We start from the raw sequence: 98,810 nt of genomic DNA on the forward strand, positions 1-98,810 counted from the left end.
CTGGTCGCCTTCAACCGGGCCTTCGCGGCGGCCGGGCTGTCGTGGCCTCGGCTCTGCGGCGCGCTGGAGGAGCACGGCCTGCTCGGCATCGGCGGTGACGCCACCGGCGAGCTGTACGGGGCGATGGGTTACTTCGCGAGCCTGGTCACCGATGACAGCCTGAGCCTCGGCGAGCGCTACGCCCGCCGGTTCGGCTCGACCGCGCCGCTGCTCAACGGGCACGGGCAGGGGTGCTACGAGGCGGTGCTGATGCTCGCCGCGCTGGGCTCGCGCGCCGGGACGCTCGCCGTGCCCGAGGTGGACGCGATCGCCGACGGCACCTCCATCGTCACCGCGCGGGGACGGCTGACCCTGCGCGGGCACGGGGTGCGGCGCCAGGCGCACATCGGCCGGGCGGACGGGCTGGACTTCGACATCGTCCGCTAGGTGCGTGGCGAGTCAAAATCGGACAAAAACTTCCGACTGAAAACTTTTCCTTCGCAAAGAAAGGTTCTAGGGTACGGCTGCACCCACTTCAAGGAGCCGTACATGACAACCGACCCCTCACTGGAGCAATTCGGCTACCGCCAGGAACTCCGCAGGTCACTGAGCTTCACCGACCTGCTCGTCTACGGCCTGATCTTCATGGTCCCGATCGCGCCGTTCGGCATCTTCGGCGGCGTCTTCCAGGCCTCGGGGGGCATGGTCGCCCTCGCGTACGCCGTCGGCATGGTCGCGATGGCCTTCACCGCGCTCTCGTACGCGCAGATGGCCCGCGCGTTCCCGATGGCGGGGTCGGTCTACACCTACGCGGGCCGTGGCATCGCCGCGCCCGTCGGCTTCCTGGCCGGATGGGTGATCCTGCTCGACTACGTGCTGGTGCCCGCCCTGCTCTATCTCATCGCGAGCGCGGCGATGGCCTCGTTCGTGCCCGCGATCCCCGTCTGGGGCTGGCTGATCGTGTTCGTGGTGCTCAACACGGTCGTGAACTACACGGGCATCCAGATGACCGCCCGCATCACGAAGATCATGCTGATCGGCGAGCTCATCGTGCTGGCGATCTTCATGGTCATCGGCGTGGTCGCCCTGGCCCAGGGCAAGGCCCAGGCGGGCGCGCTCAGCCCGCTGTTCGACTCCTCGACCTTCTCCTGGTCGCTCGTCTTCGGCGCGGTCTCGATCGCGGTGCTGTCCTTCCTCGGCTTCGACGGCATCTCGATGATGGCCGAGGAGAGCCGCGAGGACTCGCGGCGGCTCGGCAAGTCCATGGTCGCGGCGCTGGGCCTGGCCGGGGTGCTGTTCATCGCGCAGACCTGGGTCGCCGCGCTGCTCACCCCCAACCGGGCCGACCTGCTGGCCAACGGCGACCCCGCGGGCACCGCCTTCTACGACATGGCCGAGTTCGCCGGGGGCCACTGGCTCAGCGTGCTGACCGCGGTCGCCACCGCCATCGCCTGGGGCTTCGCCAACTCCCTGGTCGCCCAGGCCGCCACCTCCCGCCTGCTGTTCGCGATGGCCCGCGACCGCCAGCTCCCCTCCTTCCTGGCCAAGATCCACCCCAGGCACAAGGTGCCCGTCAACGCCACCCTCGTCGTGGCCGCGATCTCCCTGGTCGTCGGGCTCTACCTGACCACCCGCGAGGACGGCATCACGCTGATCAGCGGGCTGGTCAACTTCGGCGCGATGACGGCCTTCCTCGCGCTGCACGTGTCGGTGGTCGTCCACTACGTCGTACGCCAGGGCAGCCGCGACCTGTGGCGGCACCTGATCGCCCCGGTGCTCGGCTTCGCGATCCTGCTCTACGTCGTGATCAACGCGAGCATCGCGGCCCAGACGCTCGGCGTCGTCTGGTTCGTCATCGGCCTGGTGGTGCTCGGCGTCTCCTACGCCACGGGCCGCCGTCCCACCCTGGCCGGGCTCGTCGACACCCCCGACACCGCCGCGCCCGGCACCGCCCGTAAGCCCTGAGGGCGCACGACCCCCGTCCCACCGACCCGACAGCATGCGAGGGCAGAACAGTGTTCGACATCTTCCTGGAGGTCGAGGAGGGGCTCAGCGCCCCCCGCGTCCCTTCCGCCCTCCCCTCGGAGGGCGCGCGATGAACGTCTTCTCCTACCGGCCCGCGCCCGAGGACCTCAGCTACACCTTCGGCGGGCGGCCCGCCGTGGCCAGGGTCGCCCCCGGCTCGATCGTCGAGACGTACACCGAGGACTGCTTCGGCGGCCGGGTGACCTCGGTCGACGACCTGCCCTCGCGCGTCTGCGAGTTCCCCTACCTCAACCCCGTCACCGGGCCCTTCCACGTCGAGGGGGCCGAGCCCGGCGACACGCTCGCGCTGCACTTCGTCTCCATCGAACCCGCCAGGGACTGGGCCGTGTCGGCCACGTTCCCGCACTTCGGCGCGTTGACCGGCACCCACACCACCGCCATGCTCACCCCTCCCCTGGAGGAGCTGGTGTGGCGCTACGACATCGACACGGCGGCGGGCGTGGTCCGCTACCACGCCCGCAGGAGCGACTTCACGGTCGAGTTGCCGCTCGACCCGATGCACGGCACGGTCGGCGTCGCGCCCGCCGCGTCCGAGGCCCGTATGACGATCACCCCGGACGCCCACGGCGGCAACATGGACACCCCCGAGCTGCGCGCCGGGGTGACCGTCTACCTCGGCGTCAACGTCGAGGGCGGGCTCTTCGCGATCGGCGACGGGCACGCCAGGCAGGGGCACGGCGAGGTGTGCGGCACCGCCGTCGAGGCGGCGATGAACACCGTCGTCGCCGTGGAGCTGATCAAGGGGGTGAGCACCCCGTGGCCCCGCCTGGAGGACGACGGCCACCTGATGTCCACCGGCTCGGCCCGCCCGCTGGAGGACGCGTACCGGATCAGCCAGCACGACCTGGTCACCTGGACCTCCGAGCTCACCGGCCTGGACCCCCTGGACGCCTACCAGCTGGTCAGCCAGATCGGCGAGGCACCGGTGGGCAACGTCTGCGACAGCAACTACACGATGGTCGCCAAGCTCCCCAAGTCCACCCTCGGCCATCCGGACGTCTACGAGTCGGCCCACGACCGCCTGCGCGCCCTCGGCCGACGCTACCTGGCCGAACGCTGACCGAAACCCGGTGAACCGGCCGTCCACGTCACGCCATCGGGGGCGCGTGACGCGGACGGCCGGCTCATGGCACGGACGGCTCACGGCACAAACGGCTCATGGCACGGCCGGCTCATGGCACGGAGGGTCGGCTCGCGGTGCGGACGATCAACGCGCGGCGGTGACGATGTCCTCGCAGATCGCGTGCGTAGCCAGGGCGTCGTCGGCGCCGAGTACGGTGCCGGAGCGGACCGCGTCGAGAAACTCCAGGCAGACCTGTTCGATGCCCCGCTGCCGGGAGACCGGGGTCCAGTCGCCGCGCCTGGTGAGGGTCTCGGTGTCGGCGTAGTCGATCACGTCGGCCATGTTGACCACGCGGCGCTTGACGTTGCCCCCCGTGACCTCCACGGTCTCCTCGGCCGAGCCGCTCATCCTGTTCATGATCCCGAAGGCGGTGAAGCCGTCCCCGGACAGCTCCAGCGTCACGTGCTCCAGCAGCCCGTCCCTGATCCGGGTGCGGATGCCGGTGTGCTCGACCTCGCCCGGCACCAGGAACCTGAGGGTGTCCACCACGTGGATGAAGTCGTCGTAGACGACGGCCCGGGGGTCGGCGGGATGGCGCGTCCGGTGCTTCTGCATCACCACCAGGTCGCGGGGAAGATCGCGCAGGGCCGCGTAGGACGGCGCCCTGCGGCGGTTGAACCCGACGAGCAGCGACCGCTCGCTCTCGCGTGCCAGCCGTACCAGGCGCTCGGACTCGGCGAGGGTGTGGGCGATCGGCTTGTCCAGGTAGACGTGGACGCCCGCTCGCAGCAGCGGTTCGACGACCTCCGCGTGCGCGCCCGTCGCGACGTGCACGAAGGCCGCCTCGATCCCCGCTCCGAGCACCTCGTCCACCGAGGAGAAACGGCGCGCGACCCGGTAGGCGTCGCCGAGGCGGTCGAGCGTGGCGCGGTCGCGGGTGCACAGGTGGAGGTCGAGGCCGGGGGTCACGCCGAGGACCGGCAGGTACGCCTTCTCCGCGATGTCCCCGAGGCCGATGAGAGCGATCTTCATGTTCCGAGCGTACGGCGTGCCCCCCGAGCCCACCCCGGCGCGTACGGCGTGCCCGGCCGTACGGTCCCGGTCCCGCCTCGGCGCGTACGGTCCCCGGTCCCGCCTCAGTGCCGTACGACGCACCCCGCCGCATACGACGCAGCCCGTCGCGGCGGCGGCCCCGGCGGCTTCCCCCGCGCCTACGCCGCCACGGCCAGGCGGTCGCGCCACCACGCGAGCGTCGCGGCCAGCGCCTCGTCCATCGGGGTCGGCGCGACACCGAGGGCGGCCTGGGAGGCACCGGAGTCGAGGACGAAGGGCCGGACGAACTGGTAGCGCAGCTCCTCCAGTTCCCTGAGCATCGGCGAGAAGACCCCGGCCGCGCGCAGCAGCAGGTGGGGCACGGCCTTCACCCCCGGGTCGGGGACCCCGGCGAGCGCGCACAGCCGCTCGGCGACCTCGCGTACCGCCATCGGCTCGTTCGTCGGGACGTGCCACGCGCGGCCCCAGGCGCGGTCGCCCTCCCCGGCCGCGATCAGGGTACGCGCGACGTCGGGCACGTAGGTCCAGCTGTGCGGCTGGGCGGGGTCACCGGCGAAGCGGACGGTCTTGCCGGCCAGGAGCGTGGGGACGAACCTCTCCCCGAGGTGTGACTGGTCGAGGCAGCCGGGGCCGAAGTAGTCGGATCCGCGCACCTCGGTCGCCCTGACCCGGCCCGCCTCGTGCGCGGCCAGGGCCTCCCGCCACACCTTGGCCCGGATCGCGCCCTTGACGCTGGGCGGGTTCAGCGGGTCGTCCTCCCTCATCGGCCGGTCGGGCGCCGCGTAGACGTAGAGGTTGCCAAGGATGACGTACCCCGCGCCGGTGGTCTCGGCGGCTCCCAGCATCGAGGCGGCGAGCGGCGGCCAGTCGCGCGCCCACTCGTGGTAGCGCGGGTTGACGCAGTTGTAGAGGACGGCGGCCCCCTCGGTCAGGGCGGTGAGCTTCTCACGGTCGCTCACGTCGGCGGCGACCCTGCGGACGCCCTGCTGGTCGGGGCCCGAGCCCGAGCGGCTGAGGAGGACGACCTCGTGCCCCTGCCCGGCCAGCAGCCGGGCGACCTCGGAGCCGACCTGACCGGCTCCCGCGATGACGTGCTTGGCCATGGTTCCTCTTTCCCTGCGGTGGTTTGCCCGTTCCGTTCTGAGAGCAATGCTCTCGCTAGAGAGCACCGATCGTCAAGAGCAGTGCTCTCGTTTTTTGTCAGTGCTCTGATATGGTCACGGCATGAGTTCGAGCCTCACCGCACGCGAGAGGGTCAGAGCCGAGCTGACCCGCGAGATCACCGACGTCGCCCGGCGGCAGCTGGCCGTCGACGGCGCGAGCGGCCTGTCCCTGCGCGCGGTCGCCCGCGAGATGGGCATGGCCTCCTCGGCGATCTACCGCTACTTCCCGTCCAGGGACGACCTGCTCACGGCCCTGATCATCGACGGCTACAACGCCATCGGCGAGGTCGTGGAGAACGCCGACGCGACCGCCCCGCCCGAGGACCACGGGGGCAGGTGGATGGCGGTCTGCCACGCCGTACGGGACTGGGCGCTGGCCCATCCGCACGAGTACGCCCTGCTGTACGGCTCGCCCGTCCCCGGCTACCGGGCACCGCAGGACACCGTTCCCGCCGCGGTCCGCGACACCGTCGTCTACGGCCGGATCATCTCCGACGCGCAGCGCGCCGGGGCGCTGAACCCGCCCGGCACCCACCCGCCTGTCCCGCCGTCCTTCCACGAGGACGCCGCGCGCGTGCGCGAGCTGATGCCCGACGTCCCCGACGCCATGATCGTCCGCGGCCTGATCGCCTGGACCGGCCTGTTCGGCTGGATCAGCTTCGAGCTGTTCGGCCAGTTCAACACCGCGATCCTCGACCGCGCGTCGGCCTTCGACCACGCCATGCGCTGCCATGTGGGCACCCTCGGACTGTCTGCCTGATACGTCACGACTTGGCCGCGATGAGTAACGTCTGGGTGCCTGACGTGATAAACGAGATAAACGGCCCGCGAATGGGCCGTCTCTCCGACGGGCGAAAGGCACCCCCGACTTCATGGTGGAAAGTCCTATTCACGGCGAAGGCGTGACGGTCCGTGTCCTCTTCGAACGGAATTCCTTCGCGCTGGACTACTACCAGCGGGAATACACCTGGACCCGTCACGAGGTCGGCACCCTGATCGACGATCTCAGCCAGCGCTTCCTCAGCCAGTGGAAACCCCTGCACGACCGCGAGGAGGTCGGCCGCTACGCCCCGTACTTCCTGGGGCCCTACGTCTACCACGAGAGCAGAGGCCGCACCTTCCTCGTCGACGGCCAGCAGCGCGTCACCACGCTCCACCTTGTGCTGATCTACCTCCGGCAGCTGCTCATCGACCAGGAGCGATGGATCGACGCCGACGAGCTGGAGCGGCTCACCTACACGGCGCGGCACGGCAAGCGGAGCTTCAAGGTCGGCAGCTCCGAGGAGCTGTCCCGCGCGCAGCTGCTCAACTCCCTGGTCACCGACTGGAACGGTCTCAAGGGGTTCACGCTGCCCGACAACGCCCACGTCTCGGTGCGCAACCTGCACGACCGGAGCAGGGAGATCGACGGGGAGTTCCCCGAGGTGCTGCGCGGCGAGGCCCTGGTGCCCTTCGTCCACTGGCTGCTCGACCGCGTCTGCCTGGTCGGCATCCGGGCCCTCGACCAGGAGAACGGCCGCGAGATCTTCGTGTCGATGAACGACCGGGGGCTCCGGCTGAGCCACGTGGACCTGCTGAAGGGCCACCTCTTCCGGCGGGTCGACGTGAAGGCGCGTGAGGACCTCGGCACGGCGTGGGCCGACATGCTGGCCCGCCTCACCACCGCGGAGACCGACTCCCCCGAGGCCAACACCCCCAGCGCGTACGTCCGCTCCTTCCTGCTCGCGCAGTACGCGCACTTCGACGAGGGGTCCACGGACGCCGCGGAGATCGGGCGGGCCGTCCACGAGTGGATCCTGCGCAACGACGTCCAGCTCGGTCTCGGCCGCCCGGCCGAGGCGCGGGAGTTCGTGCAGAAGCTGACGAACGCGTCGAAACGCTACTGCGAGCTGCTCCGCGCCTGCCGGGAGTTCACCCCCGCCCTGGCCGGTGTCTACTTCAACGGCCACAACGGCATCGACAACCAGTTCACGCTGCTGCTCTCCGTCGTCTCGCCCGAGGACTCCGACGAGGTGTTCACCCGCAAGTGCGCGATGGTCGCGTCGTTCCTCGACCTCGTCTACGTGCGCAGGTCCGTCAACAACCTGCCCGTGCAGCGCCGCGACCTCGACGAGGTCGTCCACCGGCTGATCCCCGTCCTGCGGATGTGCCGGACCACCGACGACGTCGCCACGGTCCTCGGCCGGGAGACCTCCCTCATCGAACACGACTTCCGCGAGCTGGCCTCCTTCGGGCTCCGGGCCAACAACCGCCGCCTGGTCCGCTACCTGCTCTCCCGGATGACCGCCCACGTCCAGCGCGAGTGCGAGGGGGGCGACCACGAGTACCGGTTCCTGCGGGGGACGCGCGATTACGAGATCGAGCACATCTGGGCCAACCGCTTCGAGCGGCACCAGGCCGAGGTCAAGACCACCGCGGAGTTCTACATCCGGCGCAACCGCCTCGGGGCCCTGCTGCTCCTGCCCAAGTCCGTCAACGCGAGCTTCCGCGACGACCCTTACGACCGGAAGATCGAGCACTACTACGCGGAGAACCGGCTCGCGGCCTCCCTGCACCCCAAGAGCCGCCTGCGCAACACCCCGTTCACCCACTACCTCAGGGACTCGGGCCTGGACAGGGCGTTCCAGCCCTGCCCGGTGTTCGGCGTACGGGAGATCGAGCGGCGGCAGAACCTCTACCGGCTCCTGTGCGAGGAGATCTGGAACCCGGCCAGGCTCGGCTTCCGCCTGCCGACGATCGTCCTCCCGTCCCGCGAGCCCGAGCAGTCCGGATCCCGCCGCCACTACGGGATCGAGGTCGTCGACCTGATCACGCACGGCCTGATGGCGCCGAACACCAAGATCTTCCGTACGGTCAAGGGCGAGATCCACTTCGCCACGGTCGAGGAGGACGGGACGATCAGGGTGGAGGCGACGGGCCGCCCCTACCACTCCCTGTCGGCCGCCGGGGCCGCGGTCGCCGGGACCAGGGCGTGCGCGGGGTGGGACGTCTGGCGCATCGAACGCGACGGCGCCGTGCTACCCCTGAAACGCCTCCGCGAAGAGGCCATCAACCGCGGCCTGACGTCCAGGGTCTGACATGGTGCGGCTCCTCCACGCGGGGAGGAGCCGCACCACGGGTCTTCGCCCGGCCGGGAACCCCCTACCGGGAGAACTTCTTGCGTACGGCTCCCCGGATGATCTCGCGTGGTCGTTGCTGCTCCCCGTGCAGGGAGGTGAGAACGACCAGCATCCCGGTGACGGCCGGGACGACCCACTGCATGAGGCGCAGTTGCTGCTGCGTCCTGGCGACGTCGTCCGGGGTCTCCTTGTCGGGCTTCACCGCGCCCTCCACGGACACGTCGCCCGCGTCCGCGAGCCTGGCGCCGAGCATGCCGGTGTAGGCGGTCGCGGCCACCGCCGCGGCGGTCAGCGCGGCCTTGGCCGCGGTGCTCGCCCCCACCCCCCGCTGGTGCGCCACCCGCCGCCTGTTGGCCGCCAGCAGACCGGCCGAGCCGATGAGAAAGGCGCCGACGCTCGTGGCGCTGACCGGCGCCCACCGGCCCCATCCCGCGTTCGCCACCCGCAGGCGCTCGCTCCTGTCGCTGACCACGGCGGTGGCGCCGTTGAGGCCGATCGCGCCCATCAACGAGCCCCCGAACCAGGCGGCCAGCCCGACATCGTGCATCGCGCGCACGACCGTATTGCGTTCCATGCTCTCCCCCTCATCACCAGCCTCTTACGGTGGATATCGCACCGTTACCACTGTGATGGGAGTTGACTACCCTGATCCGATCGTACGATCCGCTGGTGGGCTGATGTCCGGATCAAGGTTGGGGCTGGGAACGGTCAGGAAGCGGAGTCGCCGGGGAAGACGCGGGCGTCGAGGAACGGGTTGCGGAACTTTCCCTCGGGGTCGAGCTCGGCGGCCAGGCGCCGGAAGTCCGGAAGCCGGTCGTACAGGGAGCTCAGGCGCTCGGGTCCCATCAGGAAGAGCTTGCCCCAGTGGGGGCGGGCCTCGAAGGGCTCCAGCGACTCCTCGACCACGGCGAGCACCCGGCTCACCGCGGGCCAGTCCTTCTTCCAGGTGAAGTGGACGGCGACGACGTCCTCACCGTAGGAGGAGCTCAGCCACAGGTCGTCCGCCGCGACGGTACGGATCTCCGAGATCTGCAGGACGGGCGCGATGACGTCCCTGACCGCGTCCAGCGCGCGGAGCGCGGCGAGGGCGTGGCGGCGCGGGAACAGGTACTCCGACTGGAGCTCCTCCCCGCTGCTCGGGGTGAAGTCCAGGCGGAAGTGCGGCAGCCGGTCGTACCAGGGGCCGGGCACGCCCATCTGCGCGGTGCAGTTGACGGCGGACATCCCGGGCAGCGGGTGCCGGTCGGCCGTGGCCGCCGTGGCGTCCAGCCAGCGCGGCTCCGGTTCCCACGGGCCGGACTCGTCGGCGCGGCGCTTCACCCACACCTGGTCGATCCCGGGGCCGCTCCAGCCGGTGAACATGCTCACGCTGTACGCGGCCGAGAGGATCTCCTCGAAGTGCTCCTCCATGCGCGCCCACGGCAGGTTCTCGTAGACGTACTGCCGCACCTCGAAGGCCGGGACGACGTCCAGGACGACCTTGGAGACGACGCCCAGCGCGCCGAGGCCGACGACCGCCCCGGCGAAGCGGTCGCCGTCCTTCTCGCGGCCGAGGACGGTGATCTCGCCGTCCGCGGTGACCAGTTCGAGGCCGGAGACCGCGGTGGCCAGGTTGCCGTTGGCGACGCCGGAGCCGTGCGTGGCCGTGGCGCAGGCACCGGCGACCGAGATGTGCGGCAGGGAGCCGAGGTTGGGCAGCGCGTAGCCCTCGCCGTACAGCCATCGGCTCAGCTCGCCGTAGCGCACCCCGCCACCGACCGTGACCGTGCCCCGCGCCGGGTCGAGCTCGAAGCCCGCGGGCAGGCCCTCCAGCGAGACGAGGTCGCCGCCGGGACGGTCGGCGATCTCGTTGAAGGAGTGGCGGGTGCCGAGCGCCCGGATGGCGCCGCTGCGGGCGACCAGCTCCTGGAGCTCCCCGACGTCGCCGGGGCGGTGGATCCGCGCGGCGCCGTAGGTGATGTTGCCCGCCCAGTTCAGCAGCCCTCTGGTCACGATGTGCCCTTTCTACGCCTCAGGTCAGGCCGTACGCGGGTGATCGTGCGGGGACACGGGCTCACTCCGGTGACCGTACGGAGTACGGGTCTCGGCCGGGCGGTCGTGGTCGTGCGGGGCACGGCTCATGGCCGATGATCAGGCGAGACGCGACGGCGGCATTGCCGCACCAAGGGTAGTTCAGGCATCTCAGGACATGACCGGCGGGTCGTCACCGCCCCCGTTCGGCGCACTCGATGCAGGTTCTGGCGATCGGGCGTGCCTTCAGGCGCTCCAGGGCGATGGGGCGCCCGCAGTCGTCGCACACGCCGTAGGTGCCCTGGTGGAGTCGCTCGACCATCTCGTCGAGATCGTTGAGGTGGGCTCGCGTCCTGTCGAGCAGGGCCTGGAGGTGGGACCGTTCGAAGGCGATCGTCGCCCCCTCCGGGTCGTGCTCGTCGTCGTTGGCCACCATCGCCGACGAGTCGACGAGGTCGTCCCAGTCACGCGTCAGCGCCGTGATCTGGGTCACCGTCCTCTCGCGGTCCTCGGTCAGAAGATCCCGCATGGCCGCCCGCTGAGAAGAAGACAGCACGGTTCCCGAAGGCTGCTTGCCCATCACCGAATCACCCCGTCCTACCGCGGATCCGCTCCTGGCCGCGGGCATCGCCGTTTTGTGGCGCGAGGCCGCCGACCTGGGACTTCCTCCCAGTTTACGGCTCTCGGGGGTGAACGGCCCCCGCCCGGGGCCCGGAACGGCCCGTACGGCGGCGAGGACGTCCTCACCGCCGTACGGGCCTTCTCCACGCGGCCGTCCCGGTCGATCATCTTCGCCGCAGGTCAGCGGGTCCCGGGACGGGGTCTAGAAGTAGAAGATCACCCCGGTCGCGGCGCGCAGCTCGCACTGGTTGCTGAAGGTCCGCTGGTAGCGGATGTAGCGGCCGTCCCAGATGCCGGTCGCGGACACGCTGACGGGGTCGTACCGCTGCAGGCAGCTCGTCCACGGCAGCGGCCCGAGACGGCCGGGATCACCCTGCGCCCGGCTCAGCAGCGCGCACGCCTCCGCCCCCCGGGGGTGCGTGCCGTACGTCGGCGCGCATCCGAGCCGGACGGTCCGCGCCCTGCTCTGCTGCGTGACGGACAGCGTGAGGAGCCTGCCGTCCGGACCGCCAGGCGGCCCCCACGGCGGGGTCACGACGGGCGTCACGATGGGCGGGCGGGGCGGCCACGGGCGCGGACGGGGTGGCGGGGGGATCGGGATCGGCCGGGGCGGGATCGGCTCCCCCCACGGCGGACGCGGCGGGATCGGCCGGGGTGGAATCTGAATGGGCCGGGGCGGGACCGGCTCCCCCCACGGCGGCCGGGTCGGGCTCGGCCTCGGCGGCCATGGGTCGGGGTCGGGCGGGACCGGCCGGGGTGGCCACGGGCCGGGGTCGGGTGGGGTCGGCTCGATCCACGACGGAGGGGGGATCTCCGGGCGGGGCGGGACCGGCCGGGGTGGCCACGGGGGTGGATCGACGACCTGCTGGGCCACGGACGAGCCGGGCGTGTGGCGCGGTGGCTGCGCGTCCGCGGTGGCGGTGCCGCTGAGAATGACGAGCCCGGCGGCGGCCAGGCCGAAAATGCGTCGCATGAATTCCCCCGATGAATACGAATTTCACACATGGCCAAAAAGGCGCTTTCGGCTGATTCGGGGGAAGCGAGTTATGCCCTGAGCTGCAAAGAGGCTATGTCGGTGACGTTGTGATGTCTCGCAGCGACTCGCCACGGAATGCCATGAATTCGCCAGTCGGGAAACCCGCCGGACGGCCCGTTCGGAAAAGGGTCCCACGGGCATGTCCGTGGTGTTGATCCATCGAGGAAAAACTGGTTTCACGACAACCGTCACGGCGGAAGCCGCGCCACGACCTCCGAGGTCACGCGCGTCCCCCGTGCCGGAAGACGGGCGGAGACGACTCGACCGCGCCCGGACGGATTTCGCGGTGGGCGCGGTCGGGTGAGCGACGTCGACGCCTCGTGGGCGGCCGTCGGACCCCGTACGGCAGATCGTGCCGTACGGGACGGGGGCTACGCGGGACGGTGGTACGGGTGCGGCGAGACCGTACGCGCGGCCGGTGCCGGACGAAGGGCGCGGGCGGCGCGGAGCGCGGGGGCCTAGCGGCCGGCGCGGTTGACCGCGGAGATGACGGCCTTGAGCGACGCGGTGGTGGTGTTGGAGTCGATGCCGACCCCCCACAGGGTCTGACCGGCGATCTCGCACTCGATGTAGGAGGCGGCCTTGGCGTCGGTCCCGGCGCTCATGGCGTGCTCGGCGTAGTCGAGAACGCGCACCTGGACGCCGACCCCGGCCAGGGCGTCGCAGAAGGCGGAGATGGGGCCGTTGCCGACCCCCTCGACCTCGCGGATCTCACCGTCGAGGCGCAGGTCGGCGCTGATGGCGTCCTTGCCGTCACCCCTGGAGGTGGTGCGGTGGGCCATCAGGCCCAGGCGGCCCCACGGGCTCGCCGGGTTGGGGAGGTACTCGTCGGTGAAGACCTCCCACATCCGCGCGGCGTTCACCTCGCCGCCGGTGGTGTCGGTGTGGGTCTGGACGGCGCGGGAGAACTCGATCTGCAGGCGGCGCGGCAGGTCCAGGTGATGGTCGGCCTTCATGATGTAGGCGACGCCGCCCTTGCCCGACTGGCTGTTGACCCGGATGACCGCCTCGTACGTACGGCCGATGTCCTTGGGGTCGATCGGGAGGTACGGGACCGCCCAGGTGAACTCCTCGACCGGGACGCCCGCGGCGGCCGCGTCGCGCTCCAGGTGCTCGAAGCCCTTCTTGATGGCGTCCTGGTGGGAACCGGAGAAGGCGGTGTAGACGAGCTCGCCGCCCCACGGGTGGCGCGGGTGGACGGGCAGCTGGGTGCAGTACTCGGTGACCCGGCGGATCTCATCGATGTCGGAGATGTCGACCTCCGGGTCGACGCCCTGCGAGAACAGGTTCATGCCCAGCGTGACCAGGCAGACGTTGCCGGTGCGCTCGCCGTTGCCGAACAGGCAGCCCTCGATCCGGTCGGCCCCGGCCATGTAGCCCAGCTCGGCGGCGGCGACTGCGGTGCCCCGGTCGTTGTGGGGGTGCAGGGACAGCACGATCGAGTCGCGGTAGGCCAGGTTGCGGTGCATCCACTCGATCTGGTCGGCGTAGACGTTGGGCGTGGCCATCTCGACGGTGGCGGGCAGGTTGACGACGACCTTGCGGTCGGGGGTGGGCTGCCAGACGTCGTTGACGGCGTCGCAGACCTCCACCGCGTACTCCAGCTCGGTGCCGGTGAAGGACTCCGGGGAGTACTGGAAGTAGATCTCGGTGCCGTCCATCTGGGCGGCCAGCTTCTTGCAGAGCTTGGCGCCCTCGACCGCGATCGCGGTGATGCCCTCGCGGTCCTGGCCGAAGACGACCCGGCGCTGGAGGGTGGAGGTGGAGTTGTACAGGTGGATGATCGCCTGCTTGGCCCCGCGCACCGACTCGAAGGTCCGCTCGATCAGCTCGGCCCTGGCCTGGGTCAGGACCTGGATCACCACGTCGTCGGGTATCAGGTCCTCTTCGATGATCTGCCGTACGAAGTCGAAGTCGGTCTGGGAGGCGGCGGGAAAGCCCACCTCGATCTCCTTGTAGCCCATCTTCACCAGCAGCTCGAACATCTTGAGCTTGCGGTGGGAGTCCATGGGGTCGATCAGCGCCTGGTTGCCGTCACGCAGGTCGACGGCGCACCACCGGGGAGCCCGGTCGATGACCTTGCCGGGCCAGGTGCGGTCGGTCAGCTTGATCGGCGCGAAGGACTCGTAGCGCGTGAACGGCATGGGGCTGGGCTGCTGCTGCGGATACATGCAAGGCTCCTCGACTGGGAAAACAATCGTGGCCGACGCGCATGGCTCGCTCCGCGACGAGGGAGCCGGCCTCTACAGGCCCTCGTCGCGGCAGCTAAGAAGCAGGCAGCGCAGCATGCCTAGCACGTTAGCAGACGTCTCAGGATGCCCTTGCCTCGGTCTCACATGGCGGGACTCGAAGCCGCCACGCGCCCACGGTGCGGTGACCCGCTGATCGGATAAAGTCCAGAAGAACTCTGACAGGGGGAACGACCATGAGGGACGGCGACATCCTCGCCCACATCAACGAGCTGATCGCCGAGGAGCGGGAGCTCCGGGCGAGGCTGGGCTCGCACTCGATCTCCTCGCACGAGGAGAACAACCGGATCAAGCAGCTGGAGGAGGCCCTCGACCAGGCGTGGGACCTGCTCAGGCAGCGCCGGGCGCGCCGCGAGTTCGGTGAGGACCCCGACTCGGCGGCCCCCCGCCCGATCGACGAGGTCGAAGACTACCGCCAGTGACCGCCCGCCCCGGACGCCCTCACCGCCCCGGACACGCCCGCCGTCCCGGCCACCCCCGCCGGGAGATCATCGGCCGCCCCGCGAGCTGACCGCGACACTCCCTCCCGCCCCGGCCTTCCCGCGACACCCACCCGCCGCCCGGCGGACCGGCGCCTCAAAGAGCGGGCTGGCGGGTCGCGGGCGAACGTGCTCATCCTTGGGGATGAGTGATCCTTTGTATGAGCGTGACCAGACCGTGGCCGCACTGGAAGAGGTGACCCGGGCCGCCGGTCCCTATCTCGACTCGCTCGGCGACCGTCCCGTTCACGACCACGGGTCCGACGGGCTCATCGACCTTCTCGACCATCCGCTCCCCGAGCGGGGCGAGGGCACCCTCGACACCGTACGGCGGCTGCTGCGCGCCGGAACCGGCGCGGCGACGCACTCCTCGGGACCGCGTTTCTTCCACTTCGTCGTCGGCGGCTCGACCCCGGCGGCCCAGGCAGGCGACTGGGTGACCTCGCTGCTCGACCAGGCGGGCGGCCTCTGGCTGACCTCGCCGTTCGCCACCCGGGCGGAGACCGTCGCGCTGCGCTGGCTGAAGGAGCTGTTCGGGCTGCCGGAGTCCTACGGCGGGGTGCTGACCCCGAGCGCCACGTTCGCCAACCTCACCGGCCTGGCGTGCGCCCGGCAGTGGTGGGGCGAGCGGCACGGGGCCGACGTGGGCGCGGACGGGCTCGCGGGGCTGCCCCGGATGCCCGTGCTGGCCGGGGGCTACCTCCACCCGAGCAGCCGCAAGGCGCTGCAGATCCTCGGCTGCGGCCGCGACGGCGCGCGGATCCTCGCCGCGGACGACACCGGGCGGGTCGACCTGGCGGCCATGGACCGGGCGCTCGGCGAGATCGACGGCCCCGCGGTAATCATCGGGAACGCGGGAGAGGTGAACACCGGCGACTTCGACCCCATCGGCGAGCTGGCCGACCTCGCCGGGCGGCACGGGGCCTGGCTGCACGTGGACGGGGCCTTCGGGCTGTTCGCGGCGGCCTCTCCGCGGCTGTCGCACCTGGTCGAGGGGGTGGAGCGGGCGCACTCGGTGGCCTCCGACGGGCACAAGTGGCTGAACGTGCCCTACGAGAGCGGGTTCGCGTTCGTCCGCGAGCCGGAGCTCATGGCCAGGTCGTTCGGCGCGTGGGGTGCCGCGTACCTGCCGCCCGGCGACGACCCGCACGTCAACTACAACGTCCTGGGCCCCGAGTCCTCCCGGCGGGCGCGGGCGCTGCCCGTCTGGGCGACCCTGCGGGCGTACGGCAGACAGGGGTACCGGGAGATGGTCGAGCGTCACCACGACCTGGCCCTGCGGCTCGGCGCGATCGTCGAGGAGGCCCCCGACCTGGAGCTCCTGGCTCCGGTACGGCTGTGCGTGGTCTGCTTCCGCTACCGCCCGCCCGGCGTCCCCCCGGAGGAACTGGACGCGCTGAACGCGTGGCTCGGCGCGGAACTGCTCGCCGACGGCCGTGTCTACGCCGGGACCACGACCTACCGGGGAATGACCGCGCTGCGACCGGCGATCGTGAACTGGCGTACCACCGAGGCCGACATCGACCTGCTGGCCTCGGTCGTCCGGGAGATCATCGGCCGCCGCACGCCCTGACCGGTTCACCGGTCCCTTCTCGCGGGAGGGGCCGGTGTCAGCCCGCGCCCGGAGACCCCGAAGGGCTCGGTGCCCCTGAAGGGCTCGGTGCCTCTGAAGGGCTCGGTGCCTCTGAAGGGCTCGGGGACGGCTCGGAGGACGGCTCGGTCTCCCTGATCGGGCGGCCCTCGCAGCGCGAGTCGGCCGGAGCCCGCTGCGAGGCCGGGGCGAGCCAGGAGATCACGCTGTGCTCGACGTACCAGCCGTGCAGGTTCACCCACGTCCTGGGCACCTCGCCGGGGTCGGGGCAGAGCACCTTCGACTGCAACCGGCCGTTCTGGATGAACTCCACGGCGCCGTCGCGCTTGAGGACGGTGGTCATCTGGTCGTCGCTGGCGACCATGTAGCCCACGACCACCTCCGCGGGCCTTTTCACGGTCGGCTTCTCCACGCTGATCTGCATGGCGACCAGCGGCAGGATCGGCGCCCTCATCACGACCACCCCGACCAGGAACGGCGTGAACACCGCCATCCCGATCGCGATGCCGTGGGTCAGCACCCTGGCCGGTGCCTCGGGCACCGGACCGGTCAGCAGCGCCGCGAACACCGGGGGAAGCGTCAGGAGCATCGCGGTCGCCACGTCCCGCGCGGTGAACGCGGAGACGATGGCCGGCCACAGCACGACGTACGACAGCACGGCGGCGATCACCGGCAGCGCGTAGCAGAACGTGGTCCGCAGCTCCTCGTGGGCCGGGAACCGCTCGCGCACGGTCAGCCCCAGCAGGGCCAGCGACAGCATCGCCAGCGTGGGCAGGAAGCGCAGCTGCCAGGTGCACACGCCCATCGCGACGGCCAGGACCACGACCCAGCCGGGCAGCCGCTGGGCGCTGTGCACCAGCCACGAGGAGCGGCCCGTGCTGATCCAGCAGAGAGTGCCGAGAAGCCTGCCGCCGACCACGACGACGGGCAGCACCCACACCGTGGTCAGCAGGACCGCGCTCAGCAGGCCCAGCGGGCTGATGGTCTGCACGAGCAGGAGCAGCGTCTGGGTGTCCTGCTTGCTGGCGTACCACAGCCGCATCACCAGCAGGACGATCGGGAACACCGGCAGCAGCGTGAGGAACCACTCCTGGTTCCTCGGCGCGTCCCTCACCCGCGCGCCCGGCTTCAGGGGATTGGGCTTCAAGGGGCGGAGGGGCAATCCCGTACGGGGAGGGTCCGCTCCCACGGCCAGCGGCGCACGTCCGGGGGAAGCGCGCACGGCTGCCGCGCCTGGGCCACGTCCACCCCCGGGTTGGCCGCCAGCAACGGCTTGATGTGCTTCTCGTACGCCTCCTCCCACCTCTTGTTGTCCGGATCGGCGTAGGAGCGGTAGAGCGCGAGATCGACCAGGGTGCGCAGCGCGCCGTTGGAACCCGCGTTGACCGCCCACATCTCCGTCTTCTCCAGCGCGATGTCGTGGTGGCGCAGCTTCCTCTCCGGCTCCGCGACGAACCCGGCCAGCAGGGCCGCGTCGGTGGTCACCGCGTCGGCCGCCCGGCCGGCCGGCACGCCGTCCGCGAGGCGGTTCACGCACTTGCTGATCAGGAGCTCGGCGATGGGGTCGGTTTTGATCGCCTTCCTCAGCTCGGCCAGGGAGGTCGAGGTGCCGAGCGAGCAGACCTTCTTGCCCTCGAGCTGCCCCAGGGAGGCGACGCCGTCGTCGGGGTAGTCGGACCTGGTCACCACCGACTGCTCGGTGTAGAGGTAGGGCGTGGAGAAGCCGACGGAGGGGTCGGCCCTGCGTTCGGGGGTCACGCTGAAGGTCGCCACCACGAGGTCGACCTTGACGAACGCGCCCTCCGGGTCGCGGGCCTGCATGCGCGCCCTGTCCTCGGTCTCGATGGACAGGAAGTCGACCTGGTCGGGCCGGAAGCCCAGGTCCGCCGCGATCATGTAGGCGATGTCGATGTCGAAGCCCGTGTAACCGGTCTCGCCCGGCTTCCGCAGAGCGATGCCCGGGGTGTCCTCCTTCACGCCGATCAGGAGCCTGTCCTTGTTGAGGAGCCCCGCCTTCTCCCGCAGCTCGGCCTCGGTGGGGGGCCCGCCCACCCACGCGATGGACACGCCGACCACGACCGCGGCGAGGACCAGCGCGATCCAGGCGGCCAGCCGGAAGCGGCGGAACCGGCGCCTGCGGGGCGGTCCCGACGGTCCGGGCGGGCCCGTCTGCCCGGCGTGAACGTCCTCGACGTCCGTACCTTCGGGCCGAGGATCGCCGTCGTAGCGGTCGTCGTCGTCCCTCTCCCAGGCGCGGTCACGGTCGTACGCTCCCCGGGACCGCCGGTCGCGGTCGTAGCGGTCGTCGTCCCCCTTACGGGCGCGGTCACGGTCGTACGATCCGGGGGACCGCCGGTCGTACCCGCGGCGGTCGTCGTCCCGCCGGTCGCGGTCGCCGCCGTTCCGCCGGTCGGGAGCGTCACCGGCCGGTTCGCCGGTCGTCCGGCCGGGCCTGGCCGCGCGCCCGTCACCGGCCGGGCCGCCGGAACGATCAGGACGACGGGAGGGGCCGGGAGGGGACGGCACCCCCTCCGGCCGCTTTTCCCCGTCCGCAGGTTCCTGCGTCATGACACCCCCGGACTCCGCTATTTCTGGGCAGGCTATGTCGTTATCACCCACCGTGGGAGTCCCTTCATCAAGAAGTGATCAAATAAAAGCTCCTCGATATGGGAAGTCTGGTTTGGACGCTTTGCGAATTAGACAGCGAGAAGGCGGTGAATTCCCTCCCCGCGCAGTTCCTCGGCCGCCCCCGAGTGGACGACGTGCCCGGCGTCGAGAATGAGGAAGCGGTCGGCGAGGCGGAGCGCCAGATCCAGATACTGCTCGACCAGCAGGAGCGACAGGCCGGTGGCGTGCAGCCGCTCGATCGCCTCCTCGATCTCGATGATGATCGACGGCTGGATGCCCTCGGTGGGCTCGTCGAGGATGAGCAGCTTGGGACGGGTGACGAGGGCGCGGGCGATGGCGAGCTGCTGTTGCTGGCCGCCGGACAGGAACCCGGCACGCCGCTTGAGCAGCGGCTTCAGGCGCGGGAAGGTCTCCAGGGCCTCCTCCAGCGCCTCCTGCGGCCCCTTGGACGCCTCCAGCGTGACCTGGAGGTTGCCGAGCACGCTGAGCTGCGGGAAGGTCTCGTGCCCCTGGGGGACGTACGCCATGCCGAGCCGGACGCGTTCGTGGGGCGGCAGGCGCGTCACGTCGCGCCCCTCGAAGGTGACCGACCCCGCGGTGGCGGGCAGCACGCCCATCACCGTGTTGAGCAGGGTGGTCTTGCCGACCCCGTTGCGGCCCATCACGCACATCAGCTGCCCGGGCTCCACCTCCAGCGAGACCCCGAACAGCACCCGGGCCCTGCCGTACCCGGCGTCAAGTTCCTGTACCGACAGCATCGCTGCGCTTCCTTCCGAGATAGACCTCCTGCACGCGTGGGTCGTCGCGGACCTGGTCGACCGATCCCTCGATCAGCACCTTGCCCTCGTGCAGGACGGTGACCTGCGAGGCGTACCTGCGCAGGAACTCCATGTCATGTTCGATCACGATCACCGTGTGGTCGTTCGCCACGGAGGTCAGGAGTTCGCCGGTGCGTTCGCGCTCGTCCTTGGACATTCCGGCCACCGGCTCGTCCAGCAGGAGCAGCTTGGGGCTCTGGGTGAGCAGCATGCCGATCTCCAGCCACTGCCGCTGCCCGTGGGAGAGGACTCCCGCGGGCCGGTCGGCCAGTTCCTTCAGGCCGGTGGTCTCCAGTGCCCCGGCGACGGCGTCGGAGACGCCGCGCCTGCGCCGGGCCAGCGACCAGAGCGGGCGGCGGAAGGACGCCGCCAGGTCGAGGTTCTCCAGGACGCTGAGCTCCTCGAAGACCACCGAGGTCTGGAAGGTCCGCCCGACGCCGAGCCGTACGATCTTGTGCTCGCGCAGGCCGACCAGGCTGTGCCCGTCGAAGACGACCTCGCCGGTGGTCGGCCGGGTGAGGCCGGTGATGACGTCGACGAGCGTGGTCTTCCCCGCCCCGTTGGGGCCGATCAGGAAGCGCAGCTCCCCCTTCTCGACCGTCAGGTCGATGCCGTCGATGGCGCGGAAGCCGTCGAAGACCACCGACAGCCCGCGTACCTCGATCATCGGGCTCATCCGACCTCCTCCATCACTCTCGTGCCGGGGGCGTCCGCGGGTGGCGGTTCGGGGTCCGTACGGCGCCTCGACCTGCGCGCCCAGGCGTCGCGCGCCGACGCCGCCACGCCGAGGATCCCCTTGGGGGCCAGGGTCATGACGAGGATGAACAGCGCGCCCTGCAGGTAGAGCCAGCCGTCGGCGAACTGCTCGCTGAAGGACGTCTTGGCGTACCCCATGACGACCGCGCCGAGGATCGCCCCGGCCAGCGCGAACCTGCCGCCCACCGCGACCGCGACGACGAGTTCGAGGGAGGGGACCACGCCCAGCAGCGCGGGCGAGATGATGCCGACCACGGGCACGAACAGGGCCCCCGCGAGCCCGGCCATGCCCGCGGAGAGCGCGAAGGTGACGGTCTTCACCCTGGCCGGGTCGTAGCCGAGGAACCTGACGCGGTCCTCGCCGTCCCTGATGGCGACGAGCAGCCGCCCGAAGCGGCTGCCGACCAGCTGGCGGGCGCCGAGATAGAGCAGCCCGGTGACGGTCGCGACCGCGAAGTACAGCCCGCGCTGGGTGGAGTCGGCCGCCAGGTCCTGGCCGAACAGGTCGTAGAAGTTGGTCAGGCCGTTGGTGCCGCCGGTCAGGCCCTGCTGGCCGACGAGCAGGATGACGAACGCGGCGGCGAGCGCCTGGGTGAGGATCGCGAAGTAGGCGCCGCGCACCCGCTGCCTGAACACCAGCAGGCCCAGCACCGTGGCGATCAGCATCGGCCCGGCGACGACCATGACGAGCGCGAACACCGGGTTGGCGAACGGTTTCCACAGGGCGGGCAGCTGCTCGACCCCGCTCCACACCATGAAGTCGGGCAGGTCGCCCTGGGCGTCCACCAGTTTCAGGTGCATGGCCATGGCGTAGCCGCCGAGCCCGAAGAACACGCCCTGGCCGAGGACGAGCATGCCGCCCTGCCCCCAGGCCAGGCCGATGCCCAGGGCGATGATCGCGAAGCAGAGGTACTTGGCCAGCAGGCCGAGGCGGAAGGGCTCCAGCAGGAGCGGTGCGACCACCAGGGCCAGCACGGCCACCACCGCGAAGACCCCGGGCCCCCTGAGGCGTGCGAGATTCATGTCAAAGCCCTCGATCGGAGTACGAACAGGCCCTGCGGCCGGAACTGGAGGAAGGCGATGATCGCGGCGAACACGATGACCTTCGCCAGGCTGGCGTCGCTCCAGAACTCGGCGTACGAGTTGAGCAGGCCGAGTCCCGCGGCGGCGATGACGGCGCCGCGCAGCTGGCCGAGCCCTCCGGCGACGACCACGAGGAAGGCGTCGACGATGTAGTAGGTGCCGAGGGCGGGTCCGACGGGGCCGATGAGGGTGAGGGCCACCCCGGCGACCCCGGCCAGGCCCGAGCCGATGAAGAAGGTGCGCTGGTCCACGTGGGCGGTGTTGATGCCGCTCACCGCGGCCAGCTGCCGGTTCTGCATCACCGCCTGCATCCTCCGGCCCTGGCCGGTGCGGTTCATGTAGGCCCAGATGCCGACGACGGTGAGGACGGCGAGGGCGAAGATGAACAGCCGGTTGTAGGGCAGGGACGCGATGCCGCCCTGCAGCCAGGTGGGCGCCTGGACCTGCACGTTGGGCGCCCCGAACAGGTCGCGGGCGAGCTGCTGCAGCACGAGGCTGACGCCCCAGGTGAGCAGCAGGGTGTCGAGCGGGCGGCCGTAGAAGTGCCGGATCGCGGTCCGTTCCAGGATGAGTCCCATCAGCCCGGCGACCAGGAAGGCGACGGGCAGGGCGACGATCACGGCCATCCGGCCGGTGAGGTCCTGGAGCAGGTAGGCGGTGTACGCGCCCGCCATGATGAACTCGCCGTGGGCCATGTTGATCACGCCCATCTGGCCGAACGTGAACGTCAGGCCGAGGGCGATGAGGAGCAGCACGGCGCCGATGGACAGGCCGATCGGGAGCTGGTTGAGAAACGCCTCCACCGAAGGTCCCCTTCCTACGAGTGTTTGGCTCCGGAGCCGGGCCGTGCCGCATTGTGGGTGCGTCACGGCGCCGCCCGTGATCTGTCACGGCCCGGTCCGGAGCCGGTCTGAGAGGGGATCAGCCGTTGGCCAGGCCGCTCGCCCAGGGGTAGCCCTTGAGGTAGGGGTCGGGCTTGATCGGCTTGCCGGAGTTCCAGACCTCCTTGATGAGGCCGTCGGGCTGGATCACGCCGATCCTGGCCGTCTTGTACATGTGCTGGTTCTCGCCGTCGATGGTGACCAGGCCCTCGGGACGCTCCAGGGCGATGCCCCCGGCGGCCTTCCTGACCGCCTCGACCTCGACGGATCCGGCCTTCTTGGCGGCCTCGGCCCAGAGGTAGACGGCGTTGTACCCGGCCTCCATCGGGTCGGAGGTCACCTTGTCGGCGCCGTACTTGGCCTTGAACGCGGCGACGAACTTCTCGTTGGCCGGGTTCTCGGTGGTCTGGTAGTAGTTCCAGGCGACGGGGTGCCCGGCGATGTTGTCGACGCCGATGCCCTTGACCTCCTCCTCGGCGACGCTCACCGACAGGACGGGCATCTGCTCGGCGGTGACCCCGGCGCTGTTGAGCTGCTTGAAGAAGGCGACGTTGCTGTCGCCGTTGAGGGTGTTGAAGACGGCGTCCGGCTTGGCCTGGACGACCTTGTTGGTCAGCGTGCTGTACTCGGTGTGGCCGAGCGGGGTGTACTCCTCGCCGAGGATCTCCATCCCGTTCGCCGCCGCGTACGCCTTGATGATCTTGTTGGCGGTGCGCGGGAAGACGTAGTCGCTGCCGACCAGGAAGATCTTCTTCTTGCCCTGTTCCTTGAGGTAGTCGAGGCCGGGGATGATCTGCTGGTTGGTGGTCGCACCGGTGTAGAAGATGTACGGCGAGCTCTCCAGGCCCTCGTACTGGACCGGGTACCACAGCAGGGCCTTGCTCCGCTCGAACACCGGCAGCATCGCCTTGCGGCTGGCGGAGGTCCATCCGCCGAAGGTGGTGGCGACCTTGTCCTGGCGGATGAGCTTGGTGGCCTTCTCCGCGAAGGTGGGCCAGTCGGACGCGCCGTCCTCGACCACGGGGATCAGCTTCTTGCCGAGCACGCCGCCCGCGGCGTTGATCTCCTCGATGGCCAGTAGCTCGGAGTCCCTGACGGTCACCTCGCTGATGGCCATGGTGCCGCTGAGCGAGTGCAGGATGCCGACCTTGATGCCGTCCTCACCGCCACCGGCGGAGGCCGCGTTCGTGCCCGCAGGGGCTTCGCTTCCACAGGCGGCCAGCGCCGCGGCCAGCGCCACGACGGTGACACCGGAGCGCCATGCTGTGTTCCTCAATGACTTTCCTCCTTGCCGGTACGGCCCCCGCACCGATCTATCTGCCGTCAAGGTGACTGAGTGAGGTTTCCCGGCCAGTTCGCCATTGTTAATTGCGGTTTACCGGGAGCTAACCGTCGTGACAGGACGTGGCGACGCGGACACCGTGCCAGTTTTTATCCAGACAAATAAGCAAATTTCGTGATACCTACTTCGGGACGCGTCGGCATACCCGCAGGAAGGGAGCCGCCGATGGACGCTTTTCCCCCGTTCGCACGGTCCGCGCCACCTGGAAACCAGCTCGACATCGACGTGCAACATCATGGAAACCGCCGGTTCCTATGGTCCGGGAATGCGGCTCACACCACACGAGCAGGAACGCCTGCTCATCCACGTCGCCGCCGGTGTCGCCCGCGATCGCAGGTCACGGGGCCTCCGGCTCAACCACCCCGAGGCCACCGCGATCATCGCGTCCTTCCTCATGGAGGGCGCCAGGGACGGGCGCACCGTCGCCGAGCTGATGGACGCGGGCCGCAAGGTGCTGTCCCGCGACGACGTCATGGACGGGGTGCCCGAGATGTTGTCGTCGGTCCAGATCGAGGCCACCTTCCCCGACGGCACCAAGCTCGTCACCGTCCACCAGCCCATCCCGTGAGCCCGGCCGATCCCGTGCGGAACCCGCGACTCCCGGCCGATCCCGTGCACCCCAGGAACGGTGAGCGCCGATGACACCCGGTGAGATCCAGTACGGCGACGCGCCCATCCCGCTCAACCCGGGCCGCGAGCGCGTCACCGTCCGCGTCGTCAACACCGCCGACCGGCCGATCCAGGTCGGCTCGCACTACCACTTCGCCGCGTGCAACCCCGGCCTGGAGTTCGACCGCCAGGCGGCCTGGGGCACCCGGCTCGACGTCCCGGCCGGAACGGCGGTGCGCTTCGAGCCCGGCGTGGAGCGCGACGTGACCCTCGTGCCGATCGGCGGGCTGCGGATCGTCCCCGGTCTCCGCCCCGAGTGGGCCGGACCTCTCGACGGGAGCCCCCGTGTTCATTGAACGATCCCGCTACGCCGCGCTCTACGGTCCCACCACCGGCGACCGGATCAGGCTGGCCGACACCGACCTGCTCGTCGAGGTCACCGAGGACCTGTCGATGGGCCCGTCGGGGGCGGGCGACGAGGCCGTCTTCGGCGGCGGCAAGGTCATCAGGGAGTCGATGGGCCAGGCCAGGACCACCAGGGCCGAGGGCTCGCCCGACCTGGTGATCACCGGCGCGGTGATCCTCGACCACTGGGGCGTGGTGAAGGCCGACATCGGGGTCAGGGACGGCCGCATCGTCGCGATCGGCAAGGCCGGTAACCCCGACACCATGGACGGCGTCCACCCCGACCTGGTCATCGGCCCCTCGACCGAGATCCTCGCGGGCAACGGGAAGATCCTGACCGCCGGGGCGATCGACTCCCACGTCCACCTGATCTGCCCGCAGATCCTCGACGAGGCCCTCGCCGCGGGGGTGACCACCATCGTGGGCGGCGGCACCGGGCCCGCCGAGGGCACCAAGGCCACCACCGTCACCGGCACCTGGTATCTCGCCCGGATGCTGGAGTCGCTCGACTCCTACCCGATCAACGTCGCGCTGCTCGGCAAGGGCAACACGGTCAGCCGCGACGGCCTGCTCGAACAGCTCCGCGCCGGGGCCTCGGGGTTCAAGCTGCACGAGGACTGGGGCACCACCCCCGCCGCCATCGACGCCTGCCTGTCGGTCGCCGACGCCACCGGCACCCAGGTCACGATCCACACCGACACCCTCAACGAGGCCGGGTTCGTGGAGTCGACGCTGGCGGCGATCGGCGACCGGATGATCCACGCGTACCACACCGAGGGGGCGGGCGGCGGGCACGCGCCGGACATCATCAAGGTCGCCTCCTACGGCAACATCCTGCCGTCGTCGACCAACCCGACCCGCCCGCACACCGTCAACACGCTCGACGAGCACCTCGACATGCTGATGGTCTGCCACCACCTCAACCCGTCCATCCCCGAGGACCTGGCGTTCGCCGAGTCCCGGATCCGGCCGTCCACGATGGCGGCCGAGGACATCCTGCACGACATGGGCGCGATCTCGATGATCGGCTCCGACTCCCAGGCGATGGGCCGGGTGGGCGAGACGATCATCCGTACCTGGCAGACCGCGCACGTGATGAAGCGCCGCCGGGGCGCGCTTCCCGGCGACGGTCCCGCCGACAACCTCCGTGCCCGGCGCTACGTCGCCAAGTACACGATCTGCCCGGCCGTCGCCCACGGCCTGGACGGCGAGGTCGGCTCGGTGGAGACCGGCAAGCTGGCCGACCTGGTCCTGTGGGACCCGGCCTTCTTCGGCGTCAAACCGGACCTGGTGGTCAAGGGTGGTGTCATCGCGTACGCCCAGATGGGCGACGCCAACGCCTCCATCCCGACCCCGCAGCCGGTCATGCCGCGCCCGATGTTCGGCGCCGCCCCGGTCACCGCCGCCGCCACGTCGGTCCACTTCGTCGCCCCCCTCGCGATCGAGGACGGTCTCGCCGACCGCCTGGCCGTACGCAGGCGCCTGCTGCCGGTGGCCGACGTACGCCGCAGGGGCAAGGAGAGCATGCCGCTCAACGACGCCATGCCCAGGATCGACATCCATCCCGACACCTTCGCCGTCAGCGTCGACGGCGAGGTCATCGAACCCGCCCCCGCCGAGACCCTGCCCATGACCCAGCGCTACTTCCTGTTCTGAGTGTTCTGAGTGTTCTGACCGGCTCGACGTCCCGTCCCGTACGGCCGAAAGGAGGTCCGTGGCGCATGAACGCCGCGTTGCTGCTCCTGGCCGACTCCCGCCTGCCCGCCGGGGGCCACGGCCACTCCGGGGGCGCCGAGGAGGCGGTCAGGATCGGTGCGATCCACGACCTTCCCAGCCTCGCCGCCTTCCTGCGGGGCCGCCTGGCCACCGCGGGCCTGGTGACGGCCGCCCTCGCCGCCTCGGCCTGCGAACTCGGCGCGGCACACCTCTCCGCGAGCCTCCCGCCCCCGGCGAGCGGCCCACCGGCGGAGGCTCCCGCGCGGGCGAACGGCGCCGTCCTCCTCCCCGGCCACGGTCCCGCGCACACTCCTGCTCCCGCTCCCGGGAACGGCTCGTCTCCGGATCCGGAGGCGAGCCGTTCCCGGTGGGTACGGCTGGACGCGGAGGCCGACGCCAGGATCTCCTCGCCCGCCCAGCGGGAGGCGAGCCGCACGCAGGGCAGGCTGCTGCTGCGGACCTCGCGGAGGATCTGGCCCTCCCCGGTGCTCGACACGCTGGCCGGGGCCGTCTCCCAGGGAGTCCACCACCCCCTCGCGCTCGGCGCGGTGGCGGCCGTGGCGGGGTGCTCCCCCGCCGAGGCCGCCCTCGCGGCGGCCTACACCTCCGTCACCGCACCCGCCACGGCGGCGGTGCGGCTGCTGGGCCTGGACCCGGTCGCCGTCCACCGCCTGCTCGCCGACCTCGCCCCGGCCCTGGAGAGGGTCGCGACCACCGTCCCCACCGGGGAGACCCCGCGGTCGCGGGAGTCACAGGCGTCCTGGGAGTCCGGGAAGCCCCGGGAGCCCTGGGAGCCCTGGGAGCCCTGGGAGTCACTGCCCGCGCACGCCGCCCCCGCGCTCGACCTGCTCGCCGAACAGCACATCCGCGCAGATCTGAGGCTCTTCGTCTCCTGACGACCATCTGGAAGGACGGTGACCCCCATGGGCGCCAACCACGACGACCACCACCACGCCGCCGACCCTCACGGACGAGCACTGCGTCTGGGCATCGGAGGCCCCGTCGGCAGCGGCAAGACCGCACTGACCGCGGCCCTGTGCCGGACGCTCGGTCCCTCGATGCGCCTGGGCGTGGTGACCAACGACATCTACACCACCGAGGACGCCGACTTCCTGCGCAGGGCGGGCGTGCTCAACCCGGAACGGATCGTCGCCGTCCAGACCGGGTGCTGCCCGCACACCGCCATCCGCGACGACATCGCGGCCAACCTCGACGCGGTGGAGAGCCTGGAGGAGCGGTTCGGCCCGCTCGACCTGGTGATCGTGGAGAGCGGCGGGGACAACCTCACCGCCACCTTCAGCAGGGGCCTGGCCGACCGGCAGATCTTCGTACTGGACGTGTCGGGCGGCGACAAGGTCCCGCGCAAGGGCGGTCCCGGGGTGACGACGGCCGACCTGCTCGTGGTCAACAAGACCGACCTGGCCCCGATGGTCGGCGCGGACCTCACGGTCATGTCACGCGACGCGGCGGCCGTACGGGAGGGCAGGCCCGTGCTGTTCACCTCGATCAGGGAGGATCCGAGCGCGCACGCGGTCTCCGAATGGGTCACCGGACTGGTCGAGTCCTGGGCTCACGAGCACTCCAACGCCTGATCATGTCCGTCACCGACTCCGCCCCCGCTCCCGGCCGCGTACCCGTGCATGACGCCCCCACGCCCGCGCGGCCCGTACGGCCGGAGCCGGGGCGGGCCGGGCGGCGGTCGATGAGGGCGCGGGCGGAGATCGCCACCCGGCGCGACTCCGGCGGCCGGACCGTCCTGGCCACGATGCGTTCGGGGCCGCCGATCACGGTACGGGCGACCGCGCCTGGCCAGGTGCATCTGGTGTCCACCGCCGCGGGTCCGCTGGGCGGCGACGACCTGGCCCTCGACATCGAGGTGGCGCCGGGCACCGCGCTGGAGGTGCGGTCGGTCGCGAGCACGCTGGTGCTGCCCGGCTTCACGGGGGCCGAGTCGCTGATGACGATCACGGCCAGGGTCGGCGCGGGCGCCTCGCTGCGGTTCGCGCCGGAGCCTACGGTGCTCGCGGCGGGCTGCCTGCACCGCATGGTCGTCCGGCTGGACCTGGCCGAGGACGCGCGGGTGTTCTGGCGTGAGGAGATCGTCTTCGGCCGGCACGGCGAGCGGCCGGGACGTTGCCACTCGCGCTTCGACGCCGTCCTCGGCGGGCTGCCGCTGCTCCGCCAGGAGTTCGTGGTGGGCGACCCGGAGATCGACGGCAGCTCCGCCGTCTACGGTGACGCCCGCTGCGTGGGCAGCACCCTGATCACCGGACGGGCGCCGGAGACGGTGGTCGGGGACGGCTGGGCCGTCCTTCCGCTGGCCGGCCCCGGCACCCTGGTCTCCGCCCTCGGCCGGGACGCCGTCGAGCTACGGCGGCGGCTCCGGACCGGCGAGGAGGCGGCCACCCCCGAGGAGGCGGGGCCTCCTCGGTCGTAGCGCCGCCCTTTCGTGGCACCGCCTCCGAGAAAAGCGGCCGGGCGTCCGTCGTGACCCCCTCTCCGAGGGGGCGTCCGGGCCGCCAGCCGTAGCACCGCCTCTGAAGGGGGCGGGGGCCGTCCGTCATGGCACCCCTCCGGGAAAGGGTGGCCGGGCCGTCAGTCGTAGAAGCCCAGGCGGCGGAGCTGCTTGGGGTCGCGCTGCCAGTCCTTGGCGACGCTGATGCGCAGGTCGAGGTAGACGCGGGTGCCGAGGAGGGCCTCGATCTGCTGGCGGGCGCGGCTGCCGACGTCCTTGAGCCGGGACCCCTTGTGCCCGATCACGATGGCCTTCTGGGACGGGCGCTCGACGAACATGTGCGCGTAGATGTCGAGGAGGTCGTCGCGGCCCTCCCTGGGCATCATCTCGTCGACGACGACCGCGATCGAGTGCGGCAGCTCGTCGCGTACGCCCTCCAGGGCCGCCTCGCGGATCAGCTCGCCCACCAGCACCTGCTCGGGCTCGTCGGTGAGCTGGCCTCCCTCGTACAGCGGCGGGCTCTCCGGGAGGTGCTGGACCAGCACGTCGGCCAGCACGTCGAGTTGCTCGCCCGACTGCGCGGAGACCGGGACGATGTCGTCGAACTCGGCGAGCTGGGAGATCGCGAGCAGCTGCGCGGCGATCTGCTCGCGGGCCGCCAGGTCGCATTTGGTCACCACGGCGACCACCGGGGTCTTCTTGATGCCCGCGAGCTTCTCCGCGATGAACCGGTCGCCCTTGCCGATGGGCTCGTTGGCGGGCACGCAGAAGCCGATCACGTCGACCTCGGTGAGGGTGGAGAGCACCAGGCTGTCCAGCCGCTCGCCCAGGAGCGTGCGGGGCCGGTGCAGACCCGGAGTGTCGACGATGACGAGCTGGGAGTCGGGACGGTGCACGATGCCACGGATGGCCCGGCGGGTCGTCTGGGGCTTGGAGGAGGTGATCGCCACCTTCGTGCCGACCAACGCGTTCATCAGCGTGGACTTGCCGACGTTGGGCCGGCCGACGAAGCAGGCGAAACCGGCATGGAAATCAGCAGCTGAGGAACTCACGTCAACCATTGTCGCCGATGCCGGACTCAGCTCTGACGCGGCGTCCCGTCGGGACCGGCCACGAGCACGGTCTCGCCGCCCAGATCGCGGACCGCCCGCGTGTCGGCGTCGGAGGGACCGTCACCCGCGGTGACCAGCGCGGCGGCCTCCAGCGACTCCGCTCCGCTGGACACGGCCATCGCCACGGCGACCTGGAGCGCCGACAGGGTCAGCGACGGCAGCGCCACATTGGTCGCCGAGTAGGTCCGGCCGGTCTCGTCCCGTACGGCGGCCCCCTCGGCGGCGCCGTTGCGGGCACGGGCGGAACGGGCCAGCACGATGATCTTCTTGTCCTCGGGATCGAGGGTCGCGTCACTCACGGCACAAGGGTATTCAGCTCCCCGCCCTCACGGCGACCCGCTCTCACTGCGGCCCGGCCTCATCCGGTCGGCGCTCCCGCCCGGACAGTCCCCCTCAGACAGCGCCCTCTTGCACAGCGTCCTCCCGGGCGGTTCTCCGCTCACGCGCCGACCTCGTCGACCAGCAGGCGGGTGAGCTGCCCGGTGCGCGCGGGGTCGACCTCCCTGACCCCGGCGTGCACCAGCGAGATCAGGGTGTGCCCGCTGAGGGCGAACACCAGGTGGATCTCGTACGGGTATCCGTTCAGCCTGCCGTTCAGCCGCCTGGCCTGCACCCCGCCGTCGACCCCGCCCAGGTCCGCGTCCAGGTCCAGGTCGGAGACCCTGAAGGCGGTGCCGCGACCCGCGAGGGGGGCGCGCGCGACCGGGCAGCCGCCCAGCGCCTCGGCGAGCTCGCCGAAGTGGAGCGCGGCGTCGTCACCGGCGTAGGAGGCCAGCCCGAACCCGGCCAGCTCCCCGACCCCGTCCCCCTGGTAGGTCACGGCGGCCCGCGCCCCCAGCGCCCGCTTCGGCGGCCTGTTTCCGGCGGCGTCGAGGACGAGCCTGCAGTCCTCGTCGACGGGCTTGAAGGGCGCGCGCCAGCCGTCGCGCGGGCGGGCCGAGAACCCGTCCGGCAGGTCCCGCGCCCCGCTGAGCACCCCCCGCAGCCGGTTCAGCTCCGCGGCGCGGTCCGTGGCGCCGCCGGGCCCCTCGCCACACCCGGCCGAAACGCTCGATACGAATCCACACAACACCGCAAAAACCACAAAACTCATCGCCCGCCTCATGAACATTCCCCCGATGTCATGCGCGAGGCGTCCCGTCCCCGCCGACCCGCTTTCTTCCCCGTCACCAAAAGCGGCAATCATTCAATAAACGCCTAAGGGTGCCCTCAACCGCATTTCACGGTCGAGAACACCCTTGAGCGAGTGACGCAGGACAGCCTCGGAGCCCTGCGTGACTCTGTCTCCCCCTGGAGCCGATCCCCCGCACCGCGAACCCCTCCGGGCGCCGGGACCTTCCCCACCGGCTCCCGCGCGACCGGGTGCCGTGGAAGAAGCATCGCGCGACCCGCTTGCAGAAGGCTTGCGGACGGCTTGGGAACGGATGGCCCGCCCCGGATCCGGCTCGTCCTGCCCCCGGGCCGCCACGGCGGCCCGGGGCCCCTCACTGGTCGGCGGAGGCCGAGACGGAGTCGGGCTCGGCGGGGACGGCCCTGGTGACGAGGACCGTGCCGATCCGGTTGCGGCGCCCGGCGAGGCTCTCGGCCGTCAGGCTGAGCCCCTCCACCACCGCCTGGGAACCGGCGATCGGCACCCGCCCCAGCGCGTGCGCCAGCAGCCCCCCGACGGTCTCGACGTCGTCGACCTCAAGCTCGATGCCGAACAGGTCCTCCAGGTCGCCCACCGGGAGCCTGGCGGTCACCCGGACCGCGCCGTCCGCCAGCGGCTCCACCCTGGGCGCCTCCTGGTCGTACTCGTCGGCGATCTCACCGACGATCTCCTCCAGGATGTCCTCGATGGTGACCAGACCGGCCGTGCCGCCGTACTCGTCGATGACGATGGCCTGGTGGATCTGACGGGCCTGCATCTCGCGGAGAAGCTGGTCGATCGGCTTGCTCTCCGGCACGTAGGTGGCCGGGCGCATGAGGGACTCCACCGGCTCGGCGCGTCCCTCGTCACCGGTGTCCTGCACCCGGCGCGCGATGTCCTTGAGGTAGGCGATGCCGATGACGTCGTCCTCGTTCTCGCCGACCACGGGGATCCGCGAGAAACCGCTGCGCAGGGCGAGCGACAGGGCCTGGTTCAGCGTCTTGCCGCGCTCGATGAACACCATGTCGGTGCGCGGCACCATGACCTCGCGGGCCAGGGTGTCACCGAGCTCGAAGACCGAGTGGATCATCTCCCGCTCGTCGGGCTCGATCACCCTGCGCTCCTCGGCCAGGTCGACCAGGTCGCGCAGCTCGGCCTCCGAGGTGAAGGGTCCCTCGCGGAAGCCCTTGCCGGGCGTCACCGCGTTGCCGAGCAGGATGAGCAGCTTGGGCAGGGGGCCGAAGATCCGGGTCAGGCCGTAGACCAGGGGCGCGCTGGCGAGCGCGATCGGCTCCGCGTGCTGGCGGCCCAGCGTACGCGGGGAGACCCCGACGATCACGTAGCTGATGACGATCATGACGGCCGCCGCGGCGGCGTAGGCCCAGCCCTGGTCGCCGAGCCAGTCGATGAAGAGCAGCGTGGCGATCACCGTGGCGACCAGCTCGCAGCTCAGCCTGAGCAGGAGCAGGAGGTTCAGGTAGCGCGGCGGGTCGGCGACGATGGCCTGAAGGCGCCCCGCGCCCCGGCGCCCGTCGCGGCAGAACTCCTCCGCGCGAACCCTTGAGATGCGGGTCAGGGCCGTCTCCGCGCTGGCGATCAACCCGCCGACCACGACGAGGACGACGGCCGAGAACAACCACCCGTTGGCGAAGTTCACCGCTGGGGGCGCACCTCCCGCCACGACTCCAGAAGCTCGCCCTGAAGGCCGAACATCTCCTTGTGCTCCTCGGGCTCCGCGTGGTCGTAGCCGAGCAGGTGGAGGATGCCGTGCGTGCACAGCAGCTCCAGCTCGGCCTCGGTGCCGTGCCCGGCCTCGGCCCCCTGCTTGGCGGCCACCTGCGGGCAGAGCACCACGTCGCCGAGGAGCGCCGGGTCGGTGGGCGCGTCGCCCTCCTGCCTGGCTCCCGCGCCGGGCCCGGGGCGCAGCTCGTCCATCGGGAAGGCCAGCACGTCCGTGGGGCCCGGCTCGCCCATCCACTGCTCGTGCAGCACCGACATCGCCTCTTCGTCGACGACCAGGATCGACAGCTCGGCGAGCGGGTTGATGCCCATCCGCTCCAGCACGTGCCCCGACAGGGAGACGATGAGCCCCTCGTCGATCTCGACGCCGGACTCGTTGTTGACCTCGACGCTCATCGGCCCTTCACCGCTCCCCGCTCGCCGCGCGATCGGCGCGACAGGTGGGTGTCCCGCGACCCGATCCGCTTCCCGCGCCGGAGTCGCTCCGCGCTCATCGCTCGCCCACCGCTTCTCGACCGGCCGCCGGCCCGTCCGTTCTCATGATCTCCCCCGGGGGCGCTTGGCCACACCCTTGATCTGCTCCACGGCGCTGCTCTGGCGCTGCGTCTCGTCGTAGCGCCCGTACGCGTCCACGATGTCTCCCACCAGCTTATGCCGTACCACGTCGGCACTGGTCAGGCGGCTGAAGTGGATGTCGGAGATGCCGTCGAGGATGTCCTGGACGACCCGGAGGCCGCTCTGCGTGCCGTTCGGCAGGTCGACCTGGGTGACGTCACCGGTGACGACGATCTTCGAGTTGAAGCCCAGCCGCGTCAGGAACATCTTCATCTGCTCCGGCGAGGTGTTCTGCGCCTCGTCCAGGATGATGTAGGCGTCGTTGAGCGTACGGCCGCGCATGTAGGCCAGGGGGGCGACCTCGATCGTGCCCGCGGCCATCAGCCTGGGGATCGAGTCGGGGTCGAGCATGTCGTGCAGCGCGTCGTAGAGCGGGCGCAGGTAGGGGTCGATCTTCTCGTAGAGCGTGCCCGGCAGGAAGCCCAGCCTCTCGCCCGCCTCGACGGCGGGGCGGGTGAGGATGATCCGGTTGACCTTCTTCTCCTGGAGGGCCTTCACGGCCTTCGCCATGGCGAGGTAGGTCTTGCCCGTGCCGGCCGGGCCGATGCCGAAGACGATGGTGAACTTGTCGATCGCGTCGACGTAACGCTTCTGGTTCACGGTCTTCGGGCGGATGGTCCGGCCCCGCGAGGAGATGATGTCCAGGGAGAGAACCTCGGCGGGCCTGTCGGAGGTCATCCGCAGCATGGCGATGCTGCGCTCGACCGCGTCGGCCGTGAGCTGCGCGCCCCCGCGGACGAGCTCGGACATCTCCTCGAAGAGCCGCACCACGGTGCTGCTCTCCTCGGGGCTGCCGGTGACGGTGATCTCGTTGCCCCGGACGTGGATGTCGGCGCGGAAGGCGCCCTCGATGACGCGCAACAGCTCGTCGCGCGAGCCCAGCAGGCTGACCATCGACTGATCGTCCGGAATAACCACCTTCGCCTGGATCCGGCTGGCACCCCGGGACCTCGGCGTCGTTCTGCTGGAATCGTTTGTCTCGGACATGAGCGGGCCTTACGGCCTGTTCGCCTCCAGATATAGGCGTGGAACTTCAACGCCATGCTATCCGCGATCGCCGGGATCGCGCCTACCGGTTTTCAGCCGGGCGGCCACCGCAGGTCGCGCCCGCCGATCACGTGTCCGTGCACGTGGAAGACGGTCTGACCGGCGCCGGGCCCGGTGTTGAACACCAGCCGGTAGCCGGACTCGGCGACCCCCTCCAGCAGGGCGACCTCGTGCGCCGCCCTGATCACCTCGTCGGCCAGGCCGTGGTCGGCCGCGGCCAGGGCCGCCGCGTCCCTGTGGTGCTCCTTGGGGACCACCAGCACGTGGGTCGGCGCCTGGGGGTTGACATCGCGGAAGGCCAGCGCGCGATCGGTCTCGTAGACGATCTCCGCGGGAATCTCCTTGGCCACGATCCTGCAGAACAGGCAGTCGGCTTCGCTCACCATGACAGGCACCATACCGCCGAGGACGTTGCGAATCGGTGATGGTTCCCGTCCGCAAACAAAGATCCGCCCGGATATGGTGGGTGTGCAAAACTTCAACCACGACAGCCCTTTGCGCACAGCAATATATGGCCGCCTGGCGAGGACACGACTGGGTCATGCCCCCTAATGAACCGGAAGAGCGTAAACCCTCTGGGAAGGCCAAGCGTCCCACTGATGTGACCACCGAGACCCTCGTGGCCGACAGGTCGCTCGGGGCGGTGCCCGTCGGATGGGATGCCGACATGGCCGTTACCGCGCTCTACAGCGCGCACTATCGGTCTCTTGTGCGTCTCGCCGTCTTACTCGTCCGCGATATGGCAACCGCGGAGGAGGTCGTGCAGGACGCGTTCGTCGCCATCCATGGCGCCTGGCGCCGACTGCGCGACACCGACAAGGCACTGGCCTACCTGCGACAGTCGGTCGTCAACCGATCACGTTCGGTGCTTCGGCACCGGGCGGTCGTCGAGAAGTACGCGCCCAAGGGCATGCCCGACGCGCCGAGCGCCGAGAACGGCGCGATCGGCGAGTTCGAGCGGTCCGCCGTCATCGAAGCGCTCCGCGGGCTGCCCGCACGCCAACGGGAGGCCCTGGTCCTGCGTTACTACGGAGACCTGTCCGAGGCGCAGATCGCCCACGCGATGGGCATCAGCAAAGGCGCGGTCAAGAGCCACACGGCTCGCGGCATGGCCGCCCTACGAACCTCACTGGAGCAACTGTCATGACCGACTCCCCGGATGAGTACGGCGAGCTGCTTCGCCGCGCGCTCAGCGCGGAGGCGAACTCGGTCGTTCCCTCCCCGGACGGGCTGGAGATAATCCGGGGCCGCATCGAGCGGCGCGGGCTCCGCTGGCTGGTGTGGTGGCGCGCGGGGGCCTCCGTCGCCGGCGCGGTTCTCGTCGCGGCGACCGTCGTCATGGTGGTTCCCCAGTTCCGCGAGCAGGTGATCCCCCGGGTGAGCACCGAAGGGGTCAACTTCACCGAGGCGACCCCTCCCGTCGACGGGTCGGCCACCTCGCGTCCCCCGGCGCCCGACCCGCAGCCGCCGTCCAACCACGCCCCGCTCCCGGCCGTCAGCAGGTCGGGTCCCGGTGCCACGATGCTCCCTCCGACGCCCACCACGTCCAGGAGCGCGACCTCCAGCGCGCGGCCGACCTCCAGGACCAACCCGGCGACGACGGTTCCCAAGCCCGCGGCGACGCCGACGCCCACCTGCCCCACCTCCCTCGACAGCCCCGACGCCGAGCCCAGCGGGGTCCCCGCGAGGTGTGAGGAGGTCGAGGCGACACCGACGCCGACGAGGACGCGGACGAGGCCACCGGCTCCCTCGGAGAGCCCGTGCTCGCCCGACGAGTGCGCGCCCTCGGACGACGTGTCGCCCCCCGTGCCGACGGAGGCGAGCACCCTCGCCCCGACCCCCATCCAGAGCTAGCGCGGTGACCGGTCACGGCGAGCCCTGACCGGTCCTCCTCGAAGGGTCTTCGCGGCAGGTGTTACCAGCGGCCGGTGCGCGTCTGGAGCACCGCCGCCGCGACGACCCCGGCCGTCGAGGTGCGCAGCACCGTCGGCCCGAGCAGCGCCGGTACGGCCTTGGCCTCGCGGAACGCGGCGATCTCCTCCCCGGACACCCCGCCCTCGGGGCCGACCACCACGACGATGTCGCCGCCCGCGGGGAGAGGCAGCCCGGACAGCGGCGCGGCGGCCTCCTCGTGCAGCACGACCCCCAGCGCCGCCGCCGACAGCAGGCCCGTCACCTTCGCGGTGGAGGCGAGCTCCGTCACCTCGGGCAGGTGGAAGCGGCGCGACTGCTTGCCCGCCTCGCGGGCCGTGGAGCGCCAGCGGGCCAGCGCCCTGGCCGCCCGCTCGCCCTTCCACTGGGTGACGCACCTGGCCGCGGACCAGGGAACGATCACGTCGACCCCCGCCTCGGTCATCATCTCCACGGCCAGCTCGCCCCGGTCGCCCTTGGGCAGGCCCTGGACCACGACCAGGCGCGGTGACGGCGCGGGCACGTCGTGGCGGCGCAGCACCTCGACCCGGAGCGAGTCCTTGCCCGCCTCGATCACCACGCACTCGGCGACGGAGCCCGCCCCGTCGGTCAGGTCGAGCCGCTCGCCCGCCCGCAGCCGCCGTACGGCCGCCGCGTGGCGTCCCTCGGGACCGCCGAAGACGAACTCCGGCCTGGCCAGGTCGCCGGGCTCGGCCAGGAAGACCGGGACGGTCATGGGCCGTCGGGGCGGACCGCGCCGGGGTGCCGCGACCGGGAACGGGCCGGGACGACGCGCGAAGCCGAACGTCCCGGCCGGGAGCGGGCCGCGTCAGCGGCCATTGAAGGCGTCCCGCAGGCGGGAGAAGAAGCTCTGCTGCCCGGGGGCGAACTTGCCCGGCGGGCGCTCCTCGCCGCGGAGCCTGGCGAGCTCCTTCAGGAGGTCCTCCTGCTCGGTGTCGAGGCGGGAGGGGGTCTCCACGTTCACGTGGATGAGCAGGTCGCCCCGGCCCGTTTCGTTCAGCCGCTGCACGCCCCGCCCGTAGAGCGGGATCGTCTGCCCCGACTGCGTGCCGGGGCGGATGTCGAGCTCCTCGGCGCCGTCGAGCGTCTCCATGGTCAGGATGGTGCCGAGCGCGGCGGCGGTCATCGGGATCTGCACGGTGCAGTGCAGGTCGTCGCCGCGCCTCTCGAAGATCTCGTGGGGACGCTCGACGATCTCCAGGAACAGGTCTCCGGGCGGGCCTCCACCCGGGCCGATCTCCCCCTCGCCGGCGAGCTGGATGTGGGTGCCGTCCTCGACCCCGGCCGGGATGCGGACCTTGATGGTCCGCCGGGTGCGGACCCTGCCGTCGCCGGAGCACTCCTGGCAGGGGTTGCGGATGATCGATCCGAAGCCGCCGCACTGGGGGCAGGGCCGGGAGGTCATGACCTGGCCGAGGAAGGACCGGGTGACCTGGGACACCTCGCCACGGCCGTGACACATGTCACAGGTGTCGGGGTGGGTGCCCGCCGCGGCGCCGGAGCCCGTGCAGACCTCGCAGACCACGGCGGTGTCGACGACCAGCTCGCGGGTGGTGCCGAAGCCCGACTCGCGCAGGTCGAGCTCGACCCTGATGGTGGCGTTGCGCCCTCGGCGGGCCCGGGAGCGGGGACCTCGCCCGCCGCCGCCACCGGCCGCGCCGAAGAAGGCGTCCATGATGTCGCTGAACGGGAACCCGGCGCCGAAGCCCCCGGCCCCCGCGGCCCCGCCCGAGGCGAACGGGTCGGCGCCCATGTCGTACATCTGTCGCTTGCCGGAGTCGGACAGGACCTCGTAGGCCTGCGTGATCTCCTTGAAGCGCTCCTGGGTCTCGGGGTCGGGGTTGACGTCGGGATGCAGCTCGCGCGCCAGGCGGCGGTACGCCTTCTTGATCTCCTCCGCACTGGCGTCGCGGCGCACCCCGAGGGTGCCGTAGTAGTCGCTCTTAGCCACTTTTCGTTGACCTCTTATGATGCAGCCAGGATCTGGCTGACGTAGCGTGCCACCGCGCGCACCGCGCCCATCGTGACCGGGTAGTCCATTCGCGTCGGGCCCAGCACACCGAGCCGGGCCAGTTGCTTGTCCCCAGAACCGTATCCGGCGGCGACGATGGACGTGCCCTGGAGTCCGGTGTAGGGGTTCTCCGATCCGATCCGCACGGTCAGCGCGGAAAGGTCGGAGGTCTCACCGAGCAGTCGCATGAGCACGACCTGCTCTTCCAGGGCCTCCAGCACGTCGCGGAGCCCGACGGTGAAGTCGGCTCCCGCGAGGTTGGCGGCCCCGGCAAAAACGATCTTCTCATCATGCCTGTCCACCAGGGACTCAAGCAGTACGGACAGGATAGTGGCCGCGAGCGGCCGGTCCTCCGTGGGCAGCCGCTCCGGCAGGTCGGCGACCCTGTCGGGGACGCTGGTGAGCCCGCATCCGTCGAGGGAGGCGTTGAGCATCGCGCGCAGATGGGCCACGCGCTGCTCGTCGACGACGTTGGTCAGCTCGACCACGCGCTGCTCGACCCTGCCGGTGTTGGTGATCAGCACGAACATCAGCCGGCGCTCGCTCAGCGGCACCAGCTCGACGTGCCTGACCGTCGAGTGGGTCAGCGTCGGATACTGCACCACGGCGACCTGCCGGGTGAGCTGGGCCAGCAGCCGCACCGTCCGCATGACGACGTCGTCGATGTCCACCGCGCCCGCGAGAAAGCTCTCGATGGCCTTGCGTTCCGCGCTCGACAGGGGTTTCACCTGCGAGAGCCGGTCGACGAAGAGCCGGTAGCCCTTGTCGGTGGGCACCCGGCCGGCGCTGGTGTGGGGCTGGGCGATGTAGCCCTGCTCCTCCAGAACCGCCATGTCGTTGCGGATCGTCGCCGGGGACACCCCCAGGTTGTGCCGGTCCGCGAGAGCTTTCGAACCCACCGGCTCGTTGGTGGACACGTAGTCCTCGACGATGGCGCGGAGCACGGCGAGCTTGCGGTCGTCGACCAACGTGGTCACCTCCCTGCCTGCGTTCAGAGGGAAACACGAGGTTTGGCACTCTGTGTTCCCGAGTGCCAAGTGTACGGCCCCGTCGCGGAAGGCGCGATAAGCAAGAGCTGCGGATGATGACGGCAAGCCGTTGTCAAGTCAACTGCTATCGCGATCCAAGCGACACCCACCACAATTTGGTCATGTCCAACGATTTCGGTTCTTATCCGGGCGACGCCTCCCGCGGCCCCGGTCACGGCGGCCCCCAGCAGCCGCCGTATGGCCAACAGCAGTACGGCCAGCAGCAGTACGGCCAGCAGCCCCCCTCGTACGGTTACGCCCCTCCCGGCTACGGCGCCCCGCAGGGACCGCCGCCGCCCAGCGGGAAGATCAAGCCGAGCATCGGATGGATCGTCGGTGTCTGGCTGCTCGCCCTGGTCAGCATCATCATCGGCGTCGGCGGCTTCGCCGGCGGCCTCGTCGGCGCGGTCACCGACGCGGCCCCGACGAAGACGTTCGCCCCCGGCGAGGCCGCGACGGTCGCGATCGACCCGGCGGACAAGCCCGCGATCTACGTCGCCACCGGCGGGCCCACCCAGTTCGGGTGCACGCTGAAGGGCGGCACGGGCACGCCCCGCCTGCAGAAGCCCGACATCCAGCAGACCGTCGCGGGATCCGACGGCGTCACCTGGGAGATGGGCCTGCGGGTCGGCGTGGACCAGGCGGGCGACTACCAGGTCCAGTGCTCCGCCGACCCCGCGGAGGGCACGACCTTCGGCGTGGGCAAGGAACTGGCCGCCGACTCGCTGGTGGGCGGGGTGGCCGCCCTGTTCGTGATCCCCGGTATCGGGTTCCTGCTCGCCATCGTCGTGACGATCGTCGTGATGGTGAAGCGGAGCGGCGCCCGCAAGCGCCAGGCCGCCGCGGTGCCGGTGGGGCAGTGGGGACAGCCGGGACCCTACGGCAGGTGACGGTGGTGTTTGCTAGCGTCCCACCTGATCCCCGGCGAGAGAGGGTGGGCGGTCGGTGATGTACGAGCGTGACGTTCTGGCGGGAGACTGGCGGCGCCCCCGCAGGGGGACGATCCCCCAGGTTCCCGCGGAGCTCGACCTGGTCGTCGAGGACGCCGACGGCGGCTTCTGCGGCGCCGTGGTGGCCTGCGACAAGGAGGCCGTCACCCTGGAGGACCGCTTCGGGCGCCGGCGGGTGTTCCCGCTGGAGCCGGCCGCGTTCCTCCTGGAGGGCAAGGTGGTGACGCTCGTACGGCCCGCCGCCGCGCCGCGCGGCCCCCGGCGGAGCGCGTCGGGCTCCATCGCGGTGGAGGGCCTGCGGGCCCAGGTCGCCAAGGAGAGCCGGATCTACGTGGAGGGCGTGCACGACGCCGCGCTCGTGGAGAAGGTCTGGGGGCACGACCTGCGGGTCGAGGGCGTGGTCGTGGAGTACCTGGAGGGGGTCGACCACCTGCCCTCGATCGTCGAGGAGTTCGGCCCGGGGCCGGAGCGGCGGCTGGGCGTGCTCGTCGACCACCTGGTCCCCGGTTCCAAGGAGAGCCGGATCGCCGCGCAGATCTCCTCACCGCACGTGCTGATCGTCGGGCACCCGTTCGTGGACGTCTGGCAGGCGGTCAGGCCGCGCGTGCTCAAGATCCCTTCCTGGCCGTCGGTGCCACGCGGCGTGCCCTGGAAGGAGGGCGTCGTCGCCGCGCTGGGCTGGAATATGGAGCCCGCCGCCGCATGGCGCCGCATTCTCGGATCGGTCACGACATATGCCGATCTGGAACCCGAGCTCCTCGGCCCCGTCGAGGAATTAATCGACTTCGTGACGGTTCCCGGCGAGGATGGCTAGGCCGTCAACCCATCAGGAGGGGACATGAGCGAGAACCCCGAGGACCCACCGGGCGACGACCGGACACGGCGTATCGGTGACCCCCCTCCCGGCCATACCCGGCCGGGTCAGAGCCCCCCGCCCCCGCCCCCGGGGTACGGCCAGCCCGGCCCGCCCGGCCAGGGCTACGGCCACCCGGGACCGGGCTACGGGCCTCCCGGCCAGGGCTACGGGCAGCCGGGCCAGGGCTACGGGGGCTACCCGCCGCCCGCCTCCCCGTACGACGCGGGCGGCTACCAGAGCGGCCACCAGGGGGGTTACCAGCCCGGATACCCCGGCTACGACGCGTACGGCGCGCCGCAGGGGTACGGCTACCAGGTCCCGCCGGGGACGTACGGCCCGAGGCCGGGCAGCGACGACACCACCATGTCGATGCTCGCCCACCTGCTGGGCCTGCTGACCTCCTTCGTCGGGCCGCTGGTGCTCTATCTGGCGAAGAAGGACGAGTCGCCCTACGTGCGCGACCAGTCCGCCGAGGCGCTCAACTTCCAGCTCACGGTGCTGATCGTCTACGTCGTCTCCTGGGTCCTGGCGTTCGTGCTCATCGGTTTCGTGCTGATGTTCTTCCTCTGGATCGGATCGATCATCATGTCGATCGTCGCCGCGGTGGCGGCCAACCGGGGAGAGAGATACCGCTACCCGATGAACATCCGCTTCGTCAGCTGACCCGCCCGAGAGTCCCTCAGGTGAGGTCGCGGACCAGCGCGTCGGCCAGCAGGCGGCCGCGCAGGGTGAGCACCGCGCGGCCCGCCTTGAACGACTCCACCTCCAGCAGGCCGTCGGCCAGCGCGCGGGCGACCACCGGGGGGCGTTCCAGCTCCCCGAGCGGGAAGCCCCTGGCGAGCCGCAGCTCCAGCATCAGCCGCTCCACCGCCCTGTCCCGCGGGCCCAGCACCTCGCGCGCGTGCGCGGGCGAGGTGCCCGCGGCCAGGCGCTGGGCGTAGGCGGCGGGGTGCTTGACGTTCCACCAGCGGGTGCCGCCGACGTGGCTGTGCGCCCCGGGGCCGACGCCCCACCAGTCGCCGCCGGTCCAGTAGAGGAGGTTGTGGCGGCAGCGCCCGGCCTCCGAGGTCGCCCAGTTGGACACCTCGTACCACTCGAACCCCGCCTCGGCCAGCATGGCGTCGGCGATCAGGTAGCGGTCGGCCGCCACGTCGTCGTCGGGCATCGGCAGCTCGCCGCGCCTGATCCTGGCGGCCAGCCTCGTCCCGTCCTCGACGATCAGCGAGTACGCGGAGACGTGGTCGGGTCCCGCCTCGATCGCCGCGGCCAGTGACGCGCGCCAGTCGTCGTCGCTCTCCCCCGGCGTGCTGTAGATCAGGTCGAGGTTGACGTGGTCGAACCCCGCCTCCCGCGCCTCCCGTACGGCCCGCGCGGGCCGGCCGGGGGTGTGGCGGCGGTCCAGCACCTGGAGCACGTGCTCGCGTGCGCTCTGCATCCCGAAGCTCATCCGGTTGAACCCGCCCGCGCGCAGCTCCGCCAGGTAGGCGGGGTCCACCGACTCGGGGTTGGCCTCGGTGCTCACCTCCGCGCCGGGGGCGAGCCCGAACTCCTCCTCGATCGCCCCCAGGATCCGTACGAGGTCTCCGGCGGGAAGCAGGGTGGGGGTTCCCCCGCCGAAGAACACGGTCTCGACGGGGAGGCGCGCGGCGCCGAGGTTGGCCCGTGCCCGCCGCACCTCGTCGACGGCGGTGTCCGCGTAGTCCTTCTGCGACGCGCCGGGGCCGAGCTCGGACGCCGTGTAGGTGTTGAAGTCGCAGTAACCGCACCGGGTCACGCAGAAGGGGACGTGGACGTAGAAACCGAAGGGCCGCTCGCCGAGCCCGGCGAGCGCGCTCTCCGGGAGCTCGCCCGAGGCGGGCGCGGGATCCCCGTCGGGAAGTGTGGATGGCACGCCCCAAGTCTGCCGCTTCCTCCGCGATGCCCGGTACGCCGAGGATCAGGTACGCCGAGGATCAGGCGACCAGGGACGCCGACCGGCTGGAACGCCTGCTCGGGGACACCGACCGGCTCGAAGTGATGGAACCCCCGCCCGGGGGTCAGATCTCGTGCTCGTCCCGCACCGGCAGGTCGTACCGCCGGGCGAGGGGGTTCCACAGCCTCAGGAAGCCCTTCTTGGCCGTGGTCGCCTCGCCGGAGAAGGCGAGCCCCCGCCGGTAGTCGTCGTCGCCGCTCCAGGCGCGGTCGCACCCGGCCTCCTGGCGGGTCGCCCAGGCGAGGAACGCCTCGTCGGCGTCGAGCGAGGCGGTGAGGGCCCTGGTGAGGCGCTCCTTGACCGCGTCGCCGCCGTCGAGCGCACCGACCCCCAGCGCCCTGACCTGGACCACCTGCTCGCGGCGGGCGGCGGTGATCCGCTGGAGCGTGGCGAGCCCGGTGGCGGTGCCCTCGCAGGAACGCAGCTGGTCGAGGGCCGAGCCGAGGCCCGACCTGGAGCCGCCGCTGTCGGCGAGCAGGGCGTCGAGGACCCTGGCCTGGGTCTCGGCGTCCCCGGGCCCCTGTGGGACCCGCGCGACCCGCCCGGCAGGGGGCGTCCCGGTCTCGGCCTCCGCCCGGTCACCGCTCGCCGCCGTCCGGATGCCGCCCGCCACGGACGTGCCGCCGTCTCTCAGGGTGAGCCAGAAGGCCCCCGCGGCGACCGTCATCACCGCGAAGAGCGTGGCCAGCGCGACCGGCGGCCAGACCTTGCGGTCCTCGCGGGGCGGCCGGTCGCGGCCCCGCGACGGTGCCGGAGCCCAGCCTCCCGGCGTGGGCGGCCGGGGCCGCTCGTCCGGCGGGAGATGCTGCTGCCAGTCGGCGGGGTCCTGCCGCCACTCCCCGGGCGGGATCCGGCTCCCGCCCGGGGGAACGGGCTGGGCCGGTGGGGACTGGCTCACCGGGGGCTGCCCCCCCGTCGGCGCCCCACACCTGGGGCATCGCGGCAGCCCGCTCACAGGGGTGCCACACCGGTTGCAGAACGCCTGCTGCTCCATGCCTTACCAAGTTAGTCGAAGCATCCCGCCGCCCACCGGTCAAAACGCCGTTGGCCGTTGACGGCCAGATCACGCAGGTCTACGATCCGGGGAAACTTAAAGGAAAGTTTCCTATAAGTTACTATTCCAAGCAGTGGAGAAGCCCGTGCAGAGACTCCTCCGTAAAGTGATCGCGGCAGCCCTCGCCGCGGGTCTCGCGGCGGTGGCCGTTCCGGCCCCGGCCCAGGCCCAGACCCCCCAGGGACACGGTGACCGCTACAAGCGGGTCGCCTACTTCATCCAGTGGGGCGTCTACGGTCGCAACTACCACGTCAAGGACATGGAGACCAGCGGCGCCGCCGCCAAGCTGACTCACATCAACTACGCCTTCGGCTTCGTCAACGCCGAGGGCACCTGCTACTCCCCCGACCCGTGGGCCGACTGGCAGCGCCCGGTGCCCGCCGAGCAGAGCGTGGACGGCGTCGCCGACGAGGCGGGCCAGGCGCTGAACGGCAACCTGAACCAGCTGAAGAAGCTCAAGGCCAAGCACCCCGGCCTCAAGGCGCTGATCTCCCTCGGCGGCTGGACCGGCTCGAAGTACTTCTCCGACGCGGTGCTCACCCCCGAGAGCCGCGCCAAGCTGGCCGCCTCCTGCATCGACGTGTGGCTCAAGGGCAACCTGCCCGGCACCGCCCCCGGCACCGGCGCGGGCGTGTTCGACGGCATCGACCTCGACTGGGAGTGGCCCGGCTCCTCCGGCGAGGTCGGCAACGTCATCCGTCCCGAGGACAAGCGGAACTTCACCCTGTTCGTCACCGAGATCCGCCGCCAGATGAACGAGTTCGACCGGCGTACCGAGCTGACCGCCTTCCTGCCCGCCGCCGCCGCGAAGATCGACGCGGGCTTCGAGGTCCGCGACGTCTTCAAGCAGCTCACCTTCGCCACCGTCCAGGGCTACGACCTGCACGGCCCGTGGGAGACCGTCACCGGCCACAACGGGAACCTGTTCAACGACCGCCGCGACCCCAACCCGGTGAAGTACAGCGTGGACCAGACCGTCCGCGACTACATCACGCGCGGCGCCCCCGCCAAGAAGATCGTGGTGGGCGTGCCGTCGTACGGCCAGGGCTGGACCGGCGTCACCGGCGGGAAGAACGGCCTGTACGGGACCTCCACCGGCCCGGCTCCCGGCACCTTCGCCGCGGGGACCGAGGACTACAAGGTCCTCGTGAACAAGCCCGGCAAGCGCTACCGCGACCTGCTGACCGGGTCGGTGTGGCTCTACGACGGTAACGAGTTCTGGTCCTACGACGACCCGGCCTCGCTGCTCCAGAAGGCGGCCTACATCCGCCTGAAGGGCCTCGGCGGCTCGATGATGTGGTCCATCGACCAGGACGACAACAAGGCGTCGCTCACCTCGGCGCTCTACAGCGTCCTGCGCTGAGCGACCCCCTCATACCGGGCGAGGCCGCAGGATCTGGGTCACCAGCGGCCTCGCCCGCACGTTTTACAACCGCCCCCGGCGGCTACTTCTTGGGCTTGTCCGTGGAGGACTCGGTGGACAGCGCGGCGACGAACGCCTCCTGGGGCACCTCGACGCGGCCGACCATCTTCATCCGCTTCTTGCCCTCCTTCTGCTTCTCCAGCAGCTTGCGCTTGCGGGAGATGTCGCCGCCGTAGCACTTGGCGAGGACGTCCTTGCGGATGGCGCGGATGTTCTCACGGGCGATGACCCGGGCGCCGATCGCCGCCTGGATCGGCACCTCGAACTGCTGCCTGGGGATGAGCTCGCGCAGCTTCTTGGCCATCTCGACCCCGTAGGCGTACGACTTCTCCCGGTGGACGATCGCGCTGAAGGCGTCCACGGCCTCGCCCTGGAGCAGGATGTCGACCTTGACCAGGTCCGACTCCTGCTCGCCCGAGGGCTCGTAGTCCAGCGAGGCGTAGCCGCGCGTACGGGACTTGAGCTGGTCGAAGAAGTCGAAGATGATCTCGCCGAGCGGCATGGTGTAGCGGATCTCGACGCGGTCCTCGGACAGGTAGTCCATGCCCTGCAGGTTGCCCCGGCGGTTCTGGCACAGCTCCATGATGGCGCCGATGAACTCCGAGGGGACGAGCACGGTCGTCTTGACCATCGGCTCGTAGACCTTCTCCACCTTGCCGGTGGGGAACTCCGAGGGGTTGGTGACGACGACCTCCTTGCCGTCCTCCATGATCACCCGGTAGACCACGTTGGGCGCGGTCGAGATGAGCGAGAGGTTGAACTCGCGCTCCAGCCGCTCGCGGACGATCTCCATGTGGAGCAGGCCGAGGAAGCCGCAGCGGAATCCGAAGCCCAGGGCCGCGGAGGTCTCCGGCTCGTAGTCCAGGGCGGCGTCGTTGAGCTGGAGCTTGTCCAGCGCCTCGCGAAGGTCGGGGTAGTCGTCCCCGTCGATGGGATACAGGCCAGAGAAGACCATGGGCTTGGGGTGCTCGTACCCGCTGAGCGCCTTGGCGGCCGGACGCGTCACGGAGGTCACCGTGTCGCCGACCCGCGACTGGCGGACGTCCTTCACACCGGTGATCAGGTAGCCCACCTCGCCGACGCCGAGCCCCTGGTCGGCGATCTTCGGCTCGGGCGAGATGACGCCGATCTCCAGCGTCTCGTGGGCCGCGGTGGTGGACATCATCAGGATGCGCTCGCGCTTGCCCAGGTGGCCGTCCATGACCCGGACGTACGTGATCACGCCCCGGTAGGTGTCGTACACCGAGTCGAAGATCAGCGCGCGGGCGGGCGCGTCGGCGTCGCCGACCGGGGCGGGGATGTTCGCCACCACGTGGTCCAGCAGCTCGCGGACGCCCACGCCGGTCTTGCCGGAGACCCTCAGCACGTCCTCCGGCTCGCAGCCGATGAGGTGGGCGATCTCCGCGGCGTACTTCTCCGGCTGGGCGGCGGGCAGGTCGATCTTGTTGAGCACCGGGATGATCGTCATGTCGTTGTTCATGGCCAGGTAGAGGTTGGCCAGCGTCTGCGCCTCGATGCCCTGCGCGGCGTCGACCAGCAGGATCGCGCCCTCACACGCCTGGAGCGACCGGGAGACCTCGTAGGTGAAGTCGACGTGCCCGGGGGTGTCGATCATGTTGAGGACGTAGTCGGCGTCGCCGACCCGCCACGGGAGCCTGACCGCCTGCGACTTGATCGTGATGCCGCGCTCGCGCTCGATGTCCATCCGGTCGAGGTACTGAGCGCGCATGGAACGGTCGTCGACCACTCCGGTGATCTGCAGCATCCGGTCGGCGAGCGTCGACTTGCCATGGTCGATATGCGCGATGATGCAGAAGTTGCGGAGCACAGCGGGGTCGGTCTGGCCAGGCTGAATGCGCACCGGGGTCCGTTTCAACAGATTGATGACGATCACACGGCTGGCATGCCAGCCGTCTTCCATGGTGACATGTCCGGGTGATTGCCCGGACCAGAGCACGGCGCGGCCTGCGGTTCCTCGCTATGGTGGCGGCCCTGCTCCTCGCGCTTCCAGGGGTGGCCGTGGCCACCCTCACCCTGCAGTTTACCGGGACACCCGCCCCCTGGGCGAAGACGACCGGCCACGACGCCCTGTGGCTGGGCCACGCGTGGGTCGACGGCCGCAAGACGGCCGACGACGTGCGTACCCTCGCCACCCGGCTGAGGAAGACCGGGATCAAGGACGTGTACGTCCATTCCGGCCCGTTCGATCCGGACGGGACACTACCCGTCGGCAAATACCCGAAGGCGGCCGACTTCCTGAAGTGGTGGCGCGAGGAACTCCCCAAGGTCAGGGTGTCGGCCTGGCTCGGCCAGAAGGTCGACGGCGTCCTGGACCTCGACGACGCGGCCTCCAGGCAGCGCGTGCTGGACGGCGCCCGCGCGATCACGGCGCTCGGCTTCGACGGCGTCCACTACAACTTCGAGCCGATCGGCGACGGCGACACCGACTTCCTCGACCTGCTGACCCGGACCCGCGCGATCGTGGGCGACGGCCTGCTCTCCACCTCGACCCCGCAGATCGAGCCCTTCCCGCTCGTCCGCCCGGCCGCGCGCGCCGCCATCGGCCGCGACAAGTACTGGTCGCCCGACTACTTCGCCCAGGTGGCGAAGCTCACCGACCAGGTGGCGATCATGACCTACGACTCCTACCTCCCCTTCCCCTCCGTCTACGGCGGCTACGTCGTACGGCAGAGCTCGCTGGCGCTGGAGCTCGTCCCCGAGGAGAAGACGGTGCTGATCGGCGCCCCGGCCTATCACGACCACGACGTCCCCTGGGCCGACGAGGCCGAGAGCGTCGAGAACGCGGCCCGGGGCGCCCGGCTGGCGTTGACCTCGTACGGCAAACCGCGCGAGCGGTTCGGCCTCGCGCTCTACGTCGACTTCGCCGCCACCAAGGAGGACTGGGTGGAGTACGAGAAGTTCTGGTTCAAGCCGTAGGGATTCTGGTCTTCTGGTCCGAGCCACCGGGACCACACGCTAAACTGATCAGGCATCCCTCTGCCCGGCCTGTCGATTTGAGTGTCGACCACGGCAGTTGGTAGCCTAGTCAACTGCGTGTGGCGCGCCCTCTCTGCCCGCGCGCCCCATCCAACGACATTCACCGAGGCTTCTTCGTGGCGAACATCAAGTCCCAGATCAAGCGCAACCGGCAGAACGAGAAGGCCCGGCTGCGTAACAAGGCTGTCAAGTCTTCCCTGAAGACGGCCATCCGTAAGTTCCGCGAGGCCGCCGAGCAGGGCAACGTCGAAGAGGCCGCCGTGCTGCAGCGCGCCGCCTCCCGCCAGCTGGACAAGGCCGCCAGCAAGGGCGTGATCCACAAGAACCAGGCTGCCAACCGCAAGTCGGCGATCGCCCAGCGCGCCGCCGCCCTGTCGGCCGCCAAGTAGTCCCACGCATCGCCGAACGCCGCACCCCTCGCCGGGGATGCGGCGTTCTCGCGTTTCTTCTCTTCTCCCGGCCCCTCTTCTCCCAGCTCCGCCCGAGGAAGTTTCCTCTCCCTGCCCCGCCCAAGGAATCCGGATCGCCCGAGGAATCCGGGGCCCGGCCGACCCGGGCGGCTCCCCTAGCGCCCCGTGCGGCTGGCCACCACGGTCTGGACCATGTGCTCCAGCGCGTACGCGGGGTCGGCCCCGCCGCCCTTCACCTGCGCGTCGGCGGTGGCGGCGGCCTGGATCGCGCGGGCGAGACCCTCGGGTCCCCAGCCGTTCAGCTGCCGCTGGACCCGGTCGATCTTCCAGGGCGGCATGCCGAGATGGCTGGCGAGCTGACCGCCCCTGAGGTTACGGGGAGCGCCTCCCACCTTGGCCAGCGAGCGCAGGCCCCCGGCGAGCGCGCTCACCAGCAGAACCGGGGCCGTACCGGTCGAGAGCGCCCAGCGCAGCTGCTCCAGGGCGTCGCCCAGCCGCCCCTCGACGGCCGAGTCGGCCACGGTGAACCCGCTGACCTCGGCCCTGCCCCGGTGGTAGCGCGCGACGGCGGCCTCGTCGATCGTCTTGCCGGGGGTGTCGAAGGCGAGCTGGCTGCACGCGGCGGCCAGCTCGCGCAGGTCGTTGCCCACGGCGTCGAGGAGCGCGGAGGCGGCGTCGGCCCCGATGGTGCGTCCGGCCCGCTTCAGCTCCGCCTTGACGAACGCCAGACGCTCGGCCGGTTTGGTCACCTTGGTGACGGAGACCACCTGGGCCCCGGCCTTCTTGACCCCGTCGACCAGGGCCTTCCCCTTGACTCCTCCCGGGTGGACGAGGACGAGCACGGTCTCGTCCGCCGGGTGGGCCGCGTAGGAGACGATCTCGGCGATGACGTCCTTGCCGAGGTCCTGGGCCGAGCGGACGACCACCACGGACCTGTCGCCGAACAGCGAGGGCGACGTCATGCGGGTCAGCTCCCCGAGCTCCATCTTCGAGCCGGGGAGGTCGTGCACTTCGGCGGTCGGATCGGCCGCCCTGGCCGCCGAGGTCACCTCGCTCACCGCGCGGTCGGCCAGGAGTTCCTCGTCGCCGAGTATCAGGATCACGGGTGCCGGATCGGTTGCCGCCATGTCGAGCAGCATGCCATGTCCCGGTGACCGGATGGGTCGTCGGTAAGTCGTTCGCAATCGGAATGCAGGTGCCGCGAGGCACCCTGGAATCCCAGAGGAGGTGAGAACCATGACAAACTCCACTATTCGCCGCCACGCCTGTCCCCGCTGCGGAACGTCCCTCGACGAGGGGCCGATCATGTACCGTTGCGCGCGCTGCAGCCGGTCGGTCTACGCCGCCGACGTGGACACCGAGTTCCGCCGCCCGGCCAGAACCGGGACCTGACGCGCGCCACCCGCCGACAGGGTCCCGGCGCCCCCGGGCGATGACCGCCAGAGCCCCCTCGCGGACCACCACCGCGAGGTCTCCCGACAGATCCGTCCGGTAGACGCGCGCGCCGAGCCGGTGCAGCGCGGCCAGGGTCGACGGGGCGGGGTGGCCGTAGTCGTTGTCCGCCCCCACACTGATCAGGGCGGCACGAGCACCGGAGGCGGCGAGGAAGGCCGGGTCGTGCCTGCCTGACCCGTGGTGCGGGACCTTGAGAATCTCGGCGGGCGGCAGGCCGCGCCGGAGCAGCTCCGCCTGGGCCTCGGTCTCGATGTCGCCGCTGAGCAGGGCCGCCCCCGCGGCCCAGCGGACGTGCACCACGACGCTGGCGTTGTTGACGGCCGCCCCCTCCCCCGCGCCGGGCGGGGACGCCTCGGCCGCCGGGCCGATGACGGTGAGTTCGGAGGGTCCGAACCGCCAGCTCGCACCGGGCCTCGCCGCCCACTCGACCACCTGGCGGCGGGCGAGATCGGCACTCAGCCTCGCCTCCTCGCGCTCTCCGGCATCGTGCGGGGTCACCAGCACCGCCCCCACGGCACGCCCGCGAAAGACACCGTCGAGCCCTCCCACGTGGTCGAGGTGCGGATGGGTGAGAACGACCAGCGGCACCTCTTCGATCCCCATGGATCGCAGGCAGCGGTCCATCCGCACCGGGTCGGGACCCGCGTCCACCACCACGGCCCGCCCCGGCCCCGCCGCGACGAGCAACGCGTCTCCCTGGCCGACGTCACAGGCCACGAGCAACCATCCGCGAGGCGGCCAGCGCGCCACGATCGGCGCGGCCACCGTCACGGCGAGGACCAGCCCGGCCAGGGCAGCCAGGGCGATCAGGCGTGACCGCCGGTGTCGCAGCACCAGCACGGCGAGCGGGACGGCACCGGCCAGCAGGAGCAGCCCGGTGAGACCGCCCGGCCATGGGATCACGCCCAGCGGGAGGCGGGCGGTGTGCCCGGCCACCTCGATGATCCATCCGGTGGCCAGCCCCGCGGGCCGGACCAGCACCTGGGCGAGCCCCATGTGCAGGGGGGCGATCAGCGCCACCGCGAAGCCGAGCAGGGTGGCGGGGGCCACGGCCGGGCCCGCGAGCAGGTTGGCCGGGATCGCCACCGGTGCGAGCTGCCCCGACATCAGGACCAGGACGGGGGTGACGGCTACCTGGGCGGCGGCGGCCACGGCGGTCGCCTCGGCGAGCCATCGGGGCATGCGGGCCGAGAGCCGGTCACGCCAGCCCGGGGCGAGGACCAGGATGCCCGCGGTGGCCGAGACCGACAGGGCGAAGCCGTAGGAGCGGGCGAGGTCGGGGACGAAGAAGACCAGCCCCAGGACCGTCACCGACAGGGCGGCGACACCGTCGCGCGAGCGGCCCGTGCCGAGGGCGAGGGCGGCGACCCCGCCCATCAGGAGCGCCCTGAGCACGCTGGGCGAGGGCCGGGCGACGACCGCGAAGGCGACCATGGCCGACATCGCCAGCACCGCCCGCGCCGCGAGAGGCAGCCCGGCCATCCTGGCCAGCGCGACCGCCGCTCCCGCCACGACGGCGAGGTTCGCGCCGGAGACCGCGAGCAGGTGACTGAGGCCCGCCGCCTTGAAGTCGGCTTTGACCTGCTCGTCCATCCGGGACACGTCGCCGACCACCAGGCCGGGCAACAGCCCGCGCTGCGCCGGCGGCAACACGTCGGCCGCCTCCCGCAACCCCGACCTGAGCGCCCCGGCCGCGCGCTGCTCCCAGGAGGGACCGCTCAGGACCCGTGGCGCTCCCCTGACCAGCACCACCGCCGCGAGCAGCTCTCCGGGGTCGGCCGGGGCGAAGCGGCCGGTGACCTCCACCTGCTGGCTGGGCAGCAGGGAACGCCACCCGGCGCCGGAGACGAACAGCACCACCGGAGCCCGCAGCGCCACCCGGCCCGCTCCCGTACCGACCGACTCGACCCGGGCGGGCACCACGAAACTCTCCCGGAGGAAGGGCCCTCCCTTCCGGCCCGTCTCCCGGGGGTCGTCGGTCACCACCACCTCGGCCACCGCCAAGGCGTTTCCGCCCGCGAGCTCGGCGACCGGCCCCGTACCGACCGCGTGCACCCGGAAGGCCACCGACCCCGCCACCGCGGCCGCGCACCCCAGAACCGCGATCACCGCGTTTCGCCGGGCCGCTGCTCCCCGGGCCCGGGTCAGGACGGCCACGGCCAGGGCACCCGCGGCCATGAGACCGGCTGTCACGGCACCGGTCGCGGCTGAGCAGCCCAGCAGGACGAGAGCGGTCATCCACGAGGCCGCCGCCGGCAGGACCAGATGAACGGCATGCGCACGCACACCCTTTCCGGAAACGTCCGGGCTTCCCGGCACACAGGACCCACCGGACCCACCGGACCTGCCGGACCCACCGGACCCACCGGACCCACCGGACCCACCGGACCTGCCGGACCTGCCGGACCTGCCGGAGCCACCCAAGTCATCCGGGCCATCGGGGCCGTCCGAACCGCGCGAACTGCCCGAGCCGCCGAGACCTCGGGAGCGGCCGGAGGCTCCGGGCCCTCGGGGACTGCCGGACCCAACGGGCTCCCCCGCTCCACGGAGTCCGCCCCGTCCGTTGAGGCTCCGAAAACCACCGGCACCGGGGCCGCCGAAGCCGCCCGCCGTGGCGAGCCGCGTCATGATCGCCTTCGCGATCGGCGGGTCAGACACGGACTCTGTCGCGCATCTCGGCGTACTTGCGGTCGCCTATGCCGCTCACGTCGCGAAGCTCCTCGACGGTGCGGAAACCACCGTGGGCGGCGCGGTATTCGGCGATGCGCCGGGCGAGCACCTCACCGACGCCCGGTAGCTGCTCAAGCTGCTCGGGGGTGGCCGTGTTGAGGTCGACGACGGCGGTGGCGGGGTCCACGGGACTCACCAGGGCGGGCGGCGGCGCGACGACGGCCGCGCCGGAGGAGCCGACGACGATCTGCTCGCCGTCGACAAGCCTGCGCGCGAGGTTGAGGGATCCTGTCGCGGCCGTCCCGCGGATGCCCCCGGCCTCCTGGACCGCGTCGGCGACCCGGGAACCACCGGGCAACGTGATCACCCCGGGACGCCGGACCTTGCCCGTCACGTGAACGGTCAGTTCGGGGACCGGCGCGGACCGCTGCCGTGGAGCGGTGACGGGCGCCGACAGCGGTGATCCGGAGATCGGCGTCGGCGGAGCCAGGGGCTCTGGCTCCGGCTGGGACCGCCAGGCGTACACGCCACCCGCGACGGCGGCCGTCAGGGCGACGAGCAGCAGGAAGCGCAGCCCGGGACGGCTGGGACCGAGCGCGGGCCCCTGGGTGGCCACGATCTTGCGAAGCGCCTCGAAGGACGGGGGAACCGGCGCCGAACGCATGCGCGAAGCGGGACCGTCGCAGACGACGGCGTCCTCCGGCCCGTCCTGACCGCTGGGCCGCGCGTGCCTGCCCGGACGCGGTGCGCCTGCCGGGCGACGCGGCGGGGGCGCGGGATCGGGTGATCCGCGCCCTGTCAGGATCCGCAGCCGCGACTCGGCTTGGGACCGCTCGATGTTCTGGCCTGTGGTCCGCACCCGCAGGACGTTACGGCGGCGACGGCGAGCGAACTTTCACCGAATCCCGTTCTGGGGATAACCGGAAGGAGACCTCATGCCCTCGAAGATCCTGGGGGGTCACGCGAGGACCTTCGAAGACCTCAGAGGCTCACGCGGGGACCCTCGAAGACCCCGGAAGCTCACATGGAGACCCTCGAAGACCTCAGAAGCTCACGCGGGGACCCTCGAAGACCCCGGAGGCTCACACGGGGAGACGGTGATGCCGAGCATGCCGGGGCCGACGTGGGCGCCGATGACCGAGCCGACCTCGACGACGATGACCTCGGTGAGGGCGGGAACGCGCCCGTGCAGGCGTGCGGCCAGGGTCTCCGCACGGGAGCGTGCGCCGAGATGCTGAACGGCGATCTCCACCGGGCCGGTGCCCGCGGCCTCGACCGCGAGGTCTTCGAGGCGGGCGATGGCACGACTCGCCGTACGGACCTTCTCCAGGGGAACGATCGTGCCGCCGGAGATGTGCAGGATCGGTTTGATCATCAGTGCCGAGCCGAGGAGTGTCTCCGCGGCGCCGATCCGGCCTCCCCTGCGGAGATACTCCAGGGTGTCGACGTAGAAGAAGCTGCGGGCCGACTCCGCGCGGCGGCGGGCGGCGTCCGCCACCTCGGCCCGGGTCGCGCCCTCCGCGGCGGCACCTCCGGCGGCGAGGACGGGGAACCCGAGGCCCATCGCGATGGACCCGCTGTCGACGACGTCGACCGGGACGGGGGAATCCTCGGCCGCCGCGCGGGCGGCCTCGACCGTACCGGACAGCTCCGCCGACAGGTGGACGGAGACGATGCCGGTCGCGCCCCGGGCCGCGGCCTCGCGGTAGGCGTCCGCGAAACGTCGCGGGGCGGGCCTGGAGGTCGTCACCCGGCCCCGTTCCCTCAGCGCGTCGCCCACGCTCGCGCCGCTGGTCCGCGCGGTGTCGTCGAACGACCTGCCTCCCACGACCACCTGGAGCGGCACCACGACGATTCCCAGGCGGGAGACCTCCTCCGGCGGAAGATAGGCGGTGGAGTCCGTGACGACGGCGACCGGTGGAGGCATGTCCAGAGGCTACGTGGAGGAGATCACGCGAAGGAGACGGGATCGGCCCCCCTCGTGCACGACGAGGAACTCCGCGAACACGAGGAAGGGGCCGTTGAGAGGAGGTTCCGAGGGCGGGCCCGCCGGAAGGGGAGAGAGATCTACTGGACGGGGGTGCCGCCGCGCCAGACCCGACGGGGCTTGAGACCGAAGGACCAGGCGAAGGCGCCCTCGTGGTCGGCGTCCCACTGGACGATGTCGGCCAGGCGGCCGGGGGCGAGAACGCCTCGGTCGGGGGCGCCGAGGACCGTGGCGCCACCGAGGGTGGCGGCACGCAGGGCGTCGCCGACGCTCATGCCGAAGGCCGCGACGGCGAGGCTGATGACCAGGGACATCGAGGTGATGCCGCAGTGGCCCGGGTTGTGGTCGCTGCCGAGGGCCACGGTGACCCCCTGCGCCAGCATCCGGCGGACCGGGGGCAGGCTGCCACGCTGGAGGGCGGTCCCGGGGCAGACCACGGCGGGGACGCCGTAGCGGGCCAGGATCGCGATGTCCTCGTCGGTGGTGTGGTGGAGCAGGTCGGCGGAGGCGCAACCGAGCTCGGCGGCGAGCTGGACGGCGCCGCGCCGGGTGTAGGCGCCGGCGTGCACGCGCGGCAGCAGGCCGACGTTGCGCCCGGAGGCCAGGACCCAGCGGGCCTCCTCCGCGGTGAAGTGGCCCTCGTCGCAGTAGACGTCGACACCGTCGGCTCCCGCCGCGGCGGCGTCGGCGCACCAGGCGCCCACGGCCTCGACGTAGTCGCGCTGACGGCCGAAGTATTCGGGCGGGACGACGTGCGCGGCCATGAAGGTCACGTGCACCCGCGGCATCATCGGCTCTTTCTCCAGCTCGCGCAGGAGCCGCACATCGGCCAGCTCGCCGTCGCGGGTGAGGTGGTAGCCGGTCTTGGCCTCGATGGTGGTGGTGCCGCTGAGCAGCCAGTCGCGGAGTCGCTCGCGGACGCCGTTGCAGAGCGTCCAGGGGTCGGTGCCGCGGGTGACCGTCACGGTGGAGCCGATGCCGCCGCCCGCCGCGGTGATCGCGGAGGGGGTGGAACCGCTGGAGCGCATCGCCATCTCGGCGTAGCGGTTTCCCGCGTAGACCGGATGGGTGTGCGCGTCGATCAGGCCGGGGGTGACCAACGCTCCGCCCAGGTTCTCGACGTGGTCGACGTCGACGATGTCGTCGACGACACCGGGCACGCTCTGCGGAAGATCCGCGGCGCGGCCGACCCAGGCGATCCGGTCGTTGTGGACGAGGATCGCCGCGTTGCTGAACACGTCGTTTCCGGTCCAGAGCCGGCCGATGTTGGTCAGGAGGCGGACCGTCATCGCATCACCGCCTTGTGTTCAGGGGAAGACACTTGGAGGAGGACCGCACCCGGACGGGGCGAGCCGACCCGGACGTCGCCGGACACCGTGCCCTTCAAACCCGCTGTGAGTCCGGACGGCATCGGGGGTCTCCTGCTCTCATCCGCGTATCTGTTGTGCGGCGACAGTATCGCCGGGATCATGATCGGGCGATTTCAGTTCAGTTACGTTATTTCACAAGTCAGCCCGCTGTACAGGCTAATTGGGAAGAACGCCGCCCCTCCGCGATCGCACCTCGCCCGCCGGCTTGACGATCACGCGTGGCGTTGAAGAACTTTCCACAGCTCAGACTACTTCTTCATCGCCCGTAACAGTAGTCACCAGAGCAACTTGCGTCATAACATCTCGCTAGATTTGCCTTATGGTAGCAATCCAAACCTTGGGCGACCACTGTCACTTTTGAGGCTTTTGTACGTTTTCTCGTTCTCACACTGCAGCCCTCACGAGCCTCGCGGCGCAAGCTCCGCCATTGAAACACGACCCACCACCACTCTAGGCTGGCGTACGGAAGGCTCGGGCCACGCCCCTCGGCGCCTCCCCCACCCGCGCGGGCCGTCCACCCCCGGAAGAACACCCGGAAACCCGCGACGCGACGTGGCCTCGCCAGGCGTCGGGGCCGGTCGCCCCACCCTCCCGAAGCTCTGACCACAAGCGGCCCACCGAACCCCCAAAAAGGGTCCTAAGCAGGACGTTCCATGTAGCCTTTCGTGCGAGTTGTCTCCAGGTCGCACGCAGGGGAGTTGCCTTGTCCGTCCACGCGGACGCCGGTCGGCGTCGCATCGAAGAACTTTTCCAGGAGCACGAGGCGCGCGTCTTCAAGCGCTGGCTTGAGATCGCCCGTTCCGCCACGAGCGGCAACACCGGCAACCATGCGGACCGCGGGGGGCTCGCCGAGCAGTTGCGCGAGCTCTACCAGGCGCTGCGCCGGTCGTTCGACGACTCCGGCGACCTCAGCGACCTGCGCGGCCTGCTCGCCGAACTCTCCCGGGACCGTGCCCGCCAGGGGTTCACCCCGACCGAGACCGCGATCGTGGTGTTCGGCCTGAAGGAGGCGCTCTACGAGATCGTCGAGGAGGACGGCTCCGCCGAGGCCGTGCGAGGTTTCATCTGGTTCTCCCGGGTAATCGACGACCTCGGGCTCTTCACCATCGAGAGCTACGCGACGGCCAGGGAGAAGATCATCATCGATCAGGCGGAGCAGTTGCTGGAGCTGTCCACCCCGGTGGTCAAGCTCTGGGACGGCATCGTCGCGGTGCCGCTGGTCGGCACACTCGACTCGGCCAGGACCCAGGTCGTCATGGAGAAACTGCTCCAGACGCTCGTCGACACCGGCTCCGAGCACGCGGTCATCGACATCACGGGGGTGCCGGCCGTCGACACCGAGGTCGCCCAGCACCTGCTCAAGACCGTGGTGGCCGCCCGGCTGATGGGCGCCGAGTGCGTGATCTCCGGCATCCGCCCGCAGATCGCCCACACCATCGTCACCCTCGGCATCGAGTTCGGCGACATCGTGACCAAGGCCACCCTCGCCGACGCGCTGGCCCACACGCTGCGGGCGAGCGGGGTCAGGGTCGTCAAGGGCAGCGAGTCCCGCATCGCCGTACGCACAGTGGAGGGTTGATGGATCGCGTCCCCATCCTCAAGCTCGGCGACATCCTGATCGTCTCCATCCAGATCGACCTGCAGGACATGAGCGTGCTCGCGCTCCAGGAGGACCTGTCGGAGAAGGTCGTCGAGACCGGCGCGCGAGGGGTGATCATCGACATCACCGCCGTGGAGATCGTCGACTCCTTCATCGGCCGGATGCTGGCCACCATCGCGGCGATCTCCCGCATGCTCGACGCCGAGACGATCGTCGTCGGCATGCGACCGGCGGTGGCGATCACCCTGGTCGAGCTCGGCCTCTCCCTCGGCGGCGTGCGCACCGCGCTCAACCTTGAGAAGGGCGTCGCGCTGCTGAACCAGATCGAAGGCTCCCGAAACTCCGCGGCCTCCCGGTGACGACTCCCAAGGAACTGCCCATCAACGTCAACGGCGACGTCGTGCTGGTCCGCCAGCACGTCAGGACCGTCGCCGTGAACGTGGGCCTGTCCCTGGTCGACCAGACGAAGGTGGTGACCGCGGCCAGCGAGCTCGCCCGCAACGCCCTGGTCTACGCGGGAGGCGGGCAGGTGCGGGTCGAGGTCGTCCACAAGGGCATGCGCCGGGGCCTGCGGATGGTCTTCAGCGACAGCGGCCCCGGCATCCCGGACATCGAGCAGGCGCTGACCGACGGATGGACCACCGGCGGCGGTCTGGGGCTCGGCCTCAGCGGCTCCCGCCGGCTGGTCGACGAGTTCGACCTGGAATCGACTCCCGGTGAGGGAACGTTGATCACGGTGACGAAATGGGCACGCTGATCCACTCCCAGCGCGACACCTGGGTACAGGCGGAGGACGCCAGCGCGATCGGCGCCCTCCGCCGTGCCGCCGTGACGCTCGCCGAGGCCAGGGGGTTCGGCGAGGAGGACACCGGGCGGGTCGCCGTCGCGGTGAGCGAGGCCGCGTCGAACCTGGTCAAGCACGCGACCGAGGGAGTCATGCTGATCCGCCCGCATCCGGAGCTGGACTCGGCGGTGGAGGTCCTCGCGATCGACCGGGGGCCGGGGATGCAGGACGTCTCCCGCGCCCTGCGCGACGGCTACTCCACGGCCGGCACGCTCGGCATCGGGCTGGGCGGCATCGCCCGGATGGCCAGCGGATACGAGGTTCACTCCATCCCCAGCCGGGGCACCGTGCTCGGCATGTACTTCGTCGCGCAGGGCGCCCCGCGGCCCCCGTCCCGGGTGAGCGGCCTGACCCGCCCGATCGGTGAGGAGAACGTCTGCGGCGACGCGTTCGTGATCACCGAGGAGGGTCCCACGACGACCGTGATGCTCTGCGACGGCCTCGGCCACGGCCCCGCCGCCGCCCAGGCCTCCCAGGAGGCGGTACGGCTGTTCCTGCGCCACGACGACCTCACGCCGGTCACCGCCCTGGAGCGCATCCACAAAGGGCTCGGTCACACCAGGGGCGGCGCGGTCGCCGTGGCCCGCGTCGACGGCGCGGCGGGCACGGTGAGCTTCGCCGGCCTCGGCAACGTCTCCGCGTGGATCGCCCACAACGACGGCCGCCAGGGGATGATCTCGGTCCCGGGCATCGCCGGGCACAAGGCCAGGAGCCTGCGCCAGTACGAGTACACCGTGCCGCCGCACAGCGTCGTCCTGCTCCACTCCGACGGCCTGACCGAACGCTGGGACATCACCTCCTACCCCGGGCTCGTCACGCGCCTGCCCTCCGTCGTCGCCGGCACGCTGCTGCGCGAGGCGGGGACCCGCAGGGACGACGCCAGCGTGGTCGCCGTCAGGCCGGGCACATGACCGGGGACGAGCTGACCCGGATCCGGGTCAGGGACGACCACGACGTCTTCGCCATGCGCAAGCTGGGCCGCGAGGTGGCGGAGAGCGTCGGGCTGGAGTCCCAGGACCAGATCCGGGTGGCCACCGCGCTCAGCGAGATCGGCAGGGAGCTCGTCGAGGCGGGGACCGACGCCTCCGTCGCCTTCCGGCTGGAGCGGGACGCCCTGCTCGTCGCGGTCGACTTCTCGGTGAGGGCCGACTTCCGCCCTTCGGACGGCGTGACGCTGGCGGGGCGTCTCGTCGACCTCATAGAGCTCGATCCCGCCGAGGGAAGAATAAGCATGGTCAAACGGCTCCCGCAGGGCCGCAAGCCGAGACTCTCGGCGGAGGAGATCCGCGCCAGGCTCGCCATGGCGGCGCCCACCACGGCCCTCGACGAGCTGCGCAGGCAGAACCGCGAGCTCGCCGAGACCCTGGAGGAGGTCCTGCAGCTCAACACCGAGCTGCAGGAGACCAACCAGGGAGTGCTGGCGCTCTACAACCAGCTCTCGGAGGAGCTGGAGGAGACCAACCGGGGCGTCGTGGCGCTCTACGCCGAGCTGGACGAGAAGTCCGCGCAGCTCCGGGCGGCGAGCGACGCGAAGAACAGGTTCTGGGCAACCGTCAGCCACGAGCTGCGCACCCCCCTCAACTCGGTCATCGGCCTGGTCCGTCTCCTGGTGGGCCCCGGCGGGGAGCCCCTGGCCGACGAGCAGCTCCACCAGATCAACCTCATCGGCTCCTCGGCGGAGACGCTCCTGTCGCTGGTGAGCGAGCTGCTCGACATGGCGAAGGCGGAGGCGGGCAGGCTCGACCCCCAGCCCTCCATGGTCGACCTGGTGGCCCTGGCCGAACGGCTGCGCATGACGCTGCGCCCCACCACCGGCAACGACGGGGTGCGGCTCACGGTGGAGATCTCGCAGGCGCCGCCGGAGATGCTGGTGGACGAGGTGATGCTCACCCGGATCCTGCGCAACCTGCTCTCCAACGGGCTGAAGTTCACCGAACACGGCGAGGTCAGGCTGGAGGCGAACCTCGACACGGCCACCCACGACCTGGTCTTCACCGTGACCGACACGGGGATAGGCGTGCCCGAGGAGCACCTGGAACGCGTCTTCGAGGAGTTCTTCCAGGTTCCCGGGCCGATCCAGGTGCGGAGCAAGGGGACCGGGCTCGGCCTGCCGTACGCCCGCAGGCTGGCGGAGGCGCTGGGCGGCGCGCTGCACCTGACCAGCGTCGCGGGGTCGGGCACCACGGCCACCCTGAGGCTGCCCTACCGGCACGACGGGGCCCCGGTGGTCGGCCGGTTGCTCGTCGTGGACGACGACGAGGAGTTCCGCGCCACCGTACGCCGGATGCTCACCGGGTTCGCCGCGCACATCGACGAGGCCTCCGACGGCCTGAGGGCGCTGGAGATGATGCGGGAGAACCCGCCCGACATCGCCCTGGTGGACCTGCTGATGCCCCGCCTCGACGGCACCGCGCTGATGCTGCGGATGGCCGACGACGAGCGGCTGCACCGGGTACCGGTGATCGTCGTGACCGTCGCCACGTCGCGCCAGGTCCCCGAGGGGGCGCACACGATGATCACCAAGCACGAGCTTCGCCGCGACACCCTGCTGGAGGCGATCGGAAGCGCCCTGGGACACGGCGATGGCTAAGACCGAGGCGACGGTGCTGGTCGTGGACGACACCCCGACCAAGCTGTACATCCTGTCGAGCTGGCTGCGGCGCTCGGGACACCAGGTCGTGCAGGCCACCGGGGGCATGGAGGCGCTCGTCAAGGTCAGGGAGCTCCGGCCGGACCTCGTCGTCCTGGACGTACGGCTGCCCGACATCAGCGGCTACGAGGTCTGCGAGCAGATCAAGGCCGACCCGGTGACGTCCTCCATCCCGGTCATCCAGATCTCCGGGGCGGCGATCACCCCGGCCGACCGGGCCCAGGGGCTCGAACGCGGGGCGGACGCCTATCTGGCGGAACCGGTCGAGCCGGACGAGTTCGCCGCGACGGTCGAGGCCACGCTGCGCTACTACCGCGCCCGGCAGCGGGCCGAGCTGATGGCCGAGCGGCTGGCCGCCCTCACCGAGGTCACGCTCTCGATGAACTCCGCCGAGACGTTCGACGAGCTCCTCGCCACGGCCGTCGAGGGGACCGCGCGGATCCTGGGGCGGCACGCGGGCACGCTCGCCCTGCCCCCCGACGGCCGGACCCGCAGGTTCGCCGCCACACCCCCGGAGAACGCCGCCGTCGCCAAGGTCGCGGCGCCGGGAACGCTGCCCAGGCTGAGCACGATCTCCCTGGGCGCCGCCACTGGCACCCAGGTCTTCACGGTGCCGGCCGCCGAGTGGACGAAGCTGATGCCCGACACGGCGCCCGGCGGCGACGTCTCGGGCGTGATCTGCCGCACCAAGCTGGGCAGGCCCCCCGTCTACCTCGGGGTGGTGCAGGTGCCGCCGCTCGACGCCGACGAGTCCAACGTGCTGCGCCAGCTCGGCCAGGCCCTCGCCCTCGCCGTGGACGCGCTGCGGGCGTACGTCGAGGAGCACGCGATCGCCCTCACCCTGCAGCGCAGCCTGCTGCCGGCGCGGCTCCCGGAGACCCCGGGGCTCACGATCAGCTGGCGGTACCAGCCCGCGGTCGACAACGTCGAGGTCGGCGGCGACTTCTACGAGGTCCTGCGGATGGGCCACCGGGTGCTCATCGCCATCGGCGACGTCCAGGGACACTCGCTGCTGGCCGCCACCGTCATGGCGGAGCTGCGCCACGCGCTGCGCGCCTCCGTCATCGGCACCTCGGACCTCGGCGCGTCGATGGCGCTGCTCAACGAGGTGCTGCGGCGTTACCACCCCGGCATGACCGCCACCGTGTGCCTGCTCCTGATCGACCCGGTGACCGGGGAGATGGAGGTCGCGAACGCGGGGCACATCCCGCTCCTCCTCGTCACGGACGGCCACGCCCGCTACCACCGGCTGGGCAACCTCCTGCTGGGGGTGGCCGAGGAGACCTACCGGGTCGACCGGGTGAACGTCCCCGAGGGAAGCTCGGTGCTGATGTTCACCGACGGGCTCATCGAGGACCGCGACAAGCTGCTCGACGAGAGCCTGGAGATCGTACGGCACCTGGCGGAGGGCGTGGAGGAGGACCTGGAGGTCTTCTGCGACCGGCTGATCGAGAGGTTCGGCGCCAGGGAGGACGACGTGGCGCTGGTGATGTTCCGCCGCGAGAAGCGTCCCTGACCTCCCGGGAGCCGTACCGCCCCGAAGGGAGCGGTACGGCCGGTGGGACGGGTCAGGCGACGATCTCGACCGGTTTGGCGGTCTTCTCCAGCTCGGCGAAGAGGCCGGGCAGGACCCTGGCGTGCAGGACCGTGCCGTCCCCGGTGTGCTCGACGCCGAGGACCTCGCCCTCCTTGTGCGCCCTGGAGATCAGGTCGCCGCGCTCGTACGGCACGAGGAGCCTGACCTCCTGGTCGAAGCGGGGCAGCTCCCGCTCGATCACGGCCCTCAGCTCGTCGAGCCCGGCGCCGGTGCGGGCCGAGACCACGACGGTGTGCTTCTCCTTCGCGGCCAGCTGGGCCAGCACCACCGGGTCGGCGGCGTCGGCCTTGTTGATGACCACGATCTCGGGGATGTCGCCGGCGCCCTCGATGTCGCCGATCACCTCGCGCACCGCGGCGAGCTGCGACTCGGGGTCGGGGTGCGAGCCGTCGACCACGTGCAGGATCAGGTCGGCGTCGCCGACCTCCTCCAGCGTGGAGCGGAACGCCTCGACAAGCTGGTGCGGCAGGTGCCGGACGAATCCGACGGTGTCGGCCAGCGTGAACAGGCGGCCGTCGGGCGTGTGCGCCCTGCGGACCGTCGGGTCGAGCGTGGCGAACAGGGAGTCCTCGACCAGCACCCCCGCGCCGGTCAGCCGGTTCAGCAGCGAGGACTTGCCGGCGTTGGTGTATCCGGCGATGGCCACGGCGGGGACCTCGCGCTGCAGGCGCCGCGAGCGCTTGGTCTCGCGGGCGGTGGTCATCTCGCCGATCTGGCGGCGCAGCTTGGCCATCCGCTCGCGGATCCGGCGGCGGTCCAGCTCGATCTTGGTCTCACCGGGACCACGGCCGCCCATGCCGACGCCGCCCGCGGCGCGTCCGCCGACCTGACGGGACAGGTTGCCACCCCAGCCTCGCAGGCGCGGCAGCAGGTAGTTGAGCTGCGCGAGCTCGACCTGCGCCTTGCCCTCGCGGCTCTTGGCGTGCTGGGCGAAGATGTCGAGGATCAGCATGGTCCGGTCGATGACCTTGACCTTGACGACCTCCTCGAGCTGGCGGAGCTGGCCGGGGCTCAGCTCCCCGTCGCACACCACGGTGTCGGCACCGGTGGCGGAGACGATGTCGGCGAGCTCCTGCGCCTTGCCGGAACCGATGTAGGTCGCGGTGTCGGGCTTCTGGCGGCGCTGGATCAGCCCCTCCAGGACTTCCGAACCCGCGGTCTCGGCGAGGAGCTTCAGCTCCAGGAGGGAGTTTTCGGCGTCGATCGCCGTACCGGAGGTCCAGACGCCGACCAGGACGACCCGCTCAAGCCGCAGCTGGCGGTATTCGACCTCGGTGACGTCTTCCAGCTCCGTGGAGAGGCCCGCCACCCGGCGGAGTGCCTGGCGCTCGGCCAGGTCCATCTCGCCGTTGTCGAGCAGGTCGTCGAATCGGTCGATGTCCAGCGGCTCACGAGTGTCTATGTCGTCGCTCCATTCAGATGGTTGGTGCGTGTGCGTTCTTCTCATAGTTCTTCTCATATGAGTGAACGCCCGAACACCCCGGGTCTCTTCCCCTCGATGGTGCCACGGGAACCCCTGCGCCATCACCTGGTTATCACCACTTCGTCCCGGCCGCCACCGAGGCGGCGGGGACGGGCGGGGCTCAGGGAAGCAGGACCTCGGCGTCGCCGGAGCCGGTCCTCACCGTGACCTTGCGGGGCGAGGAGGGATCCTTGGTCACCTCCACGTTCTCCTCCCCGGAGCCGGTCTCGGCGGTGACGTCGTAGCCGCCCTTGGGAAGGTAGGCGACGACGTCGCCGGAGCCGGTCTCCAGCCGCACCCCCTCGGGCACGGCGGAGAACCTCGCCTCGATGTCGCCGGAGCCGGTGTCGGCGACGAAGCGCTTGGAGGTCAGGCTGCCGGCCTCGATGTCGCCGGAGCCGCTCACGGCGTTCACCTCCCCGGTCAGCCCGCGCAGCGTGATGGTGCCCGAGCCGGTGTCGAGCTTGGCGGTGAGGCCCGGCGGGATCTCGACCTTGTAGTCGACCGAGCAGTTTCCCCCGTCGCAGCCGTCGCGCAGGGTGAGCGTGCCGCCGTCCACCGGGTGCTCGGTGGCGGGCCTCTTCCCGCGCCAGTGGATGGTCTCGGTCACGCGGACGCCCGGCCGGTTCGACTCGGTGACCACGATGTCGCCCGAGCCGGTGGCGGCGTCCAGGGCCGTCAGCTTGCCGGGGACGTCGTAGGAGACGACCTCCTGCTGCCGGTCGCGGAAGTCGAGGGCGAGGTTGCCGCACCCCGAGAGCATGAACACCGATCCAAGGACCGCCCCGGCGACGACCATGTTCTTCTTCATGCGCTCAATCCTCGATTTCCCGGGAAGTCTTCGCTTCCCGACATACGACCGGTCCATCTTCTCCCCCCGCGGAGGGCGCTGATCTCACTGTGGCCGAGTACGCCCCCCGGATCATCGGGGAACCCCCGGAGCGACCCCTGAGGGGGACCCTGCCTTTGACCGGTAACCGGCCCTCAAGTAGCGTCGATTCCACAATTCAGAATTACTTTTCCACGATATGGAAACCTGCGAGGAAATGAGGACCCATGGACGGCGTTGAGATCGGCGGCCCCATCCAGGACCGCTTCGACGAGATCCTCACGCCGGAGGCACTGGCCTTCGTGGCCACCCTCCAGCGCGAGTTCGACGGCCGGCGCCTGGAGCTGCTGGAGGCCCGGCAGGTCCGCCAGGCGGAGCTGTCGGCGGGCGGCACCCTCGACTTCCTGCCCGAGACCCGGCACGTGCGCGAGTCCGAGTGGCGCGTCGCCCCGCCCGCGCCCGGCCTGGTGGACCGCCGCGTGGAGATCACCGGCCCCGTCGACCGGAAGATGACGATCAACGCGCTGAACTCGGGCGCCAAGGTCTGGCTGGCGGACTTCGAGGATGCCAACGCTCCCACCTGGGAGAACACCATCAACGGCCAGCTCAACCTGCGCGACGCGCTCGACAGGACCCTCGACTTCTCCGCCGGGGAGAAGAGCTACGCCCTCAAGCCGGACACCGAGCTCGCCACCGTCGTGGTCCGGCCCCGCGGATGGCACCTGGACGAGAAGCACCTCACCCTCGACGGCGGCCCGTTCTCCGCCTCCCTGGTCGACTTCGGCCTCTACTTCTTCCACTCGGCGCAGCGGCAGATGGCCAAGGGCAAGGGCCCGTACTTCTACCTGCCGAAGATCGAGTCGCACCTGGAGGCCCGCCTCTGGAACGACGTCTTCGTCAGGGCCCAGGAGCTGCTCGGCATCCCCCACGGGACGATCCGGGCGACGGTGCTCATCGAGACCTACCCGGCCGCGTTCGAGATGGACGAGATCCTCTACGAGCTGCGCGACCACTCCGCGGGCCTCAACGCCGGTCGCTGGGACTACCTCTTCAGCGTGATCAAGAAGTTCCGTACCCGGGGCCGTGAGTTCCTGCTGCCCGAGCGCAACGCCGTGACGATGACCGCCCCGTTCATGCGCGCCTACACCGAGCTGCTGGTCCGCACCTGCCACCGGCGCGGGGCCCACGCGATCGGCGGGATGGCCGCGTTCATCCCCTCCCGCCGCGACCCCGAGGTGAACAAGGTCGCCCTGGAGAAGGTCACCGCCGACAAGACCCGCGAGTCCGGCGACGGTTTCGACGGCTCGTGGGTGGCCCACCCCGACCTCGTGCCGATCTGCCGCGACGTCTTCGACGCCGTCCTCGACGACCGGCCGAACCAGCTCCACCTGCTGCGTGAGGACGTCTCCGTCTCCGCCGCCGACCTGCTCGCGGTCTCCAAGACCCCCGGCGACATCACCGAGGCGGGGCTGCGCAACAACGTGGACGTGGCGCTGCGCTACCTGGCCGCCTGGATGGGCGGGCTGGGCGCGGTGGCGATCCACAACCTGATGGAGGACGCGGCGACCGCCGAGATCTCCCGTTCCCAGATCTGGCAGTGGATCCACAACGGCATCGAGCTCGCCGACACCGGGGCGGTGGTGACGAGGGAGCTGGTCGAGAAGATCATCGACGAGGAGCTCGCCAAGATCGGGGCGGAGCCCGGCTACGACGAGGCCCGCTACCGTCAGGCCACCGCCCTGTTCAAGGAGGTCGCCCTGGACGACGACTTCGCGGAGTTCCTTACCCTCCCGGCCTATGCGCGTATGCCGTGACATGACCATTTCGACGGTGCGGAATCCTCATCCCCCGGCGGGGATTCCTCACTCCGGGCGGTTACCGGGGACGGGTGCGTCCGGCGGGCCCAGTGGATACTTTGCGTGCATGAGCGATGACAGGAACGGCGAAGGAGCCGATAAGAGCGGGTACGCGGCGCTGCTCGACGCCGTCAAGCGCGAGATCATCGGCAGCAGGGGGCGGGTGGCGCTGCTCACCACCGACACCGAGCTGATCCGGCAGTACTGGCGGATCGGCCGCCACATCCTCGACCGGCAGCCGGACGACGACTGGGGCAGGAAGGCGGTGCCCCGGCTCTCGGCCGACCTGCGCGGCGCGTTCCCCGAGGCGATGGGCTATTCACGGACCAACCTCCTCTACATGAGGGCCTTCGCGGCGGCCTGGCCCGACTCCATCCCGCAGACGGGGCGGCCGATTCCCTGGGGTCACCACATCGTCCTGCTGGATATGCTGGACAGCAGGGCGACCAGGGAGTTCTACGCGCGCAAGACCGCCGACGAGGGATGGGCCCGAGGCGTCCTGATCACAATGATCAAGGGCCGGCTCCACCTTCGCATCCGCCACTCCTCACCGGGTCCCGCCCGCACACCGCCCTCCCCCGACTGCCGCGCCCCGCAGCGGGCGGGCGGGGAGCCGCGCTTCGCCGGTCTCGTGGACGAGGGCCCCAGGCACGGCAGGAACGCCGGCGCCGCCGCGCTGAGCGAGAATTCGAGACGAGCATGACGAGAGTCGAGAGTGACGAGACGACGAGGATGACGAGATGACGTCCTCGATCGGCCGATGGAGGCGCGGCTCCTGGCCACCGGGCACGCCGGAGGAGGAACGATGTCGACGAAGACCCTGGACGAGCCGGCCCGCAGGTTCGAGGAGCTCCTCGGCCCCGGGTCGGTCATCACCGATCCCGTACGGCTGCGCACCTACGAGTGCGACGGGCTGACCCACCACCGGGTCACCCCGGGCGTCGTGGTGCTGCCCGAGAGCGCCGAGCAGGTCGCGGCCGTGGTGCGGATCTGCAACGAGTACGGCCTGCCGTTCGTGGCCAGGGGCGCCGGGACGGGGCTGTCGGGCGGCGCCCTGCCACGGGCCGACGGGGTGCTGGTCGTGACCTCCAAGATGCGGCGGATCCTCTCCGTCGACCTGCCGAACCGGCGGGCGACCGTGGAGCCCGGGGTCACCAACCTGGCGATCACCGAGGCCGTCCGCGACCTGGGCCGCTACTACGCGCCCGACCCCTCCAGCCAGCAGGTCTGCACGATCGGCGGCAACGTGGCCGAGAACTCGGGCGGCGCGCACTGCCTGAAGTACGGCTTCACCGTCAACCACGTGGTCGGCCTGGAGATCGTCACCCCCGACGGCGACATCGTCGAGCTCTCGGACACCGACCCCGGCTACGACCTGCTGGGCGCGTTCGTCGGCTCGGAGGGCACCCTCGGCATCGCGACCAAGGTCGTCGTACGGCTGAGCAGGCTGCCCGAGGCCGTCACGACGCTGCTCGCGGCGTTCGAGGACATCGAGCGGGGCGGGCAGGCGGTGTCGGCGATCATCGGCGGCGGCATCGTGCCCGCCGCGATCGAGATGATGGACGCCCTCGCCGTCGAGGCGGCCGAGGCGGCCGTGGCGTGCGCCTACCCCGAGGGCGCGGGGGCGGTGCTCATCGTGGAGCTGGACGGCCCCGCCGAGGAGGTCGCGCACCAGTTCGGCGAGGTGACGCGGATCTGCCGGGAGAGCGGCGCGTTCGAGATACGGGTCGCCGACGACCCGGCGGAGCGGGCCGCGATCTGGCGGGGCCGCAAGTCGGCGTTCGCCGCGGTGGGCCGGATCAGCCCCGCCTACATCGTCCAGGACGGCGTCGTCCCCAGGACCGCGCTGCCCGGGGTGCTGGCGAGCATCGACGCCCTCTCCCGCGAGTACGGCATCAGGGTGGCGAACGTCTTCCACGCCGGTGACGGCAACCTGCACCCGCTGGTGCTGTTCGACGACGCGGAGCCGGGCGCGGGCGAGCGGGCGGAGATCGTCTCGGGGAGGATCCTCGACCTGTGCGTCGAGCACGGCGGTTCCATCACCGGCGAGCACGGCGTCGGCGTGGACAAGTCACGATATATGCCGAAAATGTTCTCGGACGACGATCTCAACACCATGCAGCTGGTGCGCTGCGCCTTCGACCCCCGTGGCCTGTCGAACCCGGGCAAGATCTTCCCGACCCCCCGGCTGTGCGGCGAGGTCCCCGGGGTCCGCAAGGGCGTGCACCCGCTGGTCGAGTCGGGACAGGCGGAGCACTTCTGATGGGAGCCCCTGTGGAAGCACCTTTGGAAGCGCTGCGCGAGACGGGCGTGACGATCCGGGAGGCGACCCCCGACGACGCGGTGGGCGGGGTCCCGCCCCGCTGGGTGGCCCTGCCCGAGGACACCGGGGAGGTCGCCGCGCTGATGCGCGTCTCGGCGGCGCACGACCTGGCCGTGGTCCCGGTGGGAGACGGCACCAAGCTCGGCTGGGGAAATCCCCCCGAACGGTGCGACCTGCTGATCGACACCTGCTGCCTGCTCCTCGGGAGCGGATCGGCGGTCGAGCACTCCGCGGGCGACCTCGTGGCACGGACCTCCGCTGGGCTCCCCCTCGACGTTCTCGGCACCACGCTCTCGCGGTCGCGGCAGGAACTCGCCCTGGACACCCCCCTGGGCTCCGGCACGGTCGGCGGCACGCTCGCCACCGCGGTCGCCGGACCCCGCAGGTTCCGCTACGGCACCGCCCGCGACCTGCTGATCGGCATCACGGTCGTGCTGGCCGACGGCACGATCGCCACCTCGGGCGGCAACGTCGTCAAGAACGTCGCGGGCTACGACCTGGGCAAACTCTTCACCGGCTCGTACGGCACGCTCGGCGTCATCACCGAGGCCACCTTCCGCCTGCACCCGATCCCCGCCGCCCGCCGATGGGTCACCGTGGATCCGCCCGCCTCCGCCGGGCCGGGCTCCCCCACGGCGCAGGCCGCGCTGGCCGCACTGGACGCGCTGGTCACCGAGCTGGCGGCCTCGCAGGCCGAGCCGGGCGCCATCGAGCTGGAGTGGCCGGACCTCACCGGCGGGCCCACCGTGTCCGCGCTCGTCGAGGGCGTGGCGGCCGACGCGCGGGCGGAGGCCGTCCGCAAGTCGATGGACGAGTACGGGAGCGCGCGGATCACCACCGAGGCGCCCGCCTGGTGGGCGGCGCCGCCCGGCGAGGAGGTGCTGCTGGAGGTGCGGGTCCCGCCCTCCGCCGCGCACCCGGCGCTGCGCGCGATCGCCGCCCGCGGGCTGCCCGCGCACGTGCGCGGGTCGGTGGCCTCCGCGGTCCTGCTGGTCGCGTTGCCCGCGGACGTCGGCGAGGCGGAGTTCTCCGGGTTCGTGACGGGCGTGCGCGACGACCTCCGGCGGCTCGGCGGCGGCCTCACGGTGCTCGCCGCGCCACCCGCCCTCGCCCGAGGGATCGACCGCTGGGGCCCGTCGGCCGCCCTGCCGCTGATGCGACGGATCAAGGAACGGTTCGACCCCGGCCGCAGGATGTCCCCCGGCCGGTTCGCGGGAGGGATCTGACATGGACCCTGAGCTGATCAACGACTGCGTGCACTGCGGGTTCTGCCTGCCCTCGTGCCCGACGTACGTCCTGTGGGGCGAGGAGATGGACTCCCCGCGCGGCCGGATCCACCTGATGAAACAGCACGTCGAGGGCACGCCGCTGACGCCGGAGATGGCCGGGCACTTCGACGCGTGCCTGGGGTGCATGGCGTGCGTGACCGCCTGCCCGTCCGGGGTGAGGTACGACCGGCTGATCGAGCAGACCCGGGCCGAGGTGGAACGGGTGCACGTGAGGGAGCCGGACGACAGGGCGCTGCGGGCGCTCGTCTTCCAGCTGTTCCCCTATCCCCGGCGGCTGCGGGCGATGCGGCTGCCGCTGCGGCTCAGTGCCGGGCTGCGCCGCGCGGTCGCGCCAAGGCTGGAGCGGATCAACCCGTCCCTGGCGGCGATGGCCGACCTCGCTCCCCCGTCCGCCACCAGGCTGCGGCTGCCCCGGAGGGTCGCGGCCCGGGGGCCGCGCAGGGCCACGGTCGGGATGCTCACCGGCTGCGTGCAGGGGGAGTTCTTCCCGCAGGTCAACGAGGCCACCGCCCGGGTGCTCGCGATGGAGGGCTGCGACGTGGTGATCCCGCCCTCCCAGGGCTGCTGCGGGGCGCTGTCGCTGCACTCCGGCCAGGAGGGGCAGGCCCTGCGGTTCGCGAAGCGGACGATCGCCACCTTCGAGCGGGCGGGCGTCGACACGATCGTGGTCAACGCCGCCGGGTGCGGGTCGACGATGAAGGACTACGCGGAGATCCTGGAGGCCGAGGGCGGCGAATGGGTCGAAAGGGCACGGGCGATCAGGACCGTCGACCTGGCGGAGTATCTCGTCGCGCTCGGCCCGGCGGCCGAGCGGCACCCGCTGCCGCTCACCGTGGCCTACCACGACGCCTGCCACCTGGCCCACGCCCAGGGGATACGGTCGGAACCCCGCAAACTCCTGGACGGCGTGCCCGGCCTGGAGGTCAGGGAGATCGCCGAGTCCTCGATCTGCTGTGGCTCTGCGGGGACCTACAACCTGTTCCAGCCGGAGGCCGCGAGGGACCTCGGTGACCGCAAGGCGGAGCGGGTGCTCGCCACCGGCGCCGACCTGCTGGTCTCTGCCAACCCCGGCTGCACCATGCAGATCGCCTCGGCGATCCGCCGCCGGGGCGCCGAACCGATCCCCGTCGCGCACACGGCCCAGGTTCTCGACGCCTCACTGCGCGGACTCGCGAGGGTGCCGTGAGCCCGGGTTCTGTGGGCGGGGGCCCTGTGAGTGGGGGTTCCCTGAATGGCCCGCCCGGCCGGTGCGGGACGCGCCCGGATCCGGGACCGTCCGGCGAGGGGGGCGCATGAACGCGGTGCAGTCGGTCGACCGGGCGCTGGACGTGCTGGAGGCGCTGGCCGAGCGGGGCGGGGAGGCGGGCCTCTCGGAGATCGCCGCCAGGACCGGCCTGCCGTACGGGACGATCCACCGGTTGCTGCGCACGCTGCTCGCCCGGGGCTACGTACGCCAGGAGTCCGATCGCCGCTACGCCCTGGGGGGCGCGCTGGTGCGGCTCGGCGGGGTGGCCGAGCGCATGGTGGGCGTGTGGGCGCAGCCGTACCTGACGAGGATGGTCGAGCTGTCCGGTGAGACGGCCAACCTGGCGGTGCTGGAGGGTGACTTCGTGGTCTACGTCGCCCAGGTGCCCTCGCCGAGGCGGCTGCGGATGTTCGCGGAGGTCGGCAGGCGGGTGCTCCCGCACAGCACGGCCGTGGGGAAGGTCCTGATGGCCGACAGGGCGGACACCGAGGTGGCGTCGCTGGTCGAGCGGACCGGGATGCCCCGCAGGACCGCCAACACGATCACCGACCTGCCCGGGATGCTCGCCGAGCTGGAGCGGGTGCGGGAACACGGGTACGCGATGGACCTGGGCGAGGAGGAGCTGGGCGTGCACTGCCTGGCGGTGGGCGTACGGGACGGGGCCCGGACGATCGCCGCCCTGTCGGTGTCCGGACCGGCCGAGCGCATCACCGCGCTCGACCGGCGGGACCTCGCCGAGGGCATGCGCAGGATCGCGCACGACTTCGGCGCCGAGCTGGGCCCGATCATGCCCGCCAGGGCGGACGGCACCTCGTGAACCGGCCGCCGCCCTGACGGGAATGGCATGCGGGACGCCGAGACCTCCGGCCGTCCGGGTCAGCGGCCGGGAGGGGTGATGTTGAGGTTGCTGCCCTGCGGTACCGGGACCACGCTGACCTGCCCCTTCTGGATGGCCTGCCAGAGCACGGCGCCCTGCGGGCCGAGGACCTTGACGAGGTCCTTGATCGATTCGATCTCGGTGCGGACCTTGGCGTTGCGCTGGGTCTGCGCGATGTTCTCCGCCTTGGCCGCCTGCTCCGAGGCGAGGGCGGCGACCAGGGCCTCCGGCGGCTCGGGCTTCTGGATGGTCAGGGAGATGTCACCGCACTGCCCGCTGCCCCCGTAGTTCTGGTTGCAGAAGTAGTCGCCCCCGGCCGTCGCCTTGATGAACTCCCTGGCGAGCTGGCCGACCCGTGCCTCCCACGCCTGCTTCACCTTCGGGTCGTTGAACAGCCCCCGCCACTCGAACTCCTGCGAGGCGGCGTCCATGGCGCGGTCCAGCGGCACGCGCATGTAGATGTTGAGCATCCGCCGCCAGCCGTCGGACGACTCGCCCTCCTCGTAGTAGGCGCGGAACTTCAGCCCGATCTTCTCGTGGAACTGCTGGAGCGTCCTGCAGTCGGTGTTCAGCGTGAACGTCGCCACCCCGGACACCGTCATCTCCACGTTGTCCTTGGAGACCACGGACAGCGGCTTGGACTCGGCGTCGTCCGCCCCGGAGAAGTCGAAGGTCCGCTGGCCGAACGGGTAGGAGTATCCGTTGTCGCCGGGGCCGAGGAGCGTGGCGCCGCTGGAGGGGTTGATGCACTTCTCGAACTTGATGGCCTCCAGGACACCGCCCGCGTAGTGCAGGACCACCTCGTCGGGCTGGGTGCTCACCCGCGAGCACGCGCTGAGGGCGAACCCGGAGACCACCAGCAGGGCGACCGCGAGGAGGAACCCCTTCAGCAACAGCCGCCTGCCGCCCCCGGCCTTCTGAGCGCTCATCATCTCTCCCTTTCGCACCCGTTTGTGAAGGCGGATCCTAGTCGCGGCCGATCACGGGCATCGGGGCCTCCGGTGACCGACACTCAATGGAGACATGTCCATCTATGGAACCTGGTGGAGATGACCGGCGGAGTAGGGGGTGAGAGCGCGGACGCGCTCCGGAAGGATTCCCCCTGATGACGACTGGACGAAGCGGGTGGTGACGCTGGGTCTCCCCCAACGGACCGGGGCCTTCCCGCTGCCCCCGCCCGCCGACGACGCGACCGGCGTGCCCGGCGTGCCCGACGCCATCGAAGCGACCGACGCGGCGCTGATCGGGGAGTCCCTGACGGACCCCGACAGGTTCGCGGGGCTCTTCGACCGCCACGCCGACGAGATCCACCGGTACGTGGCGCGGCGGCTGGACGACGTGACCACGGCCGACGACGTGACGGCGGAGACGTTCCTCGTGGCCTTCCGCAAGCGGGCCCGGTACGACCTCGGCCGCGCCGACGCCAGACCCTGGCTGTACGGGATCGCCTCCAACCTGATCTCCGGCCACCGCAGGTCGGAGACCCGCAGGCTGAGGGCGCTCGCCCGGCAGGCCCCCGAGCGCGCGGCCGAGTTCGAGGACCGCAGCGCCGAGCGCGTCACCGCCGACCGGCTCAGGCCCGCCCTCGCCGCCGCGCTGGCCGGGCTCGGCTCCGCGGAGCGGGACCTGCTCCTGCTGGTGGCCTGGGCCGACCTGACCTACGAGGAGGCCGCGCAGGCGCTCGGCATCCCGATCGGGACCGTCAGGTCCCGCCTCTCCCGTACCCGGACCAAGATCCGCCGCTCCCTGGAGTCGCACAGATGAACGACGACGAGATCCAGCTGGTGGCCGCCCTCCGGCCCGAGGCTCCCCCGTACGACGGCGAGGCGAGGCAGGCGGCCCGGCGGGGGCTGGCCGCGGCCGCCCGGCCTCGGGCACGGAACCCGCTGCGCGGCGTGCCTCGGTGGCGCGGGCCGTACGCGATGGCACTGGCCGGGGCGCTCGCGGTGGCGGTGGGGGCGACCGCGATCACCCTGGTACGGGCTCCGGGCGGTTCGCCGGGCCCTGTCGAGGAGGTCGTGGTGACGATGCCCAAGATCGCCGCCGTCTCGGCGAGCGAGGTGCTCGACAGGGCGGCGCGGGCGACCGTGCGGACGGACCTGGCGCCGCGTGACGACCAGTTCGTCAAGGTCGAGTCGGAGACGATGTACGGCTCCTTCAGCGGCCTGGCGACGGACACGAAGACGGGCGAGACCATCAAGGAGACCCGCTACCTCTACCGGAGCAAGCGGGCCATCTGGCTGTCCGCCGACGGGACGAGGGACGGCGTGGTACGGATCGAATACCTGGAGCCCAAGGCCTATCCGGGCTGGCCGATCCCCGAGGGGGCGTACGAGCAGGCCGGTGTCGTGACGCTCCCCCTGGTGAACTGCCAGATGGTCCCCGAGTACATGCGTACCGACCACGCGGCGCTCAAGAGGCTCCCCACGGACGCCGAGGGGATGCGCGCCCACCTCTACACCGGCGACCGGGGCAGCGACTCCAGGGACGCGGCGGCCTTCAGCGCGGCGGGCGACCTGCTCAGGGAGACCTACATGCCCCCGGCGCAGCGGGCGGCGCTGTTCAAGGCGGTGGGTACCATCCCCGGGGTCGACGTCACCGAGCGGGCCGAGGACGCGGCGGGACGCCAGGGGATCGGCGTCGGCAGGGTCGGCGTCGACGGCGTCAGGGCGGATCTGATCTTCGACGCGAAGACGTACGAGCTGCTCGGCGAGCGCGGGATCGTGGTCGACGAGAAGGCCGCCAGGTCTCCCAAGGGCAGCCTGGTCGCCTCGACCGCCCAGCTCTCGGTCACCGTGGCCGACGAGGCTCCCGAGGCGGAGGGCAAGGGCAAGGGCGCGGACCGCTGCGGGTGACGGTTCCCTCCTCCGGTCCCCTCCGATGCGCTTCACGGAACCCGGGGATTTCCGGTCCCACCTGCCGGACGTTCGCGCGAGACGAGCCTGGGACTCCCCTGCCGCGCGGTGCGCACATGAGCCCCACAGCCACACGACCTCCCGGCCAGGTCCCGCCGGATCAGGTTCGGGTCAGGTGTGGACGCGGTGGACGGGTGATCCGTCGGCCGCGCAGTAGACCTCGATCTTGACCTCGTCCTCCTCGGACTCGAACTCGACGCGGGCCCGGCCGGCGGGTCCGCGTTCGACGTCGTCGGCCTGGAATCCCTGGGCCGGGCTCCACGACCGGAGGGTGACCAGGCCGTTCTCGCACCGGGCGATGACCCTGCCGCCCGCCGTGGTGATCACCCGGCTCCTGCCGGGATCCGCGGCGGGGGGCGCGGTGGTGGTGACGGTGACGGTCGGCCCGGGAGTGGGCGCCGCACCGGGATCCGTGGCGCCCCCCGAGGGGGCGGCGGGAAGGGACGAGGCGAGGGCGAGCTTCTCGTCGACCTCGGCGGCGGAGAGCGGCCGGAGCCCGGTGTCCGTCAGCGGCTCGCTGAGACGGTCGATCACCGCCACACCCACTCCGATCGCGAGGAGCCCGGTGATCAGCCATCCGGCCACGACCAGGGGAAGACGCTTGCGCATGCCCTCACTGTGCCACTCGGAACGATAAGGCAACGTTAAGGGGCGGCTAACCCGCTTTTGACGCGGCGCGGGAGGGGGCTAACGTGGCGGCAAATGTCAAACGTGCTGCTCATCGAGGACGACGCCGCGATCCGCACCTCCCTCACCCGGGGCCTGCGCGACCGTGGCCACGCCGTGTCGTCCGCCCCCGCCGCTCTCGACGGCCTGCGGCTGGCCGTCGAGGAACGCCCCGACCTGGTCGTCCTCGACCTCGGCCTGCCCGACATGGACGGCCTTGACCTGCTGCGGATGCTCCGCGCGGTGAGCCGGGTCCCGGTGATCGTGGCGACCGCGCGGGACGGCGACGCGGAGATGGTCAGGCTGCTGGACGCGGGCGCCGACGACTACGTGGTCAAGCCGTTCAGCGCGGCCCAGCTCGACGCGCGGATACGGGCGGTGCTCCGGCGGGTGGCGGGTGAGAGCCGCGCCGACAGCGCGGTCACCGTGGGGGGCCTGCGGATCGACCCGCGCACCCGGGAGGCGACCCTGGACGGGACGCCGCTGGATCTGAGTCCCCGGGAGTTCGACCTGCTCCACTACCTGGCGGCCAGGCCCGGCGAGGTGGTCACCAAGCGGGAGCTGCTCACCCACGTCTGGCAGATCCCCTACGGCGGGGCCGACAAGACGGTGGACGTCCACCTTTCCTGGCTCCGCCGCAAGCTGGGCGAGACGTCCCAGGAGCCTCGATACCTGCAGACCGTCCGGGGTGTCGGCGTGCGACTGGCCGCCCCGGCATGAGGCGCTGGCTGACCCTGCTGGTCGCGGCGACCACCTCCCTCGTACTGATCGCGCTGCTGGTCCCGCTGGCCCTGCTGGTCCGTACGGTGGCGGTGAGCGGGGCGGTCAGCGAGGCCGAGAGCGAGGCCGAGTCGGTGGCGGTCGTGGTCGGCGCGGCGGACACCGAGACCCTGCGGCTCACCGCCGAGCAGGCCGAGCACCCCGTCACGATCTTCCTCCCCGGCGGGGAGGTGGTCGGCGCTCCCGCTCCGCGCTCCACCGCCGTGGAACTCGCCTCCCTCGGCCGCAGCGTCACCGCCGCCGCACCCGGCGGGCGGGAGATCCTCGTCGCGGTCCAGGGGGCGCCAGGGGGTACGGCGGTGGTCCGGGTGTTCCTGGGCGACGACCGTCTGACCAGGGGCGTTCCTCAGGTCTGGGCCGGGCTGGCGGCGCTGGGCCTGGCCCTGGTCGGGCTGGGCGTGCTGGTCGGCGACCGGCTGGCCCGCGCGGTGATCAAGCCGATCACCGCGCTGGCGCGGGTGTCACACCGGCTCGCGGCGGGCGACATGTCCGCCAGGACGGTGCCCGACGGCCCTCCGGAGGTGCACGCGGTCGGTCTCGCCCTCAACCACCTGGCCGAGCGCATCACCGGCCTGCTCGCGGAGGAGCGGGAGAGCGCCGCCGACCTGTCCCACCGGCTGCGCACCCCGCTGACCGGGCTGAGACTGGAGGCGGAGTCGCTGGCCGACCCGGAGGAGTCGGCCAGGATCGAGGCCAGGGTGGACGCCCTGGAACGCGCCGTCACCTCGGTGATCACCGAGGCCAGGCGGCGGGGGCGCGAGCGGGCCGAGTGCGACGCGGCGGAGGTGACCGGCGCGCGGGTCGCGTTCTGGTCGGTGCTCGCCGAGGACCAGTCGCGGCACTTCACCCTCGGTCTGGCCCCCGGCCCGCTGCCGGTCGGGGTCGCCGGGGACGACCTGGCCGCCTGCGTGGACGCCCTGCTCGGCAACGTGTTCGCGCACACGCCGGAGGGGGTCTCGTTCTCCGTACGGCTGGAGGCGACCGGTGGTGGCGCGCTGCTGACCGTCGCCGACGCCGGTCCCGGCTTCGCCACGCCCGACCCACCGCAGCGCGGCGAGAGTGGCGCCGGGTCGACCGGGCTCGGCCTCGACATCGCCCGCCGTACGGCGGAGTCCGCGGGGGGCTCGCTGTCGCTGCGGACCTCTCCCGAGGGCGGGGCGAGCGTGGTGGTGTTCCTGCCCGCCGTCACCTCCCGGGGCTAGTCCAGCTCCCGCTGGAGGAGGTTCATCACCATGATCACTCCGTGTGGCGACAGGTCGTCGGAGTGCAGGCGGGAGAGCTCGACGTTGAGCCGGGCGGGGCGTCCCCTCCGGTTCACGCCGTCCAGGGTGACGCCGTCACCTCGGCCGTTCCCCGGCTCGGGCTTCGTGTCCAGTATCCGCTGAGCCCTGGTCAGGATCTCCCCGACGGGGAGGCCGATGTCGAGGGAGGCCAGCCGGCAGCCGATCGCCTCGTCGGCGCGGAGCCCCCACAGCTCCTCGGCTCCCGGGCTCCAGACCATCACCCGCAGGTTCGTGTCGACCACGGCCACGGCGTCGCCGAGGCTGCGTACCACCGAGGAGACGAGGGCGGTGGCCCGCTTGAGCTCGTCGCTACGGGAGTTGAGGGTGTCGTTGATCTGCTGGAGCTCGTCGTTGGTCGACTGCAGCTCCTCGTTCATCGTCTCCAGCTCCTCGTTCGTGGACTGGAGCTCCTCGTTGGTGGTCTCCAGCTCCTCGTTCGTGGACTGAAGTTCCTCGTTGGTGGTCTCCAGCTCCTCGTTGGTCGACTGGAGCTCCTCGTAGGCGTGTTCCAGCTCCCGGTTCGTCTGCTCCAGCCGGTCGCGGAGCTGGCGGTAGCGCGTCACGTCGTGGAAGTTGACGCCGATGCCGACCAGCTCACCCCCCGGTTCCAGCAGCGGGACGACGGCGATGTCGAAGACGCTCGGCTCGGGCGCGTTCGGCCGGTGCCAGGTGACGTCCTGAAGCTCGGCGACCCGCAGGTCCAGCTCCACCTGCTCGATCACCGAGCGGAGCTCGACCGGCCGGTAGGACACCTCCAGATCCTGGAACGGCCGCCCGATGTCGCGGGGGTTGAGGTTGAAGAGCAGCTCGGCGCGCGAGTTCGCCAGGGCGAGGTTCCTGAAGCGGTCGAGCGCGATCTGCGCGACCGGGCCGGTGGCGAGCGCCGCCGCCTGCAGCACCGTGTGCCGCACGTACGGGCGGGTCTGCGACGCGCCGGCGCCGAGCGCCCAGGTGGCGCGGTTGCCCTGCGGGGGTGATCCGATCTTCTTGAACAGCCTCATGCGGAGGTTCACCGGCTCGAACCTGTCGCCGTGGTTGAGCAGCATCTCCGCCTTGCCCAGGAAGAGGTAGCCGGGGTCGGAGAGCGCGAAGTGGAACCGGCGGACGATGCTGAGCTGGGTCTCGCTGTTGAAGTACATCAGCGTGTTGCGGGCCAGCAGGAGGTCGACCCGGGAGATCGGCGCGTCGCGCGTGAGGTCGTTGCGACCGAAGATCAGCTGGCGCCGCAGGTCACGCCGGAACCCGAATCCCGCCTCCGTCGGCTCGAAGTATTTCTGGCGCAGCTCCTCCGGCACCTCGGCGAGCTGCCGTTCGCCGTAGACGGCCGCCCGTGCCGTCTGGAGGGCCTTCTGGTCCAGGTCCGTGGCGTAGATCTTCACCCGCTCGCGGAACTCGTCTATGCCGAGCTCCTCGGCCAGCGCCATCGCGAGGCTGTAGGCCTCCTCGCCGGTCGCGCAGCCCGCGCTCCAGATCCGGATCACCTTGCCCGGCCCCTTGTTCGCCAGCAGGCTGGGGATCACGGTCTCGCGGAGCGTCTGCCAGGCGGCCGGATCGCGGAAGAAGGCGGTGACGTTGATCAGCAGGCTGTCGAAGAGCCGGTTGAACTCCTCGGGTTCCAGCTCCAGGTAGTCGCGGTATTCACCGTGGTCACGGAGCTTGAGCGCCTCCAGGCGCCTGCTGATGCGACGTACGAGGGTGGTGCGCTTATATCCCGTGAAGTCGAAACCGCGCGTCTCCTTCAACATGAGCAGGAGATCGTCGAATTCACGTTCGTCGCCGGACATCACACTGCCAGCCTAGGCCCGTCACCGACCGCTACGTGAGGGCAAGGCTGTCCTCGGTGCCGTCGATGCGGCTTTGTAGCATTCGCGTCGCCTCCGGTTCCCGCCCGGTCCGCTCCGCGTTCTCCGGCGGGCGCCGCGACGGGTTTTCCCTCCCCGCGGGGCCGCCGTCCGCGGCGCCCGCCCCACGCCCCCGGCCCGAGTGTGACATCCGCTCCTCGCCTCGTACGCGGGCCCGCCGCGCTCCGGGCGGCTCAACGAGGGGAGGCGGCGAGGTCGCCGGGAGGCTTCGCGAGGGGAGATCGCGGGGCCTCCACGCCACCGGCAGAAGCCGCGACGACCACCGCGTCACGCCCGCTGGAACCTGCCACATTTAGCTCCTATCCCGTTGGGACCCATCCATACTGGAGAACCGTAGGATTGTTGGTAGGGCCTCGGGAGACCCTTGAAGGGTGTGGCCATTATGGATATGTCGGTGTATGTCATTCACCAATACGGTGACACGGCGCTGGTCGCCGTGACGGGCGAGATGGACGCCTTCAACTACCGGCTGCTGGAGTCGGAGCTGGAGTTACTGATACTCGGAGGCACACGACACATCCTCATGGACGCCGGTGAGCTGCTTTTCTGCGACGTCAGCGGGGCTCGGGCGCTGGAACGGGTCCACGAGAGCCTCCGCGCGGCCGGAGGAGAGCTGTTCGTCGTCCCCTCCCCGACCGTGATCCGGCTGTTCACCGTGCTCTGGGGAGCGCAGAAGCCCGAGCACCCCGGCCTGGTCGACACCTCAAGCCTGGACGACTTTCCCACGTCCTCGCCGCTCCCCCGGCGGCACGCCCCGGTCCTGCGCCGCATCGGCGGCAGGCGCCGTACCCACCGGGACGCCCCGGGAGCGTCCTCCCCGCGAGGCACCGTCCCGGCGGAGAGCACGGCCTCCGCGAAGAGCACCGCCCCGGCCGGGGGCACCGCGGCCCTTCCGGCGGGTACGACGCCTCCGGCCGGGCGGGAGGCGGCACACCCGGCGCTGGAAAGGGCCGCGCGCCTGAGGCGGGAGGCGGCGGCACATCTGGAGACGCTCCACCTCCGGACGCAGGCGACCTGCGCGACGCTGGCCGAGATCCACGACCGGATGGCGGCCCTCCAGTCCGGGCTGGAAACCCACATCGCGATGCGGGCCGCGGTGAGGCGGGCCTGCGACGACCACCTCCACGAGGCGAAGACGAACCGGGCGCGCACGCTCGCCTCCTCATTCGCGATCGGGTCCGGCTGAGGCGCACCGCGGCCGATCACCGGGAGGATGATCACGCGCCCCCGTGATTACCGGTGCCCGTGGCGGAAAGCATGGTGTCGTGACTTTTCCGCTTCCCGAAGGGAGCGGATTTCCGCCGGGCCGCTTCCACGGCCCCAGGAGGCAGGCATCATGGTGGGCGATCCCGAGGGCCGCGACAGCCCGGACGCCCGCGACGAACCCCCGTCCCAGGCCCAGCCTCGGAGCGAAAGGGACGAGTGGGGCGAGCGCACTCGCGAACGCATCGCCCAGGCCGGGGAGCGGGCCGGGCAGGCCGCCGAGCGCCGGTCCGAACTCGCCCGTGACGGGACCGCGCCACCCTCCCCCTCCTCGTTCCCGTCGCACGCCGAACGGGCGGACCGGGCCGACGCCCAGCTGGGAAAGGCACGCCTGCGGGCCGACCGGGCCAGGGAACGCGCGGTGGCCGGATACCGGTCGGCGGCACAGGCCCACAGGAACGCGGCCGCGAGTCACGACCGGGCCGCGGCGGCGGGAAGCGGGGACGCGGAGACCCACCGGCTCCAGGCGCTGAGGCACCGCCGCCAGGCCGCCGCCGACGAGCACAGGGCGTCCATGGCCGAGCGGGCGCGTCCCGATCCACCGAAAAATGACGCCTGAAAAACAACCCCATGAAAAGCGGCCCCGGACGGCCGGACGCCAATGCGGTCCGCCCGGAGTGGCGTACGGAAACGCGCCGGAATCCGGCCCCGAGCCGCGCTTGCCCCGGGTTAACAATCCCTTAGCGTGCCCCTAGCAAATTCTCCGCAAATCTTGACCCATGACACGAATTACCAGGATTACCGTTGGATCCCTCGCGACCGCCGCCCTCCTGATCGGCGGAGGCGGCATCGCCCTCGCCGCGCAGCAGACGGACAGCGTGGCGGTCACCGCCACGGCGGCCACCACCGGCACGACCAGCGCGGCCGGTGCGACCGGCACGGCCGCCGCACCGGTCACCACCTCGGCGTACATCTCCTCCCGCAAGGCCGTGCAGATCGCGAAGAAGCGCGTCCCCGGCGCGCGCGTGAGCAAGGTCGAGCGCGAGTGGGAGCACGGCCAGCGCGCCTGGAAGATCGAACTGCACAAGGGCGCCTGGGAGTACGACGTCTACGTGTCGGCGAGGACCGGGAAGATCATCAAGTTGAAGCGCGACTACGACGACTGATCAGCAGGCTTTGAGAACGGCCTCCATGGCGTCCTTCTCCCCGGACGTCACCCACATGCCGTACTTGACCTTCACACTGATCTGACGCTCCACGTAGGGGCACCGGTAGGCGCGGCGCGGCGGCAGCCAGGTCGCCGCGTCTCCGGCGCCCTTCTGGCTGTTCAGCGGCCCGTCCACGGCCAGCAGGTTCAGCGGGTCGTTGGCGAGTTCTTTCCGCTTGGACGCGGACCACTGCTGGGCGCCCTTCTGCCAGGCGTCGGCGAGCGCGATCACGTGGTCGATCTGCACCGCCATGCTGGTCCGCGTCCCGCGCTCGAACTTGATGGTCTTGCCGCTGTAGGGGTCCTCAAGAATTCCGGACTGCACGACGCAGCCGTCCTCGCCCTTCTTGAAGACCTCTTCCTTCAGGTCGCGAATGAGAATGTCGTTGCGGGTGTCACAGCCGTTCCTGTCGACGTCCGACCAGGCGGGACCGAACTCGTCGCGGTCGAACCCCGTCATCGGGGCGCGCCCCTTGACCTCGAGTTTTCCCAGGTCCTTGAGCGCCTCGGACGCGGACTTCCCGCCTCCCGAGGACTGCGTTCCCTCGTCCACGCCTCCGCCGGGAACCGGGCCGCAGCCCGCCACGGTGAAGGCGATCGTCGCGACGGCCACACCTCGTACCAGCGCAGTCCGCACCCTGCCACCTCTCACGCGTTCGCTCTCTGAAGCGGCAAATTACCCCAGATACCGTTCTCAATCTTAAAAGCCTCAAGCAGTCTTTGGGAGAACGGGGGAATTTCCGGACCGTCAATCCATGCCTTAACGACATCGCTCGCCTGACCTGTGCAAAGACAATCACCGGCGCTCCGCCCGGAGGCGAAGGGCACGGCTCCCCCGAAACGGGTGCCCTCAGATATTCACGTAACGCGACTATCGACTACGTAAAGTGATGGTGTTCTAATGGCCAGGAGCGCTCACAATCGGTGAGCAATTCGCTACGGAGAGGACTCGCGTGAGGCAGATCTCATCGCGTCATCCCCACCTCGCACGGACCGTGACGGGACTGGCCACCACCGTGGTCACCCTGCTCCTGGCCTCCGGGCCCGGTTCCGCCGCCGCGGCCTCCGCCCCGGCGGCCGAGCGGCGGGCCCCCGCCCTGCCGCCGCGAGTGGTCCAGCTCGAAGACGGCGTCGAGTGCGCCTTCAACAGCCTCTGTCTCTACCGTGACTACGACTTCAACGGGCCCGGATACAGCATCCCCGCGGGCTACCCGACCTATCTGGGCGACGTGCCGATGCCGGGCGGCGTGGGCGGCTCCGTCACCGCCGAGAACAACGTCTCGTCGTGGATCAACAACACCGGCTACTTCGTCCAGCTGATCGACTACGCGGGCGAGGAGCGCACGTTGCCTCCCTACCACTCGCTGGAAGAGTCGTTCGAGACCAACGACAGCGTCGACGCCATCGACTGGCTCTCCTGACGTCCCCGGCCCTTCTCCCCGCGCCGCCCATCCGGCCCCGGGGAGAGGGGCTCCGCGACCATCCGCGCCGGACGCGACCGGCCCGCCCGGGTCAGGTGATCAGGATCCCGCCGTCGACCGAGATCACCGCACCGGTGACGTACGAGGCGGCGTCCGAGGCGAGGAAGATCGCGGCGGCGACGAGCTCGGCCGGGTCGCCGGGGCGCCTCATCAGCACCCGGTGCTCAAGGTGCCAGGCCAGATAGCCCTCGGCGTACTGGTCGGTCATCTCCGAGGCGAAGAAGCCCGGCTCGACGCAGTTGACCCGGATGCCACGCCGCCCCGTCCACTGCTGGGCGAGATCGCGTGTGAGACCGACGACCCCCGCCTTGGAGGCGCTGTAGGCGGCCTGCGGCAGCCCGGCGGTCGTCTCGCCCAGGATGCTCCCGACGTTGACGATCGAGGATCCGGGCCTCATGACCCTGGCACAGGCCTGCGCCATCCAGTAGGTGCCGTGCAGGTTGACGTCCACGACCTGGCGAAACTGCTCGGGCGTCTCCTTCAGCGCCGGGACCGCCGAGCCCACCCCCGCGTTGTTGATCAGAATGTCCACCGCGCCCAGCTCGGCCATCGCCGCCTCGGCCAGCGCCTGGCAGTCCTCGGGCCTGGTCACGTCGGTGGCGAGGGCCACGCACCGCCTGCCGGTCTCCTCGACCAGGGCGCGGGTCTCCCCGAGGCGGTCCTCCCTGCGGGCGCCGATCACGATGTCCGCGCCCGCCTCGGCCAGCCCCCTCGCGAACGCGACCCCCAGCCCCGAGGACGCGCCGGTGACGATCGCGACCTTGCCGTCCAACCGGAATCGTTCCAGCATCCGGGTCCTCCCTCGTCCGCCCAACGTGCCGAATGAGATTCTAGTGACCGTGACGAGAATCGCCCGTGAGGGGTCTCCTCACGGGCGACGTGATCTCCTGTGACCACCGGCGATCCCAGACTTCCGAGGGCTTCCGAGGGCTTCCGAGGGCTTCCGAGGAACGGAACGGTGCCACGGGCCGCCGGGTACGGCCGTGGCGGGCCGTCTCCTACAGGCCGTACTCCTTGGTGATCCGCTCGTGCCGTTCCACCTCGACGTCGACGGCCTTGGCCAGGTCGAGCCAGGCCAGCGGGTGCACCCAGCGCTCGGTGGCGTCGTCCAGAAGCGCGTCGAGCTCGACCGGGCTGACGTCCGGCGGGACCGCGATCCAGCCGAACACACCGGCCAGCGGCTCGCCCGAGGTCGGGTGGGTGACGGTGTAGTTGTCGTCGCTGTAGACCCACATCGGCCAGCCGCGCTCGACCATGACGTCGTTGAACTCCGTCCAGTCGGCCTGGCTGGGAGCGGCGCCGTCGAAGAACCAGCTGGTGTAGCCACCCGGGCGGAGCATGCTGACCGCGGCGAAGGGCGGGACGAAGCCCTCCTGCTCCTCGGCGCTCTCCGGGATCGGCTCAAGCAGCTGCGGCTCGAAGACGACCAGGTCACCGGCGTTGTACTCCATGCCGGGAGGCTGGGGGATGGCCAGGCGCGCCGTCGCGGGACCGGTGCGCACGCTCAGAACCTGGCGCTGGCTGCCGTCGGGGGCGGGAAGGATGATGCGCACCAGGCCCATCTCCTCCTCGATCGGCCCCTCGCTCGACTGCAGCGGCATCCCGATCTTGGCGGTGCCCAGGCGGACGGTCGCCCAGTCCTCCGCAGCCGTCGCCATGACGACCATTCGCCAGACGTCCTGCTGCTCGATCTCCGCGGAGTCGAGGAGATCGCGCAGGATGCCCGCGCCCTTGGCGTTGTCGCCGAGCTGCTGCACCGCGGCCGACCACAGGCGGGCCGCCTCGATGCCGCCGCCCGCGGCGACCGCGGCCTCGCCCTCGGCCGCCGCCTGCTCCCAGCGCTCCCGCGAGGTGTACAGACGCCCCAGGGCCAGGTGGCGCTGCGCGGCGGGCAGCCGCTCGGCCACCTGCTCCAGGCGCTCGTCCTGACGGGCCTCGATCAGCAGGCCGCTGAGGTACGACGAGTCCTGCGGGTCGGCGTTCTCGATGTCGCCGGACTCGACCAGCATGGTCCAGTAGATGTCGGCGCCCCTGGCCGGGTAGCCGAGGAAGCCCAGCGTGGTGGTGTGGCGCCGGGTGGCCTCCACGTCACGGCCGGACAGCGGGGTCAGCCAGCCCACCCAGCGCTCCGGGTCGGCGTTGAAGCCGTCGGCGGCGTCGAAGTAGCCGACCAGCTCGTCCGTGGGACCCGGGGCCGGAAGCTCGGTGGCCTGGTCGGTGGCGGTGCGCAGCTCGGCGATCCGCTTGGCGACGTCGTCGGGGCTTCTGAGCTCCCCGGACGCCGACTCCGCCAGGTCGGCCAGGAGCCGCGCCTGCCAGATTCCCTGGCGGGCGACCGCGAGGTGCCCTGCGACGAGCGCCAGCTCGACCCGGGCGCGGTAGCCGCCCATCATGGCGAAGTAGTCGATCCACTGCTTGAGCACCCGGCCCAGCTGCCAGGTGTTGGTGATCTGCGACGCTCCGGCGAGCGCGCGGATGGCGTGCGACCACTCGACCCAGACGCGGGGGTGGTCGCCGACCACGTCGAGGTCGGGCAGGGCGTCGACGGACTCCTGCACCCGGCCGAGGGTGGCGAGGACGAGCGAGCGGAGCACCCCTTCGCGGTGCTGCTTGGCCACCGGGTCGTCGGGCTTGAAACCGGTCGCGGCGTCGAGCGCGGTGAGCGCGTCCTCGGCGCGTCCGGCGGCGAGCAGCGCGCGGGCCGAGGCGGCCCCCAGCTCCCAGCTCGCCTCGCGGCCCGCGGCGCCCAGCGCAGCCACCGCGGTCTCGGCGTGGGAGACGGCCTCGTCGACACGACCCGCGTCGACGAGCGCCGCGACGTAGTGCTCGGCGACGGCGGCGAAGGCCAGCGAGCCGGGCTCGACGTCCAGGGCCGAGAGCGCGGCCAGCCGCTCGGCGGCGTAGCCGGGACCGTCGGCGTTCGCCCGCGCGATGGCCAGCGCCACGACGGCACCGGGCACGGACGGGCAGTCGCGGACGTCCTCCCGCTTGGTGAACTCCACCAGCGTCTCGGCGTCGGCGATCGCGACCGTCCCCTGCGCGCGGTCGCCGACGCGTCCGATCAGGTGCCAGTAGCGGGCGTAGAACTCCAGCCAGGGCAGCTGCAGGTTCTCCGCCTGCTGCGCGATGGCGGGCGCGAGCACGTCGAGCTGCGCGTACCGGCCTTCCAGCGCCTGCGCGGGCACGTCTCCGATCGCCATAGCCAGACCGGTGTTACCTGCTTCATGCAGTTGCCGCTGGGTGTCGCCCACCCAGGCCCAGATGTCCACGTCCATGAGACGTCAGTCTGCCAGGTCGGGGAGCATGCCCCAAACGACTTGGCGATCCCGCACAACCCCGAGGCCTCACGGTATGGCCCCCCGCACGTGCGGATGAGCGTGATCTCGCCGGGCGCCGGGCCCGCGGCGACACCACGAGGGTCACGGAAGATTCACCCGTACGCCCCGGAGCGTGACCTCGGCGGACACACCGCGCCCACACGACGCCGCGGGGGCTACAGGGTCGCGGCGGGCCGGAATCCCGCGCGCCGCCCGGAACGCGACCACGGCGGACGCGACCGGGAACGCGTGCCGCTCAGAGCGTAACCCCGCCCCGCGCGACCACGCGGAACCGGGGATTCCAAGCACCGCCCGGAGCGCGACCGGGGAGGCGCACCAGTTTTGGACACCGCCCAGGGCAGACCCCATACGGCCGCCCAGAACCAGAAGCTGGAGTCCCCGGCACCGCCCAGACCCGACACGGCCAGGGACGCGTACCGACCAAAACCGGAAGCTGGAGTCCAGAGCAGATCCGACGTGACCGCGCGGGAGCGAGGGGTCCGCGCTCGGGGCGCGATCCGAGCCGACCCGACGCGACCGGGGCGCGTGCCGCTCAGAGCGTGATCTCGCCCGAGGCGACCAGGACGGCGGGGCCCGCCAGGTAGCTGGTGCGCTCGTCGAGGGTGACGGTGACCGTGCCTCCGAGCACCTCCACCGCCCAGGTGCCGCTGGTCTCACCGGTCAGCCGCGCGGCGGCCACGGCCGAGGCGACCGCGCCGGTGCCGCAGGATCTCGTCTCACCCGAGCCGCGCTCGAAGACCCGCATGACGACCCGGCGCGGGCCAACCGGATTGAGCAGCTCGATGTTGACCCCGCCGGGGAACACCTCGGGGTCGAACGCGGGCTGGTGGCTCAGGTCGAGCTGGGCCACCGGGTCGCCGATGACGCAGGCCAGGTGGGGGTTGCCCATGTCGACGTGGAGACCCTCGTACTCGTGGCCCGCGACGGTCGTGCGGCTCGACCCGAAGACCCGGGGCGGGCCCATCTCGACGGTCACGTCACCCGTCTCCGCCAGCCGCACCCGCTTGACGCCACCCCTGGTCGCGATGCCGAACTCCCCCGGCGCGGCGAGGCCCGCGTCGACCAGGTAGCGGGCGAAGACCCGCACCCCGTTTCCGCACATCTCGGCGACGCCGCCGTCGGCGTTGCGGTAGTCCATGAACCACTCGGCCTCGCCCGCCTGGCCGGACACCTCGGGGCTGAGCTTCGTCCGCGTCACGCGCAGCACGCCGTCCGCGCCGATCCCCGCGCGCCGGTCGCACACCGCCGCCACGGTCGTCGCGGACAACTCCAGCTCACCGTCCGGATCGGGGAGGATGACGAAGTCGTTCTCGGTGCCGTGTCCCTTCGCGAATCGCATGTTCCAACCCTATCCAGGCACGCGTCCGCTCCCGCCACCCGACCTGCCCCGCCGGTCGTACGCGTACGGCCAACCGGTCGGGCCGGGGGGCGGTCAGCCGCGAATCGCGGCGAGCGCGCGGCCCAGGAGGTCCGGCTCCCGCTGGGGGAGCCAGATCACCCGGGGATCGCGGCGGAACCACGACTCCTGGCGGCGGACGAACCTCCGCGTCGCCCGTACCGTCTCCTGCCTCGCCTCTTCCTCGGTGCACTCGCCGCCGAGGAAGCGCAGCACCTGCGCGTACCCGAGGGCGCGGCTGGCCGTACGGCCTTCGGCGAGCCCGCGCGCGGCGAGTTCGCCGACCTCGTCCACCAGCCCGGCCCGCCACATGTGATCGACCCGCGCCTCGACCCGGGCGTCCAGCACGTCCCTGGGCACCTCCACTCCCAGCTGGACGCTGTCGTAGACGGCGTCGTACGACGGCATCGTGGCCGAGAACGGCCGCCCGGAGATCTCGATGACCTCCAGGGCGCGGACGATCCTGCGCCCGTTGCCGGGAAGAATGCCCTCGGCGGCCTTCGGGTCGAGCTCGCGGAGCCGCTCGTACAGCGGGCCGGGGCCGCGCAGGCCGACTTCGGCCTCCAGCCGGGCGCGGACCTCGGGATCCGTACCGGGAAACTCCAGGTCGTCCAGGGCGGCCCGCACGTACAGCCCGGATCCGCCCACCAGGATCGGCACGATCCGCCTGGCCCGCAGGTCGTCGATGAGCGGCCGGGCCAGCGACTGGTACTCGGCCACGCTGGCGGTCCTGGTCACGTCCCAGATGTCCAGCAGGTGGTGGGGCACCCCTTTGCGCTCCCCCACGGGGAGTTTCGCCGTCCCGATGTCCATTCCTTGGTAAAGCTGCATGGAGTCGGTGTTGATCACCTCGCCCCCCAGTTCGAGGGCGAGATCCACGGCCAGATCGGACTTTCCGGCCGCGGTCGGGCCGACGACGGCGATGACGGGTAGCTGAGGCACGGGGTAAGTCTGCCAACTCCCCGGGTATGGATGAGAGGCGATGCGTCCTCGCATCGGAATTGGGGGATTCACCATGTCGATCCTCGACAAGGTCAAGCACATGCTGGGCGGAAGCGCCAGGACCGAAGAACTCGCCAAACAGGGCATCGACAAGGCGGAACAGATCGCCAAGGAGAAGCTGGGCGGGAAACACGCCCAGCAGATCGACACCGCCGCGCAGAAGGCCAGGGAGATGGCCGACAAGATCGATGAGCCGGACACCGCCCAGCCGGGTCAGCCGGGCACGACACCCGCGCCCGGCCGCGCCACGCCTCCCGGGCGGGGCGACACCACACCCGGTGGCGGTCAGCCCGGCACCACACCGCCGCCCTACGGACCGTAGGCGGCCCGCGGGACCGATTCCGGTCCCGGTCAGTCCCAGTCGAGCATCGGCTGCAGGTAGCCCTCCAGGGTGAGCAGCCAGCGCTTCGACTCCACGCCGTCGCCACCGCTGAACCCGCCGAGCCCGTTGCCCGCGACCACCCGGTGGCACGGCACGATGACGGGGATCGGGTTGGCTCCCATGATCGACCCGATGGCCCGTGCCGGAACACCCGTTCCGCTGCGGGCCGCCAGCTCCCCGTAGGTGACCGCCTTGCCGTACGGGACCGTCTCGTACAGCGTGCCGAGCACCCTGCGCTGCACCGGCGAGGTCAGCCGCCAGTCCACCGGAACCGCGAAGACCTTCAGCCTGCCCGCGTAGTAGTCGCCCAGCTCGCCGAGCACGGCCGCCGTCATGCCGGGATCGTCCGTCTCCTCCAGCCCCAGCCGTTCGAGCAGGCGGGCCCTGAACCGGGACGGGTCGTTCCAGCCCACGCTCACCACGCCGTCCTCGGTCACGGCGACGGCCATGTCCCCCAGCCGGGTCGGAACGCTCCCGAACGCCACGGTCCCCGCCATCGGCCTCCTGTCCCCTTCCTCGGGCTTTCTTGGGCTTTATCCAGCTTTATTTGGCTTTTCCGGCGCCCCGGGCACCGTAGCCACTCCCGAATGGGGTCACTCCGTCCAGCGGGCGGCGAAGTAGCCGACGCCGTAGGGCGCGTCGTCGTAGAGGATCTCACCGCGCAGGGCGCCTCCGCACCCGCCGAGGACCTGCAGGGCCGCGCGGCCCGCGACCCACAGCTCGGCGGCCTCGCCGGGGTCGAGCGCCGGAACCTCGGCGCGGGCGAGCGCCTCGACGATCGCCCTGTCGTACGGTTTCGCGCGGGGGTCCAGGTATCCGGGGGATTTCTCGGTGAGGCGGGCCGAGCCGTCGGCCATGACGAGCAGCGCCACGCGACCGGCCGTGGCCGCCAGCCGCCCGCCCAGGGCCGCGCACTCCCCCAGGGGCGCGCTGAAGGAGATCGCGTGGAACCCCGAGGCGGTCAGGCGCTCCCTGCCGAGGAGCCAGCGGCCGACCGACAGGGACAGCGGCAGGACGGGCTCCCCCTCGCCGCTCCGGACGTCGACCCCCCAGGGCCCGAGGCTCCCTGCGGCGTCCGCGCCGTACGTCGCGGTCCGGTCCGCGCCTCCCACCACCACGATCTCGTCGGCTCCGGCGTCGCGCAACGCCCCGATCGCGGTCGCGCAGGCCGTCCTGAGGTCGTCGAGCTCCGGGGCCGCGGTCCCGGCCAGCTCGGGGACCATCAGCGGGGGATGCGGGCACACGGCCGCGGCGACAAGCACCTCGCCAGACTAACGGAGCCCTCCCCGCCGACCACCCCGACGTCACGCGGCGAGAACGGCCGTACGGGATCGAGGGGGGTCGTACGGGGAGGGCGGCCGTGCGGGAGGCCGTACGGGATGAGGGCGGTCGTAAGAGATGCGGAAAGCCGTGTGGGATCCGGAAGGCCGTGCGGGATTCGGGAAGCCGTAAGGGATGAAAGCGATCGTAAGGGATACGGAAACGCGCCGGGGCACGGTGATTCTCTCACCGTGCCCCGGCGCGCCTGAGACGTGTGGCGTTCCGGTCTCGGGTCAGTAGCCGCCGATGGGCCCCTGGGGGTGCACGTACCCGGCGGGGCCGTCGCTGCGGGGGTCCGCCGGGATGTCCTCCGGCTTCTGCGGGCTGCTCTGCCGCTGCCTCGTCGGCTTGTCCTCCGAGGGCCTGCCCGCCGCCGACTCGGCGCCCGGCTCGCTCTCGTCCGCCCCGCCGGTGCCGGTACCCGTACCGGGATCGCCGCCTCCGGTGGACGTGTCATCGGCGCCGGAGGCGGCGTCCGCCCCCTTCTCCGGCTTCTGCTTCTTCGCCTGCGGGGGGCTCTGGCCCGGCTCGGGCTCCTGGGACGCCTCCTGGGCGCTGTCCGGCGCCGGTGGCACCAGGGGGTCGTCGCCTCCGGCGTTCATGAAGGCGAAGACGGCGCCTCCGCCCAGGAGGGCGGCGGCGAGGACGGAGAAGACGGCTATGGCCAGGCCGCTTCTCCGCTGGGGCTTGCGACGCTTCTTGGGCTCGTCGGCGGGACCGGCGAGGATCTCTGGCTCTCCGGGGGTACCGGGGGATGGGGGGACGTGCATGGGGAAAACTCCCTGCGGTTCTCGGGGGGAAACCTCCACGGCTTCCGAGGGTGCGGAACCACAGTAGCCACAGCAGGGAAATGCTCGCACATCAATCACAGGCGAATCACGAAATATCATCTGTTAGGGACCCGGTGGCGTCGCCGGGCGCATAGCCCCTGGCAGGAGCGGTGACACCCCGGAATCCCCGTGGCCATCGGGGATTCCGGCGATTCGATCATGGGCTCGTACCTCGTGGAGGCAGCGTCTCCGGAAAAGCCACCCGGAAGATCTCGTCCGGAGGAAAACCTCGGCGGAGGACGGCCAGGGAAACCCCGGTCGCGGGGTATCCGGGACGACCCCGCGTCCGGGGAACCCTCCCGGAGCCCGGGAAGGGCGCCGGGGAAGCTCGGCGAGGGGCGTTCCCTTCGGGTCACCCGGAAAAGCGGGACCTCAGGAGGCGGAGCAGCCCGAGGCCGCGGGAAGCGGGGCGGGGCGGCCGATCGAGGGCATGCCGAGCATGACCCCGGGACCGGCTCCGGCCGGGGCGTCCTGGCGGGCCTGCCAGGCGTCGCCCGCGCGGGTGCGGCGGAGCCTCAGCGCGGGACCGTCGGCGACCAGGTGGTGCGGTGCCGCGTACGTGACCTCGGCGCTCACCACGTCGCCCGGACGCGGGACCTCGGCGCCGGGGGTGAAGTGCACCAGGCGGTTGTCCGGGGCCCGTCCCGACATGCGGTGGGTCGCCTCGTCCTTGCGGCCCTCGCCCTCGGCGACCAGCACGTCGAGCGTCCGGCCGACCTGCCTCTTGTTCTCCGCCCAGGAGATCTCGGTCTGCAGGGCGACGAGCCGCTCGTAGCGCTCCTGCACGACCTCCTTGGGAATCTGGTCGTCCATGGTGGCGGCGGGAGTGCCCGGCCGGATGGAGTACTGGAACGTGAAGGCGTTGGCGAACCGCGACTCGCGCACCACGTCGAGGGTGCCCTGGAAGTCCTCCTCGGTCTCGCCGGGGAAGCCCACGATGATGTCGGTGGAGATCGCCGCGTCGGGCATGGCCGCGCGGACCCGCTCGATGATGCCCAGGTAGCGCTCGGCCCGGTAGGAGCGGCGCATGGCCTTGAGGATCCGGTCGGAGCCCGACTGCAGCGGCATGTGGAGCTGGTGCATCACATTGGGCGTCTCGGCCATGGCCGCGATGACGTCGTCGGTGAACGCCGCCGGGTGCGGGCTGGTGAAGCGGACCCGCTCCAGCCCCTCGATGTCGCCGCAGGCCCGCAGCAGCTTGCCGAAGGCCAGCCGGTCGCCGAACTCCACGCCGTACGTGTTGACGTTCTGGCCCAGGAGGGTGATCTCCAGCACGCCCTGGCCGACCAGGGTGCGTACCTCGTTGAGGACGTCGCCGGGACGGCGGTCCTTCTCCTTGCCGCGCAGCGCGGGCACGATGCAGAACGTGCAGGTGTTGTTGCACCCCACGGAGACCGACACCCAGGCGGCGTAGGCGGACTCGCGCTTGGTCGGCAGCGTGCTCGGGAAGGTCTCCAGGGATTCCTTGATCTCGACCTGGGCCTCCCGCTGGACGCGCGCCCGCTCCAGCAGCACCGGCAGCGAGCCGATGTTGTGGGTGCCGAACACCACGTCCACCCAGGGCGCCCTGCGGACGATCTCCCCCTGGTCCTTCTGCGCCAGGCAGCCGCCCACGGCGATCTGCATGCCGGGGTTGCCCACCTTCGAGGGGCGCAGGTGGCCGAGGTTGCCGTAGAGCTTGTTGTCGGCGTTCTCCCGTACGGCACAGGTGTTGAACACGACCACGTCGGCCGTCTCCCCCTGGGCGGCCGGGACGTATCCGGCGTCCTCCAGGAGGCCCGACAGGCGCTCGGAGTCGTGCACGTTCATCTGGCACCCATAGGTACGGACCTCGTACGTGCGGGCGCTCTCCACGGTGACAGTCATCTCAAGACATAGGGTAGGCGCTCCGCCGAACCTTCAGGTACGCCCTCACCCCGCCGGATCGTGGGTGATCGAACGGTCACCCGGAGTCAATCGCTTCGCCGGGCCGAGGTTCCGAAGCCGCATGCGAGAATCAGGACTCGACCGACCGGCTAAGAGTGGAATTGACAGAACCCTTCAAACCCACTCTCGACCCGGCTACCCTGGGCAGGGTTCGATGATCAAGCCGTGAGCAGGCCGTGATCCGATCGGTACCGCAGGGTTAGCATGAGGTGCCCTTTACAGAATTACGTTGTCCCCCATGACGGAGAACGGGGACAAGACTCCTCTGGTCGTGCTTGAAGGCGTCAACAAGCACTTCGGCAGCCTGCACGTCCTTCGGGACATCAACCTGACGATCTCCCGCGGTGAGGTTCTCGTCGTCATCGGCCCGTCGGGCGGCGGCAAGTCGACCCTCTGCCGGACGATCAACCGGCTGGAGGCGATCGACGAGGGGACCATCACCTTCAACGGGCAGCCGCTCGCGGTGGAGGGCAAGACCCTGGCCAAGCTCAGGTCCGAGGTCGGGATGGTGTTCCAGTCCTTCAACCTCTTCGCCCACAAGACGATCCTTGAGAACGTCACCCTCGGGCCGATCAAGGTCCGCGGCATCGCGAAGGGCGACGCGGAGCGGCGGGGCATGGAGCTGCTGGAGCGGGTCGGCATCGGCGCCCAGGCGTCGAAGTACCCCGCGCAGCTCTCGGGAGGCCAGCAGCAGCGTGTGGCGATCGCCCGCGCCCTGGCGATGGACCCCAAGATGATCCTGTTCGACGAGCCGACCTCGGCACTCGACCCGGAGATGGTCCAGGAGGTGCTCGACGTCATGATCGGCCTCGCCCTGGAGGGCATGACGATGATGGTCGTCACCCACGAGATGGGCTTCGCCCGCCGCGCGGCGAACCGCGTGGTGTTCATGGCGGAGGGCCAGATCGTGGAGGAGAACACCCCCGAGGAGTTCTTCACCAACGCCAAGACCGACCGGGCCAAGGATTTTCTTTCCAAGATCCTCACTCACTGACGGCTCTGCTCATCCCTGATGTCCCTGATGAAAGACGAGGTAGCAAGAATGCGTGTACGTCGTATTGGAGCCGTGGTCATCGCAGCCGCGGCGGCGATGGCCGGTCTGACCGCCTGTGGTGACGGCGGCGGCAGCGGGAGCGACAAGTTCGTCGTGGGAATCAAGGTCGACCAGCCGGGTCTCGGCCAGAAGCAGCCCGACGGCTCCTTCAAGGGTTTCGACGTCGACGTGGCCAGGTATGTCGCCAAGGAGCTCGGCTACACGGACGACAAGATTGAGTTCAAGGAGGCCATCTCGGCCAACCGCGAATCTTTCATCCAGCAGGGCCAGGTCAACGCGGTGATCGCGACCTACTCGATCACCGACGACCGCAAGAAGAAGGTCTCCTTCGCCGGTCCGTACCTGGTCACCGGCCAGGACATCCTGACCCGCGCGGACGACACCACGATCAACAGCGTCGAGGACCTCAAGACCAAGAAGGTCTGCGGCGCCCAGGGTTCCTCCTCCCCCGCCCGTCTGGTCGAGAAGTTCGGCGACGAGTGGAAGAGCGGCTTCCTCACCGAGCAGCAGGGCTACGGCGCCTGCCTGCCGCTGCTGGAGAACAAGCAGGTCGACGCGATCTCCACGGACGCGACGATCCTGGCCGGCTTCGCCACCCAGTCCCCCGGCAAGTTCCGCCTCGTCGGCCAGCCCTTCTCCGAGGAGAAGTACGGCATCGGCCTGAAGCTTGAGGACAAGGCGACCCGCGACAAGGTCAACGCCGCCGTCGAGAAGATGTTCACGGACGGCAGCTGGAAGAAGGCCATCGACGCCAACTTCGGCGAGTTCGGGAAGTTCTTCACCACCCCGCCGACTGTCGAGCGCTACTGACCGGTCACACCTCGGCCGGGGCGTACGGACGCCCCGGCCCTGTGACCACTGGAGGGATGAGTGCAGGCACTCTTCGATGAGTTCCCGATGATCCGGGACGCTTTCTGGCTGACGATACGACTCACCCTCGCCAGCGGCTTGGTGGCGCTCGTGCTCGGGACGATCCTCGCGGGCATGCGGGTCAGCCCGCTGCCGATCCTGCGCGGGATCGGCACGACGTACGTGAACACCCTGCGCAACACCCCGCTGACCCTGGTGATCGTGTTCTGCGGGCTGGGCCTCGGCCTGGTTCTGGACGTCTCGTTCTCCGAGAGCCTGTCCACCAACTACCTGTGGCTCTCCATCATCGGCCTGTCCGCCTACACGGCGGCGTTCGTCTGCGAGGCGATCCGGGCCGGGATCAACACGGTTCCGGTCGGCCAGGCGGAGGCGGCCCGCGCCATCGGGCTCACGTTCGGCCAGAACCTGAGGCTGATCGTGCTGCCCCAGGCGTTCCGCGCGGTGATCGCCCCGCTGGGCAGCATCCTGATCGCGCTGATCAAGAACACCACGATCGCCGCGGCCATCGGGGTGGGTGAGGCGTCCCTGACCATGAAGACGCTGTTCGAGGCGCACGGCGACGCGGTCATCCAGATCTTCGCCGGGTTCGCGCTGGGCTTTTTGATCCTTACCCTGCCGACCGGACTGCTGTTCGGCTGGCTCGCCAAGCGCCTGGCGGTGGTCCGATGACCGCGGCGACCACCGAGCGGCCCACGGCGCGCAAGCGACGCGCCGAGAGCTCCGAACAGGTCAGCGTCCTGTATGACATTCCCGGCCCCAAGGCCCGGATACGCAACAACGTGCTCACCGTGCTGGTCGTCCTCGCCGTACTGTTCGTGCTGTACGTGCTGGTCACCAAGCTCGGCGAGAAGAACCAGCTCAACGCCGAGTTGTGGACGCCGTTCCTGCGCGGCGACGTGTGGGTCAACCTGATCCTGCCCGGCCTGGTGAACACGCTCAGCGCGGCCGCGGTCGCGGCCGTGATCGCGGTGCCGTTCGGGTTCGTCTTCGGTATCGGCCGGCTCTCGGCGAACGCCTGGATCCGCCGTTCCGCGGGTACGGTCGTCGAGTTCTTCAGGGCGATCCCGCTGCTGATCATGATCTTCGCGGTGATGTTCGGCGGGAGCGCGGTCTTCGGGCTCACCGTGACGCCGTTCTGGGCGGTGGTGATCGGCCTGGTCCTGTACAACGGCTCCGTGCTCGCGGAGATCGTACGGGCGGGCATCCTGTCCATCCCGCGGGGGCAGAGTGAGGCCGCGCTCGCGGTCGGCCTGCGTCCGGGGCAGGTGATGCGGATGATCCTGCTGCCGCAGGCGGTCACGGTCATGATGCCGGCGATCGTCGCGCAGCTGGTGGTGCTCCTGAAGGACACCGCCCTGGGCTTCATCGTGTCGTTCGAGGACCTGCTGAACGCGGGGGCGCGCGTGCTGCCCTCCAACTTCAACAACATCATTCCCGCTGTGATCGTCATCGCGATCATCTACATCATCATCAACGTGATGGTGGGCGCCGTCGCCACCTGGCTGGAGAGGCGGAGCCGCCGCAGCAGGAAGACCTCGGCGAAGCCGATCGCCCGGCCTGACTCGCCGACCGCGGTCGAGGGGGGCCTCGGGACCCCCACCCCCGTTCCGTAGAAGCACACCGTGGAGACACGGCGCTCGAAGGGCGGTCACCGGACCCGGTGACCGCCCTTCCGCGTGACGGGCCTCCGTGCGACGGGTCTCCGTGCGACGGGTCTCCGTGCGACGGGTCTCCGTGCGGCGGGCTTCCACGTGATGGGTCTCCGCGTGATGGGTCTCCGCGTGACGGGTCTCCGCGTGACGGGTCTCCGCGTGACGGGTCTCCGCGTGACGGGTCTCCGCGTGACGGGTCTCCGCGTGACG

93 protein-coding genes and 1 pseudogene (1 of these 94 only partly in view) are annotated in these 98,810 nt (G+C 71.0%); 48 read left to right on the plus strand and 46 right to left on the minus strand.

The genetic code is table 11. From position 1 onward, the window contains the following. The 3 genes from ACW9TB_RS22250 to ACW9TB_RS22260 all read left to right on the plus strand — a co-directional run. On the plus strand, window positions 1-426 hold the final stretch of the coding sequence (locus ACW9TB_RS22250; RefSeq protein ID WP_472749967.1) for a substrate-binding domain-containing protein. Its footprint begins 663 nt before the window's first position; 426 of the gene's 1,089 nt are visible here — the last part of the coding sequence; its start codon lies off the left edge, out of view; the stop codon is at window positions 424-426. 102 nt (window positions 427-528) lie between these two features. Next, window positions 529-1,944 (plus strand): APC family permease, encoded by a 1,416-nt coding sequence (locus ACW9TB_RS22255; protein WP_472749968.1) that lies wholly within the window; start codon window positions 529-531, stop codon window positions 1,942-1,944. 130 nt (window positions 1,945-2,074) lie between these two features. Beyond that, window positions 2,075-3,085: an acetamidase/formamidase family protein gene (locus ACW9TB_RS22260; protein ID WP_472749969.1), complete on the plus strand. Its 1,011-nt coding sequence runs from the start codon at window positions 2,075-2,077 to the stop codon at window positions 3,083-3,085. Window positions 3,086-3,232: 147 nt separating this feature from the next. Here the strand turns inward: ACW9TB_RS22260 and ACW9TB_RS22265 are convergent, their stop codons facing one another. Both ACW9TB_RS22265 and ACW9TB_RS22270 read right to left on the minus strand, forming a co-directional pair. Further along, window positions 3,233-4,120 (minus strand): Gfo/Idh/MocA family protein, encoded by an 888-nt coding sequence (locus tag ACW9TB_RS22265; protein ID WP_472749970.1) that lies wholly within the window; start codon window positions 4,118-4,120, stop codon window positions 3,233-3,235. A gap of 179 nt (window positions 4,121-4,299) precedes the next feature. After that, complete coding sequence (locus ACW9TB_RS22270) at window positions 4,300-5,244, minus strand: NAD-dependent epimerase/dehydratase family protein (protein WP_472749971.1); 945 nt, start codon at window positions 5,242-5,244, stop codon at window positions 4,300-4,302. A gap of 121 nt (window positions 5,245-5,365) precedes the next feature. Here ACW9TB_RS22270 and ACW9TB_RS22275 point away from each other — a divergent pair, with 121 nt between their 5' ends. Both ACW9TB_RS22275 and ACW9TB_RS22280 read left to right on the plus strand, forming a co-directional pair. Then, entirely contained in the window at window positions 5,366-6,064 is a 699-nt protein-coding gene (locus ACW9TB_RS22275; protein WP_472749972.1) for a TetR/AcrR family transcriptional regulator, read from the plus strand. Window positions 6,065-6,206: 142 nt separating this feature from the next. Further along, the gene (locus tag ACW9TB_RS22280; protein ID WP_472749973.1) at window positions 6,207-8,381 is read left to right on the plus strand and encodes a GmrSD restriction endonuclease domain-containing protein; all 2,175 of its coding nucleotides are present in this window, start codon (window positions 6,207-6,209) and stop codon (window positions 8,379-8,381) included. A gap of 64 nt (window positions 8,382-8,445) precedes the next feature. Here ACW9TB_RS22280 and ACW9TB_RS22285 read toward each other — a convergent pair whose 3' ends face one another. The 5 genes from ACW9TB_RS22285 to leuA all read right to left on the minus strand — a co-directional run bounded on the left by ACW9TB_RS22285 (window position 8,446) and on the right by leuA (window position 14,261). Further along, window positions 8,446-8,997 (minus strand): hypothetical protein, encoded by a 552-nt coding sequence (locus tag ACW9TB_RS22285; RefSeq protein ID WP_472749974.1) that lies wholly within the window; start codon window positions 8,995-8,997, stop codon window positions 8,446-8,448. 134 nt (window positions 8,998-9,131) lie between these two features. Beyond that, the gene (locus ACW9TB_RS22290) at window positions 9,132-10,415 is read right to left on the minus strand and encodes an FAD-binding protein (protein WP_472749975.1); all 1,284 of its coding nucleotides are present in this window, start codon (window positions 10,413-10,415) and stop codon (window positions 9,132-9,134) included. Window positions 10,416-10,626: 211 nt separating this feature from the next. Further along, window positions 10,627-11,013: a TraR/DksA family transcriptional regulator gene (locus ACW9TB_RS22295; protein ID WP_472749976.1), complete on the minus strand. Its 387-nt coding sequence runs from the start codon at window positions 11,011-11,013 to the stop codon at window positions 10,627-10,629. A gap of 243 nt (window positions 11,014-11,256) precedes the next feature. Then, window positions 11,257-11,601, minus strand: coding sequence for an SSI family serine proteinase inhibitor (locus ACW9TB_RS22300; protein WP_472749977.1), 345 nt, complete (start codon window positions 11,599-11,601; stop codon window positions 11,257-11,259). Between the two features lie 947 nt (window positions 11,602-12,548). Then, on the minus strand, window positions 12,549-14,261 hold the full coding sequence (gene leuA, locus ACW9TB_RS22305; protein ID WP_472749978.1) for a 2-isopropylmalate synthase: 1,713 nt from the start codon (window positions 14,259-14,261) through the stop codon (window positions 12,549-12,551). A 254-nt stretch (window positions 14,262-14,515) separates the two neighbouring features. Between leuA and ACW9TB_RS22310 the strand changes: the two genes are divergently transcribed. Next, window positions 14,516-14,761: a DUF2630 family protein gene (locus ACW9TB_RS22310; RefSeq protein ID WP_472749979.1), complete on the plus strand. Its 246-nt coding sequence runs from the start codon at window positions 14,516-14,518 to the stop codon at window positions 14,759-14,761. Window positions 14,762-14,975: 214 nt separating this feature from the next. Continuing rightward, on the plus strand, window positions 14,976-16,391 hold the full coding sequence (locus tag ACW9TB_RS22315; protein ID WP_472749980.1) for a pyridoxal phosphate-dependent decarboxylase family protein: 1,416 nt from the start codon (window positions 14,976-14,978) through the stop codon (window positions 16,389-16,391). Window positions 16,392-16,428: 37 nt separating this feature from the next. Here ACW9TB_RS22315 and ACW9TB_RS22320 read toward each other — a convergent pair whose 3' ends face one another. From ACW9TB_RS22320 to urtA, 7 genes are all read right to left on the minus strand, one after another. Continuing rightward, window positions 16,429-17,556 carry a hypothetical protein gene (locus ACW9TB_RS22320; RefSeq protein ID WP_472749981.1) on the minus strand — a complete coding sequence of 376 codons (1,128 nt, stop codon included), beginning with the start codon at window positions 17,554-17,556 and terminating at the stop codon, window positions 16,429-16,431. Further along, on the minus strand, window positions 17,553-18,977 hold the full coding sequence (locus tag ACW9TB_RS22325) for a transporter substrate-binding domain-containing protein (RefSeq protein ID WP_472749982.1): 1,425 nt from the start codon (window positions 18,975-18,977) through the stop codon (window positions 17,553-17,555). Before ACW9TB_RS22325 ends, ACW9TB_RS22320 begins: the two co-directional genes overlap by 4 nt. A gap of 128 nt (window positions 18,978-19,105) precedes the next feature. Next, window positions 19,106-19,795 carry an urea ABC transporter ATP-binding subunit UrtE gene (gene urtE / locus ACW9TB_RS22330; RefSeq protein ID WP_472749983.1) on the minus strand — a complete coding sequence of 230 codons (690 nt, stop codon included), beginning with the start codon at window positions 19,793-19,795 and terminating at the stop codon, window positions 19,106-19,108. Next, window positions 19,773-20,531, minus strand: a complete 759-nt coding sequence (urtD, locus tag ACW9TB_RS22335; RefSeq protein ID WP_472749984.1) for an urea ABC transporter ATP-binding protein UrtD — start codon at window positions 20,529-20,531, stop codon at window positions 19,773-19,775. The genes urtE and urtD overlap by 23 nt, the downstream gene beginning before the upstream one ends. Further along, window positions 20,528-21,634, minus strand: coding sequence for an urea ABC transporter permease subunit UrtC (gene urtC, locus ACW9TB_RS22340; RefSeq protein WP_472749985.1), 1,107 nt, complete (start codon window positions 21,632-21,634; stop codon window positions 20,528-20,530). Before urtC ends, urtD begins: the two co-directional genes overlap by 4 nt. Further along, a complete protein-coding gene (urtB, locus tag ACW9TB_RS22345; protein WP_472749986.1) occupies window positions 21,631-22,497 on the minus strand; it encodes an urea ABC transporter permease subunit UrtB in 867 nt (288 codons plus the stop codon). The genes urtC and urtB overlap by 4 nt, the downstream gene beginning before the upstream one ends. A 118-nt stretch (window positions 22,498-22,615) precedes the next feature. After that, entirely contained in the window at window positions 22,616-23,851 is a 1,236-nt protein-coding gene (gene urtA, locus ACW9TB_RS22350) for an urea ABC transporter substrate-binding protein (protein ID WP_472749987.1), read from the minus strand. A 331-nt stretch (window positions 23,852-24,182) separates the two neighbouring features. Between urtA and ACW9TB_RS22355 the strand changes: the two genes are divergently transcribed. From ACW9TB_RS22355 to ACW9TB_RS22380, 6 genes are all read left to right on the plus strand, one after another. Next, window positions 24,183-24,485, plus strand: coding sequence for an urease subunit gamma (locus ACW9TB_RS22355; protein WP_362677318.1), 303 nt, complete (start codon window positions 24,183-24,185; stop codon window positions 24,483-24,485). A 70-nt stretch (window positions 24,486-24,555) separates the two neighbouring features. Beyond that, entirely contained in the window at window positions 24,556-24,882 is a 327-nt protein-coding gene (locus ACW9TB_RS22360; RefSeq protein ID WP_362677320.1) for an urease subunit beta, read from the plus strand. Then, entirely contained in the window at window positions 24,872-26,587 is a 1,716-nt protein-coding gene (locus tag ACW9TB_RS22365; protein WP_472749988.1) for an urease subunit alpha, read from the plus strand. Before ACW9TB_RS22360 ends, ACW9TB_RS22365 begins: the two co-directional genes overlap by 11 nt. Window positions 26,588-26,652: 65 nt before the next feature. Next, window positions 26,653-27,543 (plus strand): urease accessory protein UreF, encoded by an 891-nt coding sequence (locus ACW9TB_RS22370; RefSeq protein ID WP_472749989.1) that lies wholly within the window; start codon window positions 26,653-26,655, stop codon window positions 27,541-27,543. 27 nt (window positions 27,544-27,570) lie between these two features. Continuing rightward, window positions 27,571-28,239, plus strand: coding sequence for an urease accessory protein UreG (ureG, locus tag ACW9TB_RS22375; RefSeq protein ID WP_472749990.1), 669 nt, complete (start codon window positions 27,571-27,573; stop codon window positions 28,237-28,239). A gap of 2 nt (window positions 28,240-28,241) precedes the next feature. After that, window positions 28,242-29,084 (plus strand): urease accessory protein UreD, encoded by an 843-nt coding sequence (locus tag ACW9TB_RS22380; RefSeq protein WP_472749991.1) that lies wholly within the window; start codon window positions 28,242-28,244, stop codon window positions 29,082-29,084. Between the two features lie 158 nt (window positions 29,085-29,242). On the opposite strand, the gene era is transcribed toward ACW9TB_RS22380, so the two are convergent. The 7 genes from era to ACW9TB_RS22415 form a co-directional block, all read right to left on the minus strand. Next, complete coding sequence (era, locus tag ACW9TB_RS22385; RefSeq protein WP_472749992.1) at window positions 29,243-30,163, minus strand: GTPase Era; 921 nt, start codon at window positions 30,161-30,163, stop codon at window positions 29,243-29,245. A 17-nt stretch (window positions 30,164-30,180) separates the two neighbouring features. Beyond that, entirely contained in the window at window positions 30,181-30,513 is a 333-nt protein-coding gene (locus tag ACW9TB_RS22390) for a cytidine deaminase (RefSeq protein ID WP_329092017.1), read from the minus strand. Between the two features lie 140 nt (window positions 30,514-30,653). Further along, window positions 30,654-31,286, minus strand: coding sequence for a hypothetical protein (locus ACW9TB_RS22395; RefSeq protein ID WP_472749993.1), 633 nt, complete (start codon window positions 31,284-31,286; stop codon window positions 30,654-30,656). A 412-nt stretch (window positions 31,287-31,698) separates the two neighbouring features. Further along, window positions 31,699-33,000 (minus strand): hemolysin family protein, encoded by a 1,302-nt coding sequence (locus tag ACW9TB_RS22400; RefSeq protein WP_472749994.1) that lies wholly within the window; start codon window positions 32,998-33,000, stop codon window positions 31,699-31,701. Beyond that, window positions 32,997-33,479, minus strand: a complete 483-nt coding sequence (gene ybeY / locus ACW9TB_RS22405; protein WP_329092012.1) for an rRNA maturation RNase YbeY — start codon at window positions 33,477-33,479, stop codon at window positions 32,997-32,999. Before ybeY ends, ACW9TB_RS22400 begins: the two co-directional genes overlap by 4 nt. A gap of 141 nt (window positions 33,480-33,620) precedes the next feature. Beyond that, a complete protein-coding gene (locus tag ACW9TB_RS22410; RefSeq protein ID WP_472749995.1) occupies window positions 33,621-34,685 on the minus strand; it encodes a PhoH family protein in 1,065 nt (354 codons plus the stop codon). Window positions 34,686-34,777: 92 nt separating this feature from the next. Further along, window positions 34,778-35,128: a histidine triad nucleotide-binding protein gene (locus tag ACW9TB_RS22415; RefSeq protein WP_472750053.1), complete on the minus strand. Its 351-nt coding sequence runs from the start codon at window positions 35,126-35,128 to the stop codon at window positions 34,778-34,780. A 284-nt stretch (window positions 35,129-35,412) separates the two neighbouring features. On the opposite strand from ACW9TB_RS22415, the gene ACW9TB_RS22420 reads away from it, so the two are divergent. Both ACW9TB_RS22420 and ACW9TB_RS22425 read left to right on the plus strand, forming a co-directional pair. Continuing rightward, window positions 35,413-35,892: a SigE family RNA polymerase sigma factor gene (locus ACW9TB_RS22420; RefSeq protein ID WP_043655278.1), complete on the plus strand. Its 480-nt coding sequence runs from the start codon at window positions 35,413-35,415 to the stop codon at window positions 35,890-35,892. Beyond that, window positions 35,889-36,599, plus strand: coding sequence for a hypothetical protein (locus tag ACW9TB_RS22425; RefSeq protein WP_472749996.1), 711 nt, complete (start codon window positions 35,889-35,891; stop codon window positions 36,597-36,599). The genes ACW9TB_RS22420 and ACW9TB_RS22425 overlap by 4 nt, the downstream gene beginning before the upstream one ends. Window positions 36,600-36,660: 61 nt before the next feature. Here ACW9TB_RS22425 and ACW9TB_RS22430 read toward each other — a convergent pair whose 3' ends face one another. The 3 genes from ACW9TB_RS22430 to hrcA form a co-directional block, all read right to left on the minus strand. After that, complete coding sequence (locus ACW9TB_RS22430; RefSeq protein WP_472749997.1) at window positions 36,661-37,392, minus strand: 16S rRNA (uracil(1498)-N(3))-methyltransferase; 732 nt, start codon at window positions 37,390-37,392, stop codon at window positions 36,661-36,663. A 93-nt stretch (window positions 37,393-37,485) separates the two neighbouring features. After that, window positions 37,486-38,628: a molecular chaperone DnaJ gene (gene dnaJ, locus ACW9TB_RS22435; RefSeq protein WP_472749998.1), complete on the minus strand. Its 1,143-nt coding sequence runs from the start codon at window positions 38,626-38,628 to the stop codon at window positions 37,486-37,488. Between the two features lie 14 nt (window positions 38,629-38,642). After that, entirely contained in the window at window positions 38,643-39,656 is a 1,014-nt protein-coding gene (hrcA, locus tag ACW9TB_RS22440) for a heat-inducible transcriptional repressor HrcA (protein WP_472750054.1), read from the minus strand. A 182-nt stretch (window positions 39,657-39,838) separates the two neighbouring features. Here hrcA and ACW9TB_RS22445 point away from each other — a divergent pair, with 182 nt between their 5' ends. Genes ACW9TB_RS22445 through ACW9TB_RS22455 form a run of 3 tightly spaced genes read left to right on the plus strand, consistent with a single transcriptional unit; the run spans window position 39,839 to window position 42,185 of the window. Continuing rightward, entirely contained in the window at window positions 39,839-40,606 is a 768-nt protein-coding gene (locus tag ACW9TB_RS22445; RefSeq protein WP_472749999.1) for a hypothetical protein, read from the plus strand. A gap of 58 nt (window positions 40,607-40,664) precedes the next feature. Then, window positions 40,665-41,480 (plus strand): DUF3097 domain-containing protein, encoded by an 816-nt coding sequence (locus ACW9TB_RS22450; protein WP_472750000.1) that lies wholly within the window; start codon window positions 40,665-40,667, stop codon window positions 41,478-41,480. A gap of 24 nt (window positions 41,481-41,504) precedes the next feature. Continuing rightward, complete coding sequence (locus ACW9TB_RS22455; protein ID WP_472750001.1) at window positions 41,505-42,185, plus strand: DUF4870 domain-containing protein; 681 nt, start codon at window positions 41,505-41,507, stop codon at window positions 42,183-42,185. Window positions 42,186-42,201: 16 nt separating this feature from the next. On the opposite strand, the gene hemW is transcribed toward ACW9TB_RS22455, so the two are convergent. Further along, on the minus strand, window positions 42,202-43,413 hold the full coding sequence (gene hemW, locus ACW9TB_RS22460; RefSeq protein WP_472750002.1) for a radical SAM family heme chaperone HemW: 1,212 nt from the start codon (window positions 43,411-43,413) through the stop codon (window positions 42,202-42,204). Between the two features lie 145 nt (window positions 43,414-43,558). After that, complete coding sequence (locus ACW9TB_RS22465) at window positions 43,559-44,392, minus strand: hypothetical protein (RefSeq protein ID WP_472750003.1); 834 nt, start codon at window positions 44,390-44,392, stop codon at window positions 43,559-43,561. Window positions 44,393-44,633: 241 nt separating this feature from the next. On the opposite strand from ACW9TB_RS22465, the gene ACW9TB_RS22470 reads away from it, so the two are divergent. Beyond that, on the plus strand, window positions 44,634-45,911 hold the full coding sequence (locus tag ACW9TB_RS22470) for a glycoside hydrolase family 18 protein (RefSeq protein ID WP_472750004.1): 1,278 nt from the start codon (window positions 44,634-44,636) through the stop codon (window positions 45,909-45,911). Window positions 45,912-45,993: 82 nt separating this feature from the next. Here ACW9TB_RS22470 and lepA read toward each other — a convergent pair whose 3' ends face one another. Then, window positions 45,994-47,832: a translation elongation factor 4 gene (gene lepA / locus ACW9TB_RS22475; protein ID WP_472750005.1), complete on the minus strand. Its 1,839-nt coding sequence runs from the start codon at window positions 47,830-47,832 to the stop codon at window positions 45,994-45,996. Between the two features lie 74 nt (window positions 47,833-47,906). Between lepA and ACW9TB_RS22480 the strand changes: the two genes are divergently transcribed. Beyond that, window positions 47,907-48,908 (plus strand): glycoside hydrolase family 18 protein, encoded by a 1,002-nt coding sequence (locus ACW9TB_RS22480; RefSeq protein ID WP_472750006.1) that lies wholly within the window; start codon window positions 47,907-47,909, stop codon window positions 48,906-48,908. A gap of 176 nt (window positions 48,909-49,084) precedes the next feature. Further along, the gene (gene rpsT / locus ACW9TB_RS22485; protein ID WP_472750007.1) at window positions 49,085-49,357 is read left to right on the plus strand and encodes a 30S ribosomal protein S20; all 273 of its coding nucleotides are present in this window, start codon (window positions 49,085-49,087) and stop codon (window positions 49,355-49,357) included. 176 nt (window positions 49,358-49,533) lie between these two features. Here the strand turns inward: rpsT and holA are convergent, their stop codons facing one another. Further along, a complete protein-coding gene (gene holA / locus ACW9TB_RS22490; RefSeq protein ID WP_472750008.1) occupies window positions 49,534-50,505 on the minus strand; it encodes a DNA polymerase III subunit delta in 972 nt (323 codons plus the stop codon). A gap of 109 nt (window positions 50,506-50,614) precedes the next feature. Here holA and ACW9TB_RS22495 point away from each other — a divergent pair, with 109 nt between their 5' ends. Further along, the gene (locus ACW9TB_RS22495; protein WP_472750009.1) at window positions 50,615-50,770 is read left to right on the plus strand and encodes a hypothetical protein; all 156 of its coding nucleotides are present in this window, start codon (window positions 50,615-50,617) and stop codon (window positions 50,768-50,770) included. A 294-nt stretch (window positions 50,771-51,064) separates the two neighbouring features. Here the strand turns inward: ACW9TB_RS22495 and ACW9TB_RS22500 are convergent. Continuing rightward, window positions 51,065-52,426 (minus strand): annotated as a pseudogene (locus ACW9TB_RS22500) (ComEC/Rec2 family competence protein); the annotation flags it as partial. Between ACW9TB_RS22500 and ACW9TB_RS22505 the strand changes: the two are divergent. Next, entirely contained in the window at window positions 52,398-53,102 is a 705-nt protein-coding gene (locus ACW9TB_RS22505) for a hypothetical protein (protein WP_472750010.1), read from the plus strand. The pseudogene ACW9TB_RS22500 and the gene ACW9TB_RS22505 overlap by 29 nt on opposite strands. Before the next feature lie 381 nt (window positions 53,103-53,483). Here the strand turns inward: ACW9TB_RS22505 and ACW9TB_RS22510 are convergent, their stop codons facing one another. The 3 genes from ACW9TB_RS22510 to hutI form a co-directional block, all read right to left on the minus strand. After that, window positions 53,484-54,167: a ComEA family DNA-binding protein gene (locus ACW9TB_RS22510; RefSeq protein ID WP_472750011.1), complete on the minus strand. Its 684-nt coding sequence runs from the start codon at window positions 54,165-54,167 to the stop codon at window positions 53,484-53,486. Window positions 54,168-54,554: 387 nt separating this feature from the next. Further along, window positions 54,555-55,430 (minus strand): DegV family protein, encoded by an 876-nt coding sequence (locus ACW9TB_RS22515; protein ID WP_472750012.1) that lies wholly within the window; start codon window positions 55,428-55,430, stop codon window positions 54,555-54,557. 140 nt (window positions 55,431-55,570) lie between these two features. Beyond that, on the minus strand, window positions 55,571-56,779 hold the full coding sequence (hutI, locus tag ACW9TB_RS22520; protein ID WP_329091979.1) for an imidazolonepropionase: 1,209 nt from the start codon (window positions 56,777-56,779) through the stop codon (window positions 55,571-55,573). Window positions 56,780-57,563: 784 nt separating this feature from the next. Here hutI and ACW9TB_RS22525 point away from each other — a divergent pair. From ACW9TB_RS22525 to ACW9TB_RS22550, 6 genes are read left to right on the plus strand one after another with little or no spacing between them, the layout of a single operon-like run. After that, window positions 57,564-58,439 carry an STAS domain-containing protein gene (locus tag ACW9TB_RS22525; protein ID WP_472750013.1) on the plus strand — a complete coding sequence of 292 codons (876 nt, stop codon included), beginning with the start codon at window positions 57,564-57,566 and terminating at the stop codon, window positions 58,437-58,439. After that, a complete protein-coding gene (locus ACW9TB_RS22530) occupies window positions 58,439-58,819 on the plus strand; it encodes an STAS domain-containing protein (protein ID WP_472750014.1) in 381 nt (126 codons plus the stop codon). The genes ACW9TB_RS22525 and ACW9TB_RS22530 overlap by 1 nt, the downstream gene beginning before the upstream one ends. Continuing rightward, window positions 58,816-59,217 (plus strand): anti-sigma regulatory factor, encoded by a 402-nt coding sequence (locus tag ACW9TB_RS22535; protein ID WP_472750015.1) that lies wholly within the window; start codon window positions 58,816-58,818, stop codon window positions 59,215-59,217. The genes ACW9TB_RS22530 and ACW9TB_RS22535 overlap by 4 nt, the downstream gene beginning before the upstream one ends. Further along, a complete protein-coding gene (locus ACW9TB_RS22540) occupies window positions 59,205-60,215 on the plus strand; it encodes an ATP-binding protein (protein ID WP_472750016.1) in 1,011 nt (336 codons plus the stop codon). Before ACW9TB_RS22535 ends, ACW9TB_RS22540 begins: the two co-directional genes overlap by 13 nt. Next, window positions 60,212-61,894 (plus strand): ATP-binding response regulator, encoded by a 1,683-nt coding sequence (locus tag ACW9TB_RS22545; RefSeq protein ID WP_472750017.1) that lies wholly within the window; start codon window positions 60,212-60,214, stop codon window positions 61,892-61,894. Before ACW9TB_RS22540 ends, ACW9TB_RS22545 begins: the two co-directional genes overlap by 4 nt. Beyond that, window positions 61,887-63,470: a SpoIIE family protein phosphatase gene (locus tag ACW9TB_RS22550; protein ID WP_472750018.1), complete on the plus strand. Its 1,584-nt coding sequence runs from the start codon at window positions 61,887-61,889 to the stop codon at window positions 63,468-63,470. The genes ACW9TB_RS22545 and ACW9TB_RS22550 overlap by 8 nt, the downstream gene beginning before the upstream one ends. Before the next feature lie 52 nt (window positions 63,471-63,522). Here the strand turns inward: ACW9TB_RS22550 and hflX are convergent, their stop codons facing one another. Together hflX and ACW9TB_RS22560 are read right to left on the minus strand one after the other, a co-directional pair. Further along, window positions 63,523-64,893: a GTPase HflX gene (hflX, locus tag ACW9TB_RS22555; protein WP_472750055.1), complete on the minus strand. Its 1,371-nt coding sequence runs from the start codon at window positions 64,891-64,893 to the stop codon at window positions 63,523-63,525. Between the two features lie 241 nt (window positions 64,894-65,134). Further along, the gene (locus ACW9TB_RS22560; protein ID WP_472750019.1) at window positions 65,135-65,824 is read right to left on the minus strand and encodes a DUF4097 family beta strand repeat-containing protein; all 690 of its coding nucleotides are present in this window, start codon (window positions 65,822-65,824) and stop codon (window positions 65,135-65,137) included. A gap of 245 nt (window positions 65,825-66,069) precedes the next feature. On the opposite strand from ACW9TB_RS22560, the gene aceB reads away from it, so the two are divergent. The 6 genes from aceB (at window position 66,070) to ACW9TB_RS22590 (ending at window position 73,373) form a co-directional block, all read left to right on the plus strand. Continuing rightward, window positions 66,070-67,656, plus strand: a complete 1,587-nt coding sequence (gene aceB / locus ACW9TB_RS22565) for a malate synthase A (protein ID WP_472750020.1) — start codon at window positions 66,070-66,072, stop codon at window positions 67,654-67,656. A 109-nt stretch (window positions 67,657-67,765) separates the two neighbouring features. After that, window positions 67,766-68,401 (plus strand): DUF1016 N-terminal domain-containing protein, encoded by a 636-nt coding sequence (locus ACW9TB_RS22570; RefSeq protein WP_472750021.1) that lies wholly within the window; start codon window positions 67,766-67,768, stop codon window positions 68,399-68,401. Window positions 68,402-68,503: 102 nt separating this feature from the next. Further along, window positions 68,504-69,961: an FAD-binding oxidoreductase gene (locus ACW9TB_RS22575; protein ID WP_472750022.1), complete on the plus strand. Its 1,458-nt coding sequence runs from the start codon at window positions 68,504-68,506 to the stop codon at window positions 69,959-69,961. 11 nt (window positions 69,962-69,972) lie between these two features. After that, window positions 69,973-71,247: an FAD-binding oxidoreductase gene (locus ACW9TB_RS22580; RefSeq protein ID WP_472750023.1), complete on the plus strand. Its 1,275-nt coding sequence runs from the start codon at window positions 69,973-69,975 to the stop codon at window positions 71,245-71,247. 1 nt (window position 71,248) lies between these two features. After that, a complete protein-coding gene (locus ACW9TB_RS22585) occupies window positions 71,249-72,496 on the plus strand; it encodes a (Fe-S)-binding protein (RefSeq protein ID WP_472750024.1) in 1,248 nt (415 codons plus the stop codon). Between the two features lie 106 nt (window positions 72,497-72,602). Further along, on the plus strand, window positions 72,603-73,373 hold the full coding sequence (locus tag ACW9TB_RS22590) for an IclR family transcriptional regulator (protein ID WP_472750025.1): 771 nt from the start codon (window positions 72,603-72,605) through the stop codon (window positions 73,371-73,373). 59 nt (window positions 73,374-73,432) lie between these two features. On the opposite strand, the gene ACW9TB_RS22595 is transcribed toward ACW9TB_RS22590, so the two are convergent. After that, window positions 73,433-74,362, minus strand: a complete 930-nt coding sequence (locus ACW9TB_RS22595) for an SPFH domain-containing protein (protein ID WP_472750026.1) — start codon at window positions 74,360-74,362, stop codon at window positions 73,433-73,435. A 139-nt stretch (window positions 74,363-74,501) separates the two neighbouring features. On the opposite strand from ACW9TB_RS22595, the gene ACW9TB_RS22600 reads away from it, so the two are divergent. Together ACW9TB_RS22600 and ACW9TB_RS22605 are read left to right on the plus strand one after the other, a co-directional pair. After that, complete coding sequence (locus ACW9TB_RS22600) at window positions 74,502-75,197, plus strand: RNA polymerase sigma factor (protein WP_472750027.1); 696 nt, start codon at window positions 74,502-74,504, stop codon at window positions 75,195-75,197. Continuing rightward, window positions 75,194-76,288 (plus strand): CU044_5270 family protein, encoded by a 1,095-nt coding sequence (locus ACW9TB_RS22605; RefSeq protein WP_472750028.1) that lies wholly within the window; start codon window positions 75,194-75,196, stop codon window positions 76,286-76,288. Before ACW9TB_RS22600 ends, ACW9TB_RS22605 begins: the two co-directional genes overlap by 4 nt. Window positions 76,289-76,459: 171 nt before the next feature. Here the strand turns inward: ACW9TB_RS22605 and ACW9TB_RS22610 are convergent, their stop codons facing one another. Further along, window positions 76,460-76,957 carry a hypothetical protein gene (locus tag ACW9TB_RS22610; RefSeq protein ID WP_472750029.1) on the minus strand — a complete coding sequence of 166 codons (498 nt, stop codon included), beginning with the start codon at window positions 76,955-76,957 and terminating at the stop codon, window positions 76,460-76,462. Window positions 76,958-77,050: 93 nt separating this feature from the next. On the opposite strand from ACW9TB_RS22610, the gene ACW9TB_RS22615 reads away from it, so the two are divergent. After that, the gene (locus tag ACW9TB_RS22615; RefSeq protein ID WP_472750030.1) at window positions 77,051-77,734 is read left to right on the plus strand and encodes a response regulator transcription factor; all 684 of its coding nucleotides are present in this window, start codon (window positions 77,051-77,053) and stop codon (window positions 77,732-77,734) included. After that, entirely contained in the window at window positions 77,731-78,996 is a 1,266-nt protein-coding gene (locus ACW9TB_RS22620; RefSeq protein ID WP_472750031.1) for a HAMP domain-containing sensor histidine kinase, read from the plus strand. The genes ACW9TB_RS22615 and ACW9TB_RS22620 overlap by 4 nt, the downstream gene beginning before the upstream one ends. On the opposite strand, the gene ACW9TB_RS22625 is transcribed toward ACW9TB_RS22620, so the two are convergent. Continuing rightward, window positions 78,993-80,861, minus strand: coding sequence for a CheR family methyltransferase (locus tag ACW9TB_RS22625; protein WP_472750032.1), 1,869 nt, complete (start codon window positions 80,859-80,861; stop codon window positions 78,993-78,995). The genes ACW9TB_RS22620 and ACW9TB_RS22625 overlap by 4 nt on opposite strands. Before the next feature lie 472 nt (window positions 80,862-81,333). Between ACW9TB_RS22625 and ACW9TB_RS22630 the strand changes: the two genes are divergently transcribed. The 3 genes from ACW9TB_RS22630 (at window position 81,334) to ACW9TB_RS22640 (ending at window position 83,308) form a co-directional block, all read left to right on the plus strand. After that, window positions 81,334-82,125, plus strand: coding sequence for an STAS domain-containing protein (locus ACW9TB_RS22630; protein ID WP_472750033.1), 792 nt, complete (start codon window positions 81,334-81,336; stop codon window positions 82,123-82,125). Between the two features lie 150 nt (window positions 82,126-82,275). Next, window positions 82,276-82,761, plus strand: coding sequence for a hypothetical protein (locus ACW9TB_RS22635; protein WP_472750034.1), 486 nt, complete (start codon window positions 82,276-82,278; stop codon window positions 82,759-82,761). Between the two features lie 160 nt (window positions 82,762-82,921). Further along, window positions 82,922-83,308 carry a PepSY domain-containing protein gene (locus ACW9TB_RS22640; RefSeq protein ID WP_472750035.1) on the plus strand — a complete coding sequence of 129 codons (387 nt, stop codon included), beginning with the start codon at window positions 82,922-82,924 and terminating at the stop codon, window positions 83,306-83,308. Here the strand turns inward: ACW9TB_RS22640 and ACW9TB_RS22645 are convergent, their stop codons facing one another. Further along, window positions 83,309-83,986 (minus strand): HNH endonuclease family protein, encoded by a 678-nt coding sequence (locus ACW9TB_RS22645; RefSeq protein ID WP_472750036.1) that lies wholly within the window; start codon window positions 83,984-83,986, stop codon window positions 83,309-83,311. 316 nt (window positions 83,987-84,302) lie between these two features. Between ACW9TB_RS22645 and ACW9TB_RS22650 the strand changes: the two genes are divergently transcribed. Then, the gene (locus tag ACW9TB_RS22650; protein ID WP_472750037.1) at window positions 84,303-84,770 is read left to right on the plus strand and encodes a peptidase inhibitor family I36 protein; all 468 of its coding nucleotides are present in this window, start codon (window positions 84,303-84,305) and stop codon (window positions 84,768-84,770) included. 91 nt (window positions 84,771-84,861) lie between these two features. On the opposite strand, the gene ACW9TB_RS22655 is transcribed toward ACW9TB_RS22650, so the two are convergent. The 4 genes from ACW9TB_RS22655 to miaA all read right to left on the minus strand — a co-directional run bounded on the left by ACW9TB_RS22655 (window position 84,862) and on the right by miaA (window position 90,506). Next, entirely contained in the window at window positions 84,862-85,620 is a 759-nt protein-coding gene (locus ACW9TB_RS22655) for an SDR family NAD(P)-dependent oxidoreductase (protein WP_472750038.1), read from the minus strand. Between the two features lie 208 nt (window positions 85,621-85,828). Continuing rightward, the gene (locus ACW9TB_RS22660) at window positions 85,829-88,105 is read right to left on the minus strand and encodes a tetratricopeptide repeat protein (protein WP_472750039.1); all 2,277 of its coding nucleotides are present in this window, start codon (window positions 88,103-88,105) and stop codon (window positions 85,829-85,831) included. 595 nt (window positions 88,106-88,700) lie between these two features. Next, on the minus strand, window positions 88,701-89,507 hold the full coding sequence (gene dapF / locus ACW9TB_RS22665) for a diaminopimelate epimerase (RefSeq protein WP_472750040.1): 807 nt from the start codon (window positions 89,505-89,507) through the stop codon (window positions 88,701-88,703). Between the two features lie 93 nt (window positions 89,508-89,600). After that, window positions 89,601-90,506 carry a tRNA (adenosine(37)-N6)-dimethylallyltransferase MiaA gene (gene miaA / locus ACW9TB_RS22670; RefSeq protein WP_472750041.1) on the minus strand — a complete coding sequence of 302 codons (906 nt, stop codon included), beginning with the start codon at window positions 90,504-90,506 and terminating at the stop codon, window positions 89,601-89,603. Window positions 90,507-90,579: 73 nt separating this feature from the next. Between miaA and ACW9TB_RS22675 the strand changes: the two genes are divergently transcribed. Continuing rightward, entirely contained in the window at window positions 90,580-90,888 is a 309-nt protein-coding gene (locus tag ACW9TB_RS22675) for an antitoxin (protein ID WP_472750042.1), read from the plus strand. 29 nt (window positions 90,889-90,917) lie between these two features. On the opposite strand, the gene ACW9TB_RS22680 is transcribed toward ACW9TB_RS22675, so the two are convergent. The 4 genes from ACW9TB_RS22680 to miaB form a co-directional block, all read right to left on the minus strand. Beyond that, the gene (locus ACW9TB_RS22680) at window positions 90,918-91,445 is read right to left on the minus strand and encodes a methylated-DNA--[protein]-cysteine S-methyltransferase (RefSeq protein ID WP_472750043.1); all 528 of its coding nucleotides are present in this window, start codon (window positions 91,443-91,445) and stop codon (window positions 90,918-90,920) included. Between the two features lie 96 nt (window positions 91,446-91,541). Further along, window positions 91,542-92,210 carry a class III extradiol dioxygenase subunit B-like domain-containing protein gene (locus ACW9TB_RS22685; protein WP_472750044.1) on the minus strand — a complete coding sequence of 223 codons (669 nt, stop codon included), beginning with the start codon at window positions 92,208-92,210 and terminating at the stop codon, window positions 91,542-91,544. Window positions 92,211-92,501: 291 nt separating this feature from the next. Continuing rightward, window positions 92,502-93,038, minus strand: coding sequence for a hypothetical protein (locus tag ACW9TB_RS22690; protein WP_472750045.1), 537 nt, complete (start codon window positions 93,036-93,038; stop codon window positions 92,502-92,504). A gap of 432 nt (window positions 93,039-93,470) precedes the next feature. Beyond that, entirely contained in the window at window positions 93,471-94,964 is a 1,494-nt protein-coding gene (gene miaB / locus ACW9TB_RS22695; protein ID WP_472750046.1) for a tRNA (N6-isopentenyl adenosine(37)-C2)-methylthiotransferase MiaB, read from the minus strand. A gap of 298 nt (window positions 94,965-95,262) precedes the next feature. Between miaB and ACW9TB_RS22700 the strand changes: the two genes are divergently transcribed. The 4 genes from ACW9TB_RS22700 (at window position 95,263) to ACW9TB_RS22715 (ending at window position 98,561) form a co-directional block, all read left to right on the plus strand. Continuing rightward, the gene (locus tag ACW9TB_RS22700) at window positions 95,263-96,018 is read left to right on the plus strand and encodes an amino acid ABC transporter ATP-binding protein (RefSeq protein WP_472750047.1); all 756 of its coding nucleotides are present in this window, start codon (window positions 95,263-95,265) and stop codon (window positions 96,016-96,018) included. Between the two features lie 72 nt (window positions 96,019-96,090). After that, a complete protein-coding gene (locus ACW9TB_RS22705; RefSeq protein WP_472750048.1) occupies window positions 96,091-96,888 on the plus strand; it encodes a glutamate ABC transporter substrate-binding protein in 798 nt (265 codons plus the stop codon). Window positions 96,889-96,948: 60 nt separating this feature from the next. Further along, window positions 96,949-97,617: an amino acid ABC transporter permease gene (locus ACW9TB_RS22710; RefSeq protein WP_472750049.1), complete on the plus strand. Its 669-nt coding sequence runs from the start codon at window positions 96,949-96,951 to the stop codon at window positions 97,615-97,617. Beyond that, the gene (locus ACW9TB_RS22715) at window positions 97,614-98,561 is read left to right on the plus strand and encodes an amino acid ABC transporter permease (protein WP_472750050.1); all 948 of its coding nucleotides are present in this window, start codon (window positions 97,614-97,616) and stop codon (window positions 98,559-98,561) included. Before ACW9TB_RS22710 ends, ACW9TB_RS22715 begins: the two co-directional genes overlap by 4 nt. Window positions 98,562-98,810 lie beyond the last annotated feature (249 nt).

The sequence above is a fragment of the Streptosporangium sp. H13245 genome (assembly GCF_055690525.1).

Bases quoted from the DNA above. Each gene is read 5' to 3' on its own strand.
- ACW9TB_RS22255 (WP_472749968.1), top strand. From the start codon at position 529: ATGACAACCGACCCCTCACTGGAGCAATTCGGCTACCGCCAGGAACTC.
- ACW9TB_RS22260 (WP_472749969.1), top strand. From the start codon at position 2,075: ATGAACGTCTTCTCCTACCGGCCCGCGCCCGAGGACCTCAGCTACACC.
- ACW9TB_RS22265 (WP_472749970.1), bottom strand. From the start codon at position 4,120: ATGAAGATCGCTCTCATCGGCCTCGGGGACATCGCGGAGAAGGCGTAC.
- ACW9TB_RS22270 (WP_472749971.1), bottom strand. From the start codon at position 5,244: ATGGCCAAGCACGTCATCGCGGGAGCCGGTCAGGTCGGCTCCGAGGTC.
- ACW9TB_RS22275 (WP_472749972.1), top strand. From the start codon at position 5,366: ATGAGTTCGAGCCTCACCGCACGCGAGAGGGTCAGAGCCGAGCTGACC.
- ACW9TB_RS22285 (WP_472749974.1), bottom strand. From the start codon at position 8,997: ATGGAACGCAATACGGTCGTGCGCGCGATGCACGATGTCGGGCTGGCC.
- ACW9TB_RS22295 (WP_472749976.1), bottom strand. From the start codon at position 11,013: ATGGGCAAGCAGCCTTCGGGAACCGTGCTGTCTTCTTCTCAGCGGGCG.
- leuA (WP_472749978.1), bottom strand. From the start codon at position 14,261: ATGTATCCGCAGCAGCAGCCCAGCCCCATGCCGTTCACGCGCTACGAG.
- ACW9TB_RS22310 (WP_472749979.1), top strand. From the start codon at position 14,516: ATGAGGGACGGCGACATCCTCGCCCACATCAACGAGCTGATCGCCGAG.
- ACW9TB_RS22325 (WP_472749982.1), bottom strand. From the start codon at position 18,977: ATGACGCAGGAACCTGCGGACGGGGAAAAGCGGCCGGAGGGGGTGCCG.
- urtE (WP_472749983.1), bottom strand. From the start codon at position 19,795: ATGCTGTCGGTACAGGAACTTGACGCCGGGTACGGCAGGGCCCGGGTG.
- urtD (WP_472749984.1), bottom strand. From the start codon at position 20,531: ATGAGCCCGATGATCGAGGTACGCGGGCTGTCGGTGGTCTTCGACGGC.
- urtC (WP_472749985.1), bottom strand. From the start codon at position 21,634: ATGAATCTCGCACGCCTCAGGGGGCCCGGGGTCTTCGCGGTGGTGGCC.
- ACW9TB_RS22355 (WP_362677318.1), top strand. From the start codon at position 24,183: ATGCGGCTCACACCACACGAGCAGGAACGCCTGCTCATCCACGTCGCC.
- ACW9TB_RS22360 (WP_362677320.1), top strand. From the start codon at position 24,556: ATGACACCCGGTGAGATCCAGTACGGCGACGCGCCCATCCCGCTCAAC.
- ACW9TB_RS22370 (WP_472749989.1), top strand. From the start codon at position 26,653: ATGAACGCCGCGTTGCTGCTCCTGGCCGACTCCCGCCTGCCCGCCGGG.
- ureG (WP_472749990.1), top strand. From the start codon at position 27,571: ATGGGCGCCAACCACGACGACCACCACCACGCCGCCGACCCTCACGGA.
- ACW9TB_RS22380 (WP_472749991.1), top strand. From the start codon at position 28,242: ATGTCCGTCACCGACTCCGCCCCCGCTCCCGGCCGCGTACCCGTGCAT.
- era (WP_472749992.1), bottom strand. From the start codon at position 30,163: ATGGTTGACGTGAGTTCCTCAGCTGCTGATTTCCATGCCGGTTTCGCC.
- ybeY (WP_329092012.1), bottom strand. From the start codon at position 33,479: ATGAGCGTCGAGGTCAACAACGAGTCCGGCGTCGAGATCGACGAGGGG.
- ACW9TB_RS22410 (WP_472749995.1), bottom strand. From the start codon at position 34,685: ATGTCCGAGACAAACGATTCCAGCAGAACGACGCCGAGGTCCCGGGGT.
- ACW9TB_RS22420 (WP_043655278.1), top strand. From the start codon at position 35,413: ATGGCCGTTACCGCGCTCTACAGCGCGCACTATCGGTCTCTTGTGCGT.
- ACW9TB_RS22425 (WP_472749996.1), top strand. From the start codon at position 35,889: ATGACCGACTCCCCGGATGAGTACGGCGAGCTGCTTCGCCGCGCGCTC.
- ACW9TB_RS22430 (WP_472749997.1), bottom strand. From the start codon at position 37,392: ATGACCGTCCCGGTCTTCCTGGCCGAGCCCGGCGACCTGGCCAGGCCG.
- ACW9TB_RS22445 (WP_472749999.1), top strand. From the start codon at position 39,839: ATGTCCAACGATTTCGGTTCTTATCCGGGCGACGCCTCCCGCGGCCCC.
- ACW9TB_RS22450 (WP_472750000.1), top strand. From the start codon at position 40,665: ATGTACGAGCGTGACGTTCTGGCGGGAGACTGGCGGCGCCCCCGCAGG.
- ACW9TB_RS22455 (WP_472750001.1), top strand. From the start codon at position 41,505: ATGAGCGAGAACCCCGAGGACCCACCGGGCGACGACCGGACACGGCGT.
- holA (WP_472750008.1), bottom strand. From the start codon at position 50,505: ATGGCGGCAACCGATCCGGCACCCGTGATCCTGATACTCGGCGACGAG.
- ACW9TB_RS22495 (WP_472750009.1), top strand. From the start codon at position 50,615: ATGACAAACTCCACTATTCGCCGCCACGCCTGTCCCCGCTGCGGAACG.
- ACW9TB_RS22510 (WP_472750011.1), bottom strand. From the start codon at position 54,167: ATGCGTTCGGCGCCGGTTCCCCCGTCCTTCGAGGCGCTTCGCAAGATC.
- ACW9TB_RS22515 (WP_472750012.1), bottom strand. From the start codon at position 55,430: ATGCCTCCACCGGTCGCCGTCGTCACGGACTCCACCGCCTATCTTCCG.
- hutI (WP_329091979.1), bottom strand. From the start codon at position 56,779: ATGACGGTCCGCCTCCTGACCAACATCGGCCGGCTCTGGACCGGAAAC.
- ACW9TB_RS22530 (WP_472750014.1), top strand. From the start codon at position 58,439: ATGGATCGCGTCCCCATCCTCAAGCTCGGCGACATCCTGATCGTCTCC.
- ACW9TB_RS22540 (WP_472750016.1), top strand. From the start codon at position 59,205: ATGGGCACGCTGATCCACTCCCAGCGCGACACCTGGGTACAGGCGGAG.
- ACW9TB_RS22545 (WP_472750017.1), top strand. From the start codon at position 60,212: ATGACCGGGGACGAGCTGACCCGGATCCGGGTCAGGGACGACCACGAC.
- ACW9TB_RS22550 (WP_472750018.1), top strand. From the start codon at position 61,887: ATGGCTAAGACCGAGGCGACGGTGCTGGTCGTGGACGACACCCCGACC.
- hflX (WP_472750055.1), bottom strand. From the start codon at position 64,893: ATGGACCTGGCCGAGCGCCAGGCACTCCGCCGGGTGGCGGGCCTCTCC.
- ACW9TB_RS22560 (WP_472750019.1), bottom strand. From the start codon at position 65,824: ATGAAGAAGAACATGGTCGTCGCCGGGGCGGTCCTTGGATCGGTGTTC.
- aceB (WP_472750020.1), top strand. From the start codon at position 66,070: ATGGACGGCGTTGAGATCGGCGGCCCCATCCAGGACCGCTTCGACGAG.
- ACW9TB_RS22570 (WP_472750021.1), top strand. From the start codon at position 67,766: ATGAGCGATGACAGGAACGGCGAAGGAGCCGATAAGAGCGGGTACGCG.
- ACW9TB_RS22575 (WP_472750022.1), top strand. From the start codon at position 68,504: ATGTCGACGAAGACCCTGGACGAGCCGGCCCGCAGGTTCGAGGAGCTC.
- ACW9TB_RS22585 (WP_472750024.1), top strand. From the start codon at position 71,249: ATGGACCCTGAGCTGATCAACGACTGCGTGCACTGCGGGTTCTGCCTG.
- ACW9TB_RS22590 (WP_472750025.1), top strand. From the start codon at position 72,603: ATGAACGCGGTGCAGTCGGTCGACCGGGCGCTGGACGTGCTGGAGGCG.
- ACW9TB_RS22595 (WP_472750026.1), bottom strand. From the start codon at position 74,362: ATGAGCGCTCAGAAGGCCGGGGGCGGCAGGCGGCTGTTGCTGAAGGGG.
- ACW9TB_RS22605 (WP_472750028.1), top strand. From the start codon at position 75,194: ATGAACGACGACGAGATCCAGCTGGTGGCCGCCCTCCGGCCCGAGGCT.
- ACW9TB_RS22610 (WP_472750029.1), bottom strand. From the start codon at position 76,957: ATGCGCAAGCGTCTTCCCCTGGTCGTGGCCGGATGGCTGATCACCGGG.
- ACW9TB_RS22615 (WP_472750030.1), top strand. From the start codon at position 77,051: ATGTCAAACGTGCTGCTCATCGAGGACGACGCCGCGATCCGCACCTCC.
- ACW9TB_RS22620 (WP_472750031.1), top strand. From the start codon at position 77,731: ATGAGGCGCTGGCTGACCCTGCTGGTCGCGGCGACCACCTCCCTCGTA.
- ACW9TB_RS22625 (WP_472750032.1), bottom strand. From the start codon at position 80,861: ATGTCCGGCGACGAACGTGAATTCGACGATCTCCTGCTCATGTTGAAG.
- ACW9TB_RS22635 (WP_472750034.1), top strand. From the start codon at position 82,276: ATGGTGGGCGATCCCGAGGGCCGCGACAGCCCGGACGCCCGCGACGAA.
- ACW9TB_RS22640 (WP_472750035.1), top strand. From the start codon at position 82,922: ATGACACGAATTACCAGGATTACCGTTGGATCCCTCGCGACCGCCGCC.
- ACW9TB_RS22655 (WP_472750038.1), bottom strand. From the start codon at position 85,620: ATGCTGGAACGATTCCGGTTGGACGGCAAGGTCGCGATCGTCACCGGC.
- ACW9TB_RS22660 (WP_472750039.1), bottom strand. From the start codon at position 88,105: ATGGACGTGGACATCTGGGCCTGGGTGGGCGACACCCAGCGGCAACTG.
- dapF (WP_472750040.1), bottom strand. From the start codon at position 89,507: ATGCGATTCGCGAAGGGACACGGCACCGAGAACGACTTCGTCATCCTC.
- ACW9TB_RS22675 (WP_472750042.1), top strand. From the start codon at position 90,580: ATGTCGATCCTCGACAAGGTCAAGCACATGCTGGGCGGAAGCGCCAGG.
- ACW9TB_RS22680 (WP_472750043.1), bottom strand. From the start codon at position 91,445: ATGGCGGGGACCGTGGCGTTCGGGAGCGTTCCGACCCGGCTGGGGGAC.
- ACW9TB_RS22690 (WP_472750045.1), bottom strand. From the start codon at position 93,038: ATGCACGTCCCCCCATCCCCCGGTACCCCCGGAGAGCCAGAGATCCTC.
- miaB (WP_472750046.1), bottom strand. From the start codon at position 94,964: ATGACTGTCACCGTGGAGAGCGCCCGCACGTACGAGGTCCGTACCTAT.
- ACW9TB_RS22700 (WP_472750047.1), top strand. From the start codon at position 95,263: ATGACGGAGAACGGGGACAAGACTCCTCTGGTCGTGCTTGAAGGCGTC.
- ACW9TB_RS22715 (WP_472750050.1), top strand. From the start codon at position 97,614: ATGACCGCGGCGACCACCGAGCGGCCCACGGCGCGCAAGCGACGCGCC.